General features: G+C 55.4%; 105 protein-coding genes, 2 pseudogenes and 1 riboswitch (2 of these 108 cut by a window edge). Of the genes and pseudogenes, 54 read left to right on the top strand and 53 right to left on the bottom strand.

The features are described 5' to 3' along the window. The 7 genes from N5J69_RS07515 to upp form a co-directional block, all read right to left on the bottom strand. Positions 1 to 897, bottom strand: partial view of an FAD-binding oxidoreductase gene (locus tag N5J69_RS07515; protein WP_279769242.1) — the 5' portion only. It extends 417 nt beyond the left edge of the window; 897 of the gene's 1314 nt are visible here — the first part of the coding sequence; it begins with the start codon at positions 895 to 897; its stop codon lies beyond the left edge, outside the window. 262 nt (positions 898 to 1159) lie between these two features. After that, a complete protein-coding gene (locus tag N5J69_RS07510) occupies positions 1160 to 1768 on the bottom strand; it encodes a dTMP kinase (protein WP_279769241.1) in 609 nt (202 codons plus the stop codon). Positions 1769 to 2033: 265 nt separating this feature from the next. Further along, positions 2034 to 2720: a hypothetical protein gene (locus N5J69_RS07505; protein WP_279769239.1), complete on the bottom strand. Its 687-nt coding sequence runs from the start codon at positions 2718 to 2720 to the stop codon at positions 2034 to 2036. Positions 2721 to 3136: 416 nt separating this feature from the next. Next, on the bottom strand, positions 3137 to 3397 hold the full coding sequence (locus N5J69_RS07500; RefSeq protein WP_279769237.1) for a hypothetical protein: 261 nt from the start codon (positions 3395 to 3397) through the stop codon (positions 3137 to 3139). Positions 3398 to 3422: 25 nt separating this feature from the next. After that, positions 3423 to 4124 (bottom strand): HAD family hydrolase, encoded by a 702-nt coding sequence (locus N5J69_RS07495; protein WP_279769235.1) that lies wholly within the window; start codon positions 4122 to 4124, stop codon positions 3423 to 3425. Between the two features lie 45 nt (positions 4125 to 4169). Continuing rightward, positions 4170 to 5075 carry an EamA family transporter gene (locus N5J69_RS07490; RefSeq protein ID WP_279769233.1) on the bottom strand — a complete coding sequence of 302 codons (906 nt, stop codon included), beginning with the start codon at positions 5073 to 5075 and terminating at the stop codon, positions 4170 to 4172. Beyond that, positions 5068 to 5733 (bottom strand): uracil phosphoribosyltransferase, encoded by a 666-nt coding sequence (gene upp / locus N5J69_RS07485; protein WP_279769232.1) that lies wholly within the window; start codon positions 5731 to 5733, stop codon positions 5068 to 5070. The genes N5J69_RS07490 and upp overlap by 8 nt, the downstream gene beginning before the upstream one ends. Positions 5734 to 5884: 151 nt before the next feature. Here upp and N5J69_RS07480 point away from each other — a divergent pair, with 151 nt between their 5' ends. Then, positions 5885 to 6370, top strand: coding sequence for a MarR family transcriptional regulator (locus tag N5J69_RS07480; RefSeq protein ID WP_279769231.1), 486 nt, complete (start codon positions 5885 to 5887; stop codon positions 6368 to 6370). 621 nt (positions 6371 to 6991) lie between these two features. Here N5J69_RS07480 and N5J69_RS07475 read toward each other — a convergent pair. Further along, on the bottom strand, positions 6992 to 7600 hold the full coding sequence (locus N5J69_RS07475) for a protein phosphatase CheZ (RefSeq protein WP_279769229.1): 609 nt from the start codon (positions 7598 to 7600) through the stop codon (positions 6992 to 6994). Positions 7601 to 8423: 823 nt separating this feature from the next. On the opposite strand from N5J69_RS07475, the gene iraP reads away from it, so the two are divergent. Then, entirely contained in the window at positions 8424 to 8771 is a 348-nt protein-coding gene (gene iraP / locus N5J69_RS07470; RefSeq protein ID WP_279769227.1) for an anti-adapter protein IraP, read from the top strand. Between the two features lie 294 nt (positions 8772 to 9065). Continuing rightward, a complete protein-coding gene (locus N5J69_RS07465; RefSeq protein ID WP_279769226.1) occupies positions 9066 to 9377 on the top strand; it encodes a cupin in 312 nt (103 codons plus the stop codon). A gap of 274 nt (positions 9378 to 9651) precedes the next feature. Here N5J69_RS07465 and N5J69_RS07460 read toward each other — a convergent pair whose 3' ends face one another. Continuing rightward, positions 9652 to 10770, bottom strand: a complete 1119-nt coding sequence (locus N5J69_RS07460; protein WP_279769224.1) for an ABC transporter ATP-binding protein — start codon at positions 10768 to 10770, stop codon at positions 9652 to 9654. A gap of 324 nt (positions 10771 to 11094) precedes the next feature. On the opposite strand from N5J69_RS07460, the gene N5J69_RS07455 reads away from it, so the two are divergent. From N5J69_RS07455 to N5J69_RS07430, 6 genes and pseudogenes are all read left to right on the top strand, one after another. Continuing rightward, entirely contained in the window at positions 11095 to 12315 is a 1221-nt protein-coding gene (locus N5J69_RS07455; protein ID WP_279769222.1) for an extracellular solute-binding protein, read from the top strand. A gap of 41 nt (positions 12316 to 12356) precedes the next feature. Continuing rightward, positions 12357 to 13664: a sugar ABC transporter permease gene (locus N5J69_RS07450; RefSeq protein WP_279769221.1), complete on the top strand. Its 1308-nt coding sequence runs from the start codon at positions 12357 to 12359 to the stop codon at positions 13662 to 13664. Between the two features lie 10 nt (positions 13665 to 13674). Next, on the top strand, positions 13675 to 14526 hold the full coding sequence (locus N5J69_RS07445; RefSeq protein ID WP_279769220.1) for a sugar ABC transporter permease: 852 nt from the start codon (positions 13675 to 13677) through the stop codon (positions 14524 to 14526). Positions 14527 to 14625: 99 nt separating this feature from the next. Then, positions 14626 to 15723: pseudogene (locus N5J69_RS07440) on the top strand (glycosyl hydrolase 53 family protein); the annotation flags it as partial. A gap of 41 nt (positions 15724 to 15764) precedes the next feature. Then, positions 15765 to 17825 (top strand): beta-galactosidase, encoded by a 2061-nt coding sequence (locus N5J69_RS07435; protein WP_279769217.1) that lies wholly within the window; start codon positions 15765 to 15767, stop codon positions 17823 to 17825. A gap of 1024 nt (positions 17826 to 18849) precedes the next feature. After that, on the top strand, positions 18850 to 19164 hold the full coding sequence (locus N5J69_RS07430) for a glucose PTS transporter subunit EIIB (RefSeq protein ID WP_279769215.1): 315 nt from the start codon (positions 18850 to 18852) through the stop codon (positions 19162 to 19164). A gap of 106 nt (positions 19165 to 19270) precedes the next feature. On the opposite strand, the gene N5J69_RS07425 is transcribed toward N5J69_RS07430, so the two are convergent. Then, positions 19271 to 20533, bottom strand: coding sequence for a maltoporin (locus N5J69_RS07425; RefSeq protein WP_279769213.1), 1263 nt, complete (start codon positions 20531 to 20533; stop codon positions 19271 to 19273). A gap of 265 nt (positions 20534 to 20798) precedes the next feature. Between N5J69_RS07425 and N5J69_RS07420 the strand changes: the two genes are divergently transcribed. Then, entirely contained in the window at positions 20799 to 21869 is a 1071-nt protein-coding gene (locus tag N5J69_RS07420; RefSeq protein ID WP_279769211.1) for a LacI family DNA-binding transcriptional regulator, read from the top strand. A 91-nt stretch (positions 21870 to 21960) separates the two neighbouring features. On the opposite strand, the gene N5J69_RS07415 is transcribed toward N5J69_RS07420, so the two are convergent. Then, the gene (locus N5J69_RS07415; RefSeq protein ID WP_279769210.1) at positions 21961 to 22734 is read right to left on the bottom strand and encodes a hypothetical protein; all 774 of its coding nucleotides are present in this window, start codon (positions 22732 to 22734) and stop codon (positions 21961 to 21963) included. Between the two features lie 492 nt (positions 22735 to 23226). On the opposite strand from N5J69_RS07415, the gene N5J69_RS07410 reads away from it, so the two are divergent. Beyond that, positions 23227 to 24474: a sensor domain-containing diguanylate cyclase gene (locus N5J69_RS07410; RefSeq protein WP_279769209.1), complete on the top strand. Its 1248-nt coding sequence runs from the start codon at positions 23227 to 23229 to the stop codon at positions 24472 to 24474. A gap of 293 nt (positions 24475 to 24767) precedes the next feature. Here the strand turns inward: N5J69_RS07410 and N5J69_RS07405 are convergent, their stop codons facing one another. Continuing rightward, on the bottom strand, positions 24768 to 25151 hold the full coding sequence (locus N5J69_RS07405; protein ID WP_279769206.1) for a helix-turn-helix domain-containing protein: 384 nt from the start codon (positions 25149 to 25151) through the stop codon (positions 24768 to 24770). Between the two features lie 98 nt (positions 25152 to 25249). Between N5J69_RS07405 and N5J69_RS07400 the strand changes: the two genes are divergently transcribed. Further along, positions 25250 to 25978: an SDR family oxidoreductase gene (locus tag N5J69_RS07400; protein WP_279769204.1), complete on the top strand. Its 729-nt coding sequence runs from the start codon at positions 25250 to 25252 to the stop codon at positions 25976 to 25978. 512 nt (positions 25979 to 26490) lie between these two features. Here the strand turns inward: N5J69_RS07400 and N5J69_RS07395 are convergent. Continuing rightward, entirely contained in the window at positions 26491 to 26967 is a 477-nt protein-coding gene (locus N5J69_RS07395; RefSeq protein ID WP_279769202.1) for a glutathione peroxidase, read from the bottom strand. Between the two features lie 180 nt (positions 26968 to 27147). Then, the gene (locus tag N5J69_RS07390) at positions 27148 to 27948 is read right to left on the bottom strand and encodes an SDR family oxidoreductase (RefSeq protein ID WP_279769200.1); all 801 of its coding nucleotides are present in this window, start codon (positions 27946 to 27948) and stop codon (positions 27148 to 27150) included. Positions 27949 to 28696: 748 nt separating this feature from the next. Between N5J69_RS07390 and N5J69_RS07385 the strand changes: the two genes are divergently transcribed. Beyond that, a complete protein-coding gene (locus N5J69_RS07385) occupies positions 28697 to 30280 on the top strand; it encodes a methyl-accepting chemotaxis protein (protein ID WP_279769198.1) in 1584 nt (527 codons plus the stop codon). Between the two features lie 652 nt (positions 30281 to 30932). Next, positions 30933 to 32273, top strand: a complete 1341-nt coding sequence (locus N5J69_RS07380) for an MFS transporter (protein WP_279769196.1) — start codon at positions 30933 to 30935, stop codon at positions 32271 to 32273. A gap of 101 nt (positions 32274 to 32374) precedes the next feature. Here the strand turns inward: N5J69_RS07380 and N5J69_RS07375 are convergent, their stop codons facing one another. The 3 genes from N5J69_RS07375 to N5J69_RS07365 all read right to left on the bottom strand — a co-directional run bounded on the left by N5J69_RS07375 (position 32375) and on the right by N5J69_RS07365 (position 34860). Next, positions 32375 to 32824 carry a GNAT family N-acetyltransferase gene (locus tag N5J69_RS07375; protein WP_279769194.1) on the bottom strand — a complete coding sequence of 150 codons (450 nt, stop codon included), beginning with the start codon at positions 32822 to 32824 and terminating at the stop codon, positions 32375 to 32377. A gap of 393 nt (positions 32825 to 33217) precedes the next feature. Beyond that, positions 33218 to 34168 (bottom strand): NAD(P)-dependent oxidoreductase, encoded by a 951-nt coding sequence (locus tag N5J69_RS07370; protein WP_279769192.1) that lies wholly within the window; start codon positions 34166 to 34168, stop codon positions 33218 to 33220. Then, positions 34168 to 34860: an RraA family protein gene (locus N5J69_RS07365; protein ID WP_279769190.1), complete on the bottom strand. Its 693-nt coding sequence runs from the start codon at positions 34858 to 34860 to the stop codon at positions 34168 to 34170. Before N5J69_RS07365 ends, N5J69_RS07370 begins: the two co-directional genes overlap by 1 nt. A gap of 173 nt (positions 34861 to 35033) precedes the next feature. Here N5J69_RS07365 and N5J69_RS07360 point away from each other — a divergent pair, with 173 nt between their 5' ends. From N5J69_RS07360 to N5J69_RS07350, 3 genes are all read left to right on the top strand, one after another. Further along, complete coding sequence (locus tag N5J69_RS07360) at positions 35034 to 35744, top strand: IclR family transcriptional regulator (RefSeq protein ID WP_279769188.1); 711 nt, start codon at positions 35034 to 35036, stop codon at positions 35742 to 35744. Between the two features lie 462 nt (positions 35745 to 36206). Beyond that, entirely contained in the window at positions 36207 to 37187 is a 981-nt protein-coding gene (locus N5J69_RS07355; protein ID WP_279769186.1) for a DUF1852 domain-containing protein, read from the top strand. 27 nt (positions 37188 to 37214) lie between these two features. Then, a complete protein-coding gene (locus N5J69_RS07350; protein WP_279769185.1) occupies positions 37215 to 38246 on the top strand; it encodes a methionine synthase in 1032 nt (343 codons plus the stop codon). Between the two features lie 99 nt (positions 38247 to 38345). Here N5J69_RS07350 and N5J69_RS07345 read toward each other — a convergent pair whose 3' ends face one another. Then, on the bottom strand, positions 38346 to 38924 hold the full coding sequence (locus N5J69_RS07345; protein WP_279769184.1) for an XRE family transcriptional regulator: 579 nt from the start codon (positions 38922 to 38924) through the stop codon (positions 38346 to 38348). A gap of 63 nt (positions 38925 to 38987) precedes the next feature. Between N5J69_RS07345 and N5J69_RS07340 the strand changes: the two genes are divergently transcribed. The 3 genes from N5J69_RS07340 (at position 38988) to N5J69_RS07330 (ending at position 40840) form a co-directional block, all read left to right on the top strand. Continuing rightward, complete coding sequence (locus N5J69_RS07340) at positions 38988 to 39497, top strand: GNAT family N-acetyltransferase (protein WP_279769183.1); 510 nt, start codon at positions 38988 to 38990, stop codon at positions 39495 to 39497. 184 nt (positions 39498 to 39681) lie between these two features. Further along, a complete protein-coding gene (locus N5J69_RS07335; protein WP_279769182.1) occupies positions 39682 to 40311 on the top strand; it encodes a LysE family translocator in 630 nt (209 codons plus the stop codon). Between the two features lie 91 nt (positions 40312 to 40402). Beyond that, positions 40403 to 40840: a GFA family protein gene (locus N5J69_RS07330; protein ID WP_279769181.1), complete on the top strand. Its 438-nt coding sequence runs from the start codon at positions 40403 to 40405 to the stop codon at positions 40838 to 40840. Between the two features lie 10 nt (positions 40841 to 40850). Here N5J69_RS07330 and N5J69_RS07325 read toward each other — a convergent pair whose 3' ends face one another. Further along, on the bottom strand, positions 40851 to 41564 hold the full coding sequence (locus N5J69_RS07325; protein WP_347882072.1) for an AAA family ATPase: 714 nt from the start codon (positions 41562 to 41564) through the stop codon (positions 40851 to 40853). Positions 41565 to 41795: 231 nt separating this feature from the next. Between N5J69_RS07325 and N5J69_RS07320 the strand changes: the two genes are divergently transcribed. Both N5J69_RS07320 and N5J69_RS07315 read left to right on the top strand, forming a co-directional pair. Next, a complete protein-coding gene (locus tag N5J69_RS07320) occupies positions 41796 to 42914 on the top strand; it encodes an alkene reductase (protein WP_279769179.1) in 1119 nt (372 codons plus the stop codon). Between the two features lie 16 nt (positions 42915 to 42930). Next, positions 42931 to 43245, top strand: coding sequence for a helix-turn-helix transcriptional regulator (locus N5J69_RS07315; RefSeq protein WP_279769177.1), 315 nt, complete (start codon positions 42931 to 42933; stop codon positions 43243 to 43245). 75 nt (positions 43246 to 43320) lie between these two features. Here the strand turns inward: N5J69_RS07315 and N5J69_RS07310 are convergent, their stop codons facing one another. Beyond that, complete coding sequence (locus tag N5J69_RS07310) at positions 43321 to 43470, bottom strand: hypothetical protein (RefSeq protein ID WP_279769176.1); 150 nt, start codon at positions 43468 to 43470, stop codon at positions 43321 to 43323. A 17-nt stretch (positions 43471 to 43487) separates the two neighbouring features. Between N5J69_RS07310 and N5J69_RS07305 the strand changes: the two genes are divergently transcribed. From N5J69_RS07305 to N5J69_RS07285, 5 genes are all read left to right on the top strand, one after another. After that, on the top strand, positions 43488 to 44033 hold the full coding sequence (locus N5J69_RS07305; RefSeq protein WP_279769175.1) for a cysteine hydrolase family protein: 546 nt from the start codon (positions 43488 to 43490) through the stop codon (positions 44031 to 44033). Positions 44034 to 44096: 63 nt separating this feature from the next. Continuing rightward, a riboswitch (TPP riboswitch) is annotated at positions 44097 to 44216 on the top strand. Between the two features lie 133 nt (positions 44217 to 44349). Then, positions 44350 to 45294: an FAD-dependent oxidoreductase gene (locus tag N5J69_RS07300; RefSeq protein ID WP_279769174.1), complete on the top strand. Its 945-nt coding sequence runs from the start codon at positions 44350 to 44352 to the stop codon at positions 45292 to 45294. Then, complete coding sequence (thiS, locus tag N5J69_RS07295; RefSeq protein WP_279769172.1) at positions 45278 to 45475, top strand: sulfur carrier protein ThiS; 198 nt, start codon at positions 45278 to 45280, stop codon at positions 45473 to 45475. The genes N5J69_RS07300 and thiS overlap by 17 nt, the downstream gene beginning before the upstream one ends. Before the next feature lie 2 nt (positions 45476 to 45477). Next, complete coding sequence (locus tag N5J69_RS07290) at positions 45478 to 46236, top strand: thiazole synthase (RefSeq protein ID WP_279769171.1); 759 nt, start codon at positions 45478 to 45480, stop codon at positions 46234 to 46236. A gap of 9 nt (positions 46237 to 46245) precedes the next feature. Then, on the top strand, positions 46246 to 47214 hold the full coding sequence (locus N5J69_RS07285; protein ID WP_279769170.1) for a HesA/MoeB/ThiF family protein: 969 nt from the start codon (positions 46246 to 46248) through the stop codon (positions 47212 to 47214). A gap of 9 nt (positions 47215 to 47223) precedes the next feature. Here N5J69_RS07285 and N5J69_RS07280 read toward each other — a convergent pair whose 3' ends face one another. Both N5J69_RS07280 and N5J69_RS07275 read right to left on the bottom strand, forming a co-directional pair. After that, positions 47224 to 47637, bottom strand: coding sequence for an ASCH domain-containing protein (locus N5J69_RS07280; RefSeq protein WP_279769439.1), 414 nt, complete (start codon positions 47635 to 47637; stop codon positions 47224 to 47226). 202 nt (positions 47638 to 47839) lie between these two features. Next, on the bottom strand, positions 47840 to 48382 hold the full coding sequence (locus N5J69_RS07275) for a thioredoxin domain-containing protein (RefSeq protein ID WP_279769169.1): 543 nt from the start codon (positions 48380 to 48382) through the stop codon (positions 47840 to 47842). A gap of 318 nt (positions 48383 to 48700) precedes the next feature. Between N5J69_RS07275 and N5J69_RS07270 the strand changes: the two genes are divergently transcribed. Together N5J69_RS07270 and N5J69_RS07265 are read left to right on the top strand one after the other, a co-directional pair. Then, on the top strand, positions 48701 to 48970 hold the full coding sequence (locus N5J69_RS07270; RefSeq protein ID WP_279769167.1) for a hypothetical protein: 270 nt from the start codon (positions 48701 to 48703) through the stop codon (positions 48968 to 48970). 136 nt (positions 48971 to 49106) lie between these two features. After that, on the top strand, positions 49107 to 49634 hold the full coding sequence (locus N5J69_RS07265) for a sterol desaturase family protein (protein WP_279769166.1): 528 nt from the start codon (positions 49107 to 49109) through the stop codon (positions 49632 to 49634). Here the strand turns inward: N5J69_RS07265 and crtB are convergent. From crtB to N5J69_RS07235, 6 genes are all read right to left on the bottom strand, one after another. After that, on the bottom strand, positions 49573 to 50502 hold the full coding sequence (crtB, locus tag N5J69_RS07260; RefSeq protein WP_279769165.1) for a 15-cis-phytoene synthase CrtB: 930 nt from the start codon (positions 50500 to 50502) through the stop codon (positions 49573 to 49575). The two genes, N5J69_RS07265 and crtB, sit on opposite strands and share 62 nt — an antisense overlap. Beyond that, positions 50499 to 51977, bottom strand: a complete 1479-nt coding sequence (locus tag N5J69_RS07255; protein ID WP_279769164.1) for a phytoene desaturase — start codon at positions 51975 to 51977, stop codon at positions 50499 to 50501. The genes crtB and N5J69_RS07255 overlap by 4 nt, the downstream gene beginning before the upstream one ends. Continuing rightward, the gene (gene crtY, locus N5J69_RS07250) at positions 51974 to 53134 is read right to left on the bottom strand and encodes a lycopene beta-cyclase CrtY (RefSeq protein WP_279769162.1); all 1161 of its coding nucleotides are present in this window, start codon (positions 53132 to 53134) and stop codon (positions 51974 to 51976) included. Before crtY ends, N5J69_RS07255 begins: the two co-directional genes overlap by 4 nt. Next, positions 53121 to 54416 carry a glycosyltransferase gene (locus N5J69_RS07245; RefSeq protein ID WP_279769160.1) on the bottom strand — a complete coding sequence of 432 codons (1296 nt, stop codon included), beginning with the start codon at positions 54414 to 54416 and terminating at the stop codon, positions 53121 to 53123. Before N5J69_RS07245 ends, crtY begins: the two co-directional genes overlap by 14 nt. Before the next feature lie 9 nt (positions 54417 to 54425). Then, positions 54426 to 55334 (bottom strand): polyprenyl synthetase family protein, encoded by a 909-nt coding sequence (locus N5J69_RS07240; RefSeq protein WP_279769438.1) that lies wholly within the window; start codon positions 55332 to 55334, stop codon positions 54426 to 54428. Between the two features lie 219 nt (positions 55335 to 55553). Beyond that, positions 55554 to 56084 (bottom strand): YtfJ family protein, encoded by a 531-nt coding sequence (locus N5J69_RS07235; RefSeq protein WP_279769158.1) that lies wholly within the window; start codon positions 56082 to 56084, stop codon positions 55554 to 55556. Positions 56085 to 56256: 172 nt separating this feature from the next. Between N5J69_RS07235 and N5J69_RS07230 the strand changes: the two genes are divergently transcribed. Beyond that, on the top strand, positions 56257 to 56484 hold the full coding sequence (locus N5J69_RS07230; RefSeq protein ID WP_279769157.1) for a hypothetical protein: 228 nt from the start codon (positions 56257 to 56259) through the stop codon (positions 56482 to 56484). Between the two features lie 42 nt (positions 56485 to 56526). On the opposite strand, the gene N5J69_RS07225 is transcribed toward N5J69_RS07230, so the two are convergent. From N5J69_RS07225 to N5J69_RS07215, 3 genes are all read right to left on the bottom strand, one after another. Beyond that, the gene (locus N5J69_RS07225) at positions 56527 to 57204 is read right to left on the bottom strand and encodes a pirin family protein (protein ID WP_279769156.1); all 678 of its coding nucleotides are present in this window, start codon (positions 57202 to 57204) and stop codon (positions 56527 to 56529) included. Between the two features lie 126 nt (positions 57205 to 57330). Then, positions 57331 to 59061 (bottom strand): DUF2534 family protein, encoded by a 1731-nt coding sequence (locus N5J69_RS07220; RefSeq protein ID WP_279769155.1) that lies wholly within the window; start codon positions 59059 to 59061, stop codon positions 57331 to 57333. A gap of 45 nt (positions 59062 to 59106) precedes the next feature. After that, positions 59107 to 59523, bottom strand: a complete 417-nt coding sequence (locus tag N5J69_RS07215) for a DUF2946 domain-containing protein (protein ID WP_279769154.1) — start codon at positions 59521 to 59523, stop codon at positions 59107 to 59109. Positions 59524 to 59736: 213 nt separating this feature from the next. Here N5J69_RS07215 and N5J69_RS07210 point away from each other — a divergent pair, with 213 nt between their 5' ends. Then, the gene (locus N5J69_RS07210; protein WP_279769153.1) at positions 59737 to 60675 is read left to right on the top strand and encodes a D-2-hydroxyacid dehydrogenase; all 939 of its coding nucleotides are present in this window, start codon (positions 59737 to 59739) and stop codon (positions 60673 to 60675) included. 423 nt (positions 60676 to 61098) lie between these two features. Continuing rightward, a complete protein-coding gene (locus N5J69_RS07205; RefSeq protein WP_279769152.1) occupies positions 61099 to 62028 on the top strand; it encodes an Rpn family recombination-promoting nuclease/putative transposase in 930 nt (309 codons plus the stop codon). A 122-nt stretch (positions 62029 to 62150) separates the two neighbouring features. Here N5J69_RS07205 and glsB read toward each other — a convergent pair whose 3' ends face one another. The 5 genes from glsB to fucO all read right to left on the bottom strand — a co-directional run bounded on the left by glsB (position 62151) and on the right by fucO (position 66453). Continuing rightward, a complete protein-coding gene (glsB, locus tag N5J69_RS07200) occupies positions 62151 to 63071 on the bottom strand; it encodes a glutaminase B (protein ID WP_279769151.1) in 921 nt (306 codons plus the stop codon). 91 nt (positions 63072 to 63162) lie between these two features. Then, complete coding sequence (locus N5J69_RS07195; RefSeq protein WP_279769149.1) at positions 63163 to 64362, bottom strand: MFS transporter; 1200 nt, start codon at positions 64360 to 64362, stop codon at positions 63163 to 63165. A 173-nt stretch (positions 64363 to 64535) separates the two neighbouring features. Then, entirely contained in the window at positions 64536 to 64706 is a 171-nt protein-coding gene (locus N5J69_RS07190; RefSeq protein ID WP_279769147.1) for a hypothetical protein, read from the bottom strand. Positions 64707 to 64810: 104 nt separating this feature from the next. Continuing rightward, positions 64811 to 64984 (bottom strand): GhoT/OrtT family toxin, encoded by a 174-nt coding sequence (locus N5J69_RS07185; RefSeq protein ID WP_279769145.1) that lies wholly within the window; start codon positions 64982 to 64984, stop codon positions 64811 to 64813. Positions 64985 to 65304: 320 nt separating this feature from the next. Next, entirely contained in the window at positions 65305 to 66453 is a 1149-nt protein-coding gene (gene fucO / locus N5J69_RS07180; RefSeq protein ID WP_279769142.1) for a lactaldehyde reductase, read from the bottom strand. 252 nt (positions 66454 to 66705) lie between these two features. Here fucO and N5J69_RS07175 point away from each other — a divergent pair, with 252 nt between their 5' ends. Further along, on the top strand, positions 66706 to 68343 hold the full coding sequence (locus N5J69_RS07175) for a dihydroxyacetone kinase subunit DhaK (protein WP_279769140.1): 1638 nt from the start codon (positions 66706 to 66708) through the stop codon (positions 68341 to 68343). A 14-nt stretch (positions 68344 to 68357) separates the two neighbouring features. Here N5J69_RS07175 and N5J69_RS07170 read toward each other — a convergent pair whose 3' ends face one another. Then, positions 68358 to 69236 (bottom strand): LysR family transcriptional regulator, encoded by an 879-nt coding sequence (locus N5J69_RS07170; RefSeq protein ID WP_279769138.1) that lies wholly within the window; start codon positions 69234 to 69236, stop codon positions 68358 to 68360. Between the two features lie 247 nt (positions 69237 to 69483). Between N5J69_RS07170 and N5J69_RS07165 the strand changes: the two genes are divergently transcribed. Beyond that, entirely contained in the window at positions 69484 to 70032 is a 549-nt protein-coding gene (locus N5J69_RS07165) for a YbhB/YbcL family Raf kinase inhibitor-like protein (RefSeq protein ID WP_279769137.1), read from the top strand. Positions 70033 to 70081: 49 nt separating this feature from the next. On the opposite strand, the gene N5J69_RS07160 is transcribed toward N5J69_RS07165, so the two are convergent. Continuing rightward, the gene (locus tag N5J69_RS07160; RefSeq protein WP_279769135.1) at positions 70082 to 70948 is read right to left on the bottom strand and encodes an alpha/beta hydrolase; all 867 of its coding nucleotides are present in this window, start codon (positions 70946 to 70948) and stop codon (positions 70082 to 70084) included. 176 nt (positions 70949 to 71124) lie between these two features. On the opposite strand from N5J69_RS07160, the gene N5J69_RS07155 reads away from it, so the two are divergent. Continuing rightward, positions 71125 to 71715: an ABATE domain-containing protein gene (locus N5J69_RS07155; RefSeq protein ID WP_279769134.1), complete on the top strand. Its 591-nt coding sequence runs from the start codon at positions 71125 to 71127 to the stop codon at positions 71713 to 71715. Between the two features lie 50 nt (positions 71716 to 71765). Here N5J69_RS07155 and proP read toward each other — a convergent pair whose 3' ends face one another. Beyond that, a complete protein-coding gene (gene proP, locus N5J69_RS07150) occupies positions 71766 to 73232 on the bottom strand; it encodes a glycine betaine/L-proline transporter ProP (protein ID WP_279769133.1) in 1467 nt (488 codons plus the stop codon). A 478-nt stretch (positions 73233 to 73710) separates the two neighbouring features. Here proP and N5J69_RS07145 point away from each other — a divergent pair, with 478 nt between their 5' ends. The 4 genes from N5J69_RS07145 to N5J69_RS07130 are packed head-to-tail and all read left to right on the top strand — an operon-like array spanning position 73711 to position 76993. Next, positions 73711 to 74730, top strand: coding sequence for an isopenicillin N synthase family oxygenase (locus tag N5J69_RS07145; RefSeq protein WP_279769132.1), 1020 nt, complete (start codon positions 73711 to 73713; stop codon positions 74728 to 74730). Positions 74731 to 74752: 22 nt separating this feature from the next. After that, positions 74753 to 75556 (top strand): MetQ/NlpA family ABC transporter substrate-binding protein, encoded by an 804-nt coding sequence (locus N5J69_RS07140; RefSeq protein WP_279769437.1) that lies wholly within the window; start codon positions 74753 to 74755, stop codon positions 75554 to 75556. Next, the gene (locus tag N5J69_RS07135) at positions 75549 to 76337 is read left to right on the top strand and encodes an ATP-binding cassette domain-containing protein (protein ID WP_279769131.1); all 789 of its coding nucleotides are present in this window, start codon (positions 75549 to 75551) and stop codon (positions 76335 to 76337) included. The genes N5J69_RS07140 and N5J69_RS07135 overlap by 8 nt, the downstream gene beginning before the upstream one ends. After that, positions 76325 to 76993 carry a methionine ABC transporter permease gene (locus tag N5J69_RS07130; RefSeq protein ID WP_279769130.1) on the top strand — a complete coding sequence of 223 codons (669 nt, stop codon included), beginning with the start codon at positions 76325 to 76327 and terminating at the stop codon, positions 76991 to 76993. Before N5J69_RS07135 ends, N5J69_RS07130 begins: the two co-directional genes overlap by 13 nt. 3 nt (positions 76994 to 76996) lie before the next feature. Here the strand turns inward: N5J69_RS07130 and N5J69_RS07125 are convergent, their stop codons facing one another. Continuing rightward, positions 76997 to 77254: a hypothetical protein gene (locus N5J69_RS07125; RefSeq protein WP_279769128.1), complete on the bottom strand. Its 258-nt coding sequence runs from the start codon at positions 77252 to 77254 to the stop codon at positions 76997 to 76999. A gap of 40 nt (positions 77255 to 77294) precedes the next feature. Between N5J69_RS07125 and N5J69_RS07120 the strand changes: the two genes are divergently transcribed. From N5J69_RS07120 to N5J69_RS07110, 3 genes and pseudogenes are all read left to right on the top strand, one after another. Continuing rightward, the gene (locus N5J69_RS07120) at positions 77295 to 77576 is read left to right on the top strand and encodes a type II toxin-antitoxin system RelE/ParE family toxin (protein WP_279769127.1); all 282 of its coding nucleotides are present in this window, start codon (positions 77295 to 77297) and stop codon (positions 77574 to 77576) included. Beyond that, a complete protein-coding gene (locus tag N5J69_RS07115; RefSeq protein WP_279769125.1) occupies positions 77576 to 77893 on the top strand; it encodes a HigA family addiction module antitoxin in 318 nt (105 codons plus the stop codon). Before N5J69_RS07120 ends, N5J69_RS07115 begins: the two co-directional genes overlap by 1 nt. 119 nt (positions 77894 to 78012) lie before the next feature. After that, positions 78013 to 78490, top strand: a pseudogene (locus N5J69_RS07110) (transposase domain-containing protein); the annotation flags it as partial. Between the two features lie 164 nt (positions 78491 to 78654). Here N5J69_RS07110 and malG read toward each other — a convergent pair. Genes malG through malE form a run of 3 tightly spaced genes read right to left on the bottom strand, consistent with a single transcriptional unit; the run spans position 78655 to position 82354 of the window. After that, positions 78655 to 79545 carry a maltose ABC transporter permease MalG gene (gene malG / locus N5J69_RS07105; RefSeq protein ID WP_013196178.1) on the bottom strand — a complete coding sequence of 297 codons (891 nt, stop codon included), beginning with the start codon at positions 79543 to 79545 and terminating at the stop codon, positions 78655 to 78657. A 32-nt stretch (positions 79546 to 79577) separates the two neighbouring features. Next, complete coding sequence (gene malF / locus N5J69_RS07100) at positions 79578 to 81104, bottom strand: maltose ABC transporter permease MalF (protein ID WP_279769123.1); 1527 nt, start codon at positions 81102 to 81104, stop codon at positions 79578 to 79580. A 59-nt stretch (positions 81105 to 81163) separates the two neighbouring features. Continuing rightward, positions 81164 to 82354 (bottom strand): maltose/maltodextrin ABC transporter substrate-binding protein MalE, encoded by a 1191-nt coding sequence (gene malE / locus N5J69_RS07095; RefSeq protein WP_279769122.1) that lies wholly within the window; start codon positions 82352 to 82354, stop codon positions 81164 to 81166. A gap of 362 nt (positions 82355 to 82716) precedes the next feature. Here malE and malK point away from each other — a divergent pair, with 362 nt between their 5' ends. From malK to malM, 3 genes are all read left to right on the top strand, one after another. Next, entirely contained in the window at positions 82717 to 83826 is a 1110-nt protein-coding gene (gene malK / locus N5J69_RS07090; RefSeq protein WP_279769121.1) for a maltose/maltodextrin ABC transporter ATP-binding protein MalK, read from the top strand. Between the two features lie 43 nt (positions 83827 to 83869). Further along, positions 83870 to 85171, top strand: a complete 1302-nt coding sequence (locus tag N5J69_RS07085; RefSeq protein WP_279769119.1) for a maltoporin — start codon at positions 83870 to 83872, stop codon at positions 85169 to 85171. Positions 85172 to 85269: 98 nt separating this feature from the next. After that, on the top strand, positions 85270 to 86208 hold the full coding sequence (malM, locus tag N5J69_RS07080) for a maltose operon protein MalM (RefSeq protein ID WP_279769118.1): 939 nt from the start codon (positions 85270 to 85272) through the stop codon (positions 86206 to 86208). A gap of 367 nt (positions 86209 to 86575) precedes the next feature. Here malM and malQ read toward each other — a convergent pair whose 3' ends face one another. Together malQ and malP are read right to left on the bottom strand one after the other, a co-directional pair. Then, entirely contained in the window at positions 86576 to 88651 is a 2076-nt protein-coding gene (gene malQ / locus N5J69_RS07075; protein ID WP_279769117.1) for a 4-alpha-glucanotransferase, read from the bottom strand. 8 nt (positions 88652 to 88659) lie between these two features. Then, the gene (gene malP, locus N5J69_RS07070) at positions 88660 to 91062 is read right to left on the bottom strand and encodes a maltodextrin phosphorylase (RefSeq protein ID WP_279769116.1); all 2403 of its coding nucleotides are present in this window, start codon (positions 91060 to 91062) and stop codon (positions 88660 to 88662) included. Between the two features lie 282 nt (positions 91063 to 91344). Here malP and malT point away from each other — a divergent pair, with 282 nt between their 5' ends. The 4 genes from malT (at position 91345) to N5J69_RS07050 (ending at position 96668) form a co-directional block, all read left to right on the top strand. Then, positions 91345 to 94047: an HTH-type transcriptional regulator MalT gene (gene malT / locus N5J69_RS07065; protein WP_279769114.1), complete on the top strand. Its 2703-nt coding sequence runs from the start codon at positions 91345 to 91347 to the stop codon at positions 94045 to 94047. A gap of 363 nt (positions 94048 to 94410) precedes the next feature. Next, on the top strand, positions 94411 to 94971 hold the full coding sequence (locus tag N5J69_RS07060; RefSeq protein ID WP_279769112.1) for a YfiR family protein: 561 nt from the start codon (positions 94411 to 94413) through the stop codon (positions 94969 to 94971). A 1-nt stretch (position 94972) separates the two neighbouring features. Then, a complete protein-coding gene (locus N5J69_RS07055; protein WP_279769109.1) occupies positions 94973 to 96181 on the top strand; it encodes a diguanylate cyclase in 1209 nt (402 codons plus the stop codon). Between the two features lie 13 nt (positions 96182 to 96194). Continuing rightward, entirely contained in the window at positions 96195 to 96668 is a 474-nt protein-coding gene (locus tag N5J69_RS07050; protein ID WP_279769108.1) for an OmpA family protein, read from the top strand. Positions 96669 to 96800: 132 nt separating this feature from the next. Here the strand turns inward: N5J69_RS07050 and N5J69_RS07045 are convergent, their stop codons facing one another. The 4 genes from N5J69_RS07045 to N5J69_RS07030 form a co-directional block, all read right to left on the bottom strand. Further along, entirely contained in the window at positions 96801 to 97811 is a 1011-nt protein-coding gene (locus tag N5J69_RS07045; RefSeq protein ID WP_279769106.1) for a Gfo/Idh/MocA family oxidoreductase, read from the bottom strand. A 10-nt stretch (positions 97812 to 97821) separates the two neighbouring features. Continuing rightward, positions 97822 to 98649: a TIM barrel protein gene (locus N5J69_RS07040; RefSeq protein WP_279769104.1), complete on the bottom strand. Its 828-nt coding sequence runs from the start codon at positions 98647 to 98649 to the stop codon at positions 97822 to 97824. A 95-nt stretch (positions 98650 to 98744) separates the two neighbouring features. Beyond that, positions 98745 to 100187, bottom strand: a complete 1443-nt coding sequence (locus N5J69_RS07035) for a sugar porter family MFS transporter (protein ID WP_279769103.1) — start codon at positions 100185 to 100187, stop codon at positions 98745 to 98747. A gap of 320 nt (positions 100188 to 100507) precedes the next feature. After that, complete coding sequence (locus N5J69_RS07030) at positions 100508 to 101410, bottom strand: LysR family transcriptional regulator (protein WP_279769101.1); 903 nt, start codon at positions 101408 to 101410, stop codon at positions 100508 to 100510. A gap of 100 nt (positions 101411 to 101510) precedes the next feature. Here N5J69_RS07030 and N5J69_RS07025 point away from each other — a divergent pair, with 100 nt between their 5' ends. Both N5J69_RS07025 and N5J69_RS07020 read left to right on the top strand, forming a co-directional pair. Beyond that, positions 101511 to 102578: an SDR family oxidoreductase gene (locus N5J69_RS07025; protein ID WP_279769099.1), complete on the top strand. Its 1068-nt coding sequence runs from the start codon at positions 101511 to 101513 to the stop codon at positions 102576 to 102578. An 86-nt stretch (positions 102579 to 102664) separates the two neighbouring features. Continuing rightward, positions 102665 to 103321, top strand: a complete 657-nt coding sequence (locus N5J69_RS07020) for an SDR family oxidoreductase (protein ID WP_279769098.1) — start codon at positions 102665 to 102667, stop codon at positions 103319 to 103321. Positions 103322 to 103427: 106 nt separating this feature from the next. Here N5J69_RS07020 and fumA read toward each other — a convergent pair whose 3' ends face one another. Both fumA and N5J69_RS07010 read right to left on the bottom strand, forming a co-directional pair. After that, positions 103428 to 105074 (bottom strand): class I fumarate hydratase FumA, encoded by a 1647-nt coding sequence (gene fumA, locus N5J69_RS07015; RefSeq protein WP_279769097.1) that lies wholly within the window; start codon positions 105072 to 105074, stop codon positions 103428 to 103430. Between the two features lie 156 nt (positions 105075 to 105230). Continuing rightward, on the bottom strand, positions 105231 to 106739 hold the full coding sequence (locus N5J69_RS07010) for an anion permease (protein ID WP_279769096.1): 1509 nt from the start codon (positions 106737 to 106739) through the stop codon (positions 105231 to 105233). Between the two features lie 589 nt (positions 106740 to 107328). Here N5J69_RS07010 and N5J69_RS07005 point away from each other — a divergent pair. Beyond that, complete coding sequence (locus N5J69_RS07005) at positions 107329 to 110109, top strand: flavocytochrome c (protein WP_279769095.1); 2781 nt, start codon at positions 107329 to 107331, stop codon at positions 110107 to 110109. 62 nt (positions 110110 to 110171) lie between these two features. Next, entirely contained in the window at positions 110172 to 111134 is a 963-nt protein-coding gene (locus N5J69_RS07000; RefSeq protein ID WP_279769093.1) for an FAD:protein FMN transferase, read from the top strand. On the opposite strand, the gene dcuR is transcribed toward N5J69_RS07000, so the two are convergent. Beyond that, positions 111128 to 111847, bottom strand: coding sequence for a two-component system response regulator DcuR (dcuR, locus tag N5J69_RS06995; protein WP_279769092.1), 720 nt, complete (start codon positions 111845 to 111847; stop codon positions 111128 to 111130). The two genes, N5J69_RS07000 and dcuR, sit on opposite strands and share 7 nt — an antisense overlap. After that, positions 111844 to 113433, bottom strand: a complete 1590-nt coding sequence (gene dcuS / locus N5J69_RS06990) for a DcuS/MalK family sensor histidine kinase (protein WP_279769091.1) — start codon at positions 113431 to 113433, stop codon at positions 111844 to 111846. Before dcuS ends, dcuR begins: the two co-directional genes overlap by 4 nt. A 351-nt stretch (positions 113434 to 113784) precedes the next feature. Between dcuS and mqo the strand changes: the two genes are divergently transcribed. Then, positions 113785 to 114893, top strand: the 5' portion of a protein-coding gene (gene mqo / locus N5J69_RS06985; protein ID WP_279769090.1) for a malate dehydrogenase (quinone). It continues 541 nt past the right edge of the window; 1109 of the gene's 1650 nt are visible here — the first part of the coding sequence; the start codon lies at positions 113785 to 113787; its stop codon lies beyond the right edge, outside the window.

The following is a 114893-nucleotide window of genomic DNA, read 5'->3' as shown; positions in this document are numbered from 1 at the left end:
ACGGCGATCTGAGGTAAAACGGAACGTTGCGCCGGCAATGGCGTTAACCGGCGTGAGTCCCCAGCTCTGCATCGGGGGCAGGGTAGCCAGTTGTTCGTCGGTCAGCGGATCGGTGATGCTGGCGAAGGTGGCCATGGCCGCCTGACGCGAAAGCCCCGGACGCAGCGCCGGTGATAGTGCGTTGGTGGCCAGCATCACTTTTGGCGTTTTAATCACCCCAAAAGGTGTCAGTACTTCCGCTATGCTGCCGTAACGGATCCCCAGCACCGGCGTGTTATCGAAGCGCTGAACATTTCCAGGTAAGCACGCGTTCAGCCCGGCAATCAGCTGCGCCGGATTAACCAACACGCAGCCCGGCGTATATATCCCTTTGCTGTAAAAGCGCGTACCGAGTTTCTGGTACAACGCCTCGCTGTCTGACATCTGCCACGGTTCATTCATCAAATCGAGATGGCGGGCATACTCCTTTAAAATAGCGTCGTTACCACGTTCTGCCTGACAGTGATATTTGCCAGCCTGTTCCCAGTCGCACTTGAGATGATGCTGTGAAATAACCCTCTCCAGCTGATGAATGCCTTCCTGAAGCAAATTCCGGTACGCGTTGGCCTTTTTTAATTCGGCGGTTGAACTGCCAATATTGTGCGGCAGGCCGATAACGAAGCCGGAATTACGTGCGGACGCGCTTTGCTGTGTGTTATGCGCCTCAACCATAATAATTTTCAGGTCAGGGTTAATTTCCGCCAGACGGCGCGCAAAGGCGACGCCTGCAAATCCTGCCCCGACGATGACCCAGTCGGCAGTGATAGTGCCCCGCAGCAATGGCTGAGGTGAAGAACAGTGCTCACCCGCAGGCCAGCCCAATTGGTTATGATTAAATGGTATCGATGCGTAGCGCAATTCCCTGTGCCTTATATGAAAAATAAAGCAATTTTATAGGGCAAAGCGGGATGTCTGTGCCAGCCGTAATCTGATTAATCTTGATTTCAGACAAGTAAAATGGCGTCTGATTTTTATCAGCCCTGTCAGCTAGCGCAGTGGTCGGAAGAAGAAGGTATAACGCGCCCGCTGAAGGCGCTGCTATTTAAGAGCGGAAAAAATTTTCCTGGTTTGCTGCCCGCCAGCAGAGACGCTCATCCTGCAAACCGGTGTCTGTGAGGTATCAACACAATCTGTAAATTTCATCTGCCACCTGCATGGTGGCCTCTTCCAGGCTCCCTTCATTACGACATATAAACCAGCCGTACCGGTCAGCTTCCTGCTCAAACGCACGGGTACAAGCGATATGCTCTTCCAGCCGGTGAATCACCGTACTCCCCAGTCCACGCGAACGTGCTGCTGCTCTCTCCCAGGAAACCTCAGGCGCAGTGACCACCCCGACATGCAGATCGGGCACCCGCACGTTGTGCTCAAGATTATGCTGCAAAATCTCATTAAAGGGCACCATGCGGCGAAACGCGGCGTCAGAAGGATACCAGCGGTCCATCAGGATAATGCTGTCTGGTACCTGTTTTGCCAGTACGTTCTGTGAAATCCAGGCGCGGCTGGCAGCAAAGCGCTGACAGATTTCCCGTTCCAGATCGACGGAGGGATGTCTGGCGAGACGGTTAACCCGCGCCATGGATTCTGCTCTGAAAGGATCGCTCTTTTTCTCGCTGAGTCGGATCACCTTTCTGTTGTCCGCCCTCAGCACGCGCGTAATCGCCTCCAGCAGGGTGGTCTTCCCGGCCCCCTTCGGCCCATCCAGAGTAACAAACAGTTGACGACTCATACCCCGGCGGCTTGAATCTGGATTTCAGTGAAACGTCTCTCTGCCCACAGCATGTTATTTCCTGATTTGAATTGCTGATGATTCTGGCGCAGGGTTTAAAACCCGCGCTGCGTAGTGTAAGGGACGGCCAGGAAAACGGGAAGATCCCGGAACCTGCTTTGAGCGGAAAGGATCTGACGGAGGCTAACAGCGCTTATCGCATCCGGCATCGACTGTATAAGTGACGTGCAGGCCGTAAACAGTTCTCACAGGGAATCGCATTGCTTCAGTTAATTTTTAACGGATAGCATGTCGTCCAGTTGTAGTTGATCCTGGCCAGTGTCAGTTCTCCGGTCACCTCTCCAAAATTGAGGGTCTGGCGATCTGAAAAAAAGTGACGTAAGGCTACGGGTAAAAAAGCCGCGTTGTAGCGCAGAAGAGTACTGTGCCAGAAGGGGGCCGGTAATGGGCTGCCGGTATGACGCATCAGCAACGCATGTTTCCAGTCCGAGTCGAGCACTTTTTCGCAGAAAGAGTTACGCATGGCGATTGCCGGGCTTTCAGGAATGCCTGCAAGCAACAACTGACCGGGCAACGCAACGAGCCGGAGATCCCTGATAACGATTTTTTTCGCATCATATCCTGTCCAGATAGCGGTGAGCTGGTTCACATTTTCCGGCAATGGCGCGTTTTCGTCATAGAGCGGCAGGGTCAGGGGCAGGAAGGTAAAATGAAAACCGTTCGCTGGCAGTGTATCAGCCAGCGGATCGTCCCGGGTGAGTTGCTGCAATTCAGACATCAGACGCAGGACATCCGAGGGGACAGATGGCTGTATGCCTGCTGCCAGCGCGAGTTTTACCGGATCGTAGTAGTTCTCCTGTCTGATTTCTCCGATGCCTGAATTTTCCTTCCAGATCGCAACGGTGTTCTCATTTACAGAGCGATACATATTTCGCAGATTTATCGACTTCATGAAAGACCTTTAGGCGTTTAAACCGGTTGATTGCTCAGGGTATTTCTGTCTGTCATTTCAGGCTAGTCAATTAATTTTTAAATGCTCACCCTGATTTAAAACGTGAGTTTTGTTCCCGCATGGATCGTATCAGGCGTATCCCTGTAGCCGATCGCAGCATGCAGCAACGCGCTTAGCAGGGCCCGGCACTGCGTAAACGATCCGGAAAAATCTTCGGCGGTTTCGTTTTCAGCGGCAAACCGGGCACTGGGAATCGCTATTTGCCTGCAGCCATCGGCAATCTGTGGCTGCTGAATGATATTCAGGACCGTCCTCCACTTACACGCATGGACAATGCATAATTTCAGCGTGCATGTGCGCTAAAAAACAGATGACTGATGAACATATAACACGTGCCTGCGCATGCAATACAATGACTACTTTCCTGCTCTCTGAGGATCATCCGGGTGCCACTTACGGTTTAACTCACCAATCTCCCGAAGGAAAAATATATAAAAGACGGGCATGATTATTAACATCGCCAGCACATATCCAATCTGATATCTTGTTGAAAGCCTGTTTTTTACACCATGAAAAATATGCTTTCCTGTGAAAATGAAAATAACAATTACACAGGCTGTGACCAGGTATCCCACCAGGAGATAGGCTGAGAGAAAATCTGACAGTAAAGTTTGCATGCTTACCTCATCTTTTCCGTGCCACTTAGCAGAGTAACACTGAAGGTGATTTGGATAGGTTATATTGCTGGCAGAATCGCACCACTTCATTAAATTCGTTGGCTATTAAGCCCGGTGAAGCGGAGCGGAGCGTGTTCTCGTCATGAATACCGTAAGTGACCGCAATTGACACACATCCCAGGGCATTAGCCATAAGGATGTCATGAGTGGTATCTCCTACCATCACTCCATGTGATGCCTTAGCCGCAAAATAATCGAGAATTTTTTGACCTGATTCGGGGTGTGGTTTTTTCTCCCTGACCTCGTCAGCGCAGACCACAATGTCAAAAAAATGCGCTATATCCGCTGCGGCGAGCAGTGTGTTTGCACTCCGTGCAAATTTATTTGTTGTCACAGATAACCGGAACCCGGACTGCTTCAACGTTTTAAGCCCGTTAACAACATCAGGGAATAATAATGATTTAGCTGCGGGCAGAATGATGCGTTTAAACTGCCGCTGATACTCATCAACGGCCTGACTGACCCGTGGGTCAGTTACCGGAACCTGTAATAAAAGAGAAAATGCCTTTTCTAATGGCAGGCCAATTGTCTCTTTAATGATCTGCGGCGGTAATTCTGACAATCCTGATTCGCGGAAAGCGGCATTGAATGCCAAAGGGATAGCCTGAGCAGTGTCGAAAAGTGTGCCGTCCAGGTCAAACATAACGATAGTCTGATTCACATTCATTTATTTTCTCTTCATGAAATTATGTGCTGACGAAAATGACGGTTTTCACTGACGCAACGTTTTTCGCTGTGACAGTAAGGTGGGTTTTGGTTCTGCACGTGGCGGACGGGCCAGGTAAATGGCTGTGACGATGGCCAGACACCCTACCAGCTGTAAATGTGTAAAAGTCTGACCGAGAATCAGATAGCCCAACACACAGGCCGATAATGAACTCATGAAACCCAGGAATGAGGTGGTCACCGGTGGCAATATTTCAATTCCCCGGAACCACACGAAATAGCCAAAAACACCGCCAGCAAGGCTCAGCCACCCATAGCCCAGGATATTGGTTAACGTCAGATGAGAAGGGAGTTGTTCCAGCAAAAGTGCTGCAGGCAATAACATGATGCCACCGAGCGTGAGTTGCCAGCCGGTAAAAGCAAGCAGTGACATGTTAGTTGGACGGCCCCAGTGCTTAGTAAGAAGAATACCTAACGCCATGCTGGTGGTGCCGATCAGTCCGACTGTAATCCCCTGAAAATTGAGCTGAACCGCGCTATTGAGCACCAGCAGGCTGATTCCCGTTACGCCAACGAATGCGGATACCAGGTGCATCATGCTCAGTTTTTGCTGGAACACCAGTGCCCCGATCACCATCACAATAATGGGCTGACACGACATCACCAGTGATGCCAGACCTCCCGGCAAAAAGTACGCCGCAGCAAACAGACAATAAAAAAAGAGGCCAATATTCAGAAAACCTAACACAGCCATTTTCAGCCACCAGATGCCATAAGGCCGAACCCGACATATCAGCAGTAAAATGATGCCCGCCAGTAACGCCCTGATTACCGAAGCCAGTAAAGGCATACCAGCAGGCAGTGTCTGCGTGGTGACGATATAAGTGCTACCCCAGATAACCGGGGCCAGTGCAGTGATAGCAATGTTTATTAACGTTCCAAATTTATTCATGAGATGCACCCGGATAAGTTCCAAAATAACGATCGCCAAAATCGCCTATTCCAGGTCGCATAAACGCTGATTCCGTCATCCCTTTCTCAACTGAAGACGTCACAATTTTCAGTTCGGGCCATGTTTCGGTCAGGCGCTGTAAACCGTATGGCGATGCCAGAACGTTAACGACAATGATATTTTCGACAGCAACACCGCTCTCTTTCAGAACATCGATGGCTTTCAGCAATGAGCCGCCAGTGGCCAGCATGGGTTCGAACAGCATGACACTCATGCCCGCAATACCCTGAGGAAGATGCGAATAGAAATAGTGAGGAAGCTTTGACTCTTTATCTCGCTGGATAAGGATTTTGCTGATGGGGTGATCCGGAAACATTGACCGGAATTCGGCTTCCATACTCTCGCCAGCGCTGATCACCGACACACCGCAGATTTTCCGGGTCAAAACGTTGCCTGAGAAGCGATCGCTAATCGGTGTGGTTACCGCATCATTCGTACAGGGTAATAATTGTGCCGCATTCTGGAGTAACAGCCGTATCACCTGGTTGGCATGATGTGTAAAGGTTGCAAGATCAGCTGAACGATCACGCATTTTCAGCTGAAGGTAAGACAGCCAGTGAGAATCAGGTAACACGTGAACATGGGTCAATGTTGGCATTGTTCATTCCTGTTGAGCCTTGAGAAACAGATACAGAGTGTTAAGATTAATATATCTCTTACTAAAGTATCTTTTGCAAAAGATACTTTAGTAAAAGGTAAACATAACAACAATTCATTTCAAGTCTCTTTTTATGTTGATGAGGAACACCATGCAGTATGACCATGTAGACAGATTACTCGTTCAGTGGCTTCAGCAGCGTCCGGATCTGGACTGTTCGCCAATGGGCGTGATAGGCCGCATTAGCCGCATGAGCAGAATCGTAGATAAAAAACTGGATAAAACTTTTAAGAACAATAATCTGAGTGCCATCGAGTTCGACATTCTCGCCGCGCTCCGGCGATTTAATTCGCTGACCACGCCCACTGAGCTGTACCAGACATTGATGCTGTCTTCAGGTGCAATGAGTACACGTGTTGAACAACTGGTTCAGCGCAATCTGGTTGAAAGAATTTACAGTGAAGAAGATCGTCGCAGCTGTAATCTCAGACTGACTAAAGAAGGCAGATCACTGATAGATAAGGTTATATCTGAGCACTTGGTTAACGAGGATGAGATTCTTAAGCCCCTTAATCAGGAGCAGAGAGAGCAACTGGCGTCTTTGCTACGTACCTGGTTACTCGCTAACGAAAAATAATCCCCATACCGGCCTCACTGAAGGCTGGTAGCCCCTGCCAATGAATAACCTTCTCAGTTTTTTCATAAAAAAGTAACTTTCAAAAAAGATACCTGTCTTTGTTTCCTGTGAAGGTATCTTTTTAGTGAGATATAACTTATGGAAGTATGGCTGTATCATGCTCTGAACCCTGAAGTTAAACCCAGTTTGCCCAGAAACCGGTGAGCTTCATTTTTCAGGTTTGCAGGTTGCCAGTGGAAACGCTAAACGGTCTGATCTGACCCAGGAAAAATTGATACCTGACCTCAGGAAAATGATTCCTGGCCATAAACGGCTTTGTTAGAACCGGCGATTTGGTGTGGCAGGATAAATCAGGAAATACTCATTTTGTTGCTCGCGCAGATAACCAGATTAAACTTCGTGGCAATCTGACAGTTGCATCTCTGCAGCCCACGACTGAGCCCGCTTTCCGGCTGCATTTTGTGGGTTTCCGGGAAGCGAGTGAACCGATCTACAAAAACACTCTCCGCGAAGTTCTGGAGATGGAGACCGGTCGTATTTCCGGCCTCTTTGATGTACTTCTGCCTCAGTCAGGGCTACATAGGGCTACATGTTGAAAAGCCAGCGCAATGGCGCGGTGTATTACATTCCCAGACTGGCCAGCAGGTCGTCCACATCATCCTGACTGGCAGGGGCTTCTGATGAGGAAGCGGGTTTTGACGGTGCAGTGCGTTCGCTGGTGCCTTGTGCGCCTGAGTTATCGCGGAGTACCTGGATCAACTGTTGCTCAGCCTGATTCAGAACCGCCATCATAGCCTGCACTATCTGCCCTGTGAGATCCTGGAACCCCTGCGCCATCATGATGGCGTGCAACTGCTGTTGTGTAAGACCTGTGATGCGCGGGACATCATCCAGCCAGGCACGAGTCTCTTCAGCCAATGCCTGCGAAGAGTCTTTCGCTGACGAACTGGCCTCCCAGCGTTGCGTTAACTGCTCTGCTTTTTCTGCCAGCTGGGTTTGCAGGGGCTGCGTGATTTCCACGCTGTTGATGACACCCTCCGCAGCTTCACGGGTCAGTGTGACTACATACCCCAGTCTTTCACGGGCATTGGGGATGCTTCCCGCAACTTCGGCAATGGTTTTATCAAGCCCCAGCTGTTGCAGACTGTCGCGAAGCGTCCGCAGGATAGAGCCAGCACGCGCTGTGATCTCGGTAATGTCCTGCTTGCTGTGGCTATCGGGTAATGGCATGTGTTGTCTCCTGCGTACGGAATGTCTCTACCTGGTGTTATCGGCAGAGGCGGGCGGGATTTTAAATTTCCTGCGATTTTTCTGCCTGTCAGACGATTCAGCCGGTGAAGTAGAGGCTCAGGCGTGAAAGTCATCAGCGGTATGACAGAGATAAATGTTGCAGAATGAACCGGCCTTCCACGCAAAGCGGAATGGCTGATGTGCGTGATTAACGCAGAGGCATTGTCAGAATGACAGGAACCAGGCCTGATTTTATGCAAAGCAAACAGGCACTCACCACGCTCGGGATTTATCTCAGACGCTTACTGTGTGAGGACCCCGCAAAAAACGTCCAGTGTGCCGAACCGCCGCAGATTCGGGCCATCACAATGGCACGGCTCTGTTATCTTTTACGGCAAACTTTGCGTATTCCGGTAAGCAGGAAGCAGCCTGTCCTGTAACGGTAAAAATAGACTGGTCGCTTTCGGATTTTTCACCATTCCTGTTCCTTAATCCGGCTTACGTATCTGAAGAAATTAAACAGCGTAACGTCCTGTGAATATTCATTAAGGCTGGCAGGGCTCTGACTGAAGGCGTGATTCTATTCACTCCAGAAACCACAGGGATTGCCGGAATATTAAAAGTGATATAATCACCAGAAAAGTAACCTCATGAAATACTTAAATAAAGCAGTATTCTCCAGTGTGCTGAAATGTAATCTGCACTGCGTTTTTTCGCCGTTTCGACTCATCGCCGTCAACATTGCGTTGATGAATTCAGACACCTGTCATTTTCATGACAAACCCAAAAAAGGTAATATCTGCTCTTTTACAGGGGATCTTTTATGAAAAACGTTGTACTGAGCATGCTCGCGAAAATTTCAAACATAGATGCCAACATGAAGCAACTAACTGCGCGTGTTGAGGCACAGTCTCTGCTGATCAGTGCTCTTGTTCTGGCCGTGAGTAAACAGGGAGGCGTTACCGAAATGATCGAGAGCGCGAATAAGGCGATAAATACGGTCATTGATTCTGCTGAATCAGATGAAATACTCAAGTCTGATGCAGCCATCCTGTTAAGTGAATTACAGAGCCTGCTAACGATTTCAACCGCTGTAGACAGCGCAGATGAAGAAATTAACTATCAGGGGCTGGATGAACTTAAAGGGGTAACGTCAGTGAATAACGGTTAGATCTCGCGGGTCACCTGTCCTTTCAACTGAGCCAATAGTGTCTTGTGGCGCTGCTGCATATTTTTCGAACTCTCAGAAGACCCGGCAGCGCCATGAAATCCTCACCTGCATACTCAAGCTATTTCACCCGGCACCGCTCATGCCGGGTGTCTGACGCGGAGGGGATGGAACCCGTTCTGACATTATCCGGACAACGACAGGACACATCAGGACGAAGTGAAGTCAGCGTGTAGAGCCCGTTCATTTTTCCTGATATTGATAATGTGAATGAATCAATCAGGTTGAGGGGAAAAGATGAATTTTTATTGCAGTAAGGCCTTTACCGGATCAAAGGCCTGGGATGCCCAACACATTGCCAGTTTCGATAACACCAGCGTGAAACTTCACTGGACCGATCAACCCTATAAATGGCACATCAATGACGGGCAGGAGGTATTTGCTGTCATGGATGGGTGTGTTGAAATGCAATACAAAGAAAACGGCGAAATAAAAAGCAGATTACTCAACGCAGGTGATATTTTCTATGCCCGCGAAGGGACAGAAAACATTGCACGTCCACAGGGTATTGCCCGCATTCTGGTCATTGAAAAAGAGGGCTCGGTTTAATTCAGCGCTGCTCCGTTATCCGGCAAAGTCCGGTGGCAGTGTCCGCTCTGGCCCTGACCCTCCCGGCAGGCAAGGCGTAAGCATCCGGGCATTATCCCGCAACAACGCAAACCTTTCCTGGCTGACTGCAACGCTGTTGAGTGGGGGATGCCAGCCAGCTGTCCGCAGGCTGGCACGAAGGGGATAGCGTTGCAGAAACGGGCAGACCAGACTTTTCGTGTAGCGATGGTCGGGGTGGAAATATCCTGCCCAGCCAGCCAGATTCATAAACGCCTCAGGCCGCACGAACCTGAGGCATTTCGACATCTGCGCTGATACGTGCGCCGTCGGCATCAAACACCATGCAGTGTTGCGGATGGAAGCTGGGGCGCAGCGTCTGATAAGGCCGGAAATGCACATCGCCCGGCAGCAGCATCTTAAAGCCATCGTGGCCGTGGCTCTGACCAAACAGATAAGTATTATTGCCGAGCCGCTCTACGACCTCGCAGTGAAAGTCGATATTCAGTGGTGCATCGCCGTTGATCTGCAACTGTTCCGGTCGGATACCCAGCGTGATCTCATCGCCTGGCTGCAGCGGGCGGGTGGGCGAGGGGAGGTGCAGCCGGTGTTCACCGTCATTAATTAGTGCGACCAGTCCCGCAGGACCACACTGCTCCACACGTGCGGGCAGGAAATTCATCTTCGGCGAGCCGATAAAGCCCGCAACAAAGCGGTTGATGGGGTTGTAGTAAAGCGACATCGGGGAACCGACCTGCTCGACCTTGCCGTAGTTCATCACCACAATCTTGTCGGCCAGCGTCATCGCTTCCGTCTGATCGTGCGTCACGTAAACCATGGTGGTTTTCAGCTCCTGATGAAGCTTAGCGATGTGCAGCCGCATATCAACGCGCAGCTCCGCATCCAGGTTCGATAAGGGCTCATCGAACATAAACACCCTGGGATTACGCACGATGGCGCGACCAATGGCGACACGCTGACGCTGACCGCCAGAGAGCTGCTTAGGTTTACGATCCAACAGGTGCGCCAGCTGCAGCGTTTTCGCCACCATCCCGACCTGGTGCTCAATCTCCGCTTTGGGTATCCCGTTCACTTTCAGGCCGTAGCCAATATTGTCCGCTACCGTCATATGGGGATAGAGCGCATAAGACTGGAACACCATTGCCACCCCGCGATGAGAGGGGGCGACATCATTCATCACCTCGTCGCCAATCATAATCTCACCGTCACTGATCTCTTCCAGCCCGGCTATCAGCCGCAGCAGCGTGGATTTCCCGCAGCCTGACGGGCCGACAAAGACCACAAACTCACCGGCCTCAATGTCGAGCGCAATATTTTTCAGCGTTTCTGTTTTCCCAAAGCGTTTGGTGACGTTTCTCAATCTGATGCTGGACATGCTGAACCTCATAGCAGGAAATCTGGCGGCTAAAATGTATGACGTATAACAGTTGCTGGGTTTTCACGTCAGCCCTGATGGTGCCTGCGTTGACTATAACGTTCTGCCAGGGCTACCCCTATCGCTGTTTTTGATTTCTGTAATACCGATCACACATTGATGCGAACGGGCTGGAGCGCCATCCGCATTCCGCGTAGCGTAGGGCTAAATGCGATACGTTACTCACCCTTCACACGTTGACTGAACTTACATTCAACATGTGTTTAGAAAAAGTACATCAGCAAATGACAGCTAAAAATGTCATACCTTCACACGAGGCCGGTAATGAAAATTAAAATCAGCGTTACGCTACTCCTGTCAGCATTGGTGCTTAATCAATCCGCCTGGGCCGCACAGCAACTCACCGTCTGGGAAGACATTAAGAAATCAGACGGCATCAAAATGGCAATCGATGATTTCCAGAAACAGTTCAACGTTGAAGTGAAAGTGCAGGAGATGCCCTTTGCACAGCAGATTGAGAAGCTGCGTCTGGATGGCCCGGCAGGAATTGGCCCGGATGTGCTGGTCATCCCCAACGACCAGCTTGGCAGCGCGGTGGTGCAGGGGTTACTGGCTCCGCTGAAAATCGATGCCGCAGAGCAGAGTGCGTATACCCCCTCGGCAATGGCAGCGTTCAGACAAAACGACGTGGTCTATGGCTTACCCAAGGCGGTGGAAACCCTGGTGCTGATCTACAACAAGGATCTGCTGCCTTCACCGCTGAAAACCCTGGAAGAGTATCGCGTCTTCTCACAGAAGCAGCGCGAGGCGAAACAGTATGGCCTGCTGGCGAAGTTCGACCAGATTTACTACAGCTGGGGGGTGATGGCACCGATGGGGTCATACATTTTTGGCAAAGACGCGAAAGGTAACATCAACACTCAGGATATCGGGCTGAACACCCCAGGCAGCGTGGACGCGGTGACCTATCTCAAACGCTTCTTCAGCGAAGGATTGCTGCCAGGCGGCATCATGGGCGACAACGGCCTCAATGCCATCGACTCGCTGTTTACCGAGAAGAAAGCGGCCGCCGTGATCAACGGGCCGTGGGCGTTCCAGCCTTATCAGGCGGCAGGAATTAACTATGGCGTGGCACCCCTGCCGCTGCTGCCAAACGGCAAGCCGATGAGTTCGTTCCTGGGCGTGAAAGGCTATGTGGTTTCTACCTGGAGCAAAGATCAGGCGCTGGCGCAGAAGTTCCTTACCTTTATTAACCAGCCGCAGTACGTGAAGGCACGCTATCAGAAAACCCAGGAGATCCCGCCGGTGACTGCTCTGATGAACGACCCGATTATCAAAGATGATGAGAAAGCCAATGCCGTGGCAGTGCAGGCGGCGCGGGCGTCAGCCATGCCGGGTGTACCAGAAATGCAGGAAGTGTGGGGACCGGCCAATGCGGCGCTGGAGCTGAGTGTTTCCGGCAAGCAGGCGCCAAAAGCCGCGCTGGATAACGCAGTGAAGCAGATCACGATGCAGATCGAAGCGATGCAGGCCAGCAACCAGTAATGCCGGTTCACGGGATCACCGTACAGGATAAGGATCAGAGTGTGGCTATATCTTCCGATGAACATCTGGTGACGGCTAAGCGTCTCCATCGTCATGCGACTGCCGGTGCGCTGCTGGCACTGCTGCCTGGCTTCGGCCAGTTTTACCACCGCCAGTGGGCGAAAGGCGTGTGCTTCCTGATTCTGCTGAGCAGCTTTATCGGTATCTTCCATGATTTTCTGCGTGAGGGATTCTGGGGGCTTTACACGCTGGGTGAATCGGTGCCGCGTGATAACTCCATTTTCCTGCTGGCGGAGGGGATTATCAGTGTGCTGATTGCCGCCTTCGGTGTCGCGGTCTGGGGGTTCTCAGTGCGCGACGCCTGGATGAATGGGGTGAAGCGCGACAGGGGCCAGCAGCTTAACAGCGTGCGCCAGCAGTATCAGTTACTGCTGCGCGACGGCTTCCCCTACCTGATGATTTCGCCGGGCTTTATTCTGCTGGTGTTCGTGGTGGTGTTTCCGATTCTGTTTGGTTTCGCCATCGCCTTCACCAACTACAACCTCTATCACACGCCTCCGGCGAAGCTGGTGGACTGGGTGGGGGTTAAAAACTTCATCAACATTTTCACCCTGTCGATCTGGCGCTCCACCTTCTTTGACGTGCTGCAATGGACGGTGGTGTGGACGCTGCTGGCGACGACGCTGCAGTGTACCGTTGGCGTGATGCTGGCGATTCTGGTCAATCAGAAAGACCTGCGCTTTAAGCCGCTGATCCGCACCCTTTTCATCCTGCCGTGGGCGGTACCGGGTTTTGTCACCATTCTGGTGTTTGCCGGGATGTTCAACGACAGCTTTGGGGTGATCAACAATTCTATTCTCGACGTCTTTGGTATTGCGCCAAAAGCCTGGATGACCGATCCGTTCTGGACCAAAACCGCGCTGATCATGATGCAGACCTGGCTGGGCTTCCCGTTTGTCTTCGCGATGACCACCGGCGTTCTGCAGGCCATCCCGGATGACCTTTATGAGGCGGCCATCATGGACGGTGCCAGCGCCTGGACGCGGCTGAAAACCATCACGCTACCACTGGTGCTGTACGCTATTGCACCGATCATCATCACGCAATACACCTTCAATTTTAATAATTTCAACATCATCTATCTGTTTAACAACGGTGGCCCGGCGGTGGCGGGATCGAATGCCGGTGGCACCGATATTCTGGTGTCCTGGATCTACAAGCTCACCATGTCGTCGTCGCAATACGCTATCGCCGCCACGATCACCATTTTGCTGTCGATTTTCGTGGTAGGTCTGGCGCTGTGGCAGTTCCGCGCGACGCGGTCGTTTAAACAAGATGAGATGGCGTAAGGGAACCGTTATGGCGAAGTCCGGCAGTATTAAACGCGAAAGGTGGATACGCCTGTCGCTGACCTGGCTGGTGGTGCTGGCCGTGTCGACCATCATTATCTATCCGCTGGTCTGGACGGCAGGCGCATCACTGAATGCAGGCAACAGTCTGCTCAGCAGTTCGATCATTCCTGAAAATGCGTCGCTGCAGCACTACCGCGACCTGTTCAACGGCACGGTTCCTTATCTGACCTGGTACTGGAACTCGATGAAAATCAGTTTCATGACTATGGTGCTGACGTTAATCAGCGTCAGCTGTACCGCCTACGCCTTTTCGCGCTTTCGTTTTAAAGGGCGACAGAACGGACTGATGCTGTTTCTGCTGCTGCAGATGATTCCGCAGTTTTCGGCACTGATCGCGATTTTCGTGCTGTCGCAGCTGCTGGGGCTGATCAACAGCCATCTGGCGCTGGTGCTGATCTACGTCGGCGGGATGATCCCGATGAACACCTGGCTGATGAAGGGCTATCTGGACTCCATTCCCAAAGATCTTGATGAGTCGGCGCGCATGGATGGCGCAGGCAATTTCCGCATCTTCGTTGAGATCATCATGCCGCTGTCGAAACCGATTCTGGCGGTGGTGGCGTTGTTCTCGTTCACCGGACCGCTGGGCGATTTCATTCTCTCCAGCACCATTCTGCGAACCCCGGAGCAGTTCACTCTGCCGATTGGCCTTTACAACCTGGTGTCGCAAAAAATGGGTGCCAGTTACACCACGTATGCGGCCGGTGCCGTACTGATCGCCGTGCCGGTGGCGGTGTTCTATCTGGCCCTGCAGAAATACTTCGTTTCTGGCCTGGCTTCAGGCAGTACTAAAGGATAAATCATGACGCCAAAAACATTGTTTCTCGCCCTGGCGCTGGCCTGGGCGACACCGCTGCTCGCCGCCGATCAGCCTGTTATCGCCTCTGCCGGACCCTGGCCCGCCGATTTTATCAAGGGCGCTGACATCTCTTCGCTGGCAGAACTGGAGAAGCAGGGCGCGAAATTTTATAACGCTGCGAATCAACAGCAGGATGCCCTCGCCATCCTGAAAGCCAGCGGTATCAACACTATCCGGCTGCGGCTGTGGGTCGATCCCACCGACGGCAGCGGTCGCACTTATGGCGGCGGCGGTAACGATCTGGCGACCACGCTGGCGCTGGCGAAGCGTGTCAAAGCGGCGGGCCTGAAGCTGCTGCTCGATATTCATTACAGCGATTTCTGGACCGATCCCGGCAAGCAGTTCAAGCCCAAAGCCTGGCAGTCGCTGACCTTTCCGCAGCTGGAAAAGCAGGTGCATGACTATACCCGTGACACCCTTGCCCGCTTCAAAGCCGAAGGCGTGATGCCGGATATCGTCCAGATTGGCAACGAGCTTAACGGGGGCATGCTCTGGCCGGAGGGCAAAAGCTGGGGCCAGAACGGCGGCGAGTTTGATCGGCTGGCGGGCCTGCTGAAAGCGGGCATCAGCGGGCTGCGCGAAAACCTCAGCGATCCGCACCAGGTGAAGATCATGCTGCATCTGGCTGAGGGCACGAAGAATGACACTTTCCGCTGGTGGTTCGATGAGATCGTGAAGCGCGATGTGCCGTTCGATGTGATTGGCCTGTCAATGTACACCTACTGGAACGGCCCCATCAGCGCGCTGAAAGCCAACATGGATGATATTTCACGGCGCTATGACAAAGACGTGATGGTGGTGGAAGCGGCTTACGGCTACACGCTGGAAAACTGCGATAGCGCCGAAAACAGTTTCCAGGCCAAAGAGGAGAAAGCGGGTGGCTATCCCGGCACGGTCGCGGGACAGGCCGCTTATCTGCATGATCTGATTAAAGCAGTGCTGGCGGTGCCAGACCATCGCGGCAAGGGCGTGGTTTACTGGGAACCGGCGTGGATCCCCGCGCCCGGCAATACGTGGGCCACGCCTGCAGGCATGAAATATATCCACGACGAATGGAAAGAGGGTAACGCCCGCGAGAACCAGGCGCTGTTTGACTGTCACGGCAAGGCGCTGCCTTCGCTACAGGTTTTTCATTAACTATTAGCGTTAACGCTGATGTCTTCCTCTGAGGATCAGGTATGAATAAATTTCCCCCGCTCAGCGCCCGGGTTAACCGGCTGCTGCATGGTGCTGACTACAATCCGGAACAGTGGGCGCACCAGCCGGGCATTATTGATGACGACGTAGCGATGATGAAGCAGGCGAACTGTAACGTTATGTCGGTGGGTATTTTCAGCTGGGCGAAACTGGAGCCGGAAGAGGGGCGCTATGAGTTCGGCTGGCTGGATGAGGTGATCGATACGCTGTGGCTGCAGGGAATTTCTGTGTTTCTTGCGACACCCAGCGGGGCACGTCCGGCCTGGATGTCGCAGGCGTATCCCGAGGTGCTGCGCGTGGGGCGCGATCGCGTTCCGGCGCTGCATGGCGGCCGTCATAACCACTGTATGACGTCGCCGGTCTATCGCCAGAAAGTGCAGGCGATGAACAGCAGGCTGGCGGCGCGGTATGCGCATCATCCGGCGGTGGTCGGCTGGCATATTTCTAATGAGTATGGCGGCGAGTGTCACTGCGATCGCTGTCAGCAGACCTTTCGCGGCTGGCTGCAGCGTCGCTATGAGACGCTGGAGACGCTGAACCTCGCCTGGTGGAGCGATTTCTGGAGCCATACCTACACGGACTGGTCACAGATTGTGTCGCCTGCGCCACAGGGGGAGATGTCGATTCACGGTCTGAATCTGGACTGGCGGCGGTTTATGACGGATCAGGTGACAGATTTTTGTCGTGAAGAGATTAAACCGCTGAAGCAGGCTAATCCCGATCTGCCCGCGACCACCAATTTTATGGAGTACTTCTACGATTACGATTACTGGAAGCTGTCATCGGTGCTCGACTTTATTTCCTGGGATAGCTACCCGATGTGGCATAACGAGAAGGATGAGACCACGCTCGCTTGTTATACCGCGATGTACCACGATTTGATGCGCACCCTGAAGCAGGGAAAGCCGTTTGTATTGATGGAGTCGACGCCTGGCGCAACGAACTGGCAGCCGACCAGTAAGCTGAAGAAGCCGGGTATGCATATTCTCTCTTCGCTGCAGGCGGTGGCGCATGGCGCGGATGCGGTGCAGTATTTTCAGTGGCGCAAGAGCCGGGGATCGGTTGAGAAGTTTCATGGCGCGGTGGTTGATCATGTCGGTCATATCGATACGCGAATCGGACGTGAGGTGAGTGAGCTGGGCCGGATGCTGGCCTCGATGACGCCGGTTATGGGCAGTCGGGTTGAGGCGCGCGTCGCGATTGTTTTTGACTGGGAGAGTCGCTGGGCGATGGATAACGCACAGGGGCCACGCAATCTTGGTCTGCATTATGAGCGCACGGTGAATGAGCACTATCGGGCTTTCTGGGAGCAGGGTGTTGCGGTAGATGTGATTAACGGTGACAGCGCGCTTAGCGGTTACGATCTGGTGATTGCGCCGATGCTTTATATGGTGCGGGAGGGTTTTGCCGCACGGGTAGAGCAGCATGTTGAGCGTGGCGGACATTTCGTGGCCAGTTACTGGAGCGGGATCGTGAATGAGAGCGATCTCTGTTATCCGGGAGGCTTTCCGGGTCCGCTGCGGCCGTTGCTCGGCATCTGGTCAGAAGAGATCGACAGTCTGACCGATGAGGAGTTTAACGGCGTGCGCGGGGTGCGCGGCAACGAGCTGGGTCTGAGCGGGCCGTATCAGGCGCGGGAGCTTTGCGAGCATATTCATCTGGAAGGGGCTACGGCGCTGGCCAGTTACGAGAGTGATTTTTATGCCGGAACACCGGCGGTGACGGTGAATCGGGTCGGTCAGGGTAAAGCCTGGTATATCGCGTCGCGTAATGATCTGTCATTCCATCGGGATTTTTATGGTGCGCTGATGAAGCAACTGGAATTGCCGCGTGCGCTGGCGATTGATCTGCCGCCTGGCGTGGTTGTTCAGCGCCGTACCGACGGTGAACGGGCGTTTCTGTTTGTGCAGAATTTTACGGGTCAGACGCAGCAGGTGACGTTGCCTGCGGGACTGAGTGATTTGATTGATGGCACGCCAATGGGGGGACCGCTGATGCTGGCAGCGTGGGGATGCCGGGTGCTGAGTGGGCCATTGGGGTAGGGCTGCTCACATACAGGCGTTAGCTCAGGGGACCCGTGCCTTTCGCAAAGACGCAAAAGACGGCATCCCTGCCCGCTCAGCACGGGCCATCCCTGGCCCGTGATGCTTTGCTACAGGCACAGGTCCCCATCGCTTCTGGCAGTCGGGCTGTCTGTGGGAAGGCCCTGCTGCGATGCCAGAGATGGAGCAGGTTTGGTGGTGTTTTATGGACGTGCGGGCATGAGCTCAGGTCCCCATCGCTTCTGGCACCGGGGCTGTCTGTGAGAAGGCCCTGCTGCGATGCGGGAGATGGAGCAGGTCTGGTGGCGTTTTGTGGCCGTGCGGGTGTTAGCTCAGGTCCCCATCGCTTCTGGCAGTGGGGCTGTCTGTGAGAAGGCCCTGCTGCGATGCCGGAGATGGAGCAGGTCTGGTGGTGTTTTGTGGTCGTCCAGGCGTTAGCTCAGGGGACCTGTGCCTTTCGCAAAGACGCAAAAGACGGCATCCCTGCCTGCTCAGCACGGGCCATCCCTGGCCCGTGATGCTTTGCTACAGGCACAGGCCCCCATCGCTTCTGGAAGTGGGGCTGTCTGTGAGAAGGCCCTGCTGCGACGCGGGAGATGGAGCGGGTCTGGTGGCATTTTCTGGTCGTGCGGGCGTTAGCTCAGGGGACCTGTGCCTTTCGCAAAGACGCAAAAGACGGCATCCCTGCCTGCTCAGCACGGGCCATCCCTGGCCCGTGATGCTTTGCTACAGGCACAGGTCCCCATCGCTTCTGGCACCGGGGCTGTCTGTGAGAAGACTTTGCTGCGATGTGGGAGATGGAGCGGTCTGGTGCCGTTTTATGGTCGTGCGGGCGTTAGCTCAGGCCCCCATCGCTTCTGGCAGTGATGCTGTCTGGGAAGGTCCGGCGCTGCCTGAATTGTGAATTTTGAGCAGGTTATGGCAGTTTCGGCGCAAATTCTGGGGCATTCTACCCCTCGTTTTCGTTTATCAGTCGTGAGTGGCGGGCAGCAGCCCGCCTTTTTATCATCTGAAGGAGAACAATATGGTGAGTCTGAAATCGTTTAAGCACTATTTCAGTCGGCAGCCGCTGACGGTGGAAGAGCTTGAGGTAGACAGTGCGCTACTGGAGCGTCTTGTCACGTGTTTTGGCGGGCGTGACAATATTCAGCAGGTGGATGCCTGTTTAACCCGGCTGCGGGTGAAGGTGACATCGCTGAAAGCGGTGGATACGGCGGGATTGCAGAAAGCGGGAGCGATTGGTGTGGTGATCCTGGGACATGAGGTGCATGCGATCTTTGGTAAACAGTCTGATCAGCTGCGTCAGCTGCTGGAAGAACGTTTCTTTAAACCGGAGTAACAACCGCAAGAGAAATACAAATAAAAAAATGGATAACCGTTGCCGGTTATCCAAATAAGCCCCTGCATAAGAGCTTAACAATGACCACAATGAGGAGATGGCGCAGTTACCACCAGGCTTCGACCTGAACGCCGAAGTTCCAGGTGTTATTACTGGTGTTATCTTTGAAGCTGTGACCGTCCTCGGAGTCATTCAGGTAAGAGGCAAACAGTCGCAGTTCAGGACGAGACATAAATTCGGGACCGGCTGCCAGACCCAGCGCCAGCGTATATTTCTGTCCCGCTGCTTTGTAGTCGCTGCCCACTTTGTTTTCATCTTTCTGCCAGAAGCTGCCCACTTCGCCAATACCGCGCACATACTGGGTAAACTGATACTGACCCCGACCCACCAGCGACAGCAGGGTGCTTTTGCTGGTCTGCGCGGTGATATCATCCGCTGAACCCCAGGTAAAGACCTGATTCAGAGAGAACTTGTCGGTGATCGGCAGCAGACCGGTATTAATGACGCGGTAGCCGGTGGCGTTTTGAGTATCGTTCCACATGTCATACCAGCCGCCACCCTGCGAAATCATATTCTGCGCAAGACCTTTATTGGCGTACTGGAACACCAGTTTCTGATAGCCGCCCCACATGTCCTGACTGATTTCACTGGTGAGCATGACGCCGTTATCTGCGTCATACAGGCCACCATATTCTTTCTGTTTGTTGGTGGTGTTTGGCATGGCGTAATCAATACCAAACTCAGTCCACGCGCCGGACCAGGGTTTCCAGCCTGCATAGCGAAGATCGAGGTAGTTGATATTGACGTCGTTGTCGCCATCGACGCGGTAATCCACATCGTTGGCATCGCCACGGATCCAGGCAAAGGAGATCGCGCCCGGCCCCAGCGTGTAGTTTTCAATCCCGGCACCCGAACCCGAGATGTTCCAGTACTTGGTATCAATGATGTGTAAATCGTGACGCTGGTAGTAGCGTTTACCGCCCCAGATCACGGCATCTTTGTCACCCGGCACCAGCCCTTTGATCTGCAGATTGAGCTGACGCAGGCCAAACTGTGCATCATCGCCGAAGGTGGTTTCGTTATCATTTGAGCCATCGGAGAACATACTGACCATGGTGTCGACGTAGAAACTGACGTCATCCTTTTTGTAAACCTCGCTGCCCAGCTCAACTTCGCCGTAGGTGTCAGCTTCGTTGCCAAGACGACCAACCTTGTTCTTTTGATACTCTTCAATACCGCCATCCTGCGATACGCCCACGCCACCGCGCAGATAGCCATGAAAATCGATATTGTCGATAGCGGCATAGAGCGTCGGGGAGGTCAGGGCCGCAGCAAGCGCCACAGCAGCAGTACGTAACCTTGTTTCCATGTTATCCTCAATTTTATTTGTAATACGTTCACATGACAGCGGCAGTAAACGCCTTTTGTCAGATGAGTGACAAATAAAATCGCGATGATGTGTGATGTACTGCAAATAAAGTGCCGCCATTTGTAACGATTAGTGAATCAGATCACCAAATTTCACGATGTGAAGGTATTACTTTTACTTTTTATTCGAGCAATGTGATTGCGGTAGCCTGGCTGACACCACGGCTGTGATACCATGCCGCCATCGGTAATCAGGGATGCGAATTATGAAATCTAAAAATGCCACCTTAGAGGATGTCGCCCGTCATGCTGGCGTGTCGTATCAGACGGTTTCGCGGGTTTTGAATAAGTCGGCAAACGTCTCGGAATCAACGCGGCGCAAGGTGGAGCACTCTATTGAGACCCTGCGCTACGTGCCCAACAGACTGGCGCAGCAGCTGGTGGGTAAGCAGAGCACAACGCTGGGTCTGGTGACCACATCGCTGGCGTTGCATGCCCCCTCTCAGGTGGCTGCTGCGGTTAAACGTTATGCGAATGTCGCCGACTACCAGGTGCTGATCGCCATGATTGATGAGAACGTCAATCAAAGCCTCCAGGATTGCATCAATGAGCTGAAGTCTCAGCGGGTGGATAAGGTGATCATCAACGTCCCGCTGGAGAGCAGTGATGCTGAGAAAATCGTGCAGGAGAACGACGATATTCTCTGTCTGTTCCTCGACGTTGATCCTTACAGCGCGGTGTTTAACGTTTCGTTTAACCCGGCTGACGGCACCCGTGCCAGCGTTAAATATCTGTATGAGCAGGGGCATCGCGAGTTTGCCCTGCTGGCCGGGCCTGAGCAGTCAGTTTCCGCCAACCTGCGGTTAAAGAGCTGGCTCGATACGCTGGAAAGCTACCGTCTGAAACCCGTCAGCATCAGCCACGGTAACTGGGATGCTCAGAGCGGTTACAACGGTGTGCTGCAATTGCTGCGTGAAGCACCGGAGTTCAGTGCGCTGCTGGTGGGTAACGATCAGATGGCGCTGGGTGTGCTGAGCGCGCTGCATCAGCGCGGCGTAGCGGTGCCAGGGCAAATTTCGGTGATTGGCTATGATGACACCTATGAAAGTGCCTTTTTTCATCCGGCGCTGACCACCGTGTCGCTGGATCTCGATTTGCAGGGCAAAGAGGCGGTTGCGCGCATTTTGCTGGCCAGTGAGCAGGATGAGCAGCGTTCTTCGTCAATTCTGCCTGCAAAACTGGTGGTGCGCAGTTCGACCGGTATTGCCGGACAGCAGCAGCGGGATTTAAAGCAGATAGCAGAGCAACTGCGGCTGATTGCCAGTCGTCTTGAGTAGCCTGTCGTCCGAAGGAACCCGGATGCTCTGAACATGAAAGCCGCCATTGCAGGCGGCTCCGATGATCGTTTACGCGTAAGCCGTAGATCGTTTACTGTGCGGCTGCCGTTCTCATGGCCGGACGCTGTGGCAGCACCACCAGAAAAACGATGATGAGCAGCGCCAGTGTTAGCGAAGCACCGTAGCGACTCAGCGCGAGCCCGCCTGAAGCCAGGGGCTTGTCCAGGAAGTCACCGACAACGGCACCCAGTGGTCGGGTCAGGATAAAGGCTGCCCAGAACAGCGCGGTGCGTGAAAGAGAGGTAAAGCGACTGATCGCCCAGATAACCGTCAGCGCGCCGACAAACAGCAGGATCCCGCCGTCGTACCCCAGCCCTTCGCTGTCGGCCGTCCAGTCACCCAATGCCGTGCCCAGTGTCTGTGAAAACATTATGGTGACCCAGTAAAAACACTCGGTAACGCCATTGTTGACCGAATTTACTGCGACCGTCCCGCAGCATATTTTCCAGAGAAAAAGCGAGAGGACCAGCAGTGTGCTCAGCAGCAGGGTGCCGCCTGTATAACCGATGTTGAGTGAGCGATCGGCAAAGTCCGCCAGGGTCGTGCCGACAGTGGTGGTCGCCACGACGGTGAACCAGTAGATCCATTTGTTAAAGCTGTTGCGATTGATCTGCACCACGACAGCAACCAGAAAGATGATGGCGAAAATCAGTGTGCCGGTCAGGTAACCCAGATTCATCGACATGGTCACCGCATCGCCGCCGGTCTCACCCAGGGTCGTGGCAGCGATTTTGGTCAACCAGAATGCCGCGGTAACGGCCGGAACTTTACTCAAAGCCTGCGAAGCTGTGTTGTTATTTTGCATAGGGTGATACTCCGGAAAAGCCCAACATGAGCTAATACAGCGGGGATGTTATAAGATTAATCTTAAGGCGAGATTAAGCCGCAGGCGTGACGGGATGCCTTTTTCACTGGCTCGCCATTCAGCCAGCCAGAGTGATGGCATAGCATGACGCGCCAAAACCTTCAGGGATTTCATGACGCGCAAGCTTCAGGTTTCATGGGCCTGTGAGACCCTGCCGTGATTAAAGATTATGCCCCGATGAGCCGATATACACAGGCTCTTGCTTCTGACACTGCAACCTGACAGCCTGGCATCATGCGAAAAGGGAACGGCATCGCGGACACTGCCGCCAGACTGGCTTCAGTCTTCGCCACCCTGTATAGCGGCCTGCCCGCCTGACCCCCTTACAGGCGTCGCCCTCAGCGACAGGCGGGCATTTACGGTTATAATCAGGTCTGTAGCGACGAGTATTGAGCTTATTTAGTATCGTCAGCAACATCGGAGTCGGCCGCCATGAACCCCATCATCAAACCCTCTTTTACCGCTCTCTGGTCTACAGACGCCCAGGGTATCTGCGTTGCCAGTCAGGAAAGCCCGGCGGGTCTGCTGCCCGAACTCAGGGGCGTGACGCTGAGCTCATGGCTAAGGCTGGCGCAGGCTGATGATGATGAGAAGATCGCGCTGAAACTGACTGCCGCGCTGGAACTGCTGACCCCTTTCCATATTGAAGTGCCGATCCATTGTCTGGACGGCCAGACCCGTCGGGTTGTTGTGTCTGGTCTGCCGGGTTGCCAGCCTGGCACGTCCCATCTGCAATATAACGGCTTCATTCTTGATGTGAGCGGACAGCGTAAAGCGCTGGAAGATGCGCTCCGCACTGCGGCGGAATACCGTCTGTTAATTGAGAACAGCACGGACCTGATTGCCCATTGCGATGCGGAGGGCCGGTACGTTTCAATCTCGCCTTCCTACAGCGAAATGATTGGCTGGACCGCAGAAGAAGTTGTCGGCCAGCTGGTGGTGGATTTTCTGCATCCCGACGATCGCGAATTAGCCACTGAAGCGCTGGCGTGCATCTTCAGCGGGGGCGTGCTGCCGGATGTTGTTGAGGTTCGCAAACGCCATCGCGACGGTCATTACCTCAATCTGGGCACCAAAGCCTGCGGCGTCATCAACCCCAACTCAGGAAAAAACATCGGTGCGGTCCTGGTGTCGCGCGACATTACGCGGGACAAAGAAAGGATGCGTAATCTTGAGAAGCTGGCTACCCTGGACACGCTCACCGGACTGCATAATCGCGCCTGGATTAACGAGAAGGTTGGCTTCATGCTGGCGCAGGCGGACGATCAGGCTTACACCACGGTGATGTTTATCGATTTGAATGGCTTCAAAGCGGTGAATGACCTGATGGGGCACGCAACAGGCGATGCCCTGCTGCAACAGGTCAGCAGACGGCTGCAACACTGTATGCGGCCGGGTGATTCGGTGGCGCGACTGGGTGGCGATGAGTTTGTTGTGGCAGCAAAGTGCGCTAATCGCGAAACAGCATCCGCTATTGCACTGCGGATTATCGACAGCCTGCAGGCACCTTTCGCCATCGAAAACAGGGATGTGCGTATTGGCGCGGCGATTGGTATCAGCCTTGCCCGCTTCGGGACGGCAACGGCCAAAATGCTATTCGAAAACGCGGATAAGGCGATGTACCAGTCCAAAGCCCGACGTGATGGCTCTTATCAGTTTTTTGAGCCAGCAGCGCCCTAATGGATGAGCAGGCGAGCCCGTTGTGAGTGCGTCGGTCATGTTAAAACCAACCTTTTTAGCCGATGTCACAGATCCCGCCGCCATGCATGTCACCTCCACCATGCCCCCTTGTGTGCGCCAGAAAGAGAGTCCGTTACGCCCGGCAGAAGGCTATGCATCACATCAGAAACTCACAGGTCAGATCAGGCAAGATGCGTGACCTCCCCGCACTTTACTTCGGCATAGAACGGGTCTTCGGGACAACGCTGGTTATCTGCTGCGTCCGGCATTCTGAACGTCGTCCGGTGCGATGTTTACAGGGGATCGCGGGTCTCACGCTCTTCATCATATCCCGCCTGCGCCTGTTCCAGGGCTTTCCCATGCTGCTTTGCCCAGTTTACCAGCGCGACAAAAGGATCCTGTAACGTCCGGCCCAGCGGCGTAATGGCATATTTAACCGCCACAGGCGATGAAGCAATCACACGGCGACTTATCAGTCCGTTGCGTTCCAGACGGCGTAATGCCTCCGTCAGCGATTTATGCGTGATGGGGTCGAGCCTGCGCTTGATGGTGTTAAAACGTGAGGGCTGAGAGCACAAGACGGTCAGGATCAGGACTGACCACTTATTCGCTACCTGCTCCAGGATTGGCCGCGTGCTGTTGATCTCGGCGAGTAGCTGGGTGATATCGGTGGTCATGCGGTTTCCTCGGGGATATCTGATGTACACCAGGTGCGTAATTGACACTAAATATACGAAATGTATCATCAAGCGTCCAGCCACTATTGGGAGTCGCAATGATGAAACTGAGTGGAAAAGTCGCCCTTGTCACCGGGGGTAATAGCGGTATCGGCCTTGCTGTCGCTCGCCGTTTTGCAGAGGAAGGCGCACGCGTTTTTATAACCGCCCGGCGGGAAGCGCAACTGGCTGAGGCGGTCGCCGCGATCGGCGGTCAGGTCGAAGCCATTCCTGCCGATATCACCCGCGAAAGCGATCTTGCGCGCCTGTTCGCAACCCTTGTCGCCCGCGCGGGTCGCCTCGATATTCTTGTTAACGCGTCAGGCGTGTCAGAACCTGCGAGCCTGGAAGAGACAACCGGGGAGCACATCGATCGCGCGTTTAATCTGAATGTGCGCGCGATGGTGCTGACGGTGCAGCACGCGGTGCAGCTGATGGGTGAGGGCGGCAGCATCGTGCTGGTGGGTTCGATTGCAGGCGAAATGGCCAATCCCGGCTACGGCAGCTATTCCGCCAGCAAAGCCGCCGTGCGTTCGTATGCCCGCACCTGGAACAGCGAGCTGGCACCGCGTGGCATCCGGGTGAACACGCTGAGTCCGGGCCCCACTGACACGCCGATGTTTGACCGTGCCAGCGATGAAGTGAGACAAACGCTGAGCGCCCGAATCCCGGCTAAGCGGCTGGGGAATCCGGATGAAGTGGCCGCCGCCGCCCTGTTTCTGGCGTCCGATGAAAGCCGTTATGTCGGCGGTACCGAGCTGGTAATTGATGGCGGCATGACCGCGTAGGGGATGCCGCAGGCGCGACCGGATGTAACGCATTCAGTCGCACGACAGAACCGCCTGACGGAAAAGAGCGGTGAACAGCGGACGTTACCCCAGTTAATCAGACGGTCATTGAAGGAGGATGTAAATCCACTCCGGTTCGCGGCGTCACAAAGCGCAAATCGGTTGATAATGTCGGATGGTTTTCCATTTTCAGGAACCTGCCAGCCCCACTGGCAGGCCGTTTCAGCGCCCGGAACACATGGGATACCGCAAAGATTTTCCGCAAAAGGATCATCCGCGATATCACCTCAGCACACCTTTTCAGCACACGCATGAAAGCAGAGCTGACGCCGGTTATTCCGGTTTTGATTTCGGTGAGCGTCCCTTCTTTAATCGCGTATAGCACGCGCAACGGCGGGGGGCCTGTACGACGGATTTAACGCAACTATTCACCCCTTACCCTGTAAACCTCCCAGGCTCCTCAACGTGATGAATTTCTTCGGTAAGGGGGGCGGTTACTTTAATTCATATCCTCAGAGGGCAGCTGCAATTGCGGCTTCCATTTTTGCCGGAGTCGTGGTCGGCGCAAATCGTCTGACAGGTCTGCCGTCGCGTCCTATCAGGAACTTAGTGAAGTTCCACTTGATACGACCACCCAGCACGCCGGGTAATGCTTCCTTGAGGTAACGAAACACCGCGTGTGCTGCGGCACCGTTGACGTCGACTTTCTCAAACATCGGAAAACTCACGCCGTAGTTGATGTGGCATGTCCGGGCGATATCGTCGGCCCCGCCGGGTTCCTGCTTACCGAACTGATTGCAGGGAAAACCGAGTATCACCAGCCCCTGAGCGGCATACTTTTTGTAAAGTGCTTCCAGCCCAGCATATTGTGGCGTGAAGCCACAATGGCTGGCGGTATTCACCACCAGAACCACTTTGCCAGCGAAGTCGGCCATCGGGACTGGCTGGCCAGTCAGGCTGACGGCCGAAAGTTGATAAAAGGGAGACATGGACAATCCTTAGCGCGGAACCTGTTTAATGACAACATTAGCATAGCGCGGCCCACGGCGGTTGCGGCGGGAAGTGGGTGTCTGGTTCGACATCGGCGGCGCGAGCTATCACAGTATGCACAGGGCGGGAAGAGGGGTGCTCTCTCCGCCAGGTCATTAACCGGTTACGTGACGCATAACTCAGCCGTTATCGCGAAAGCCGGGATACAGGCTCATTCCGCCATCGATAAACAGCGTGGTGCCATGAACGTAGTCGGAAAGGTCACTGGCAAGCCAGACCACCGCATTCGCCACATCTTCCGCAGCACCGATACGCCCGTAAGGGATGAGTTTTAACAGCGCCTTGCCCGCTTCGCCCTGGGTGGTCTCTTCATTTATGGCGGTAGCGATAGCGCCGGGTGCGACTGAATTAACGCGTATCCGATCCTCGCCCACTTCCTGTGCCAGGCTTTTCATCAGCAAATCAACCCCGCCTTTGGAGGCGGCGTAGTTAACGTGTCCGGCCCAGGGAATCAGCTGATGAACTGAACTCATATGAATGATTTTACCCACAGCCCGGCTGATCGCCGGGCGATGCTCCTGGTCACGAAACTGACGCAGCGCTGCACGCGCACAGAGAAACTGCCCGGTAAGATTCACGTCCAGAACGGTATTCCAGTCCTCAAGCGACATCTCAATGGATGGGGCATCTTTCTGTAGCCCTGAGTTCGCCACCAGAATATCCAGCCTGCCAAATTCAGCAATCGTCTGGTTAAAGAGATTTTCAACGTCAGCCTCTTTTGATACGTCCCCCTTTACCGCAATGGCGCGTCCACCGTCTGCACGGATTTTCTCAACCAGCTCTTCGGCGGGCTCTGCCTGGCTGTGGTAGTTAACCACCACACCGGCACCCGCTTTGGCAAGGGCTTCTGCACAGGCATAGCCGAGACCCGAGCTGGCACCGGTAACCAGCGCAACCTGATTTTCGAGTGATAAGATCATGAGGCTTCCTTATTTCTGTCAATGATGAGCCTGTTAACCCGGCGGGCATCATCAGGGGAATGAATAGCGATGTATCGCTGACACCACGATGTTCAGATACCCACGCTGTTTCTGAGCGGCTGACCGGCTCGCGCGCAGGGTCTGAGACACTGAATTATAGATGCGAAGTGCGGGGTTGGCTGTTGTCACGCTCTGCATGAGCAGACAGGAAGGGTGGATGCAGAAACCTGAGCGGCAAAAACAGGCGGAATCTGAGAGGCAAACAGGAGCCCGTCAGAAGAGAGGCTGCTTTGACATGCTGGTTTCTCTGACTGGATTGGCTTCTGGCATCCATTGCCGGATACCTGATCCAGGGAGATAACAAGAGGCAGTATCGCCAGGCAGATGTCAGTTCACGTTATGTCGGTCTCTGGTCAATATTTACTGCCTGCGGCGGTTGGTTCCGGAATTGCCATGCCAGCGTGCATAAAGAGAGTGAGGCCGCTACGTTAGTCAGCGTGAAAAGGGCGGCAGAGGTATGCGCAATCACCGCCAGCCCAACTACCGCAACAGAAATACATTGAATCCCTGAAAATAAGGCCAGCCAGCGGCTGCGTTTCTGTTAATCGCAACCCTGTACGTCCTGTCAGCCTTCATAAAAGCTTAACGCATGATCGGGACGCCCGACCATAAAGTCCGTGCTTCACCGTGACGATAACTGTTGTACCGGGATTGGCCGGTGCATTGTTGTTTTCACCACGGAAAAACTATGAAGCTTAATCATTTTACAATTGGACAAAGACTCAGCGTGATGGCCGCCATCCTTCTGCTCGCAACGCTGTTTGTCGGGTTAAGAGGCATCACCCTGAATGCTCAGGGTCTGCAAAAAAATACAGACATCATGGCAAGCGAAGCACGTGTTGCTGAGAGCATCGATACGGCCCGAAATGCCCAGGTTCAGTTTAAAATTCAGGTACAGGAGTGGAAGAACATTCTGTTGCGTGGCACGCAGAGCATGGGCGTTTTTGACAAATATAAAGCGGCCTTTCTGGCGCAAAGTAACAAAACACAGGGGCTCCTGCATCAGCTGCTGATACTGCAGCCTGAACTGGGTATGGATACAACCCATGTGAAACAAACGATTGCGCTACACCTTCAGCTCAGACAGAAATACCTCGCTGCGTTGCAAAGCTACGACATTCATAATCCGGCCAGTGCCCAACTGGTTGACAGCCAGGTCAATGGTATCGATCGCGAGCCGACCAAAATGATTGATGACGTGGTTCATCGTACGCTGGCGCACGCTCAGAAACTCAATCAGGCGCTGACGGCGCAAAACCTGGCTCAGTATCAGGAAACCCGCATGACCTTGTGGGTCGCCATGGCGGGTATTTTACTTTCCGGCGTATTAATAACCGTCTGGTTAATTCGCAGCATTACCCATCCACTGCGCGAAGCTGTCAACATTGCGCGCACCGTTGCTTCAGGCGATCTCCAGACGGTTATCCGTCCCAGTGGACGTGACGAAACCGCAGAGCTGATGACGGCGTTGCTTGAAATGAATAGCAGCCTGACGTCAATTGTCTCTGGCGTCCGCGTCGGCACGGAAAACATTGCCTCCGCTTCCGTTCAGATTGCACAGGGCAGCCAGGAACTCTCGTCACGTAACGAGGCGCAGGCTGGCGCACTTGAAGAAACGGCCGCCTCGATGGAGGAACTGACCTCGGTGGTGAAAAATAACGCTCAGAATGCCGTTCATGCCAGCAACATTGCACAGGATGCCCGCTCCATTGCAGGCCAGGGCGGCGAGGTGGTGGAAAAAGTGGTACACACCATGAGCGAAATCCAGCAGTTTTCCAATGAGATCAATCAGATCATTACGGTGATTGACGGTATCGCTTTCCAGACTAACATTCTGGCACTGAATGCGGCGGTCGAAGCGGCACGTGCGGGAACAGAGGGCCGTGGGTTTGCGGTGGTTGCAGCAGAAGTTCGTGCTCTGGCGCAGCGCTCTGCAAAAGCAGCGAAGGATGTGCGTATCCTGATTGAACGTTCTGTGAGTTCAATCGGCCAGGGCAATGAGCTGGTCAAACATGCCGGGATGACGATGGAGGAGATTATTTTACGCATTCATCAGGTCAGCGAGTTGATTGAAAACGTTTCGTCGGCCAGTAATGAGCAGAGTGTGGGTATCGATCAGGTTAATCTTGCGGTCACGCATATGGATGCGGCCACTCAGCAAAACGCTGCCCTTTCTCAGCAGTCTACTGCTGCGGCGCAGGCTTTACAGGCTCAGGCTGAAATGCTGCTTGCCAGTGTCAGCGTGTTTAAAATTAATCCAGCGCACGCTTAATCTAAGGTGTCAGGACTGGACTGCCTTACGGTGTCTTTTCCTGACACTTTTTCAGCGTGGGCTGCCGCCTGTCTCTCAGACAGGCGGTCAGCGGATTCATCAATCTGCCATTTTCACGGCCTTTCTGGTCGGGAGAAAAGCGCAGGCATAAGTGTGATGTATCGGCCCGCCAGATTTGGGGGGCTGTGTATCACCTGTTACCGGTGCTTTGCTTCTGATAACCGGTGGGTAAACATGGTCATGGTTACGCGTCAGGATGCCGCGCATGTTGTTGCCGGGGAACGTCAGATCTCTGTCCTGCCCCGGTCTTCACAGTGTCAGTTCCGGTGTCACCCTAACTGGCTTATTGCCAACAGGCGTGACTGATTCACCCCCTCCGCACAAACCCGTTTCAGACGGTTCCTTCCCGCCATGCTATCCCTACACCCAAAAAAAGAACGTTCAGCGAAATGCTCTGACGACACCCTCGTCACATAAACTAAATTCATTGAGCACTTTTTTGTGACAAATAACACAACCTGATTACATCTTCCGGCAGGCATGAGATTTTATCGTGATAATGGTTTTACTCAGTACATTACTGTTTTACAGAGTACAACGAAGGCGCTTTGCCAATGGCGCGTAAAGCGATGACAAAACTGTGAGGATCATCATGTCTGAAAAACAGCACATCACGACTTTCTCTGCCGATATTGAGCAGCAGACCGTTAAGAAGGTGGTCTGGCGCATTTTGCCCTTTCTGATCGTCTGTTATCTGATTGCCATTATCGATCGCGGCAACATTGGTATGGCTTCATTGCAGATGAACGAAGATTTGGGCCTGTCCAAAGCCGTATTTGGTTTTGCGAGCAGCCTGTTTTTCGTCGGCTACTTTCTGTTCGAAGTTCCCAGCAACCTTGCCATGCAGAAAATTGGCGCAAAGATCTGGATCTCTCGCATCATGGTGTCGTGGGGCATCATCTCGGTCTGCACCGCCTTTGTTGAGAGCGCCAATACGCTCTACATCCTGCGCTTTTTACTGGGTGCCGCAGAGGCAGGATTTTTCCCTGGTGTGATCCTTTATCTGACGTACTGGATCCCCGGTAAGTACCGTGCGCGTGTGATTGCGACCTTTATGGTGGCTATACCGGCGGCGAATTTTATTGGATCGCCTATCTCCGGTCTGATTTTGTCGCTCGACGGCTGGCTGGGCATGCGCGGCTGGCACTGGTTATTCATCCTGGAAGGCATTCCGGCGGTGATTCTGGGGATTGCGGCATTCTTTTTACTGAGCAACCGCCCCTCTAATGCCAGCTGGTTAAACCAGGAACAAAAAGCGTGGCTGAACAGCACACTTGAAGCTGAGAATGCGAAAAAGAAAGCCATTGGTCATATTTCCCTCTGGCAGTTGCTGCGTCATAAACATATCTGGGTGATGGCACTGATTTATGCAGGCGCGTCTGCGGCAGGATCAACGCTGAGCGTGTGGTCTCCGCAGCTGCTGAAATCATTCGGACTGGATAATTTCACCACCGGTTTAGTCAATGCGATTCCTTACGGCCTGGCATCCATTCTGATGATTGTCTGGGGCAGAAGTTCTGACAGAAGCGGCGAGCGTCGCTGGCACACCGCGTTAACGCTGTTCCTGATTGCGGGTGGTCTGCTTTCCGCCTTTATCACTAACACCCTGACCGGCAGCGTCGTCATCCTGTCACTGGTATTAGTCGGTGCCTACTCAATGAAAGGACCTTTCTGGGCACTGGCATCGGGATGGATGTCATCCACCACTGCCGCTGCGGGTCTGGCTGCTATCGGTGCGATGGCGAATCTGATTGGCGGAGGATTGATGGTCAACGTTTACGGCATCATCAACCAGGCCACCGGCAGCCATACACTGGCCATGATGCCACTGGCTGTCCTCTGTGGCATCGGCGGTATTGCGGTGCTGGTCATGGGTCGAAAAAAAGAGCTGAGCATTGAAGTGGAAAACAGCGCTTCACCGGTCAGTAAGTAAAATAACCGCATCTGCAGACGTGGATCACCGCGTCTGCAGATGCGCTTTTTCAGTTTTCCCTTCGACAGGGCAAGTCAATTCCGCGTAGCGCTGAGTCAGCTTCATAATGCTTTTGCGAAACAGACCGCCTCTTCCCGACCTGCATAGGGCCCGTAATTTTCAATTTGTAGGTATCCATTCTTCTCATAAAAATTCACAGCCCGATGGTTAACACGCCGGGTTTCAAGCCAGAGTTCGTTATACCCCATACGCTTCGCGGCTGTTTCAAGGAATGTGAGTAAAGCAGTACCGATACCGGGAGAACTTCGGTCTGAGAACATCCTTTTGAGTTCAGCCACATTTTCCGATAAAGGTCGAATGGCTCCGCAGCCTATCGCATTGCCACTGCTGTCCCTTGCCAGCGCCCACAGCGCTCTTTCCTGCTCCATTGACGCTAATGTGAAATGGCGTTTGCCACCATCACCCGTGATTGAGGCGAGTTCCGCTGACAGTTTTTCAACGATGTGTCGGGAGCAGGGAGAAAGGGGATCGGATTCCTCAACTTTTTTCATGCTAAAACCCTTTTTTAACTTTCTGATCAGGCCAGATTTAAATCAGAACTCAGTTCAGATAGGGATGCTCCAAAGTTGGTTTGCCGTAAGATTCAGGAGACAAACAGAGTTCTGCCACGACTATTCGTCTTTAGCAGGCAGACAGGCTTTAGCACGCATGCATGCGAGACAGGAAGGGTGTTGTTAACGGCACCTGACACGTGCGCACTGATCTGAGCATTTATCCGTTTATGGATGCCTGCCACAAGGGCAGCTTAGCAGTGGGTCAGCACAAACAAAACAAGCAGAGGATGAGAGCGACAGAGAGCGTTGTCAGCAATCGGTGTAAACGTAAACCCATAAAAAAGCCGACTAAACAGCGTGATAGTATGTTTAGTCGGCATGTTATCGGGCTCAGGCGACCGGCGTTTCTTTTTCCAGGGAGTCCGCCAGAACATTCAGAATGTTACTGGCCGCAACGGTGCCCATCCTGACATAGGCGTTATCACTGACGCCGCCAATGTGTGGCGACAGTATCACTCGCTCAACATTTTGCCAGATGTGCGGGGCGGTCAGCGGTTCTGTGGGGAAACTGTCCAGCGCGGCCCAGGCAACGGTGCCCTTGTTCAGCGCCGCTAACAACGCCTCCTCATCGATGAGACCTCCGCGTGCCGTGTTTACCAGAATGGCGCCTTTTTTAAACAATGCGAGTTTCTCAGCGTTAATCATCTGGCGCGTCTGTTCGGTCAACGGACAGTGCAGCGAAATGACATCTGACTGTTGCAGCAAATCGTCAAGTGATACGGGTTCACACTCATCAGGAAAAGTTTTAGCAAAGGGATCATAGGCGAGCACTTTCATGCCAAAAGCCCGGCCAATGCGGGCGACGCGACCGCCTATTGCCCCCAGTCCTGCCAGACCCAGCGTTCTGCCTTCCAGTTCAACGGACTTATGAGTGGATTTGTCCCAGTGCCCCTGACGCATGCGCTGATCAAGCGTAATGATCGATTTGGCGCAGGCCAGAATCAGCGCCCAGGTATGTTCAGCGACAGCTGCTGCGTTGGCACCCGGCGCGGATTGCACACTGATATGCCGCGCCGCCGCGGCCTGCTGATCGATAACGTCAATGCCGCTGCCGTGTTTGGAGATCACACGCAGGGCAGGCGCGGCGTCCATGATGCGGGCGTTGATTTTCCCGTAACGGACGATAATGCCCACCGGGTTATGCTGCTGGCAGAGCTGAACCAGTGTCTCTTCGTCCGGCTGTTTTCCAGCATAAACAACAGTGAACGCGTTGAGCAGGCTGACCGCCTGCGGTGCCAGATCGTTGGCGGTGACCAGAATGACGGGAGGTGTGGTTGTCATCAGAGCGCCTCCCCATCGGCCAGCATTCCAGCGGTATGCAGGGCTTTCTCTAACCACGGCGCGCGAAGGTCGCCATCACGAATGGCTGCAATACGGCCAATCTCGAAATCCAGTTTTTTCTGCGCCAGTTCGAGCAGTGCAGGCACCTCTTCACGCGGCAGAACCACCACGCCATCAATATCACCAATAACGAGATCGCCCGGCTGAATAGCAGCACCCGCGACAGAAACCGGGTAGTTAACGCGTCCCGCAACAGATTTGGTCGGGCCGCAGGGATTCAGGCCTGCGGAGAACACCGGGAAGCCGTTCACACTCAGTGCGTCGGCGTCACGCACCGCGCCATCAATAATAATGCCCGCGATGCCGGATGCTGCCGCCTGGGTGGCCATAATTTCCCCGATTAATGCACAGCTGATGTCGCCCTTGCCATCAACCACAATCACATCACCCGGTTTGGCAATTGCCAGCGCAACATGAATAGCCAGGTTGTCGCCCGGTCTGACTTCAACGGTGATAGCGGGACCCGCCACTTTCATCGAGGAGGCGACCGGTTTGACGCGACCATGCAGTGTCCCGCGACGTCCGGCGACGTCAGCGAGTATCGCTGCCTGAAACTGAGCCGCCTGTTTGACGAGCGCGGGCGCAATCCGGGTAATGTCGCGATTGATGAAGGTATTCTCTGCATTCGGCATAGATCATTCCTCTTTCGTTTTACCAGGTACAACTATGTTGTACAATATAAAACAACTATATCGGTGTTAATTGATTTCGCACCAGTGTTAAGCACGCATTTGTGATGTAAATACGATGTGAATCACAAATTGCACGGTAAACTGCCTGCCGTCGCACACAGGAGGATGTACTGATGGGAAATGAAGGCGTAATTGCCGTAGAAAAAGCGCTGGCGCTGCTGGATTGTTTCAAACCTGGTGAGGAGTCGCTGACGCTGACCGCGCTGGCGCAGCTTTCGGGTTACCATAAAACAACGGTTTATCGCCTGATGAACTCCCTTGAGCGCATGAATTATGTGATTCGCCGCGACAATGGCGTTTACACCCTGGGACCAAGACTTCTTTATCTGGGCAAGCTCTATGAACAATCTTTTCATCTGGCCAGTATTGTTCAGCCTGAACTTCACGCCCTGGCGACCGCGACGGGCGAAAGCGCCTCATGGTATGTGATTGAAAACGAGCAACGGCTCTGTCTTTTCAGGGCTGAGCCTTCTGAAGGACTGCGTGAAACACGGCTGCCCGGCACCTTTCTGCCCCTGGATAACTCTGCCATCGGACAGGTGCTTCGCTACTGGGGGCAGAATGAACCCCTGTTTGAAACTGAACCTGAACTTCCGCTGTACACGTCCGGTATGCGCGATCCGCATATTGCGGCGTTCTCTGTACCGGTGTTTGGGGAGAATGACAACCTTATCGCCGCACTGGCACTGACCGGGCCGTCGTCACGCCTGACGCAGTCGAAAGGTGAAAGCGGGTTGGGAAAACTCATGAAAGAAACGGCCAGCAGACTTTCTGTAAAATCCGGCGCGCATAAAGCGACCTGCGATAATTTTTATAAAATCTAGCAGACGTGCCCGGCACTGTTGAGCACGCGTCAGGTCGTGCTCGTGCAGAGCAGCAACATTCATCTGGCTGGAATTGGCTGATTTCAGCCAGATGAAGAAAATGATATCTGGCGGGCCTGAGTACGACGCCCTTTGTTGCCCCAGTGCCGGGGCAGGGTGGAAGTAAGCTAACTTATTGAAATGAATTATTATTCCCCAGTTTCATCGAGCTTTTTATCACGCTGATTTACTCTCACACGGTAAAAGGCGCGCTGGCCGCATGAAAAAATCCCCCGCTTCCCCGTCTCAACATGAATTTCCTTCATGTTCGTTGAAATTTAATCACTTTTTTTCAGGCAGAGGTTGAGGCATAAAGTAAGAATTGTTAATAACTTTGAGTCATATGAATACTTGTTAAGGGCTGGCAAAGCGGCATAACCCTGAAGCAACACATCATATCAGCGACCAGGATACCCGATAGCGATGAATAACGTAGCCTTTACCCTTAAGCGCATTCGTTTCGACGAAAACTATAACCCTTCGAAAAATACGCGGGCGACGACTAACTTCGCAAATTTAGCGCGCGGCGAAAAACGTCAGGAAAATCTGCATAACGCTCTGGCAATGATCGACAATCGGTTTAACGCGCTGGCGCACTGGGACAACCCAAAGGGCGACCGCTATTCTGTCGAGCTTGAGATTATTTCTGCTGAGCTGAACCTTCGTCCCGGCAGCAACGACGAACTTTTCCCGGCAATCGAAATTTTAAAAACGCAAATCGTGGATCACAAAACCGGCCAGCGCATTGACGGGATTGTGGGGAATAATTTCTCATCCTACGTGCGAGATTATGATTTCAGCGTTGTACTGGCAGATCACAATAAAGGCCAGACAGCATTCAGTCTGCCGGATGATTTTGGTCAGCTGCATGGCAACATATTCAAAAGCTTCGTGAACTCAGCAGCCTATAAAGAAAGCTTCAGTAAATCTCCGGTTATCTGCCTGAGTGTGTCGAGTAAAAATACTTACGTGCGCACCGGTAATCACCATCCGGTACTGGGCATTGAATATCAGCAGGATGAACCTTCGCTGACTGACGTTTATTTCGGAAAAATGGGCCTGAAAGTGCGTTTCTTTATGCCGCAGGGCAGCGTTGCGCCTCTGGCCTTTTATTTCCACGGTGACCTGCTCAGCGATTACACCAATCTTGAGCTGATCAGCACTATCAGCACGATGGAAACGTTCCAGAAAATCTATCGCCCGGAAATTTATAACGCGAATTCAGCAGCCGGACAGTGCTATCAGCCCACGCTGCAGCATCAGGATTATTCGTTAACCCGCATCGTTTACGATCGCGAAGAGCGCAGCCGTCTGGCCGTGGAGCAGGGTAAGTTCACTGAGGCCCATTTCATTAAGCCTAATCAGACACTTCTCGCGCAATGGTCTGCTGAATCCGTTCTTTGATTAATTAAATATAAAAGGTCACCTGCTATGAAAACTTTATTACCGACGTCCACTGCGGGCAGCCTGCCTAAACCCTCCTGGATTGCGCAGCCAGAGGTGCTCTGGTCACCCTGGAAACTGCAGGATGATGAGTTAGTTGACGGCAAAAGAGATGCACTGCGTCTCTGTCTGGATGACCAGGTTCGCGCCGGTATTGATATCGTCAGTGATGGCGAGCAGACGCGTCAGCACTTTGTGACGACGTTTATTGAACACTTAAGCGGCGTGGATTTTGAAAAGCGCGAAGTGGTGCGCATCCGCAATCGCTATGATGCAAGCGTTCCGACGGTGGTGGGGGAAGTCTCACGTCAGAAGCCTGTGTTTGTTGAGGATGCAAAAATCCTGCGTAAGCTGACAGATCGTCCTATTAAATGGGCGCTGCCGGGTCCGATGACGATGATCGATACCCTTTATGACAACCACTACAAAAGTCGTGAAAAACTGGCCTGGGAATTTGCAAAAATCCTGAATCAGGAAGCCAGAGAATTAGAAGCAGCTGGCGTTGATATTATTCAGTTTGACGAGCCTGCATTTAACGTCTTTTTCGATGAAGTGAATGACTGGGGTATCGCGGCGTTAGAGCGTGCCATTGAAGGCCTGAAGTGTGAAACTGCCGTTCACATCTGTTATGGCTACGGCATCAAAGCCAATACCGACTGGAAGAAGACGCTGGGGACAGAGTGGCGTCAGTACGAAGAGGTCTTCCCGAAACTGCAGCGTTCGGCGATCGATATCGTTTCTCTGGAGTGCCAGAACTCGCGCGTTCCGATGGATCTGATCGAACTGATTCGCGGTAAAAAAGTCATGGTCGGTGCCATCGACGTGGCAACCCATGAGATTGAGACACCTGAAGCAGTGGCCAGCACGCTGCGCAAGGCGCTGCAGTTTGTGGATGCTGAAAATCTCTATCCCTCTACCAACTGCGGCATGATCCCCCTGCCACGTCAGGTTGCGAATGGCAAACTTCACGCCTTAAGTGCTGGCGCAGAGATTGTCCGCAGAGAAATTCTGGGCAAATAAGCTTTTGCTGAACAGGCTCAGTCCGGCTGGCGATTTGATTGCTGACAATCAAAAGCCGGATTGAGAGTGTTATCACAAGGGGTTATGACACAACGCTGCTCAGGCAGGCCGGAGTACGATAACGGCGTAGCGACAGTCCGTGCTGGTGTTGTTTCTGAACACACAATCAGCCGGAACGCCCAGTTGAAGACAGTCGCCAGCGGCCATTTCATAGGTGCTGGCTCCCGCCTCAAACGTTAATGCCCCTTCCAGAACCCATATCAGCTGGCGTCTTGAAATATAAGAGATAGCGGGCATCGGCACGGCGGTATTGGCTGGCAGTTCGACACTGACCAGATCGACTGGCATCTCACCGGGTGAAACGTGACGACGCAGATAGCCGGTTTCAGGATCCTGCCACACCGGTTGATTTTCGTGCCTCACCAGCGTTCCGGTCTGCACTTCGGTCTGTGCCAGAAGCTGCGAGATACTCATGTCAAAAGAGCCCGACAGGCGCGCTAATAAAATAGCGGTCGGACTGCTCTCTCCACGTTCAATTTTGTGAATCATCGCGCGCGACACACCCGAGTGATCGGCCAGTTCAGTGAGTGACCAGCCGCGTTTTTCTCTTTCCTCTTTGACCTTCTGACCAATCCGGATATTCAGGTTGTCTTCTTTGCTGGACATTTCATCTAACATAATGGATAACTATTATAGTGAACAATTCATCTACTTTAGTGAATCAGCAAGGGGGTGTCTATCATGAAAATTCGTGCGGCAGGTGAAAGCGATGCAGATGTCATTGCTGACATTTATAATGATGCGGTGCTCAACACCACGGCTATCTGGAATGAAAGCCGTGTCGATGTGGCTAACCGGATTGCATGGATACACAGCCGTCAGCAGGCGGGTTTTCCTGTCATTGTGGCCGTGGACGCTGATGAAAGCGTGCTGGGATATGCGTCTTACGGTGACTGGCGACCCTGGGACGGATACCGTCATACCGTTGAGCATTCTGTCTACGTCAATAAAAACGCACGGGGACAGGGCATCGGTGATGCCCTGATGCGCACGTTAATCCAGCTTGCCTGTGAAGGCAAAAAGCACGTAATGGTGGCGGGCATCGAATCGGAAAACAGGGCATCAATCGCGCTGCATAAAAAGCTGGGTTTCACTGCAGCGGGCACAATGAAAGAAGTGGGCAATAAATTCGGGCGCTGGCTGGATCTGACATTTATGCAACTGCGTCTGGATGACCGCAAACATCCCTGATTAATAAAGCGTACCGTGTCAGACTGCATGTGGCGTAAATAAAATAAAACCTGAACAAAGGCTGCTTTAAATAGCAGCCTGCGAAGGCAATTTTAAGCGGGCGAGTGTCAGCGCACAAAGAATTAGCAAATTTCTGCGTCAGCCGATATAACAACATGATAACCCCCTCATTGCTGAGAAAATAATGGCACTTTCGCACGAATTAACGCTGATATTTACCACCTATTTTGTCGCTACGGCGAGTCCTGGACCGAGTAATATGGCGATTATGGGCACGGCAATGAAAAAGGGCAGAGGTGCCGCTCTGGCGCTGGCTGCCGGTGTCGTGAGCGGTTCGATGCTCTGGGCGCTGCTGGCGGCCTGCGGTGTACTGACCGTGCTGGCAACGTTCGCACAGCTGCTGATTGTGTTGAAAACGGGCGGCGGGATTTATCTGCTGTGGCTGGCGTTTAAAGCGGGTAAATCTGCATTACGCCGTACCGAAGCCGGTGAGTTTACTGCCAGTGATGAGCGGGTTGCCTATGGCAGACTGTATCGTCAGGGCATCCTGATGCATATCGGCAATCCTAAAGCGATTCTTACCTGGGTGGCGATGATGTCGTTTGCGCTGCAGCCGGATGCGGTTGCCTCAACGCTACCGATGATCCTCTGCGGCTGTGCGGCTATTTGTGTGTCTGTCTTCGGCGGTTATGCATTGCTGTTCTCAACGGCCGTGATGAGCGCCTTTTACCGTCGCATTCGTCGCGGGCTTGAGGCGCTGTTAGCCTGCTGCTTTGCGCTGGCGGGACTGAAACTGATCTTCAGCCGCAGTTAGTGCCAGTTCATGGTGAAAGAGGGATACCTGCCTCTGTCGCCGTACTGCAAGCGACCGAACCCTTGTGAACCCCCATCTTTAAGGCGTTGAAATGAAAGGTGCATGTCTGTGTGGAGCCGTGACGTTTGAAATCTCAGTCACCCCCGCGTTCTATTACCGCTGCCACTGCTCCCTGTGCAGAAAGCAGAGCGGAACGGGCTTCAACCTCGCGACGCTGACAGAAGAGGGGCACTTTAAGTGGACATCAGGCGAGAGCCAGATCGTTTCATGGTGTAAACCCTCAGGTTATCGCAACGATTTTTGCGCCAGCTGTGGTTCCACCGTGCCCAACCGGTTGCGTGACAAACCCTATATCTGGCTTCCGCTGGGATTACTGAATGATCCTGCCGAAATGCAGTGCATCGGGGATTACTGTATTGATGATGCTATGCCGTGGGACACCACCCGTTCAGCGACAAATCATGCCGGGCCAGTGGAGTCGTTAAATGCGCTTTTAGCGGGTTTAAAGCTCGTTGATAGATCGCTGTGATACAGGTGCTTCATTTTTCTGACTCTACGCCCCAGTATTCCAGACAGGCATGAATATCATGCGGAGAATGAAGCAGAAGTTTTGGCAGTCTGACCTCGTCGTAAAGCTTCTTATGGCGTTTCCGATTCTGCGGGGCAGTGCGGATAATATATTTAAGCATCTCCAGGGTTACAGGCTCTCTGCTCATACCGAGACCGCCAATTCGCGGTATGGATGAGTAACACCTGCGAATATAGCGTAGCAATGCCACTGGCATTTTTACATCGAGAAGAATGAATCCTGTGGCACGAGCGAGTCGCGCTTCAATGCATTTTGTGTAATTACCGTCCATCACCCACTTTTCCTGACTCACTGCATCGGCATGCAGAAGGCGAAACGCTGCCGGTTCTCTGGGGATCCAATGGCTTCCCGGAATATGATGAAGTTGATCCAGGTGAACTACAGGTAATGCTGTTTTGCGAGAAATAGCCTCAGCTAAGGTAGATTTCCCGCTGTTCGACGGACCCATAATACAAATGCGTGGCCCGAGTGCTTCTAAAGAAATGGGGTCGTTCACGCCCTTTCTCCTCAAATTAGCTTGTCTGAATGAATTATCGTGCCCTGCCAGAATGCTTTGTAATACATCCTGCAACGTTTGACTCTCTGATGGGCGGTGATGACCTGCCTGCTCCTCTGACTGAGGGATTCTGAACGCATAAAAAATCAACGTCATCTCTTGTGACACGGCGGCTCAAAAAAAACCTTATTCAGGGATCGACTCCGGCCCGCTTACGATGAGTGACATCATGGCATGAGGGGCAGTCAATCCACCCCAGAGAGCATCATGGGGTTAAGCAATAGCGTCGCTAACCCCGGATTTCACGTGGCGCATGACAAAAAAACAGCGATTACACATTTACAAATTTAAATGTGTAAATATAATGTCGCCTCTTCATACACCAGAGGATTTTTTGTTATGCCGTCTCTTTTTACCCCGCTGCAACTGGGCGATCTTACCCTTCGTAACCGTATTGTACTGCCGCCGCTGACGCGTTGCCGCAGTGAACAGCCGGGCAATATTCCCGGCGACATGATGGTGGAATACTATCGTCAGCGTGCCAGCGCGGGACTGATGATCACCGAAGGCACGCAGATTGAGCCACGCGGGCAGGGTTACGCATGGACACCGGGGATCCACAGCGAGGCCCAGATTGCTGGCTGGAAAAAGGTCACAGAGGCGGTACATCAGGAAGGTGCCACGATTTTCTGCCAGCTCTGGCATGTTGGCCGCGTGTCACACAATGAACTTCAGCCGGGTAAAGCGCCGCCGGTGGCTCCTTCCGCCATTGCCGCCGATAACGTCCGGGTGTTTATTGAAACCGGGCCGGGTACCGGGATGCTGACCGCACCCAGCGAACCGCGCGTGCTGACCCATGCCGAAGTCAAAGAGATCGTCGCGCTTTACCGACGCGCGGCTGAAAATGCCAGAGCCGCTGGTTTTGATGGCGTAGAGCTGCATTCCGCTAACGGTTATCTGATTAACCAGTTTATTTCTGAGCACACCAACTTCCGCACGGATGAATATGGCGGCTCAGCGGAGAATCGCCTGCGTTTTCTGCGCGAAGTGGTTGAGGCAGTCAGTTCGGTCTTTGGCAGCCACCGCGTCGGCGTCAGGTTTGCGCCGCTGTTTTCGAGTACCGACGAAGAACGCGTCTATCTTGGTCTGGTTGAACGTGATCCCCACGAAACCTACATTCGTGCTGCACAGCTGCTGAATGAACTCGACGTCGGCTATCTCTCTATTGCCGAAGCAGACTGGGATAACAGCCCGGACATGCCAGAAAGTTTCCGGGTTGCGCTGCGGGAAACATTCCGATCTCCGATCATCTATTCGGGGCGCTACACGGCTGAAAAAGCGCAGCATGTTCTGGAAAAAGGGTGGGGCGATCTGTTTGGTTTCGGGCGTTCATTCATCGCTAATCCCGATCTGCCTGCGCGAATTGAATCAGGCTATCCGCTGAATCCCGTCGATCACACCTCCCTGTATGGCGGCAGTGAGAAAGGCTATACTGACTATCCCTTTTACTCATCCTGATCTTTTGTGAGGCGGCATGTCCCCCGAAAATGCCCTGAAGTTACTGTCCAACCCCACGCGTGTGGCAGTGCTGAAGTGGCTCAAAAATCCTGACGAAGCGTTTGCGGGCTATTCGCAGCTCTATCCCTTCGAACAGTATGGCGTTTGTGCCAGCCTCATCCAGGACAAGGCGGGCTTATCGCAGCCCGCCACCTCGTTATGCCTCAAAGCACTGCATAATGCGGGACTGGTCGAAGCCAGCAAAGTCGGGAAATGGACTTATTATCGCCGCGCCGAACCGCGTATTCGTGAAATAACCGACGTGGTGACGCAATCACTGCAGACGCTTTAAAAGCGGCAGCATTCAGGGTAGTGTTGTCTGAGTTCCATCTCTTGATGGTGACTTTTCGCATTCATTCACTCAGGATCAGCCCATGTTTTTGTCAGTTTTGTCTTTCACAACCGTCACCACCACCGCGCTCAGCGGCGGCGTGAGCGACGTTGTGACAGGCACCTGACACAACAGATCCTTACTCCCCGCCAGACCGGACGGGGAGCTGCTCTCCGTTCTTAACATCTGAATGGAGCCAGTACATGTTCACATCTGAAAGTGCACTTTTGATCATCGACATGCAGCAGGGGCTTTTTCATGGCCCGGCGACGCCCTATGCCGCTGACCGGATTCTGTCGAATATTTTTCTGCTCATCACCAAAGCACGACTCGCTGATGTCCCGCTTTTTTTCGCACGCCATATCGGCCCCGATGGTTCTCCTTTTCACGCGCAAAGCCCGCTGACACATCTGATCCCCGAATTGCAGATTAACGCACAGTCAGACGTCGTCTTCACAAAAAGATACCCCAGCTGTTTCAGGGAAACCGGCCTGCAACGTGAGCTGAACCAGCGAGGCATCCGACAACTGGTGATTGCCGGGATGAAAACAGAGTTTTGTGTTGATACCACCTGTCGGGCAGCCCCGGAACAGGGTTTCAGCGTTGTGCTGATAGCCGATGCGCATACCACAGTCGATAACCCGCAACTCACTGCGGAGAGCATTATTGGGCATCACAACCAGACGCTGGCGGGACCTTTTGTGACGCTGGCAACCGCAGCTGACTGGCAGTTCGGTTCTGCCCGCTGAACCCGATATTCTGACCTGGCGTCGTGCGCGCGGCTTGACGAAGCTGCCCGCTTACCTTACAACTAAACCCGTCAGGGGAGTCTCGCCAGAGAGACTGAGAGGCTAATAGCGCACCGCGCGGCTTAGCGACCCTTAGAACCTGACCCAGTTGATACTGGCGTAGGAAGACGGGTATCGCATCAGATACTTGCCGCACGGGCGCGTTCGCGACGCCTTTGCTTATTCCCTTCTGGTATCACGGGTCTTCGTTAACGGAAAATGAGGCCAAAGTGAAACATCTCATTCTCAATTATGTGCTTTCTGTCCGGTGGACATTATGAGCCGCTGGTCTGTGCTCGGTAGCGGCGTGGCCGGGCTGTGCGTTGCCACGCTGCTTGCAGAGCGGGGAGAAACCGTCGACATCATTACGCAGCCTGACTGTCGTGCGGCTTCACACTGGGCGGGCGGCATGCTCGCGCCCTGGTGCGAAGCAGAAAGCGCGCCGCCACAGGTGATCGAATGGGGGCAGCACGCTGCTGGCTGGTGGGCAAAACGCGTTGATGGCGTAGCGCAGCAGGGCACGCTGGTGGTCGCGCCGCCGCGTGACAGCCGCGAACTGACACGCTTCGCCAGCATGACGCAGCAGCATCAGTGGGTCGCGCCAGGCGACATCGAACCAGCACTGGAAAACCGTTTTGCCCGTGGCCTGTTTTTCGCGGCGGAGGCGCATCTCGATCCCCGCCGCGCGTTGCAGCAACTGCGCACCACATTGCAGCAGGCTGGCGTAACCTTTCACAGCGGCAACCCCACCGGCAAAATCATCGACTGCCGTGGCATTCACGCCACCGATCAGCAGCCCGCTCTGCGCGCCGTGCGGGGTGAGATGCTGATCCTGCACTCGCCCGACGTTCAGCTCTCGCGTCCCGTCCGGCTGCTGCACCCACGCTTTCCCTGCTATCTGGTGCCGCGTGCCGGGGGCCATTTCATGCTGGGTGCCACGATGGTCGAAAGTCACGACAGCAGCCCGATCAGCGCCAGGGCGATGATGGAGCTGCTCAGCGCCGCTTACAGCCTGCATCCGGCGCTGGCCGAAGCGCGCATTCTGGAGAGCGGCACCGGCCTGCGTCCCGCCTACCGACAGAACCTGCCGGAAGTCCGCTATGAAAATGGCCGTTTCTCGCTCAACGGGCTTTACCGCCACGGCTTTTTACTGGCCCCGATCATGGCTGAAAAACTCATGCTGCAACTCACTCAGGAGATGACTCATGCGAGTTCAACTTAATGGACGCACGATTGAAACCCGCGCAATCACGCTGGCGGAACTGATGACGGAGCAGCAGATTGACCCGCGCACCGTAGCCACCGCGCTGAACGGCGAATTTGTCCCGCGCAGCCGCTATGCCAGTCAGCAACTTGAGGCGGGCAGTCAGCTGGAAATTCTGTCACCGATGCAGGGAGGCTAACCATGTTCTATCAATTTGCCCCGCAATCCCGCTTTCTGCTTGGCACCGCCGGTTATCCGTCACCGGACATTCTGCATCAGGCCATCAATGCATCAGGCGCGGAGATTATTACCGTCAGCCTGCGTCGGGAAGGCAGTGACGGCGGTGCGTTTCGCTCGCTGTTGCAGCAGCTCAACAAACGTATTCTGCCCAATACCGCAGGCTGCCACACCGTGAAAGAGGCGGTGACGACGGCGCAGATGGCGCGTGAACTGTTCGACACGTCGTGGATTAAGCTGGAAGTGATTGGCCATGCCGACACGCTGCAGCCTGATCCCTTTGCGCTGGTGGAAGCCGCGAGGATCCTCTGTGCTGATGGCTTTCAGGTATTCCCTTACACCACGGAAGACCTGATTGTGGGGGAAAAACTGCTGGAGGCGGGCTGTGAAGTGCTGATGCCCTGGGGCGCGCCAATTGGCTCCGGTCAGGGGCTGCGTAATATCGAAGGACTGCGCGCCATGCGTGCATGGTTTAAAGATGTACCGCTGATCATTGATGCGGGCATTGGTGCGCCGGGCCAGGCGGCGCAGGCGATGGAGATGGGGTTTGACGGGGTACTCCTTAACACGGCAGTGGCTAAAGCGCGTGATCCGGTGCGCATGGCGGGTGCCTTTGCTGCCGCGATCCACGGCGGGCATGAGGCGTTTCACTCGGGATTAATGGAGCAGCGCGATATGGCGTCTGCCTCTACGCCCATTTTCGGGCTGGCACAATTCAGTTAAGGAGCGGCGATGACGCGTTATCAGCGGCAGACCATGCTGCCGGAAATTGGTGAAGCGGGGCAGCATCGCCTGAGGGGTGCAAAGGTGCTGGTGGTGGGGGCGGGCGGGCTGAGTGCGACGCTGCTGCCGTTACTGGCAGGCGCGGGCGTGGGGTTGATTCGCCTTTATGATGGCGACCGGGTTGAGCTGCACAACCTCCACCGGCAGACGCTGTTCGGCGTTGATGATGTCGGCCATCCGAAAGCCATCTGTGCGCAGCACGCGCTTGCGCAGCGAAACCCTGACTGTCAGGTGGAGGCGCATCCGCACTCGCTCAGCGCCAGCCAGCTGCCGCAGGCGCTGGCGGGGATTGATCTGGTGGTGGATGCAGCGGATAACTTCGCCATCACCTATCAGCTCTCCGACGCCTGCTATCCACGCGGTCTGCCGCTGATCTGCGCCTCGGTGCTGGGCCGCAAAGGCTATGTCGGTGGATTCTGCGGCGGCGCACCCGGCTATCGTGCGCTCTTTCCTCAGTTACCCGTGGCCTCGGGCAACTGCAACACGGCGGGGGTAATGGGGCCTGCGGTTGCCACACTGGGGGCGATGCAGGCGCAGATGGCGCTGAGTGTGTTGCTGAAACTGACGCCGTCGCCGCTCGGCTGCATGATCCACTGCGACTTTGTGGACTGGCACATCAGGCAATTCCGCTTTGATGACGCGCCTGAACCCGACGCGCCCGGCATCCCGTTTGTCGATAAACTGATGCTTAAGGAGGACGATTGCATTGTGGAATTGCGCAGTCCCGACGAAGCGCCGATCAGCGTGGCCGAACGGGTAGAGCGGATTCTGCCGCAGCAGATAGCGGCCTGGCAGCCGCCGTCTGATCGGCGTGTGGTACTGGTCTGTGCCAGCGGAATGCGCGCTGCTCAGGCGGCAGAGAATCTCGCCGCACGGGGAATCACGCGGCTGGCACTGATGGCGGCAAACACGCTGTAGCCTGTCGCCTTACACTACCTCGACCAGCTGGAACGTCTCGAAAATCAGCTCCATTTCAGTGTGGAAATAGCCTGTACGTTCAAAGTAGCGCTGATGTTCCTGACGCCAGTAGTCGAGGCTGAGATCGCCTTCGCCCTCCAGCATCGCCATCTCGGGCGTGACGCGATCAAAGCGCGTCAGGAACAGTCCGGTGGTGCGGATCACGCAGACGGGCTGCTGTTCACCGTTCAGGACAATGCTGTAACCGCCCGGCTGAGGCAGGATGTCCTGATCCTGCCAGCTTTGCAACGAACCGCAGGTCGCTACCTTCTTTCCGGCAATAATCAGCGTGGCGAGCTCGCTGGCTAAAGCCGGGGAGTCACCAAATGCATCGGCGAAGGCACCCGGATATTTATCCTGCAGTTGTTCCAGCGTCATGGTCATCCGTAAATCCTCAATAAAATCGGCATAAATGCAGGTCAGCGGCGTCGTGAGCATGATGAAGCAGCGGCTTAAACGCGGCTGATAGCGTTACAGCTTAACCGGCCTCTGCACAGGAAAACAGGCTTTATTATCAGGACATTGGATTTGCTGTGGGGGCGGCGAAGGAAGAGCCGGGCGCGGCCAGCTTAGCCGCGCACAAAAACTAACGAATCAGAAAGCTCGCCCAGTGCTCAATATCGTCACCGCTGCTGATATCGGGTTGCACCAGACCGTTAACCATAAAGGTGGGGGAAACGTGGATACCATTCTGGCGGGCATACCGGCAGTGCCATTTAATCGCATTCTGCAGTTCGGGCTGATCAAAGGCGGCGCTGGCATCCACGCTGCTGTACGCCTTCAGGCGGGCCAGAATCTGGTCAGGTGTCGCTTCACGGTTCGGGCCGGTGCAGTGGTCGGTGAACTCAAACTCGTCGCGATGATCGGCCACCGCCTGCATCACCTTCTTTGCCGCCTCTTTGCTTTCACAGGCGGCGGCAAGAATATAACGCACAATCAGCCCGGAAAAGAGGTGCCACGGCTGGGATTGCAGGCGAATTTTCAGCGTCATCTTCTCTTCACCCACGTGCGCCAGTAACGCGTCGAATTTATTAAACGCGCGTACCGAAAAAGGGCAGGTCGGTTCCAGAAAGACTTCAAAAATGGCAGGGCCGTGGCCCCAGACCAGGACATCAGCATGCTGATTCATCGGCAACTCCTTAAAAAATAAACGGGACGGGAAGAGTCATTACCCTGGCAAATCCTCTGCACATCAGCCAGTTAAGAATCGGCCGTAATTGTTACAAAAAACAGCAGTCAGCGGCTGACGTGCGTGTAACAGGCGACAGGCAGGGCCATTAATCGTTAAGATTATCAGCTTTGGCATTCTCAACCGCTGGCCCTGCATCGTCGCTGACGAGCAGCTATAGTTATCTGCAGAATTTGCTCTCCCAAATGACGAAGCCATTTCTGCTTTCTGCCTGCTGATCGTCTGCCTGGGGCCGATAAGCGTTAGAAGAGGTTAATTTTGCATACCGATCTCACCTGGAAAATTCTTCATCGCGTCATTAATAAGACGATCTCAGACATGCTGGATGAGCAGCAGAGTATTGACGTGTTATCACTGCGCGCCCGGCTGCACGAACTGGCTGAAAAAGAGGAGGATGAGGTCATGGTGCTCTGTTACTGGCAGGCGAGTAAAATCCTGATGCGACTGCCTGCCACGGTAACGGCCAGTCAGTTGATGATTGCTGCACGTCACGCTTTTCGCACCCCGATGGATCACGATCTGATCTAAAAGGGCTTCGTACGATGACGCTGACTCACCCCCTGCACGCTTTTTCCCTTATTTTTCTCCTGAACGCGATTTTCCTCAATCTCTGTTAAAATTGAACCTCTGCGCCACTTTGCAGGATGCATATTCGGGAGAAACTATGCTGTGGATTTGGAATGCCCTGATTGTTCTGGTCACCGTTATCGGCATGGAGATTACGGCTGCGCTGGCGCATAAATATATTATGCATGGCTGGGGGTGGGGCTGGCATCTGTCACACCATGAGCCGCATAAGGGCTGGTTTGAGGTTAACGATCTCTACGCTGTCGTCTTCGCCTGCCTGTCGATTTTGCTCATCTATCTGGGCAGCACGGGCGTCTGGCCGTTGCAGTGGATCGGGGCCGGGATGACGCTCTACGGTCTGCTCTATTTTATTGTGCATGATGGTCTGGTCCACCAGCGCTGGCCATTCCGCTATGTTCCGCGCCGGGGCTATCTGCGCCGGCTTTATATGGCGCACCGTCTTCATCATGCGGTACGCGGTAAAGAAGATTGTGTCTCGTTTGGTTTTCTCTATGCGCCGCCGCTGTCAAAACTGCAGGCGACGCTGCGGGAGCGTCACGGCGCTAAACGGGGCGCTGCCAGAGGTAAGCAGGGCGCGGAGCAGGACGTGCCATCCGGGAAGTAACCGCCTGACCTGATGCCATCACCAGCAGTGCCAGTTTTTCTGGCGTGCTGGTGGACTGACGTTGATCCCACGCCTGTGAGCCCGCCTCAACCACTTTCACGCCAATCTTACGGTAGACCTGTTTTGCAGTGGCAATTGCCCAGGCTGAACGCAGCGGTAACCCGGGCAGGCCCGCTGATGCCGATCGATAATAGGGCTCTGCCGTCTCTACCAGCCGACGGGCAACGCGGCTGAGTGCCTGGCGATTATGCGGGTCCGCCAGCGTCTCTCGCGTCAGCCCCTCTTCAGCCAGCCACTCTGCAGGCAGGTAGCAGCGTCCCGTTTCCGCATCCTCAACGATATCGCGGGCAATGTTCGTCAGCTGAAACGCCAGGCCAAGATCGCAGGCTCGGTCGAGCGTCGCGTTGTCGCGCACGCCCATAATCTGCGCCATCATCAGGCCAACCACGCCCGCAACGTGATAGCAGTAGCGCAGCGTGTCATCCAGCGTCTGATAGCGGGTCTCGCGGACATCCATCGCAAAGCCCGCAAGGTGATCGAACGCGTAGGAAGGCAGAATATCGTGCGCCATCGCCACCTCCTGAAAGGCGGCAAAGGCGGGCTCATGCATCTGCGATCCGGCATAGGCCTGACGCGTTTTCATCTCCAGTTGCGCCAGCCGCTGTTCGGCGGATTGCAGTGAAGGCGTATCATTGCTGAAGCCCAGCACCTGATCGTCAATCACATCATCACAGTGACGGCACCACGAGTAGAGCATCAGCACACTGCGTCGGGTTTTGGCATCAAACAGCTTCGAGGCCGTGGCAAAGCTTTTCGACCCCACTTCCATGGTTTCTACGGCATGATCGAGCAGTGACGGACTATTCAAGCCAGATCCTCCAGCATCAATCCTGCGGTGGCCTTGGCCGAGCCTATCACCCCAGGAATGCCCGCGCCGGGATGGGTGCCCGCGCCGACCAGGTAGAGATTATTGATGTTCTTATCGCGGTTGTGAGGCCGGAACCAGGCGCTTTGCGTCAGAATCGGCTCGACCGAAAATGCCGAACCCTGATACGCATTCAGCTCATCGCGGAAATCAAACGGCGTGAACATGCGGTGCGTGACCAGCTGGCTACGCAGGCCCGGCATGTAGTGCTGTTCAAGATAGTCGAAAATGCGGTCGCGCAGGCGCGGCCCTTCCACGGACCAGTCGATATCCGCGGTGCCGAGGTGAGGCACCGGTGCCAGCACGTAATAACTGCCGCAGCCGGTCGGGGCCAGTGACGGATCGGTAACGCAGGGCGCGTGAAGGTAAAGTGAGAAGTCTTCTGCCAGGCCATCTTTATTGAAAATCTCATCAATCAGTTCGCGATAGCGCGGACCAAAGCAGACCGTGTGGTGCGCGAGCTGATCGTGATGATGATTCAGACCAAAATAGAGGACAAACAGGGAGTTGCTCATGCGTTTGTTCTGCAACGACCGCCCCTGCGCCACCGACGCCGGGTGCTGGCTTAGCAGGTCGCGGTAGGTATGCACCACGTCAGCGTTGGAGGCGACCGCGCGGGTCGGGAAAACCCGGCCATCTTCCAGGTGTACGGCAGTAATGGTATTTTCCTGCGTCTCCAGTCGGGCCACGCTGGCATTCAGCACCACTTCGCCGCCCAGATCTTCAAACAGTTTTACCATGCCCTGCACCAGTGCGCCGGTGCCGCCACGCGGAAACCAGACGCCCCATTCCCGTTCCAGCGCATGAATCAGGGTATAAATTGACGAGGTGGCAAACGGATTTCCGCCTACCAGCAGCGAGTGGAAAGAGAACGCCTGACGCAGATGCTCATCTTCAATGTAGCTCGCCACTTTGCTGTAGACACTCCGCCACGCCTGCAGTTTGGCCAGCTGAGGCGCGGCACGCAGCATGTCGCGGAAGGACAGAAACGGCACGGTGCCGAGCTTCAGATAGCCCTCTGCAAACACCGCACGGGAATAGGCGAGAAAGCGACGATAGCCTTCAACGTCACGCGGATTAAACGCACTGATTTGCGCTTCCAGCGCGGGCTGATCGTTGTCATAACTGAACACCTTGCCGGACTCCCAGCAGAGGCGATAAAACGGCTTCACCGGCAGCAGTTCGACATAATCAGAGAGTTTTTTGCCCGCCAGCGTGAACAGCTCTTCAATGGCGCTGGGATCGGTAATGACCGTGGGACCGGCATCAAACGTAAACCCCTGATCCTCGTAAACATAAGCGCGGCCGCCAGGCTTGTCGCGCTGCTCCAGCAGTCGCGTGGGAATCCCTGACGCCTGAAGGCGAATCGCCAGCGCCAGACCACCAAAGCCTGCACCAATTACCGTAGTTCTATTCATTGCATCGCCTGTTGACGGTGAGGAGTCATAATAGCCTGTAGCGCCGCCAGTACGGGAACCGGCGGCTTGCCGCTTAAGATGCGCAGCCGATCAGACACAGTGAGATTACCCGCATAAAAACGGGCAATCAGGCCTTCGGAGAGGCCGTAAAAACGTTGCATAACCTGCCAGCGCTGTTCAGCCGGACCCGCCAGAAACAGCATACGGTTTAGCATGCGAAAGAAGCGCTGCTGCTGCCAGGTCTGGCGGGCAAACTGCTGAAGGGTGGCGTGCAGGGTCGCTGCAGTGAAGGTGTGCATCTGCGCCAGGCGGTCAGCCAGCGCGACCGACAGCGGCAGAGAATAGCCGGTCGTGGGATGGAACAACCCGGCACGCAGACCGCTGCAGGGCACGTCGCGGTTCAGCCAGAACGCATCAACGTCGCCGGTCAGCGTAATGGGTAAGGCGCCTTGCTCTTCGCGAAGTAGCTGGTTTAGCTGCCAGCCCTGCTGCGCGGCATAATCACGGATGTTCTGACGGGCGCGATCGCCCTCCAGCGTGGCGTGATCAATGTAGTGGGTATCTTCAATCAGCAGGGTATCAGCCGAAAAGGGCAGGCTGTAAACAAAGCGATACCCTGACTGCTGATCTACCGTGGCGTCCATGATGATCGGCGCGGTCAGGCCGTGAGGCTTACTGAGCTGCCACTCCTGGCCCACAAACGCCTGGAAGCCCATGCGCAACGCAGCATCGGGCTGGTAGCCACGACCATCTATCACTGCATCCGCTTCCAGCACGCGACCCTCCTCCAGCGTAACCGAGTGTGAAGTTATGCCCGCCACGCGCGTGTTCAGCAGAAGATCCGGCGCAAACCGGTCGCGCATGACCTGCGCAAACCGTTCCGAAGTCACACAAAAATAGCCGCTGTTAAGGCTGCGCCTGCGCTGCGGAAAGCGCACCTCATAACCGGGCCAGTGATGAACCACCAGCGGGGCAATCCAGCGATGCTGTGTTTCAGTGAGATCCTCGGCATGGAATGACCAGGTATGATGCGCGCCCGGCTCACTGTCGGCATCAATCAGCAGTATGCGCAGTGACGGCCGCTGCTGGCGCAAACGCAGGGCAATCAGCCCGTTAGCCAGCCCCGCGCCTGCCAGAATCAGATCATACCGCGGCATAGTCTCTCCTGGTGAGTACCGGCTTGCGGGTCAGCATCGCCTGTTCGACGATATCCGCCGCCAGGGGTGTGCCGCCCGCCTGCCGAAGCGCAGTGCGCAGCGTTTTCATCTGCTCGCCGTAACGCGCATCAGCCAGCAAGGTCTGAAGCTGACGAGCCAGCGCGTGACTGGTGGTGAAGCGGGAAGCGCGACGTCCGATACCGTGCCAGACCACTCGGGCCGCGACGCCCGGCTGATCAAAGGCCAGCGGAATCGTCAGCAGGGGTGTCAGTGCGTTAACAGCATCCAGCACCGTGTTCATGCCGCCGTGGGTAATCGCCAGATCGGCCTGCGCCAGTGCAGCAGCCTGACTGGCAAAGTCGACCACCTGAACATGGCTGGACTGCGCCAGTTTCTCTGCCTGAAACGGTGACAGGCGACCGCAGTGCGCGAGCAGCAACTGAGCGTCAATCTCCTGGCAGGCGCGAACAATGGTTTTAAACAGACCATAACGATGCCCCTGCAGCGTGCCGAGCGAAGCAAAAATGCGCGGTCTGTCGCCGTGCGGGAAGTAGCGGGGCTGAGATGCGGCAGGGGCTGCGACCGCTGCACGCAGCGGGCCAACGGAATGGAAATGATCGGGCAGCGTCTGGCGGGGAAAATCCAGTTCCGGCATCAGCTGGCTGATCTGCGCCAGCGGTGAAAAACAGTGATGCAGCTTTTCCCGTGGCGATAAACCCATCGCATGAGCATGGCGGGCGATGACACGATCGTGCCGTCGCATCAGCCAGTCATAGATTTTTTCACTGGCACGATAGCGTTCGCGTGCCTGATCGGTGCTGGCATAGTCAAACGGCATGACCGCCAGCGGAAAATCCGGTTCACGGTTAAGCGGCAGCGCGCAGGCCACTGAGACATAAGGCAGATTCAGAGACTCTGCCGCCAGCGCACCGGCAGGTTCCATTTGATCGACGATCACGCCATCTATCGCCAGCGTGTTCAGCACCACCGGCAGTTCACGACAGAGCATATCGGTGCTGCGGGCCATCTCATTGATTAACTTAAGCATGGACGGGCCAAGCGGATGCGCCGCCAGCTGCAGCGTGTGCGCCAGACTGCCCGCCGGATGCGAGGCTAAACCCAGCGGAAAGAAGCCGATCCGGCTGTCGGTAAGGAGTGCGCTGACGTCCGTCTGCTGGATAAAGGTAATCTGGTGCCCGCGTGCGATTAATGCCTGGCTAAGATGCGTAAGCGCCTGCACATGGCTGTAGAAGGGCGGTGCAATCACCGCGAAGTGGCTCATGCAGCATCCTTAACTGACGGCAGCGAGTTTTTTCTCAAACCAGGCCTGAACAAAATGATGCGTGGCATAACCGTCCTGGCAGGCAGAAAGCAGATGTTCGCTGGCGCAGCGCAGATGGTCGCGCAGTTGTGCTTCAACCGCCTGAGGGCCAAGCAGGTTCACCAGCGTCGATTTCCCGTCATCCTGATGGGCATCTTTACCGGTGTCGGCCATGCCGTCGGTGAGATCATCCAGCAGCTGAAAAGCCTGGCCAAGATTAAGCGAGAAACGGTGCAACTGTTCACGTGTTTCCCCTGGCGCTTCAGCCACGATAGAGGCCATCTGCAGGGAGGCGCAGAACAGGGTGCTGGTCTTGTAATGATTGGTCATCAGAATGGCGTCGGCGCTGCGTGGCTTGTCACCCTCTGAAAGATCTTTGAACTGGCCCTGAACCAGACCCTGCATGCCAACGGCGTGAGAAAGCTCCGCGACGGCATCGGCCCGGGCGGTTGCCGTTAAGCCTTCTGCCAGTGCAACCAGGCCAAACGCTTTGCTCAGCAGCGCCACCGCAGCCAGAATCGCAACATGTTCACCATACTGGCAGTGAATGGTGGGACGCCCGCGCCGAAGCTGTGCATCATCCATGCAGGGCATGTCATCCAGAATCAGTGATGCCGCATGCACCATCTCCACGGCGCAGGCGAGATCAAGCAGGCCGGCAGACGTGGCGGTACAGCCGAGATCGCGCGCAGCCAGCAGCAGCAGCAGCGGACGAATACGTTTTCCCGGTGCCAGCGCACCCTCGCGCATGGCCGCGCCCACTAAATCACGTTCACTTACCACCGGTAAAAGCTGATCAAGCCGTTGCTCAATATCATTCAACAGGCTGGCTGCATCACTGTGTATGAAATTGACGTGTTGTTCTGCACAGACCGTCATCATGGCTGTCCTTATCTACAGAGGAAGTCACAGCAGGTCGAAATGATTCGATGCCATCTTCAATAATCGTCCCCGGCTGCCCTGGCATAGTTGGCAGGTTTTCAAAGAACGGCGGGTAAATCCATTACATCTAAGCGTAGCTCACAATGATAAAAATGTCGGAGAATTCAGCAGCATTCCGCGTTTCACCGCAAAAGTAAGACGGGCATTTTGCCTGAATTAATTCAGCAATGCGCGCAGCTGTTTCATCACGCTGGCGACATCCTCATCTGATAATGCGCCATCTTTAGCGAAGCGCACAATCCCTTTTGGATCAATCACCACCACCGACGCGCTTTCCGGCAGAAGACGCCAGCTATGCGCGGTGACGCCACTGCTGTCGATGATGAATTGCTGCCAGGGTGCCGCTTTCTTACTGGAGGCAATGCTGCGTACAACAAAAATGGCACTGCCGGGCAGCGCATCGTCAGTATTGACAATGGTGGTGGTCTGAAAGCGGTCACGCGGCAGCCTGGCCTGCTGGATGGCTTCAATTAAGGGGGCGCTCTGATCCTTCGCGGAAAGACGGCCTGCCACATGAATGACCAGACGCACTTTTCCGGTCAGTGTCTGACTGTTCCAGCGCTGATAATTTATGTCGCCATCAGTCAGCAGCATTTCGCCTTTGTCGGCAACGTAAACCGGTGGAACAGGCTGACCGGGTGTCAGGGTGTGGGCAGTGGCAACGCCAGAAAACAGCAGGGCAATCATCAATCCATAATGGCACACGGGTTCCTCACTTCTTTTTCGTTTTAGGGCAGGCGAGGCGAGCTATTTCATCAGCAGGCAGAAGATTAGTATCACATCTCTGTTTCAGATCAATAAAGCCCTTAAAGATTTGGGCTGAAAATGCAGGGCGTGTTTTATTAACAGGAGGTGGAAAATGAGTGCAACACTGATGACCTTACCTGAATTTGCCCGTTACATCGGTATCGCTACGCCGACACTGGCACGCGCCTTTTGCTGCCGGGGATCGCTGGCGGGGGTGCCGCTGCCGCAGGCGCTGGATGATGCTCCCCTGACACAACGGCACTGGCTGCGTGACGATGTACGCCAGTTCGATCATGCCTATAAACGGGTTCAGGCGATGCAGCAACGGCCTGCGCCTTAATCTGTGTGGTAAAAAAAAGCGCGGGAACTATCCCGCGCTGTGTTATGCAAACGTATCAGGTTTAATCAGGAAGCAAACCAGATTGGCATCCCGATCGCCCCTGATTTCACTGCTGCTATCCAGCCCGCTGACGGCGTCACCACGACCCAGTCGCTGATCGCCGATGAAAATAATCCCTTCCAGCACGACAAGATAAGCAACAAATCCCGGCATCGACGGTACGTCAAGCGTCTGATTACGCTCCAGCAGCGTGTCGTAAATATAGGCGTCCTGGCGCAGTTCCAGCGGGGCGTCAGACGCTTCCGGCCCGGCCAGTTCGGTCCAGCCGTTGGTCATGATGCCCTGATCGCGCTCCAGCACCTGCGTCATCGCTTCACCGCCCGGCTGCGATGGCCGGATAACAGCCTGTAACAGCTCCGCTTCATACAGCGGCACTGACTCTTCGTACTGAACGCCCTCACCGGCATTCACCACCATCACTTTCTTTGCAGAGAGCTGGGTCCGTTCGCCATTGCTGTCCTGATGCTGCATCGAACCGCGCCACAGGTAAGTAAAAACCTCTTCATCCTGATGCTGCTGCATCGGGATCCGGGCATCCAGTTTCAGCGACATCAGGTCAACAGTGAGCAGCGGGCTGAGCGCCTCGCCAGGTCGCTGACGGCGAACGGTAAACGGACCGTACTCAAAGAGTTGTTCAGGATTAGCTCGCACAATGTTCATGATTTATTCTCAGATAAAGGAATGCATAACAACGATCATAGACCTCAGGCGCAGAATGAGAAGCCGGATGATTTGCCCGGCTTCGTCAGTTATTTTGAAGATAAGATTGCGCGGTGAATAATCAGATTATTTACCCTGTTCGTCACTCTCACCCAGGAAGAAATACCAGAGTGGGATCGACAGCAGCCCGGTAAAGACCGTCGAATACAACAGGATCATCATTGCCTGAGTGATATACATGGTCAGTGACCAGTGACTGAAGGGGATCTGATACTGGTCAATCACCCCGCCAATCATCGCATTGGCCATCACTGAAATAACAATCAGCGCCAGCACCGTGACGCTGCGGAGAAAATAACGCATCTCTTTGCGCTTACCGGCAAAACGTGACTGGACAATAGCCAGTGGCGACTGCTTATCCGGCGCGATGTCCACCCGAACGACCGAGGCGCGCTGGGCGCTACGCCAGCGCTGTATATCCAGCAGTAGCAACACCACCAGGCTGATGCCCATAACGGGCAGCGCATAACCCAGCGCCAGCATCACGATCAGGCTGGTGCCCTGCGCATAACGCGGCAGGGCAAGCCAGGCAGACAACAGCGTCTGCGATGGGCTGAGCTGAGGAACCGCCGGACGGCGAATCCACCACATGCGGTAGCCCAGCACAATCATCGCACAGAGTCCAAAGCCGAACAGGGCCAGAATCAGCTGATTAGGCAGACCAAACAGCACACCCATATGCGCATCCACGCCCCAGCGGGTCAGTTTTGCCACCAGCGGGAAGCGGGCAAACTCAACCCGATCAACCACACTGAAATCAGCCGGATTTATTGACACCGCATCGACCTGGCTTGGCCAGCTTCGATCAATTTCTGAAACCGTCCACGCCTGACCGGCGCTCTTAGGCTGGCGCAGTTCCAGTTTCGCGGCGTGCAGGCCGGCCTGACGTGCTGCTGCCAGTGCCCGATCCCAGCTGGCATCCGGTTGATTAGTGAACACCGGCGCGGCAGTGCTGGCCGGTCTGGTCATTCCTGACATGGTCATCCCTTCCATCGCACCGCGATGGTCAGCATGAGGATCGGCAGCTTCGGCGGGCGCATCACCGTTCAGTGCGGTATTGACCTGCGGCGTTTTCCAGCCGAAGTCGCTGCGCATCTTTTCAATATTATTGCCCGCCCACTGTGACCAGGTCAGTCCGGTCACCGAAAAGAACACCAGCCCGATTGCCAGCAGCAGACCCAGCGTAACGTGCCAGTGACGCGTTGCTGCAAAGCCGCTGCGTACTTTTTTGCGGGTGCGGGGTGGCCGCGTGCCAAACCATAAAATAATCCCACCCAGTGCGGCGACCCACAGCCAGGAGGCGGCCAGTTCGCTGTAGTTACGGCCAAAATCGCCCAGTAACAGGCCGCGATGCAGCTGATCCAGCCACATGCGCAGCGGCAAGACACCGCTGGTGCCATATACCGTCATATCGCCTTTTACCTGCAAAGTGTAGGGATCGATAAACAGCGATCGCGATTCCGATGGGCCAAGCTGAGGCTCAGCAAACTGCACGCGGGTGGTATCCTGCCGACCCGGTGCGGGCCGCACGGCATACAGCCGTGCTGATTCACCGGCCTGGGCACGAGCGGCAGCAATCTGGGCTGACAGCGGGTGTGCCTGACCCTGTGCAGTGGTGGTCAGGGCATCATGGTAAATCGCCTGTTCCAGTTGTGGCGTCAGAACGTAGAGCGTGCCCGTCAGGGCAGCAACAAAAATAAACGGCGCAATAAACAGGCCAATATAAAAATGCAGGCGGCGAAACAGATTAAACACCGTGCCGCGCGGTGCAGGGATAATTTCCTGAGAAGAGGACATAGCATTCCACACTTTTCAAAAGACAAAGGCGACTGGGTGACGTTGTCACGCAATCGAATCAGTAAGCAGTGAGTGTGACGCAAAACAGGGTGGCGCACGTGGCTGAGGGAGACGTAGCATCCATCGCCGTTGGGGCGGATTAATTGCAGAGGGCGGCGGAGCGCGGCTGAGCAGGCACATCCACCAGATGAACGGGACAAACACCCACAGCACCAGCGGCACATGCACCAGTAAATCGCAGTAACCACAGGCAAACCCCGGACCCATCATCTCATGGTCCGTCATCGACATGTCGCTGTGATGATGCATCATCGGCATCCCGGCATGCAGGGCAGATGCGCGCTGCATCGTCGCATGATGCTCAGCCAGATTCTTTGAAATCATCGGGGCAACAAACAACAGCAACACGGCCAGTATCGCAATACCGGCAGTGAGTCGATGTCTGAGGGAAGATCTCTGCATAATTCGGGCTAAGGGGTCAGAATGTCGGGCGGCAGTGTAACGCGAAGGGGAGAAAAGGGTTAAATAAAGTGGCATCTGTTCCGAAAAAATTCGCACTCTTTGAACATATTCACTTTAATTTCAGCATCATTTAACTTAGATGTTACCCACTAAACACATATAAATAACATCGATGATTCGGCTGCAATAAACCGAACCCATAAAGGACTGAAAATGAAAATTGTAATGCTGGATGGTGACACGCTGCCTGTCTCTCTGCCGACCGGGCAACAACACGCTGACTGGGAGATTCGTGCACAGACATCGACCAGTGACATTGTCTCTGCACTTAAGGGTGCGACGGTTGCCATCACCAATAAGGTGCCGTTGCGGGCCGACACCCTGGCGCACCTGCCCGAACTGCGCTTTATCTGTGTAGCGGCGACGGGCTATGACTGTATTGACCTTGACGCCTGTTCCGCTCGCGGCATCGTGGTCAGTAATGTGCCCGGCTACTCTACACAGAGTGTGTCGGAGGCTGTTATCGCCGCCATTTTTGCCCTGCGTCGTCACACACTGTCTTATACCAGTCATACCCGTACCGACTGGCCGCAGGCAGAGCACTTCTGTCTGCATCGCCAGCCAATAGGCGATATTGGCGGCACCACGCTGGGTATCGCGGGCAAAGGTGATATCGGCCAGGCGGTCGGCAGGCTGGCTCAGGCGCTGGGGATGCAGGTGCAGTACGCCGAACGTAAAGGCAGTGAACGGGTGCGTGAGGGTTATGTCAGCTTTGAGCAGATGCTCGCCACCAGCGATATGATTTCGCTGCACTGCCCGTTGAGTGACAGCACCCGTGAGATGATTGATCGTGAAGCGCTGGAGAAAATGAAACCGCATGCGCTGCTGATTAACACCGCACGCGGTGGGCTGATCAACGAGGCCGATCTCGCTGCCGCTTTAGCGCAGGGAACAATCGGGGGAGCGGCGCTGGATGTTCTGAGCAGCGAACCGCCATCTGCCGATAACCCGCTACTGGCGGAGTTGCCAAATCTGCTGCTGACGCCGCACATTGCCTGGGCGAGTCACAGCGGCGTGGATAATCTGGTGACGGGCGTCATGGCCAATATCGCGGCCTTTATTCAGGGTGAGCCGGTTAATGTGGTGAATTGATTAAGGCGTTCCGGCTTTTCGACAGCGTGCTGGTTCTGGCCGGGCACGCGCGCCCGGCCGGGCAGTTGCTGTTATTCAGAGCGCTCTCGTAAAATCCGCACAAAGCGTTTTGCATGCTAAATGAATCAGGGTATTAAGATCGTGATATCGGCCGTTAAAAACGCAATTTCATTCAGGCCAGGACGCTGTTTTAACCGATGTTTTCCAGACATCAATGCGTATTTGTTTTGCGTGACTATGTGAAGTTATGGGTTTCGGGAACATGGAGTGGGTCCGTTAACTGTCCGGGTAGTGTTATCTGGCAGCAGAAGGTGAATAGCGTTTTCAGGCATTCTCACCAGGTTCGTGCGCGACAGGGATGAGCGCCTGTCGCGCATGAATAAGCCACAGTAAGCGCAACAGGAACAGAAAGGATTCTGGTCAATGAAAAAGAAAAACAGCACACCCACGCCACATGATGCAGCATTTCGGCAATTTCTGACTCAACCGGATATCGCCCGGGATTTTATGGAACTGCATTTGCCGCCAGAACTGCGTGAATGCTGTGATCTCAGCACACTGAAGCTGGAGTCAGGTTCCTTTGTCGAGGCGGACCTTCGGCAGTATTTCAGCGACGTGCTTTACAGTCTGAAAACGACCGCTGGCGATGGATACATCCATGTTCTCATAGAGCATCAGTCAGCACCCGACAAACACATGGCATTCAGGCTCATGCGCTATGCCGTGGCTGCCATGCAGCGTCATCTTGAACGGGGGCATAAGCGATTGCCGCTGGTCATACCCGTCCTGTTCTACACCGGTCGACGCGCTCCCTATCCTTACTCCACCCGGTGGCTGGATGAATTTGACGATGCGGAGCTGGCAGACCGGCTCTACAGCCACAGTTTTCCGCTGGTTGATGTCACAGTGATACCTGACGATGAAATCATGCAACACCGCAGCATGGCGGCGCTGACCTTGTTGCAAAAGCATATCCGTCAGCGGGATCTGGCAGAACTGATGGACAGGCTGGTCACCATTTTGCTGGCAGGCTACCTCTCTTCATCGCAGGTGGTATCACTGGTACACTACATGGCACAGGTGGGGGAAATATCAGATGCCGAAGCCTTTGTACGCGAACTGGCACTGCGTGTGCCGCAACACGGGGATGCACTTATGACTATTGCACAACAGCTTGAGCAGAAAGGCATTGAGAAAGGACGTACGGAAGGCATAGAGATTGGTTATGAACAGGGCGGGCATGAAATGCAACGCAGAATTGCGCTTACCATGCTCAGAAACGGCATGGATCGCAAGACTGTTATGGAGATGACCGGTCTGAATGAAGATGACCTGGCGCAGATGTGTCACTAATCTCAGGCTCAGATTATCGCTGACGCCTTGTCGCCAGCGCGATGCACGCGGTAAATCATCCCGAAATCGGGAAAACCCGCCGTCTTTCACAACGGCGAGCTGATTAACCGGCACGTTCAGACTCAGAATATCGAACGCCCCAGCTTTTCGGTCAGCAGCTCCAGCACAGCGGTGCCCGCCAGAGAATTACCCGCGCTGTCCAGGCCAGGTGACCAGACGGCAATGCTCATCTCGCCAGGGATAACGGCAATAATCCCGCCTCCCACGCCTGACTTAGCCGGCATCCCAACCCGCCATGCGAATTCGCCTGCACCGTCATACATCCCGCTGGTGATCATCAGCGCGTTAATCTGTCGCGCCTGTCGCGGGGTAATCATCTGACTGCCCTCCAGCGTTTTGCCCTGATTAGCCAGATAGACGAAAGTGCGCGCCAGTTCAACGCAGTTCATCGACAGCGAGCAATAGTGGAAGTAGGTTTGCATGACGCTGGTAACATCATTATCGAAATTCCCGAATGACTTCATCAGCCACGCGATCGCTGCATTGCGGGCAGAATGTTCAAACTCCGATCGGGCAACATAACGATCATAATTGATATCGGGCTGCTGACTGAGCTGACGCACAATCTCCAGCATTCGCTGGCGCGGTGCGGTGAGGCGGGTTTCCAGCAGATCGCAGATCACCAGCGCGCCTGCATTGATAAACGGATTACGCGGCTTGCCCTGTTCCAGCTCCAGTTGCACCAGTGAATTAAAGGGCTGACCCGAGGGCTCTTTACCCACCCGCTGCCAGATTTCGCTGTCGTCATAGCGGGTCAGCGCTACGGTCAGCGATAGCGCTTTGGAGATCGACTGAATCGAAAAGCGCGTCTCCGCATCGCCCGCCTGAAAGAGGGTGCCGTCACGCAGGCAAACGGCAATGGCCAGATTGTCGGCCGACACATCGGCCAGCGCGGGGATGTAGTCAGCAACCTTTCCCCGATGAACCAGCGGACGCACCTGCTCCAGTATCGCCTGCAGCAGCGCATTATTCAGTTCAGACACGCACGTTTCTCCCGTCTGTTGTCGTTAACCGGCAATGCGTCTTGCATCTGCAACCGGCCAGTCAGTGGTTATGAGTCGTTGAGCCATATTTTCAGCTGATGGGTTTTGACTGGGCAGCCAGGGGTGCCAGCAGCATCTGCAACAGGCTCAGCAGCACCAGCACGCTAAAGGGCAGCGTCCAGTTACCGCTCTGCTCATGGAGTACACCAAAGAACAGTGGGCCGAGCGCTGCCAGTGCATAGCCCACACACTGCGCCATCCCTGAAAGTTGCGAGGCCTGACGGTGATGGGTGGCCCGCAGATTAAACAGCGAGAGGCAGAGCACCAGTGATGCCCCTGCGCCCAGTCCGGCCAGTGTCAGCCAGACCACCGCCCATTGCGGATGAAGCAGCAGACCTGACATACCGAGGAAAATACCCGATGAAGCAATAAACGCGGTCAGCCGGGCATCTTTCACCCGCTTCAGCGCAACCATACAGCCCAGGTTCGCGATGATAGCAATCGCCTGATACCAGAACAGCAGCCAGCCTGCATGCGTCTGAGTGAAGCCATTGTCCTGCGCAAATACGGCAAACCAGTCGATCAGGGTATAAAAGGCCAGCGATTGCAGTGCCATAAACAGGGCGATTTGCCAGCCACCGGCCGATCGCCACGCATGACGTTGTGCCACAGGCGCTTCAGCCGCCGCTGAGGGTGATGGCCGCTGACGTAAAAGCGGCAGCCAGGCGAGCAGCGCGACCACTCCCGGCAGCGCCCAGACGACCAGCGAGAGTCGCCATCCTGCTGATGAGATCTGGCCCAGCGGCACGGCAATACCCGATGCCAGGCTGGCGGTAATCGACATGGTAGCGGCATAAAGTCCGATGTATCTGGCGGTATGGGCAGTGAAGTCGCGCTTAATCAGCGGCGGCAGCAGGACGTTCGCGGCGGCAATGCCTGCGCTCAGTAACAGCGTTCCGATCCATAACGCCGCTTCAGCGGGCAGCCAGCGCAACAGGGATCCGGCTGTGATCAGACAGAGCGCACCCCATAAACTGCGTTCCAGCCCGATGCGATTGCCCAGCCAGGCGGCGGGTGGAGCAAGCAGGGCGAACAGCATCAGCGGGATAAAGTTAAACAGGCCTGCTTCACCGGCACTGAGGCCAAAAGTCTGGCGGATATCCTGCAGAACCGGGCCAACGGCGGTAATGGGTGCGCGAAGATTAGCCGCGGTGAGCAGCAGGACGAACAGAAAAAAGGGGGCGCTGGAGAACGCAGCGAGAGGTTTAGCTTGCTGTTGTACAGGCATCATGGCAGGGATCATCACATGCAGCAGTGCTGCGGGGGCGTTGGTTGACGTTAACGCTTACGCATCAGAATTGATGTCTGCGCGCTACTTTACTGACCGGTTAGCAGCCTGTAAAGCCTTGTTATGCGATGAAATAGCGCAATTGCGATCCCGCAGCACCGATTACCGTATTCAGGCTAGTGGAACTCAGGTTCCGGGAAGTGACCGCAGTCGTTCTGGCTGGGATTGGAACCGGGCTGGCAGGTCTGCTGCCGGGTTTCGGCCGCAGGAACCGGTTTTTCAGCGTGCCACGGGGCACCGCAGGCACTGAGAAGAGAACTGAGAATGATCACACAGACTGTGCGCATAGCCGCTCCTTATTAACCGTCATGAGTAGGGTCACGTCGGTGATCGGCGGTTGGCAGGTCAGGGACGTCTTACCTGAGTGTGGTCGCTAAGGGGATAATGTCAATTAAAACAGGGCAAACATCAGCGCAACGGGAAAACTCATCGGCCAGGTCGCACCCACCAGAAAGGCACTCAGCAATTTGATGCTCAGCTTATCTTTCGCGATGAAGAAAGTGATCAGTGTAGCGACCAGTGCAACAACGGCATAGAAAACGAGCATACCCTGGTACAGTGTCATTAATATCTCCGCAGCGTCATAGGGGTTTTCGCTGCGCATGATGCGGATTTTTGTGATCCAGATCAAGTACATCAGGGTTTAGCATCTAAAGAAATTATCGGTCAGTGCGGCTGATTTGCCCTCTGGCATCCAGGAGGATAACCGGCGATTTCAGGCTGAAAATGTGCCGGAAAAAGGGGGGCGAAGCTGTGCGGATGCGGCGATCGTGACTCTGTCACCCCTGGCGAAAGAATTCAGACACACCGTTGCCAGAACGTAAAAAAGCCCGCCAGAACGGGCGGGCCAGACATCTGCTGTGCATCACTTCACAGCATGTTCGTTTAACTCTGACGGTAGAGCGCCATCACGTCGTCCAGATCAGGCGTGCGGGTATTACCGCCGGTACAGACATCATCCAGAGCCGCCTGTGCCAGTGCAGGAATGTCTGCTTCCTGCAAACCGACCTCGCGCAGCGAACGGGGAATGCCCACATCGCGACAGAGCTGACGAACCGCGGCCACAGCCGCTTCCCGCGCCTGATCAAGGGACAGCGTATCGACCTGTTTCACACCCATTGCCCGGGCGATATCGCGATATTTCTCGCCTGTGGAGGCGGCATTCCACGCCATCACCTGTGGCAGCAGTATGGCGTTCGCCACGCCGTGCGGGACGTTATAAAAGGCACCCAGCGGATGAGCCATACCGTGCACCAGACCCAGCCCGACATTTGAGAAGCCCATACCGGCCACATACTGCCCTAACGCCATCTGCTCAACCGCCTCAATACTTCCCGCCACGGATTCACGCAGCGACTGGCTGATAATTTCAATGGCTTTGAGGTGCAGCATGTCAGTCAGGGTCCAGGCCCCCCGCGTGATATATCCTTCAATCGCGTGCGTTAAGGCATCAATACCGGTGGCCGCTTTCAGTGAGGCGGGCATACTCGCCATCATCTCCGCATCAATAATGGCGACTTTGGGAATATCGTGCGGATCGACGCAGACAAACTTGCGACGATTCTCTTCGTCGGTGATCACATAGTTAATGGTGACTTCTGCGGCGGTGCCCGCCGTGGTCGGGATAGCAATGATTGGCACGCACGGATGGCGCGTTGGACTGACGCCTTCCAGACTGCGAACATCTTCAAATTCAGGATTGTTAATAATGATACCAATCGCTTTGCTGGTGTCCTGCGGTGAGCCGCCGCCGATGGCGATCAGGTAGTCAGCCCCTGATTCTCTGAACACGGCAACGCCCTGCTGCACCACCCGGATGGTCGGGTTCGGCACGACCTCATCATAGACTGACCAGGCAAGCTGATGCTGTTCCAGCAGGTCAGTGACCCGCTTTAGCGCACCAGCCGCAACCAGCGCTTTGTCGGTGACAATAAGCGCTTTACGCATCCCGCGACGCTGTACCTCTTCCGGCAAATGACGCAATGCGCCAGCACCAAACCAGGCGGTTTCATTCAGAATCATACGTTGGGTCATTAAAACATCCTCTGTTAACAAATGTCTCTCTACCATCCGTGATCTGCTGTTCAGGTTCTGCGCATGACCTCTCAGTTTCAGGTAAAGACATTTGATAAAAATCAATCAATTAGCAAATAATATGGCGCACATTTCATTCAGGCTCTGCGTTCGTTTGACGGGACTGCGGTGAGCGGCGCTGAATTATGCTCATCGCCCGTTGTGTGCAACACTTCTTCATCACCAACCCATCTGCCCATGAGGAATGAAGACATGACCCGATTCGTAATGAATAAAAAGGATGATCTCGTCGACAGCGCGTTAGATGGCATGATTTACGCCAGCCCGTGGCGCAATCTGGTGCGTCTACAGGTCGATCCACACATCCGCATCGTGATGCGCAAAGACTGGCAAAAACAGCAGGTCGCGCTGATTTCCGGTGGCGGCTCCGGTCATGAACCTGCCCATGTTGGTTTTATTGGCAAGGGAATGCTGACGGCGGCCGTGTGTGGTGATGTGTTTGCCTCTCCCAGCGTGGATGCGGTTTATAACGCCATCATCAACATGACCGGTGAAGCGGGCTGTCTGCTGATTGTGAAAAATTACACCGGCGATCGGCTTAATTTTGGCCTGGCGGCCGAAAAGGCGCGTAATGCAGGGTACAGCGTCAACATGGTGGTGGTCGGCGATGATGTCGCCTTACCGGATAATCCTCAGCCACGCGGCGTAGCGGGGACGCTGCTGGTGCATAAAGTGGCAGGGTTTGTCGCGGAACGTGGTGAGGATCTGGCGGCGGTAACGGAAGCCGCAGAGGCCGCCAGTCGTGCTATCGCCACCATGGGTGTGGCGCTCTCAAGCTGTCATCTGCCGGATGAACAGACCGGCCAGCGGGTGCCCGACGGCAGCGTCGAAATGGGATTAGGTATTCACGGTGAGCCGGGTGTTGACGTCATGCAGACGCAAAACAGCCAGCAGATTGTGCAACATCTGCTGGAGAAGGTGATGCCGGACAACGATCAGCCCTGCGCGCTGTTGGTGAACAACCTTGGCGGAATGTCAGCGCTGGAGATGAGCCTGGTCACACGTGACCTGATTGAGTCGCCGCTCAGCCGGGGAAGTAAGTATCTGATTGGCCCGGCACCGCTGATGACCGCGCTGGACATGAAGGGTTTTTCAGTCACCTGTATGACGCTGACCCCGCTGTTCGAAGAGGCGATTTGCGCCCCGGTTGAGGTGTCCGGCTGGGTTCAGGCGGTTAAGATCACCTCGCTGGAGCCGGTGAAGGCAACCAGGGAGGCAACAGCCCATCCGGTACAGCCCTCCAATAACCCCGTGGTGGCTGCGTTTGTTAACCGCATTTGTGAAACCCTGATCGCCAGCGAAAGCGAGCTGAACAAACTTGATGCCAGGGTGGGTGACGGTGATACCGGTTCGACCTTTGCCGCTGGCGCGCGTCAGATTCAGCGTGAATGCGCAGATAACCAGCTGCCGCTGGATAATTTGCCCGATCTGCTCGCGGTAACCGGGGAGCGACTGGCAACGGTAATGGGCGGTTCCAGTGGCGTGCTGATGGCTATTTTCTTTACTGCCGCCGCGCAGCAGCTGTCGGCAGGGGATGCGTTGCCCGTCGCTTTACAGCAGGGTCTTGAAAAGATGATGCAGTATGGCGGAGCAAAACCCGGCGATCGCACATTGATTGATGCACTGCAGCCAGCCATAGAGGCTCTGGTGGCGGGCAACACGCTGGCCGCAGCGGCCGATGCGGCACAACAGGGCAGCGATGCTACCGCCAGTATGGGGAAAGCAAAGGCAGGGCGATCGTCTTATCTTAACAGCGCGAATCTGAATGGCGTGCCCGATCCGGGTGCGGTCGCGGTCGCCCGGGTCTTTGCGGCGTTAAAACAGCGTTAAGCCAGCTGGCGCAATCACGGCGCTAAACGCGTCTGTAAAAAAGCCAGCAACTGGCGGTTTACTTCGCTGCGCTGACGATGCTGCGGGTAGACCGCATTCAGGGAGAGCGGCGGGGGCTGGAAGCCATCCAGTACCCTCACCAGTTCCCCGCGTTGCAGAGCTGTCTCAACGATAAAGGCGGGTAACAGCACCAGCCCCAGACCCGCCAGCGCGGCATCACGCAGCACTTCGCCATTGTTACTTACCATCGGCCCCTGAACCGCCAGCCATTTCGGCTTGCCATTAACCTGCAGTTCCCAGCCATTCTGACCTTCCCGCCCGTAGCGCAGACAGGCGTGTTGCAGCAGCTCCTCGGGCTGCTGCGGCGTTCCGGCCCGCTTCAGGTAGCGGGGACTGCAACAGATTACCCGCTTCAGCTCACCCAGCGGGCGGGCAATCAGCGTGGAATCTGCCAGAGTGCCAATGCGGATCGCCATATCCACCCCTTCGCCAATCACATCGACATAGCGGTCAGCCAGCTCAATCTGAAACTGCAGGGAGGGATGGTGGCTCAGAAACTCAGCAATCAGGGGTGACAGGTGACTCATGCCAAACGACATCGGCAGATTGATGCGGAAGGTGCCGCGCAGCGCCTGCTGCTGCTCTGACACCGCCAGTTCCGCTTCCTGAATCTCATCCAGAATACGCTGAGCATGCTGCGCAAACAGCAGACCCGCATCCGTCACTGACAGCTTACGGGTATTGCGTATCAGCAGCCGTGCGCCTAATGACGCTTCCAGCGCAGCCATGCGACGGCTGACATACTGTTTCGATAACATCAGTTGCTCAGCGGCTGCGGTAAAGTTGCCAGCATGCATTACCGCGACGTAAATCCGAAGATCTTCAATCTGCATAGTGTCCCCTTATCGGTGACAGTGACGGGAATTCAGGCGAATAGTCAGCCGCAGGGGTTAACTTATATCGGGTAATGCGTCACAGGGCAACGCGTCAGCTCTCTCAGCCAGGATCAGAGATTTACCGTTTTGCGAGGTTTAACGGGCGGTCAGCCGGGTTAATCGCGTTAAAGCCGTTATAGTAAACAGGCAGCGATGCAATCCATCCGTAACTGATTAAACGGGTTAACCTGATAAGGAGTAGCTGGTGAAAAAATTACTCTGTGCAGCGGCGCTGGCCGTTTTGCCACTGTCCACGCTGGCGGCGTCGGTTTTTACGCTGCAATCTCAGGATTTCAGCGATAACGCGCTACTGGATAAAAAATTTGCCGGGGCCAATAAAAGTAATCCTTCCTGTGTCGGTGAGAATATCTCTCCCGAGCTCAACTGGTCTGCCACGCCTGCGGGCACCCGCAGCCTGGCCCTGCTGATGACCGATCCGGTTGGGGCCAAAGGGCTGGGCGTAACACATATGGTGGCCTACAACATTCCCGCCAGCCGCACGTCGTTTGCGCAGGGTGCTCTGACACAGGGCAGGGATTACACCGGAGGAAAAAATACGCCGGGGACACGCCACTATTACGGGCCTTGCCCGCCCGCAGGCAGCGGGCTGCATCACTACAACTTTGTGCTGATCGCCACCGATTTGCCGGTGGGCCAGCTGAAACCGGGGCTAACCCAGGCAGAACTGGTAGCGCAGCTGAAAGGTCATGCGCTGGGCGCGGCCAGCACGGTCGGCCGCTTCAGCAACGAATAAGCATTAAGTGTGCAGAGTCAGCCTGCAGACTGACTCTGCACCCGGCAAATCAGTCGCTACTGAACATCTCACGGATGCGCATCGCGATGTGATCGGTATGGGTCTCCAGCGCAAAGTGGCCGCTATCCAGCATCTCGACGACCGCCTGCGGGTTATCACGCTGCCAGGCCATTGCGCCCGGTGGAATAAAGAAAGGATCGTGTTTGCCCCAGATGACCAGCGTCGGGACCTGCTGCTGGCGAAAGAACGCCTGAAATTCCGGGTAGCGCGTCAGATTGCTGGCGTAATCAAGAAACAGCGCCTGCTGAATGGCTTTGTTTCCGGGGCGCTCCATCAGCAGCGTGTCCAGCGTATAGCTTTCCGGGGCGATCTGCTGCGGATCGCTGACCCCATGCAGATACTGCCACTTTACCCCGTCGGCCGTCAGGATAGTGTCGCGTATCACCTTACCGTTTGCCTCGCTAGGATCTGCCCAGTAAGCGCGAACCGGGGCCCAGGCTTCTCCTAATCCCTCCAGATAGGCATTACCGTTTTGCGATATCAGCCCGCTGACGCGTTCCGGGTAGGCCAGTGCCAGGCGCAGACCTGCCGGTGCGCCATAGTCGAAAACGTACATTGCATAACGTTTTAGCCCCAGTGCATCGACAAAGGCGGTCAGCGTCTGTCCCAGCGCGTCGAAGGTCCAGGCGTAGTTACGCTCAGCGGGGACGTCAGTAAAACCAAAGCCGGGCATGTCGGGCGCAATGACATGGAATTTATCGGACAGCAGCGGGATGAGATGACGGAACTGATGAGAAGAGGTGGGGAAGCCGTGCAGCAGCAGCAAGATCGGCAGCGAGGGATCGCCCGCTTCGCGGTAAAAGATAGTGATGCCGTCGGCCTGCTGATAACGGTATGAAACAGATTGTGCGCGCATAACATGCTCCTGTAACTGTTAAAGTGGTGTTTATGGGGTTACATGAACTGATTATGTCGCGTTTATGTAACCTGTCAAACTAATTTTTAGCGGTTACAAAAGGCGTGTGTAACTACTAAATCGCTTTTTTATCAGTTACAGTAGCGTCAGACGCTTTGAATGAGGGAGGCGATATCATGGCGGAAACGCACGTTCAGACCGGCCAGGGGCCGTGGTTTCTGGCTGACCATCCGGCGCTGGATTTCATCAATACCGACGCTATCACGGAAGGCCAGCCGCACGATTTCTGGCAAACCGATCAGGATGTTGACGCGTGGCTGCAGCAGGCCGGACTGCGCGCCGACGGGCCTGAACCGGAGCATGAGCCGGGCGCGCTGGTGCAGGCCGCACGGCAGCTTAGACAGCTTATTCGCGAGGCTGTGCAGCAGCACAAAGCGGGTGAGGGTGTTGATCTTCAGGCGCTGAATGACTGGCTGGGCCAGACGGCGAGCTATCTGCAACTGAGCGGGGAGCCGGGAGCGCTGACCTTCAGGCGGATCTATCCAGGCCAGAGCGTGAAGCAGCAGCTGGGAAAAGTTGCGGAACAGGCTGCGATGCTGCTAACGCAGGAAGACTTCAGCAGAGTCCGCGCCTGTGAACATCCCGCCTGCGCCCTGTGGTTTTACGATCGCACTAAAGCACATCGCCGCCGCTGGTGCAGCATGGCGCTGTGTGGCAATCGTGCGAAAGTCGCACGCTTCAGGGCTGTGAAATCAAAGGGGGAGTGAGTCCCGGCGGCAGATAAAAAAACACCCTGCAGAGCAGGGTGTCAGAGGGGTTATTTCGCCGCTGTCGCTGAAGGCTTGTGCCGGTTACGCAGCTTGTCGATAAGCCGATGCGCTTCCGCTTTTGTCGCCACCGCCGGTGATGAACCGGTCAGTGGCTGACGCGCCGTTTCCCGCACGGTCAGGATGGTCAGCAGGCCAATCACGCCTGCGCCCATCATGTAGTAAGCCGGCATCATGTTGTTTTTGGTGGTATCTACCAGCCACGCAGTAATCAGCGGTGTCGTCCCGCCGAACAGCGACACCGACAGGTTAAAGCCGATAGCCAGTGCGCTGTAACGAATATCAGTCGTAAACAGGGCTGGCAACGTCGAAGGCATGGTGCCGCTGAAGCAGGTGTGCAGCACGCCCAGAATCAGCAGGCCGCCAAAGACTGCCCACATGTTACCGGAGCCAATCAGCATAAAGCTCGGGATGGCGAGCAGGATCAGACCCACAGCACCAAAGCCAATGACCGGACGACGACCAATACGGTCAGTCCAGCGACCCCACAGCAGCGTCAGCGGCATCATCACGAACATCGCCACCATCACCAGCAGCAGGCCACTTAACTCGGGCAGACCCAGCACGCCAGTCAGGTAACTTGGCATGTACGAGGTCAGCATGTAGTTCGAGACGTTGAACAGCAGAACCAGACCGATACATTTCAGCATGGGCGCACGATACTTGCTCAGCATCTGCATCAGCGTCAGACGCGGCTTACTCTGTTCCAGCGCTTCCTGCTTCTCCATGTGCTGCTGGAATGCCGGGGTCTCTTCCAGCTTAAGACGGACATACAGACCGAACAGACCCAGCGGCGCAGCGATAAAGAACGGCACGCGCCAGCCCCAGGACATCATCGCCTCATTCGACATCACGGTGGTCATCACGGTAACCAGGCTGGCACCCAGCAGGTAACCGCCAATCGTGCCGAACTCCAGGAAGCTGCCCATAAAGCCACGGCGTTTATCGGTGGAGTACTCCGCAATAAAGGTTGCGGCACCGCCATATTCCCCGCCGGTTGAGAAGCCCTGAATCAGACGTGCCACCAGCAGCAGAATCGGGGCCATGATCCCTATCGAGGAATAGGCCGGGATCAGCCCGATGCAGAATGTCCCGATGGACATCATGATCATCGTCATCGCCAGCACTTTCTGTCGGCCGATGCGATCACCCAGGGGACCAAACACCAGACCGCCAATTGGCCGCACGAGGAAGGCCGCCGCAAACGTACCAAAGGTAGCGATCAACTGCACCGCGTTATTGGCATCCGGGAAAAAGACTTTGCCGATAATCACGGCAAGATAGCTGTATACGCCAAAGTCGAACCATTCCATCGCATTACCCAGCGCCGCTGCGCCAACGGCACGCTTCAGCATGTCGTTATCAATAACGGTAATGTCGTCAACAGTCAGCTCTTTAGACTTCCTGTTCCAGAAATGTTTCTTTGGGTGGTCAGACGATGAGTTTCTGGTGTCCATATTCTCCTCAGGTACATCAATGAAGGAGTCTTATAGCTTTCGCAGCCGCAAATCAATGTTCAGAAGAAACCGTGGAAATGAAAGCTATAAGAAGCCGAAAAATTTTTTAAGTGAAGCGGCAGAAACCGCAGCCGGTAAACCTTAGACTACGATTGTAAGGTTTTGCAAGTTTTCAGCCGAAATAACTGCCTTTACTGACAAATCCAGCACGCTGCACTTATTCATGCCTGCTTACGCTGATAAACATTTTGTCATATCGCCCCATCATGGCGCTTTTATAGCCGGAGCAGTTTCAGGCGAATAACGATGAAATGACTCCCGAATAAAGAGGTCAGAGGTACAGAGTAATCGGTGGCGCTCTGCCAGAATCCTGGTGGGATATTTCCATCCAATGCATATCCATAGCAGGATTAGTTGGTAGTTAAGGCATAACTGAAATGGCAATGTAAAACGATTCTATGCCACCCGAGTGTCAGACATGAGCGCGTTAACCCCATCAGCATTGCCGGTCATTGATTTCGCATTATTGTCAGGTCATCAACAGCAGCAGCGACAGGTTCTGGAAAAATTAAGCCAGGCTGCGCGTGATGTCGGTTTCTTCTATTTAATTAATCACGGTATCGAGCGTGAACTACTGGATGAGGTTCAGCGGGTCGCACGGAAATTTTTTGCCCTGCCGCAGGCGGACAAAACCGCAGTCGCAATGGCCAATTCACCGCATTTTCGTGGCTATAACCTGCCCGGTGTGGAAATCACCCGCCGCCAGCCCGACTATCGTGAGCAGTTCGATATTGGTGCGGAACGTGAGGCACTTCCTGTTACCGCTGACTCCCCGACATGGCAACGGATGCAGGGGCCGAACCAGTGGCCTGACGCCTTACCTGAACTGCAAACCGTGGTGACCCACTGGCAGCAGCAGATGACCGCAGTCGCGCTGGAGCTGCTGCGCGCCTTTGCCGAAGCGCTGAATCTGCCACGCAACGCCTTCGATAACCTCTACGGCGACTATCCCAATGAACATATCAAGCTGATTCGCTATCCGGGCCGCACCGGCGGTGAGTCACGTCAGGGCGTAGGCGCACACAAAGATTCGGGCTTTCTGACCCTGTTATTACAGGATGACCAGCCGGGCTTGCAGGTTGAAGTGACGCCGGACAACTGGATCGATGCCTCCCCTTTGCCGGGCGCGTTTGTGGTCAATATTGGCGAACTGCTGGAGCTGGCGACCAACGGTTATCTGCGCGCAACGGTGCATCGCGTGGTGTCGCCGCAGCAGAACAATGAGCGCTTATCCATCGCTTTCTTTCTTGGCGCACAGCTCGACGCCGTCGTGCCAGTTTACGCGCTTCCCCCGCAGCTGGCTGAGCTGGCCCAGGGACCCAGCAGCGATCCGCATAACCCGCTGCTGCGTGAAGTGGGCTGGAACTACCTCAAGGGCCGGCTGCGATCGCACCCGGAAGTCGCCCAGCGTTTCTATCCTGAACACAATACCCACTGATAACGATAAGAGATAAATGATGATGATTAAAAAGCGCTTTCTGGTTCTTGCCGGTCTTTCTCTGCTGATTGCTCAAGGTTTACAGGCGGCACCGCTGCGCGTGGCGGCCGATCCGCTGCCGCACGCGGAAATCCTGGAATACGTTAAAACGCTGGACCCGAAACTGGATATTAAAATTGTTGAGCTGAGCGGAGGCGTGAATGCCAACGAACTGCTGGCATCCGGGGATGTCGATGCCAACTACTTCCAGCATCTGCCCTATTTAAAAGATCAGGAGAAAGCGCTGGGTAAAACCTTTGCCGTCGTCGCCAGCGTGCACATTGAACCGCTGGGAATTTATTCACGCAAAGTGAAATCGCTCGCGGCGCTGCCAGAGGGTGCCCGCATTGCCGTGCCGAACAACACCACCAACCTGAGCCGTGCGCTCTGGCTGTTGCAGGATAAAGGCGTGATTAAACTCAAAGCGCAGGGCGAGGCGGGTTCCACGCGGGTGACGCCTGAAGACATCAGTGAAAACCCGAAGAAAATCAGGATCGTTGAAATTGAATCGCCGCAGCTGCCACGTTCGCTGGATGACGTTGATGCCGCCGTTATCAACGGCAACTACGCGCTGGAAGCAGGTCTGAACCCGGCAAAAGATGCGCTGGGACTGGAGTCCGCAGCGCATAATCCTTACGCCAACCTGCTGGTGACCACGCCTGAACTGGAAAAAGATCCGCGTGTGGTTCAGCTTGCAAAAGATCTGCGCTCGCCGCAGGTGGCGGCCTTTATCCGCAAGACGTATCAGGGCTCTGTGATTCCCGTTGCGGACCCGCAGCATGATTAAACTCAGCCATCTCAGTAAACACTACGCTGGCGCATCTTCGCCAGCGCTGGACGCTATCTCTCTGACCATCGAAGAGGGCACCATTTTTGGCATCCTGGGCCGGAGCGGGGCGGGCAAAAGTACCTTACTGCGCTGCCTGAACCGGCTGGAGCAACCGTCCAGCGGGCGGGTTGAGATTGACGGACAGGATCTCGCCGCGATGAACCTGACACAGTTGCGTCAGCAGCGGCAGCAGATGGGAATGATCTTTCAGCACTTCAATCTGCTGCATTCCCGTAACGTGCAGGACAACGTCGATCTGGCGCTGGAGATTGCGGGCGTGCATAAAACGGAACGCCGCCAGCGGGTCGCTTCGCTGCTGAAACTGGTTGGGCTGGCGTCCTTTGCGACAGCCTGGCCGTCGCAGCTTTCCGGTGGACAGAAACAGCGCGTCGGCATCGCCCGTGCGCTGGCGGCGCGACCCCGCTATCTGCTGTGCGATGAGGCCACCAGTGCGCTGGATCCCGAAACCACGACCTCGATTCTCGACCTGCTGGCCGATATTCAGCAGCAGCTCTCTATCACCATTGTGTTGATTACCCACGAAATGGCGGTGGTCAAGCGCATCTGTCACGGCGCGGCGCTGCTGGAGAATGGCCAGCTGGTTGAGAGCGGCACCCTGAGCCAGATTATGGGACGCGAAGAGGGACGCCTGCGCAAAATGTTGCTGAAAGATGGCGAAGCAGACCGGGTGTTTATGGAAAAATATCAGCGTGAGGCATTAACCCGATGCGTAGCATGAGTCACGAACGCTTTCAGGCACTGCTGCTGAACGCCACAGGCGAGACGGTATATATGGTGCTGCTGGCAGCACTTTTCACGGTGGCGATAGGGCTGCCGGTGGGCGTGCTGCTGTTTCTGACCCGTTCCCAGGGCATTCTGCCCAATCGCGCCATTTCACTGCTGCTCAATGCGCTGGTCAATACCGGCCGCGCCCTGCCGTTTGTGGTGCTGCTGATTGCGCTGATCCCCTTTACCCGCCTGCTGGTCGGCACCACGCTCGGCAGCACCGCTGCGATTGTGCCGATTACGCTGGGCGCATTTCCCTTCTTTGCCCGCATCGTGGAAAACGCGCTGGATGAGGTCGATCGCGGCCGCATTGAAGCGGTGGTCTCAATGGGCGGAACCCTGTGGCATATCATCAGCCGTGTATTGCTACCGGAAGCGCTGCCCGCGCTGGTGGCGGGGATTACGCTGACGATTGTGATGCTGATTGGCTTCTCGGCGATGGCAGGGGTGGTCGGCGGCGGCGGCTTGGGCGATCTGGCGATTCGCTACGGCTATCAGCGCTTCGATAATCAGATTATGGCTGCCACAATTGTGGTGCTGCTGGCACTGGTCATGCTGATTCAGAAGCTCGGTGACCGCCTGGTGCGTTCGCTGGCTTATCGTCGTTGAGGATCAATTCGTGGGAGGATAAAAAACGTGCCGCGTTAAGTCGAACTCTATACGGCCCGCTTTCATCAACGGCAGTTTTGTCGAAATCGCCCGGATGCGGCATGCGACGTGGCCGGAGAAATTAACCGACGCGCGCAGCATATGAACCCCGATCAGCGTGTGATGAATTGCTGGGTGGTGCCAGATAAACTGGCGGCCCGGAATATCCTTTCTGCGGACACTGAAAAATGATAATAATGACTGTTTCGCGATAGGAAACATGTGATATCCTGTTTCTCAACGGGAAACACGGAGCCGAAAAGTGATTAAAAGCTGGAAGCATAAGGGATTACAGAAGCTGTTTGAAAAAGGCGATATCAGCGGCGTGCAGGTTAAGGACGTTGAACGCATCCGGCTTCGCCTGCTGGTCATTGATGAGGCGATTTCCACCGATGAATTCAAAAACTACCCGGGCTTTCGTTTTCATCCCCTGAAAGGCGACAGGAAAAACCTTTTTTCCATCACGGTCAGGGCTGACTGGCGCATCACTTTCGAATTCACGGACGGTGATGCTTATATTCTCAACCTGGAGGATTACCACTGATGAGCATGTTCAATCCCCCGCATCCGGGCGGCCTGATCACCGAGTACATTGAAGACAATAATATTGGCCTGCGCGTGCTGGCGAAAGAGCTGGGCGTGTCCGCTTCGGCGCTGAGCAAGGTCGCCAGCGGTAAGGCTTCTGTCAGTCCGGAAATGGCGGTGCGGCTGGAGGCGGGGCTGGGTATTGCGGCGCGTCTCTGGTTATCCATGCAGGCCGCCTGCGATCTGCACAAGGCGCGTGCCACTACCGACGTTTCAGGCGTACATCTGCACCCGGGGGTGCTGGGTACTCCTGCAGAGGAACGGCAGGGCAAATAATCCCCGCAGACCGCGCCATCTGGCGTCATGCCGATCAGTTAAGACAAAAATGATCGGTTGAACGATCTGGTGGCTGCGTGAAGATCCGTAATCTCTCATGGATGATTACGGATTTTTTTATGCTGCTCCGCAAAGCCCTTGATGCTGTGATTACATTCTCACTGAAAGGGTTTTCTGCTCTTTCCGACCTGCTTTCACCTGAACGCATTGAGGAATGCCTTGCCGATACCGGGGGTGTCACGGTGAGAAAGCGCCGCCTGCCCATGCAAATGATGGTGTGGGCCGTGACCGGCATGGCGTTCTTCCGCTCGGTTTCTATGGATCAGCTTGTTTCACACTTTGATATCGCTCTGCCCGGCAAACGTCCCTTTGTCGCACTGGAATGGCCTTACGCTGATGGCGGTGGACGGAAGGCTGTAGAGAACGCCGGACACGCCGGAAAATGTCGCCGCAGTCGGTCCCACGGCTAATGAACACGGCTGTTCTGACTGGCCATAGCTGCGGAGGGTTTGCCAGATGAAGATCACCAGCCACCTGCTGTCAGGCGTGGCCTTTGGCAGCGTCGCTAAAACCAGCGAAGTCGATCCTGCCGCCCGGCCAACGGCAGAGACACTGTCCGCAGGCGGTAAAAAAGAAGCCACAGCGTTATCCGCTGCGGCCTTCAAAAAAGCTTAACTGATAAGCTTCAGGCCCGAAGGCCGCCAAATCATTCAACCACAACAGGCGTTGTGTAAGCAGTGGCAACGTACAATGATGATCGTTTAGCCTTTTACCCCGCCCGCGGTTAAGCCGCTGACCAGCCAGCGCTGAGCCAGCAGGAACACCAGGGTAATCGGAATAGCGGAGAGCACCGCCGCAGCGGCAAAATCGCCCCACAGGTAGTTCTGCGGATTGAGATACTGCTGCATCCCTACCGCCAGGGTATAGCTGTTGACGTCGCGCAGCAGCAGTGAAGCGACCGGCACTTCAGTCACCGCAGCGATAAACGCCAGAATAAACACCACCGCCAGAATCGGCACCGACAGCGGCAACAGCACCAGCCGGAAGGCCTGCCACGGCGTTGCGCCATCCAGCGCAGCGGCCTCTTCCAGTGACCCGTCAATGGTTTCGAAATAGCCTTTAATGGTCCAGACATGCAGCGCAATGCCACCCAGATAGGCGAAGATCACCCCACCGTGGGTGTTGAGCCCGATAAAAGGCAAATACTGGCCAAGACGGTCAAACAGGGCATAGAGCGCCACCAGCGACAGCACTGCCGGGAACATCTGAAATATCAGCATGCCTTTCAGCAGGCTGGCACGACCGGTAAAACGCATACGGGCAAACGCATAGGCACAGGTGGTAGAAAGCGCCACAATGCCCAGTGCGCTGATGGCCGCAATCTTGATCGAGTTCCATAACCACAGCAGCACCGGGAAGGGCGGTGGTGTGACGCGGCCATCCGCGTGTTCCACGCTGAAACCCAGCGCCAGCCGCCAGTGCTCCCAGGAAATCTGCTCCGGAATCAGGCTGCCGGTGGCAAAGTTACCGGCACGCAGTGAAATCGCGATCACCATCAGCAGGGGAAACAGAATCGCGGCGATAAACAGCAGCAGCAGCAGATGCGTGGTCAGCAGACGCAGCCGTTGCGATTTGGGTTGTACCATAGCCATAACACCTCCTTAGTGCCTGATCCATCAGGCTATTAATCGAATTTCATCCGCGAGGCTTTCAGGTTAATCACTGCCAGCGCACCCACCAGCAGGAAAATCAGCGTGGCAATAGCAGCAGCCAGACCAAAGTCCTGCCCGCCGCCGCCTTCAAAGGCGATACGCCAGGTGTAGTTCACCAGCAGATCGGTATAACCGGCTGGCGTGGTGGTGCCGAGGCGATCCGGCCCGCCGTTGGTCAGTAACTGAACCAGCACAAAGTTATTAAAGTTGAAAGCAAAGCTGGCAATCATCAGCGGCATCAGCGGCTTAAGCAGCAGCGGCAGGGTAATCAAAAAGAAATTCTGCAGCGGGCCAGCGCCGTCCATCGCCGAGGCTTCATAAAGGTCGTCCGGTATCGCTTTCAGCAGCCCCATGCAGAGGATCATCATGTAGGGGTAGCCAAGCCAGGTGTTGACGATAATCAGCATGGTACGCGCCAGTGTCGGATCGCTGAACCAGGCGGGCTTCACGCCAAATAGCGCGCTGAGCATTACGTTAATCTCACCAAAGCTCTGGTTAAACAGCCCTTTGAAAATCAGAATTGAGATAAACGCCGGTACGGCATACGGCAGAATCAGCATCACCCGATAGACGGCTTTGCCGCGCAGCGCTTCCCACTGCACCAGACATGCCAGCACCATGCCCACCGCCACGGTCAGCACTACCGTGATCAGGGAGAAGAGCAGCGTCCAGCCAAATATCGCGAGGAAAGGCTTCTGAATCCCTTCGTCAGTAAAGACGCGGACGAAGTTTTTCCAGCCGGTATTCACGGTAAAGCCGGGACTCAAGGTCTCATTGCCCCAGGTATTGTCTGCGTTAATGGCCTGATAGAAGCCGGTCTGCGGATTGGCGCGGTAATGCGTGCCGCTCTGCTGATTAATCAGTTCATCGTGCGCGCCAACCCGATAGAGCGGCTGGGTGCCGGAGAACTGACGCAGCGAACTCATCCGCAGCTGACGGCCATCCGGCAGCTCAGCACGAATCTGGCCCAGCGCCTGACGATGGGTGGTGATGACCCTGAAAGTTGCACGCTCACCTGCAGGGCGTGTTTCAGGAACCATTTTCAGCGTCTGCTCTGCGCCAAATGCAAACGGCGCAGAGACAAAATCGGCGCGGCCATCATTCAGCACCAGCTGCCAGCGATCGCCCGCGGGATAGAGCGAAAAACTCACCGCGTCACCCGACTGAAAGGTGCGGCCCAGCAGCACCTGCTGCGCCCGCTCAAAGGTAAGCTGGTTCGTGCTGCTGTAGTTGGTAAAGGCGATGGCGATAGTGCAGGCGAGCGGGAACAGCACAAACAGCGCCATGCCTGCCACGCCAGGATAGACATAGCGCCACGCATAGGCGCGACGGTTCGCAAAAATCCACAGTCCTGTGGCACCGAGGATCAGCGTCAGCAGCGCAAACAGATATTCACCCTGCACGTACATCAGCACCAGCAGATAGCCGACCAGCAGACAGCAGATCCCGATCAAAACGCTTTTCAGCAGCAGACCGGGCGTTTTCGGTTTTCCTGACATGATGCGGTTTTCCTTTAACGGTCACTCAAGCCGGGTTGCCCCGGCTGCAAAAGGGAGAATTACTTCTTCAGACGGGCCTGGGCATCTTTCAGTGCAGCGTCAACGCTCTGACGACCGCCCAGCGCGTTCAGGGTGGCGGTGCGCATCGCGTACCAGAATGCCGCCATCTGCGGGATGTTTGGCATGATGTCACCCTGACGGGCGTTGTTCATGGTGGCGGCGATGCGCGGATCTTTCTCCAGCGTCTGCTGGTAAGATTTCAGCGCCACGGCACCCAGCGGCTTATCTTTGTTGACCATTTCCAGCCCGGAATCGGTCAGCAGGTAGTTCTCCAGAAACTCTTTCGCCAGCTCTTTGTTAGGGCTGGCGGCGTTAATCCCGGCACTCAGCACACCAACAAAAGCTTTCGATGGCTTTCCTTTCAGGGTAGGCAGTTCGGTCACGCCATAGTCGATACCGCTCTTATCGAGGTTGCCCCAAGCCCACGGGCCATTGAGGGTCATGGCGGTTTCACCCTTGTTAAAGGCCGCTTCAGCAATGGAATAATCGGTGTCCGCATTCAGGGTTTTCGCTTTAACCTGATCGACCAGGAACTGCATGCCCGCTTTAGCCCCGGCGTTATCGACGCCGACATCTTTCACGTCATAGTGGCCGTCGGTCAGCTTAAAGGCGTAGGCACCGCCAGCGGCCAGCAGCGGCCAGGTGAAGTAGGGTTCCTGCAGGTTAAACATGATGGCGCTTTTGCCTTTGGCGCGCAGTTGCTTGTCGAGAGCAGCCATCTCCTCCCAGGTTTTCGGCGGGTCTGGCAGCAGCTTTTTGTTGTAAATCAGCGACAGCGACTCTACCGAAATCGGATAGCCAATCAGCTTGCCGTCAAAGCGCACCGCGTCCCAGGTGAACGGGAAAATCTTCTCGCGGAAGCTGGCATCCGGCGTCACCTCAGCCAGCAAACCCGATTGCGCGTAGCCGCCAAACCGGTCGTGCGCCCAGAAGATAATGTCGGGACCATCGCCGGTTGCCGCGACCTGCGGATATTTCTCTTCCATTTTGTCAGGATGCTCGACCGTGACTTTGATGCCGGTCTCCTGCTCAAATTTCTTACCCACTTCGGCAAGGCCGTTATACCCCTTGTCACCGTTGATCCAGATGACCAGTTTACCTTCCTCGATTTTTGCCATCGCGCTGGCCGAAAAGAGCACGGCAGAGAGGGCAGAAAGGGCCAGAATTCTTGCTCCGGGTTTCATCGTCATAAATCCATCCTGTTAGCGGAAGTGGTGAATGCTCTGTCGGCATCATTCTGCGTATCCGCCAGCGCTTCTCATCCTCCTTTGCTCTACGCCCCAGACGTCATCGCTGTGATCGCACTGGCAAAAAGCGCCTGAAGCGCGTGCTGAAGCGGTAAAAAATCCTGCAGGTCTGCGTGAGCGATCACAAAAAAGTGCGGCAGCGCACGCTTCGCCGCATCAGCCGGGGTTTCTCCTCCTCCCGCCTCCTCCCCCAGCGGAATGCAGGGCGGTGGAGGATGTTAGCCCTTGTTTCCTCTCGCATAGTGAACCCCGGAACCCGTCTGCCGCTGAGCAGACACGAATATGCAGCTAAGAGGAAAGGGATCATGGCGAGCGTTGTGCTACGCAATGTCACAAAAGCCTGGGGCGATACGGTGGTGTCGAAAGATATCGATCTCACTATTCGTGAAGGGGAATTTGTTGTTTTCGTCGGCCCGTCAGGCTGTGGTAAATCGACGCTGCTGCGCATGATTGCCGGGCTGGAAACCATCACCAGCGGCGAGCTGTTAATCGGCGATCGTCGCATGAATGAGGTGCCGCCCGCCGAACGTGGCATCGGTATGGTGTTTCAGTCTTATGCGCTCTATCCCCATCTGTCGGTGGCGGAAAACATGTCTTTCGGGCTCAGGCTGGCTGGCGTGAAAAAAGCGGAGATCCATCAGCGCGTCAATCAGGTGGCAGAGATTCTGCAACTGGCGCACCTGCTCGATCGCCGTCCGAAAGCGCTCTCTGGCGGTCAGCGTCAGCGCGTGGCGATTGGCCGCACGCTGGTGGCGGAGCCGCGCGTCTTCCTGCTGGATGAACCGCTGTCAAACCTCGACGCAGCGCTGCGTGTCCAGATGCGGATCGAAATCTCCCGTCTGCACAAGCGCCTTAAGCGCACCATGATTTACGTCACCCACGATCAGATCGAAGCGATGACGCTGGCTGACAAGATCGTGGTGCTGGACGCCGGGCGTATTGCGCAGGTCGGCAGGCCGCTTGAGCTGTACCACTATCCCGCTAACCGCTTTGTCGCCGGGTTTATCGGTTCACCCAAAATGAATTTCCTGCCGGTCAAAGTGACGGCGACCGCCATCGACCAGGTGCAGGTGCGGCTGCCTAATCAGCAGCTGGTCTGGCTGCCGGTGGACAGCGCCGGGGTGCAGGTTGGCAGCAATATGTCTCTGGGTATTCGCCCGGAACATCTGCTCTCCAGTGATATCGCCGACGTTACCCTGGAAGGGGAAGTGCAGGTGGTGGAACAGCTGGGGCATGAAACACAGATCCACATCGAGATTCCCGCTATCCGTCAAAACCTGGTCTACCGCCAGGAGGACGTCGTGCTGGTAAAAGAGGGCGCCATCCTCGGTATTGGCCTGCCGCCCGAGCGTTGCCACCTGTTCCGCGAGGACGGGAGCGCGTGCCGCAGGCTGTATCAGGAGCCGGGTGTTTAGCCCTGCCTAAAACAATAAAAGCAATGACCTCAGGAGATAGAAAATGTTAACTCTGCGCAAACTCCCCATCGCCGTTGCCGTTGCGGTGGGAACCCTCTCCGCCCCGACAATGGCGGTTGATTTTACCGGTTACGCCCGTTCCGGCATTGGCTGGACCGGCAGCGGTGGTGAACAGCAATGTTTCCAGGCCACCGGCGCTCAAAGTAAGTACCGTCTGGGCAACGAATGTGAAACCTACGCCGAACTGAAATTAGGCCAGGAAGTGTGGAAAGAGGGCGACAAAAGCTTCTATTTCGACACCAACGTGGCTTACTCCGTGGCGCAGCAGAATGACTGGGAAGCAACCTCACCCGCTTTCCGCGAAGCGAACGTCAAAGGCAAAAACCTGATTGACGCGCTGCCAGGTTCCACCATCTGGGCCGGTAAGCGTTTTTATCAGCGTCATGACGTTCATATGATCGACTTCTACTACTGGGATATCTCCGGTCCGGGTGCGGGTCTGGAAGATGTGGATCTCGGCTTTGGTAAGCTCTCTTTCGCCGCAACCCGTTCGTCTGAAGCGGGCGGCTCTTACACCTTCTCCAGCGACCGTATCCGTGACTTCGCCACCAGCACCGCCAACGACGTGTTTGATGTGCGTCTGGCCGGTCTGGAAACCAACCCGGATGGCGTACTGGAACTGGGTGTGGATTACGGCCGTGCGAATGCGCGTGATGATTACCGTCTGGATGAGGGGGCCTCGAAGGATGGCTGGATGTTCACGGCGGAACATACCCAGAGCATGCTGAAAGGCTACAACAAGTTTGTGCTGCAGTACGCAACCGATGCGATGACTTCACAGGGCAAAGGCATGCCGCAGGGCACCAGTCTGAATAACAACGGTGACATGTACCGCGTGCTCGATCACGGCGCGATCTCCCTTGCGGAGCGCTGGGACCTGATGTACGTCGCCATGTATCAGAACATCGATCTGGACAACAATCGCGGCACCGAGTGGTACACCGTGGGTGTGCGCCCGATGTACAAATGGACGCCAATCATGAGTACGTTGCTGGAGCTGGGCTACGACAATGTGAAGTCGCAGCAGGTCAGCGATCGCAACGGCCAGTATAAAGTGACGCTGGCGCAGCAGTGGCAGGCAGGTGACAGCATCTGGTCCCGTCCGGCACTGCGTCTGTTTGCCACCTACGCCAAATGGGATGAGAAGTGGGGCTACAGCAAAGACACCTCCGGCGATCTCACTACCTTCGCCTCTGCTGATTCCACCGGTAACGGCATCCTGACTAACAGCCGTGGCAACAACGACGAAGTGACCTTCGGCGCGCAGATGGAAATCTGGTGGTAAACCTTTTCTGACAGACGCGGTTTCGCGCCTGATGGATCTTCCTGGTCGCGGTGTGCCATTGCCTGGTTCACACCGCGACCCGCAATAAGGTACGCATAATGAAAATGAAAAAACTGGCTGCACTCTGCCTGAGTGCGGCACTGTTGACAGGGCACGCCCTGCCTGCCCTGGCCGATGTGAATCTGGTGCCGCAGGATCTCTCCTCCGCACCGGTCGTCGCACCTGAATCACTGCAACGCCTGAACTGGCAGCCACTGGCGGCCTCACAGACCCAGACCACGACACTGGCAAACAGCGGCCAGACCCTCAACGCGCCGCATATCGCCGGGCCGGTCGCGGCTTACAGTCTGCCCGCGAATATTGGCGAACTCACGCTGACGTTAAGCAGCGAAGTGGCAAAGGGTCAGGTTTTTGCGCCTAACGTGCTGGTACTGGATGAAAATCTGCGTCCGGCGGCCTGGTTCCCCAGCCGCTACTTTACTTATCAGAAGCCCGGTGTGATGACGGCGGATCGCCTTGAAGGAGTGATGAAACTCACCCCGGCGCTGGGTCAGCAAAAAATTTACCTGCTGGTGTTCACTACCGACAGCGACCTGACTAAGACCACCACCCTGCTTGATCCGGCTAAAGCCTACGCGCAGGGCACCGGTCATGCCGTACCGGACATTCCCGATCCCATTGCCAGCCACAGTCGTGACGGCACGATTAAGCTGAAAATGCAGACCAGTTCCGGTTCATCAATTCTGGTCGGGCCGCTGTTTGGCTCATCCGGCCCAGGCGCGGTCACCGTGGGTAATGGCGCGCCGACATCAGCGTACAGCGCCGCGCCGTCACCCACGCCGGCATCCGCGCCCGCGCCAAAAGCGCGTGCGGAACCGATCATGCGCGACACCGAGAGTTACTTTAACCAGAAGATCACACAGGCGGTGAACAGCGGCAATATCGACAAGGCGCTGAAACTGCTGGATGAAGCCGAGCGGCTGGGTTCTACCACTGCGCGGCAAACGTTTATCAGTAGCGTTAAAGGCAAGGGGTGAAGCGGCCCCGACGCTACTGATGTTGTCCCATCTGGTGCGCTCAGGCGCACCTTTTTTTCGTCACGACAGGTAGTTTGAATCGTAACGGTACTGTTGCACGAGATGAAGACAAAGAGCCCGAAGAAATAACGGTATCTCCCACCACTGGTGCTGTGACGCGCGAGGGAATGACGGCTGTATTACGGCGATTATCGGTTTTGTCTCAGCAGGTAGAAGTTTGTGATATGAGACCGGTTTGTCTGATTAACGGACTAAACGTAACAATCCGGGAGCGGGTTGCCCGCAAATTACCCTGACAGGATTGACATTCAACTTAAAAAACCCCGGATACTTTCGGGGTGTGTTCTTTTTAACTTAAATGCCAGTCTTAACCACGCATCAGCCTTTTACGGCGTGCCGTCAGATCCCGTAACAACACGTCGGTTCCCGCATCGCTGAACAGTGTTTCGATATCAACGCTCAGCTTGCGTCGCCAGTTGGGATATTCGTCACTGGTGCCGGGGATATTGACCGGCGTGGCCATATCCAGCCAGTCCTCCGGTTGCAGACCCAGCAGGGCGCTGTGGCTGTCAGCCAGATAACGCTGCATCGCCCGGTTCAGGGCCTTACTCATTCCGGTGCGGCGTGCGTCGCGTCCGGCTCGTTTCGGCAGAGCACCCACCCGATGCAGACTGTTCAGCAGCGCCTGCTTCGCCCTGATTCGATCCTGATACAGCCCGGCCAGCACTACTTTGTCGGGATAGAGACCAAGTTGCGCGCCTGTGGTCAGGTCATCACTTTGCCACCAGCCGCGCAGCGTCGGGAGATCGTGAGTGGTGGCGACGGCCATCGCCTGGCGTGGCCAGCTGGCGGGCAGGCGAAAACCCGCGTCAGAGACCTGTTCGAACCAGAGCACTTTGTAGGAGTAAACCCCGCCATCCCGCAGCTTATCGACAATCGCCTCCGGTACGGTGCCCAGGTCTTCGCCAATCACCATACAGCGATGGCGCTGACTTTCCAGCGCCAGAATCGCCAGCAGATCGTCGATGGGGTAATGAACATAGGCACCGTGCATTGCACTTTCTCCGGCCGGGATCCACCACAGCCGCATCAGCGCCATCACATGATCAATCCGCAGCGCGCCACAGTGGCGCATATTGGCGCGCAGCAGGGCAATCCAGGGGTCCCAGGCGCGCTGCCGCATCACCTGTGGATCCATCGGCGGTAATCCCCAGTCCTGACCGCGGGGTCCGAGAATATCGGGCGGTGCTCCGATGCTGGCCTCCTTGCAGTAGAGATCGCGCTCGCTCCAGGTCTCTGCGCCACCCTGTGCGACGCCGACCGCCAGATCGCGATAAAGGCCAACGGGCATCTGCTGCTGCTGGCAATGGTTCCAGCAGCGTTCAAACTGCTGCGCCGCCAGCCACTGCAGCCAGAGCCAGAAGCGCACCTGATCCGGATGCTGCGCCAGGAAGGTCTGCACCGCCGGGCTGTCGGGATGCTGCAACGCCTCCGGCCAGACCGGCCAGCCCCAGCGCCCGCTATCCTGCGCTATCTGGTCGGCGTGCAGTGCATCAAACAACGCCTGATGCAGCAGGCTTTCACCCCCCTCACGGATAAAGGCATGGAAGGCCAGCACCTCAGGATCGGCGGTGTCACGCTGCGTAAACTGCGGCCACGCCAGGCGCAGCGCCTGAATTTTCAGCCGGGTCACCGCCGTATAATCGACCTCTTTTGCTGCACGAGCCTGCTCAAGCGTCTGCTGCGTCTCCGGCTGCTGCCACCAGGCCTGCGCGGCGGCACTCTGCCGGAAGTCAGAGACGGCGCTGACATCGATGTAGACGACATTGAGCCAGCGCCGGGACGACGGGCTGTAAGGGCTGGCGCTCTCCGGGCTGGAAGGAAACAGCGCATGCACCGGATTAAGCCCAATAAACGCGCCGCCGCGTGCGGCGACCTCCGGCAGCATCCGCTGCAGATCGCCAAAGTCACCCACCCCCCAGTTCGTTGCCGAGCGCAGGGTATAGAGCTGCACGCAGGCTCCCCACAAGGACTCACCGGCCTGCAGTGCCGGGGGTTCATAACAGCGGGCGGGTGCAATAATGACCCGGCACGACCACAGCTCTGCACCCTGTTGCAGCGTCAGCTGATGATAGCCTTCGGGCAGCGGCGGCAGATGCAGCGGCTGGGCGGGCTGGCAGCGACCAGAGCTGATGTCACCCGCCTCGCTGGTAAGATGCCAGTGGGCATCGTCATTCAGCTGTGGCGACAGGCTCAGCAGATCGCCGCTGCGAAAAATCACCACCGGTGGCAGCGGGGTACTCTGCTGGCGCGGTGTCTGCATTACCGCCAGCAAACGCTGGCGGGTCAGGGTCGGGATTGCCTGTGGCTTGCCGTGCGCATTGATGTACTCAGCGGCGATGCCTGCCAGGGAAAAATCATCCATAACCGGATCTGTTTTCATGGCGTTCCTTAGCGTTTGGCTTGCCAGATGCGCTGCTGGTAATCGCGAATGGCGCGATCGGAGCTGAACATGCCGCAGCGTGCGGTATTGAGGATGGTGGCACGTGTCCAGGCCTCCTGATCGCTCCACAGCGCTTCCACCTGAGCCTGTGCGTCAAGGTAGGGCTGGAAGTCTGCCAGCACCAGATACGGGTCGCCGCCTTCCGGGCCGAGACTCTGCAGCATTGCGTCAAAAGCGTGGCGGTCGCCCTGACTGAAGGTGCCATCTTCCAGCGCCTTCAGGACCTGATTGAGCTGCGGATCTTTTTTACGCCATTGCGCCGGGGCATAACCATCGGCTTTTAACGCCACCACCTGTTCCACGGTATGCCCGAAGATAAAGATGTTTTCGCTACCGACCTGCTCCGCGATCTCAACGTTTGCACCATCGAGTGTGCCGATGGTCAGCGCACCGTTAAGCGCCAGCTTCATGTTACCGGTGCCGGAGGCTTCTTTACCCGCAGTAGAAATCTGCTCGGAGAGGTCGGCAGCGGGGATCAGCCGCTCGGCAACGGAAACGTTATAGTCAGGAATAAACACCACTTTCAGGCGGTCGCCGATGCGCGGATCCTGATTGATCACCTCAGCCACTTTGTTGATGGCATAGATAATATTTTTTGCCAGCGCATAGCCCGGCGCGGCTTTGGCACCAAACAGCACCACACGCGGCGCACGGTTCGCCTGGGGATCGGTGACCAGCGTCTGCCACAGCGCAATAATGTGCAGCAGGCTCAGATGCTGACGTTTGTATTCATGCAGGCGCTTAATCTGCACATCAAACAGCGCGGTGGGATCGATCTCAATGCCGGTCCGGTTTTTGATCCACCCGACCAGCGCCTGTTTATTCTGCTGCTTGATGGCGCGATATTCCGCACGGAAAGCGGCGTCATCCGCACAGGCTTCCAGTCCCTGCAGGGCATCAAGATTGTTCAGCCACGGTGTGTTCAGCGTGCGGGTAATCAGCGCACTCAGCGCCGGGTTGCACTGATTGATCCAGCGGCGCGGCGTAATGCCGTTGGTCACGTTGTGGAATTTCTCCGGCCACAGCTGGTGATACTCCGGGAAGAGATCCTGCACCACCAGTTTTGAATGCAGCGCCGCCACACCGTTGACCGCAAAGCCGCTGGTGACGCAGAGGTTCGCCATCCGCAGCTGGTTATTGTGTACCAGCGCCAGTTTCGCCCATTTCGCCTCATCATCCGGCCAGCGGGCTGTGACTGCGGTCTTCAGCTGCGCGTTCAGCATGTTGATGATCATCATATGGCGCGGCAGCAGGCTGCGCACCAGTCGTACATCCCAGCACTCCAGCGCTTCCGGCATCAGGGTGTGGTTGGTGTAAGCAAAGGTGTGCTGCGTGATCTGCCACGCACGATCCCAGCTCAGCTGATGCTCATCCAGCAGCAGGCGCATCAGTTCCGGGATCGCCAGGGTCGGATGGGTATCATTCAGCTGGATCACTTCATGGTCAGCCAGCGTTTCAATGCTGCGTCCGGCCAGATGGTGGCGACGCAGAATGTCAGCCAGCGCACAGGCGCACTGGAAATATTGCTGCATCAGACGCAGTTTCTTACCGTTCTGGTGGTTGTCGTTGGGGTAGAGCACTTTGGTCAGTTTTTCTGCATCAATGCCCTGTTGCTCTGCGCGCAAAAAGTCACCGTCGTTAAAACGACCCAGGTTAAACGGCTGTGCATGTTTCGCCTGCCACAAACGCAGTGGCTGACTGATGCCGTTCTCAAAGCCCACCACCGGCAAATCCCAGGCTTCACCCACCAGTTCAAACGCCGGTTGCCACTGCGGCTGCCCCTCAACCGTCACCACTTTACCGCCCAGTCCCACGGTAACGTTGAGCGCAGCGTTGTGGTTAAACCACGGATAGCGATCGCGCTGCCAGTCATCCGGGCCTTCAATCTGCGCGCCCTGTTCAAAGCGCTGGCGGAACAGGCCGTACTGATAGTTCAGACCGTAGCCAATGGCAGGCTGACCCACATTCGCCATGGAATCCAGGAAACAGGCCGCCAGACGACCCAGGCCGCCGTTACCCAGCGCCGGATCGGTTTCATTTTCCAGCACGTCAGTGAGGGAAACGTTCCAGGCAGAGAGCACGTCGTTCACCGCGTCATACCAGCCCAGGTTCAGCAGGTTGTTGCCGGTGAGGCGACCGATCAGAAACTCCATCGACAGGTAGTTAACATGGCGCAGTTCTGTCGGGGCCGGGGGCGCCGGGTGTGCGGCCAGCATGTCGGCCAGTGCACCGCTGAGTGCCTGCCACCACTGTGCCGGGGTCATCTCCTGCGCGTCGTGCAGGCCAAAACGCTGCCACTGACGGGTCAGGGCCGCGTTGAACGTTATCGGATTAAAATCGGGCTGTGTCATGGTTGATGTCCTGTAAAAACAGAAAGTGAGTCAATGTCGCGACAGTGTGCCCGGCAGAAAACTAAGGTTCCTCCTCCTGACAGGAATTAGGACAGGAGGATGGGGAGGGTGGAGAGGGTGAGGGTAATCCGAAATCGTGTCAGGAGTGTGATTGCGCCCGCTTTTGTAAAGCTTAATTAATGGGTTTACTTGCATTCATCTGACGAAATGCTGAACCTGTGTAAGGAATAATTACGAAGCGTAAAATAATGATGCGCTCGACAAATGGAGAAACGCGCGCCCATGTTAATACCCGCCAAACTCAGTCGCCCGGTGCGTCTTGAAGGCACCGTGATCCGTGAGAGATTGCTGCAAAAGCTCACCTCTGCTGGCAACTATCGGCTGGTGCTGGTCACCAGTCCGGCGGGCTACGGCAAAACCACGCTGGTGTCACAGTGGGCGGCGGGGAAAAACGATCTGGGCTGGGTTTCTCTGGATGAAGGCGATAATCAGCCAGAACGCTTCGCCGACTACCTGATTGCAGCCCTGCAACAGGCCACACACGGCGGCTGTCCCCGCAGTGAACTGCTGGCGCAGAAGCGGCAATATGTGAATCTCAATGCGCTGTTTTCGCAGCTCTTTATCGAGCTGGTGGAGTGGCAGCAGCCACTGTGGCTCATCGTTGATGATTACCATCTGATCACCAATCCCCTGATTCATGACGCGATGCGCTTTTTCCTGCGCCATCAGCCTGAAAATCTGACCCTGATTCTGTTGTCACGCAACCTGCCGCAGCTCGGTATTGCTAACCTGCGGGTGCGGGAACAGCTGATTGAGCTGGGGAGTCAGCAACTGGCCTTTACCCATCAGGAGGCGCGACAGTTCTTTGACTGCCGTCTGGCGGCCCCGCTGGAAAGTGAAGAGAGCAGCCGCCTCTGTGATGATGTTGCAGGCTGGGCCACGGCGCTGCAGCTGATCGTGCTGTCAGCGCGCCAGGGTGCCAGTTCAGCTCAGCACTCAGCCCGCCGTCTCTCCGGCATTAATGCCAGCCATCTCGCTGACTATCTGGTGGAGGAGGTGCTGGATAATGTTGATCTGCCCACCCGCCATTTCCTGCTGAAAACCGCGCTGCTGCGCTCAATGAATGATGAACTGATCGCCTGCGTGACCCGTGAAGAGAACGGCCAGATGCGGCTGGAAGAGATTGAGCGTCAGGGGCTGTTTCTGCAGCGTATGGACGACTCCGGCTGCTGGTTCAGCTACCATCCGCTGTTTGGCAACTTCCTGCGTCAGCGCTGTCAGTGGGAGCTGGCGGCAGAGCTGCCTGCGCTGCATCGGGCCGCTGCCGAAAGCTGGATGGCGCAGGGCTTTCCGGGTGAGGCGATTCACCACGCGCTCGCTTCCGGCGACGCCACCATGCTGCGGGACGTGCTGCTGAAGCACGCCTGGACGCTGTTTAATCAGAGTGAACTGCCGCTGCTGGAAAACTCCCTGAAAGCCCTGCCGTGGGAGATGATGCTCGAAAACCCGATGCTGGTGCTGCTGCAGGCGTGGCTGATGCAGAGTCAGCATCGCTTCTCTGAAGTTGATAGCCTGCTGGCGCGTTTTGAGCAGGCCAGCCGCTGTGAAATTGATGCAGCGCTGCGTGGTGAGTTTAATGCGTTGCGTGCTCAGGTGGCGATCAACGATGGCAATACCGATGAAGCGGAGCGGCTGGCAAAAGTGGCGCTCGACACCCTTCCGGCCAGCCGTCATTACAGCCGCATTGTGGCAACCTCGGTACATGGCGAAGTCATGCACTGCAAAGGCGAACTGGACGATTCACTCAAGCTGATGCGGCAGACTGAACAGATGGCGCGTCGCGATGAAGTGTGGCACTACGCGCTCTGGAGCCTGATTCAGCAGAGTGAAATTCTGTTTGCACAGGGATTTTTGCAGGCCGCTTATGAGATTCAGAGTCGCGCCTTTGTGCTGGTGGAAGAGCAGCATCTGGCGCAGTTCCCGCTGCATGAGTTTCTGCTGCGCATTCGTGCTCAGCTGTTATGGGCCTGGGGCCGGCTTGACGAGGCCGAGCAGGCGGCGCGGGAAGGCATCAAAGTGCTGAACGGTTTCCAGCCGCAGCAGCAGATTCAGTGTCTGGGGCTGCTGGTGCAGTGCTCACTGGTTCGCGGTAATCTGGATAACGCCCGCAGCTATCTGAACCGGCTGGAAAACCTGCTGAACAACGGCAACTGGCACAGCGACTGGATCGCCAATGCCGACAAAGTCCGGGTTATCTACTGGCAGATGACGGGCGAAAGCCAGAACGCCCGCGACTGGATGCGGCTGACCCCGAAACCCGCCTTCGCTAATAACCATTTTCTGCAGGGACAGTGGCGTAATATCGCCCGTGCCCAAATCCTGCTGGGTGATGTCAGTCAGGCGGAAGTGGTGCTGGAGGAGCTGAATGAGAACGCCCGTGCCCTGCGCCTGATGACCGATTTAAACCGTAATCTGCTGCTGCTGAATCAGATCTACTGGCAGACCGGTCGCAAAGCCGAGGCGCAGCACGCCCTGATCGACGCGCTGAAACTCGCCCGCAGCACCGGCTTTATCAGCCATTTTGTCATTGAAGGCGAAATGATGGCGCAGCAGCTGCGGCAGTTGATACAGCTCAACACCCTGAATGAGCTGGACAGCCACCGCGCCCGCCGCATCCTGCTGGAGATCAACAAATATCACCGTCACAAGTTCGCCCATTTCGATGAAGGTTTTGTCAGCCGGTTACTCAACCACCCAGACGTGCCAGAGCTGATCCGCACCAGCCCGCTGACGCAGCGTGAATGGCAGGTGCTGGGGTTGATCTATTCAGGTTACAGCAACGATCAGATTGCCGGTGAGCTGGCGGTGGCGTCTACCACCATCAAAACGCATATCCGCAATCTTTATCAGAAGCTGGGCGTCTCTCATCGCAGCGAAGCGATGACGCAGGTGCAGTCGCTGCTGAAAATGATGGGCTACGTCTGAGGGCGTTGCGGGGGGCCTCGTGATGTGCCGGATATCGCTGGCGCGGTGAATGATCGGCATCGCCGCTTTTCTGCAGCTTTATCCGGCGCTGGCCATAATGTCCGGGCTTTAAAACAGAACGCTGTTGAAAGACGGATGTTATTCCGTCCCGGAAAATGTCATTAAATAAGGTGATGTTTCACGGCCCCCTCTCTTTTATATCCCGTTGCGGCCAACGATTATTCCGGGAATAAGCCGGTCTGGAAGTATAAACAGAAGTATCTATAGCTAAGAAAATTCTGTGTGCAAGGGCAGTCCTGGCTATGTTAATCTTTCCGCGATTATTCAGTTCTCCCGCCGTGCGTAGTATTACTGGAACGCAGTATGACCGATAAATATCACATTCATCATGACGTCGATGTGCTGCTTCTGCTGCGCCGCCTCTGCCAGATCGTCTCTGCGCTACTTATTTTTTTCCTGCTGAATGCGCATATTGCCTGGGCCGGGATAAAGGATGACAAAGCGAATCGTATTGTCAGCGGCATCATCAGTTTCACCCACTGGAAAGCGTTAAAAAAACCGCCTGAATTATGTGTTTTTTCTTCAGCACAACATCTCTCTTTACCCGTAAACAGCGCCTCTCCGGCAGCGACGTTCACCGTTGTTTATCTTGCGGATGCAGGCGATCTTGCAAGGCATGAATGTGACGCCCTTTATTTCGGCGATCTGACGCCGCAGCAGCAGGTAAAGCTTATTGAGCAGCTTAAGGGAAGAGCAGTTCTTACGCTTGCTGAGAAAAATGCGGAATGCACCCTGGGTGCCGCTTTTTGCCTGATTTTTCAACCGGACCATACGCACTTTTCCGTGAACCTCGATTCACTGGCCCGAAGCGGTGTCAGGGTGAGCCCGGACGTGCTTTTGCTCTCCCGAGAGGGAAGCGAATAAGATGAAATTCGACGAATTAAGGCACGATAAATCCTCAATCCGCAATAAACTGCGGAAAATTAGCACCATTAACTCTGCGGTGATATTACTGCTGTGCTGGCTGTTACTCTCATCGACGTCGCTCATTTTTATTAAAAATTATGAGAAATGTAATCTTGATTTGATTGGCTCGACGTTAAGCAGCACGCTCACTGCATCAACTGTTTTTGCCGACAGCTACGATGCGCGTAATAAAATTGAGCGATTTGGCAATGAGGGTATGTATGCTTCAGCGAAACTGGTTACCCGGGATCATATTGTTCTGGCTCAGTGGACTGCGCAGCAGGAACAGACGGGCTGGTTTTCACGGTTGCTGCGTGAGTGGATTTATCTCAAACCGCTTAACGTCGATATTATTCATGCCGACGCGGTTGTCGGCACCCTGACGCTGGAAGGCACCGTAACCGGTGCAGTGAGTTTCATTCAGTACTCCTTCATGATTCTCTCGATCGGGATGCTCTGCGTGCTGATTATCTCGCTGATGCTGAGTGAATTCCTGCATCGCGGAATCATTGCGACGCTTCGCACCATTACCAGTTCGATTCACTATGTGATTCACTCCGGTGATTTCTCCCTGCGTATTCCGGGTGGGCCAATCCGGGAATTTCAGCTGTTTTCGGATGACCTCAACTCCCTGCTGATGGAAATGCAATCCCTGAAGGCTTCGCTGATTCGCGATAATCGTTCGCTGGCAGCACAGGCGCTGACAGACCCGCTGACCGGCCTTGCCAACCGCAGTGCCTTTTCCGCGCGCCTGACACAACTCCTCGATCAGCCCCACGATCACGAACGTTTTGCGCTGCTGTTTCTGGATGGCGATAGCTTTAAGCGCATCAATGATAACTGGGGTCATGCCGCCGGGGATGAGGTACTCAAAGCGATAGGATCACGTCTTTTATCCCTGACGTCTGAACAGGATTTAGTGGCGCGATTAGGTGGGGATGAGTTTGCCATGCTGGTCAGCAGCCGCACGAGTGAGGCGGCATTACAGCAGTTCATGCAGCGCATTCATGACGCCATCAGGGAACAGATTCTTATTACAGAAGGCCTGCCGATTACGACCTCAGTGACTATCGGCTACGCCTGGTCACAACAGGGTGATACGGCTGAGGCGATTCTCGAACGTGCCGATAAGAATATGTACAGGAATAAGCGAACAATCAGGGCGTAAATAAGGCGTAAATATGAAGAAAAACATTTTCCTGCTGCTGCTCTCTCTGACGCTGGTCGGTTGTCAGTCGAAAGGGCGATTCAGCGAGGCGCAAATTGCCGCAATGAAGAATGCCGGCTTCACGCAGAACATGGAAGGCTGGGGATTAGGCCTGTCCGATAAGATCCTGTTTGGTGTCAATGAATCAGAACTGACGGCCGCCAGTAAACATAACATTCAGGGGATGGCGAAAAATCTGGCGGCGACCGGTATCCGGCATGTCCGCATCGACGGGCACACCGATAATTACGGCAAACCCGATTATAACCAGCAGCTGTCGTTAAAAAGGGCCAATGCGGTCGCGGCACAGTGGGCAGAAGGGGCGATGATACCGCGTGAAAATATTGTCACGCGTGGACTGGGCATGAGCGCACCGGTTACCAGCAATAACAGTGCGCAGGGACGGGCGCAGAACCGGCGCGTGGCGATTGTTATCACCGCGCCGTAATCCTGCCGCGCATACCCCTCTGGCCGTGCTTTATCATTGCGGGCTGGCGGATTATTCAGAGCAGGAAGCGAGGCTGAAAAAGGACTCCAGGACACGCCCCTGCACGGTGGCATCCACCGTGCAGGGCTGGGTTCAGCGGTAAAACGCGGGTCGGGCTGGCAGGGTCACCGGCACGATTTCACCGGTCGTTTGCGCCGTGACGCACGCATCGGCGGCGACCGCAGCAGCGTAACCATCCCAGGCCGAAGGACCGGTCATTTCACCGCTGATGACATTATTGATAAAGGCCTGCAACTCCACGTCATAAGCATCAATAAAGCGTTTTTTCCAGTCAGTCAGAATCGTTGTCGAGAGCTTTGCTGCACTGCGCAGTTGAACAGAAACCGGCTCCGGCAGGCGGGCAATGCCGCTTTCACCCACCACTTCACACTGAATGTCGTACCCATATTCACAGTTCACGAAAATTTCGACATCAATGCGTGCGCCTTTGGTGGTCTCCAGCAGGACGATTTGCGGATCGCGCAGGTGGGACGACGCCTTGCGGGTTTTACGCGGGAAGATCACCTGAACGCTGGCATAGTCGTCATTCAGCAGCCAGCGCAGCACATCCAGTTCGTGGATCAGCGTATCGGTAATCGCCATATCAGTGGTGTAGCTGTCGCCCACTTCCGGGTTGCGGTGCGCACAGTGCAGCATCAGCGGCTCACCAATCTCGCCGCTGTCGATCACCGCTTTAAGGGCACGATAGCCACTGTCATAGGGGCGCATAAAGCCCACCTGCACCCGCTGACGTCCCGCTTTAATCTCCGCTTCCACAATATTCAGACAGCCCTGTGCGGTTACTGCCAGCGGTTTTTCGCAGAACACCGCTTTGCCCGCCTCAATGCAGGCCAGCACAAAGGCTTCATGGGTCGGACCCCAGGAGGTGACCAGCACCGCGTTGACCTGCGGATCGTTAATCAGATCCAGCGCGTTGTCATAAATGCGCGCTTCCGGTGTCAGTTCATTAACAATCTGCTGGCAGTTGTCGCGATTGATGTCGTTCAGCGCCACGACGCGGGCATTCTGTAACACCGTACTGCACCGGCGGATATGTTCGCGGCCAATTGCGCCAGTGCCGATAACACCAATATTAATCGTCATGATGCTCTCCTTACGCTGAGTGGTTCAACAGCAGAATGCTGTTACGAATTTCGCGGAGGATGTCCGCTTCCTGCCAGCTGTTCATCACAGATGAGAACGGCTCAAAGGCGTACAGGCCGGTATAGCCCATCTTCTCCAGTCGCAGGACCTGCTGCCTGCTGCCCAGCCTGTCGTCTGTGCTGAGCATGATGCGCTCTTCATCGGTCAGCGCACTCACCGGGCGCGGGTCGGTGACGCCGGAGAGGTGAACCAGACCGATTTGCCGGATGTCAATTGCCTGTTCAAACGTCTGCTCCGCCTCCCCGAACAGATGATGGTGGAAGGTATCAATCAGCAATCGGAACGGCACGCCTGCTTCATGGATCAGCGCCTGCGCCTGGGTCGCTGAGCGCAGGGAGCTTTGCGGAAAGCCCAGCGGCTCAACCAGCCCCTGAATACCGGCTTCGGCAAACAGCGGGGCCAGGGTTTGCAGCGCCTGGACGGTCCCGGCGGCGCTGACAGGCGTGCCGTCATTGAGCGGACAGAGCACCAGCGATTCGGCACCGATTGCCTGCGCATCGCTTAGCAGCTGGCGGGCGCGTTGCAGCACCTCTTCATTCAGCTGGTTAAACGGGTAGAGTGCATTGATGGTGACAATCCGGATGCCTGACTCACGCGCCAGCGCTTTCACCTCGTCGCCTGAGAGATCGTCGGTGACGCGTCCGCTGGGCATGTCATTGCGTAATTCAACATTGTGAATACCAAGCTGACTGACCAGTTTAAAAAACTGCGGGATGCTCAGGCCGGGCGCTATTTTACGATTCACGCAAAAGCGTGCGTTGGGAATATTCAGGCTCATAACAGTTTCCTTGAATTAAGGGTGCGGTGTTAAGCAATCGGGTCGTCTGGATCATGACGCGGGCCGTTACGGATTAAATACACAGAGAACAGGGACTATTTATTGCCGTTATAGAGCGCATAGAAATAGTGCTCGACCTGCTCAAGACTTCTTCCCCGGGTCTCGGGAATAAACTTCACAACAAACAGAGAGCCGCCGATACCAATCAGGGCAAATATAAAAAAGGCGCCGGCCAGACCAAAGGCGGCTAATAACAGCGGGAAGGCCATGGAGATGGCAAAATTAGCGATCCACAGCGAAAACACCGCGCCGCCCATACAGATGCCGCGCATGCGGGCAGGAAAGATTTCCGACAGCAGCAGCCAGGTGACCGGTGACAGCGCGCCCTGCTGGAAGCAGAGAAACAGCAGCATCCCCGTCAGCACCAGATACGCCCGGACCAGGTTGACCGTGCCGTCAAGGTATTCCGGCATCAGCCAGCAGATCAGCCCGATAAAGAAGAGACAGCAGGTGCAGCCGATCTGCCCGATTAAAACCAGCGGGCGACGGCCTGTTTTGCCAATCAGCCAGATGCCCGCCAGCGTCATCACCACCGAAATCACTCCGTTGGCGATAGTGGCAAACAGCGCGGCGTCGTTACTTAGCCCGGCGGCGGTGAGCATGGTGGGCGCGTAATACATGATGGTATTGACGCCGGTCAGCTGCTGAATGGCGGCGATACCCACGCCCAGCAGGAAAATCTTCATCAGCCAGGGGGTAGCGAGATCGCGCAGACGGCCTTTACCGCGCTGGCGGTTCTCTTCGATGGTCTCTTCAATCTCTGCCAGTTCCCACTCAACATCTTCAGCGGCACGGGTTTTTTCCAGCACTTCACGGGCAGCCTGACTGCGGCCTTTCATCACATGCCAGCGCGGCGTTTCAGGCATAAATATCATGCCGACCCAGAGCATCACGGCGGGAACAATGGACAGCGCCAGCATCCAGCGCCAGGTGTTTTCGCCGCCCCAGATATCGTTGAAGGTTGCGTTTGAGATGTACGCCAGCAGCTGACCACTGACGATCATCAGCTCCTGCAGGGTAACCAGCTGCCCGCGTTTATTGGCAGGCGCAATCTCGGCAATGTAGACCGGCACGGTAGCGGCAGCCCCGCCCACGGCAAAGCCTAAAAACAGGCGTGAGACGATCATCCAGGTCACGTCAGGCGCTAAAGCTGAGCCGACAGCCCCCAGGGCGAAAATCAGTGCCAGGGCAATGATAATGCGGCGTCTGCCCAGGCTATCTGCCAGATGACCGGCGGCCAGTGCGCCGAAAGCGGCACCAAACAGTAAAGAGCTGGTGACCAGTCCGGTGGTAAACGGGGTGAGATGCAAATCGCCGCGCATAAACAGCAATGCCCCTGAGACCACACCGGTGTCATAACCAAACAGCAATCCCCCCAGGGTGGCAACCAGCGCAATAATCTTCACAAAAGGCTCGGTGCGGGTGGCGCTATTTGGACCGGATGCCGGGTTCGACGAGATATAGAGTTCTTTTTCCATGAATACTCCTGGTAATAACGGCAAAGACAAAACGTCAGAACATGAAGAAGCCATCACCCTACTGATATTTTTATTTCGGGTTAAATTATATTTGAAACTTAGTTTTCATTATGTGAGCTCAAGCCTTCCGGCCTTTTTATTTTGATGGGATTCCATCAATGCTGAAATAAAGCCTTAAGATGTAAGCGGGTAAGGGGTGTGAATATAAAATGGCGGGCCTTTCAGGCTGGGCATAACAGGCAGGAATGAGCAGCATCAAACAATAAAGCAACGGGTCAGGATGAAATATCCCAACCGTCGTATTAAGAAATAAGCAGAGGTCAGCGAATGGCGAGGGCGTTCAGCGCCGATAACAGCGCGTCCACTTTTGGCAGAAACTGTTTGCGGCGAGGCCAGACCACGCTCAGCGTCAGTCCGTCCGGCTGCAACTGCGGCATAATAATGTCCAGCTCACCGGCTGCTACGGCACGCTGAATCAGCCACGACGGCATCTGCGCCACCCCCAGCCCGGCAATCACCGCCTGAAGTTGTGCATCAACGTCCCCCAGCGCCAGCCGGTGTGGCACTTCCCGCCAGTGGGGCTGACCATCTTCGGTGGTAAACAGCCAGGGTTTGGTTGTGCCATCCACGCGCTCATAAAGAATGGCAGGGTGGTCAAGCAGCGCTGACTCACTGTCAGGACGTCCCTCACGCGCCAGATAAGCGGGAGAGGCACAGAACTGCATCTTCTCGCGGCCCATGTTACGCCAGCCCAGCGAAGCGGGCAGATCGGGCGCACCGCCGATCCGCACCGCCACATCGACGCCCTCCTCAAACAGGTCAACAAAGCGATCGGACAGGCTCAGGCTCAGTGCCAGCTCCGGGTGCTGCTGGCAAAAGGGCATCAGCAGCGGCATGACATTGAGGCGGCCATAGGTGGTGGGCACCGCCAGCCGCAGCCGACCCGAGGGAATGGTGCGCTGGGCTGCCAGCACCGCTTCAGCTTCGGCCAGATCCTCCAGCACGCGCAGACAGGTCTGATAATAAGCGCTGCCCGCATCGGTCAGACTCAGGCTCCGGGTGGTGCGTTCCAGCAGTCGCGAGCCCAGTCGCGTCTCCAGGCGGCTGACGCTCTTACTGACCGCCGAGCCGGTCACGTGCAGACGTTCAGCCGCGGCGGTAAAACTGCCACACTCCACGCTGGCGACAAACGGCAGGATATCTTTGAGGCGATGATCGTGCATTGATTAGTGAACTCAGGTTGAGAATGCTGTGAATAAATGCCAGAGATAAGAACTGAATTCTCTATTAGGCTTAGCATTACGCAAAACGAGGAGAAATCAAATGAAAAAGCACGCTTTGATTGTGGGTATCAGCGGGGTGATTGGCCGCGCACTGGCAGATAAATTACAGCAGGAAGGCTGGCAGGTCAGCGGCCTGTCACGCGGACGCGGTGCCGTCCCTGCAGGGGCTACCAGCCTGACCGCCGACCTGACCGATGCCGATGCTGTCCGTGACGCACTGAAAGAGGTAAAACCGGATGCGCTGTTTTTCAGTGTCTGGGCGCGTCAGGAAAATGAAAAAGAGAACATCCGCGTTAACGGCGGCATGGTTCGCAATGTGATTGAAGCACTGGGCGATCGTCTGCAGGGCGCGCACGTTGCGCTGGTCACCGGCCTGAAGCACTACCTGGGTCCGTTTGAAGCCTACGGCAAAGGCGCGGTGCCTGTTACGCCGTTCCGTGAAGAGCAGGGCCGTCAGCCGGTCGATAACTTCTACTATGCGCAGGAAGATGAAATTTTTGCTGGCGCTGAAAAGTACGACTACCGCTGGAGCGTTCACCGTCCGCATACCATCATCGGCTACGCCGTGGGCAATGCGATGAACATGGGGCAGACGCTGGCCGTCTACGCGACGCTGTGCAAAGAAAAGGGCTGGCCATTTATCTTCCCCGGTTCGCCGGAGCAGTGGAATGGTGTGGCTGACATGACCGATGCGGGGCTGCTGGCTGAGCAGCTGCACTGGGCCGCTACCTCACCGAACGCCGCTAATCAGGATTTCAATGCGGTAAACGGTGATGTGTTCCGCTGGAACTGGATGTGGCCAAAACTGGCTGACTATTTCGGCATTGAAGCCGCAGATTACCCGGCCCGGATGATGCCGCTTGAAGATCGTATGCAGGAGGCTGCAAGCGCGTGGCGGGAAATTGCAGAGCAGCATCAGCTGCGTGAGGCTGATGTGTCGAAGCTGGCCTCCTGGTGGCACACCGATGCCGACCTGGGTCGCCCGATGGAAGCCTTTACCGACATGAGTAAGAGCCGCAAAGCGGGCTTCACCGGCTACCGCAGCACGCTGGACGCCTTCACCCAGCTGTTTGATAAGCTGAAAGCGGAAAAGGTTATCCCGGAATAACCCCAGCAGGCGCCGCATCCGGCGCCTCTTTTGTTTCTGACAGCTGGCTATACTCTGGCACTCAATCAGTGAAGGGAGGATATCCTATGGCGACATGTTTCATTATCGGTGCAGCGGGCAAAGTTGGCCGACAGCTGACGCGTCAGCTGAGCAGCAAAGGTCACAGTGTGACGGCATTGCATCGCAAACCGGAACAGGCTGACACCCTGAAGGACGCAGGCGCGAAGCCGGTGGCAGGCGACATTCAGCAGCTGAGTGTGGCGGCACTGGCAGAATTGATGACGGGTCACGACGTGGCGGTTTTCACGGCGGGTGCGGGCGGTGCCGGTATTGAGCTGACCAATGCCATTGACGGTGAAGGGCTGAAGCTGGCAGTCGCCGCCGCAGAGCAGGCGGGCGTCTCCCGCTTTATGCTGGTTTCCGCTTTCCCGGATGCGGGCCGCGGTAAAACGCCTTCCGAGGGGTTTGAGAACTACATGCGGGTGAAGCGACTGGCCGATGTAGCGCTGGTGGCGAGCACGCTGGAATGGGTGATCCTGCGGCCGGGTACGCTGACCGATGACGCCGGTACAGGCCGGGTGCATGCCGATCTGGCAATTCCGTATGGTGAGATCCCCCGTGAAGATGTGGCGGCGACGCTGGTCGGCCTGATTGAGAATCCGGCCATAAAGTATCAGATCATCGAACTCACCCAGGGCGATGTCCAGATTGAAACGGCGTTGCAGCGCCTGCAGCGGGGATAGCCCGGTCCGGGTCGTTGCGGGATCGAGCCTGTTCAGGCAACAGAACCAGACTGGCAACACGAAAAAAAGCCCCGATTCCGGGGCTTTTTTGATTTTGACGCGGTGATTACTTCACGCATTTCGCGCAGTGTGCGCGCTCAATATGCTGGAAGAAATCGTTCCCTTTGTCATCGACCAGGATAAAGGCAGGGAAGTTCTCCACCTCGATTTTCCAGATCGCTTCCATGCCCAGTTCAGGATACTCCACGCATTCCAGACTTTTAATGCTCTGCTGCGCCAGTACCGCGGCCGGGCCACCGATGCTGCCCAGATAGAAACCGCCATGCTTATGACAGGCATCGGTGACCTGCTGGCTGCGGTTGCCTTTCGCCAGCATGATCTTGCTGCCGCCGTGGGCCTGGAGCAGATCCACGTAGGAGTCCATGCGTCCGGCCGTCGTCGGGCCAAGTGAACCGGAAGCATAACCTTCTGGCGTTTTGGCCGGACCGGCGTAATAGACCGGGTGATCTTTGATGTACTGCGGTAATCCTTCGCCGTTATCAATGCGCTCTTTAAGTTTGGCATGGGCAATATCGCGTGCCACGATAATGGTGCCGGTCAGTGACAGGCGGGTCGAGACCGGATAAGCAGAGAGCTGCGCCAGAATCTGTTCCATCGGACGGTTGAGGTCAACCTGCAGGACTTCACCTTCACCCTGCTGACGCAGTGCTGCCGGGATCAGGCGGCCTGGGTTGGACTCCAGTTTCTCAATCCAGATACCTTCGCGGTTGATCTTCGCTTTGATATTACGGTCAGCCGAGCAGGAGACGCCCATGCCGATCGGGCAGGACGCACCGTGACGCGGCAGACGAACGACGCGGATGTCGTGGGCGAAATATTTACCGCCAAACTGTGCGCCAAGGCCAAGCTGCTGCGCGGCTTCCAGCAATTCCTGCTCCAGCTGCACGTCGCGGAACGCCTGACCGTGCTCGTTGCCTTCAGTCGGTAAGCCGTCGTAATAGTGCGTCGAGGCGAGCTTAACGGTTTTCAGAGTGCTTTCAGCGGATGTGCCGCCGATAACAAAGGCAATATGGTAGGGCGGACAGGCGGCGGTGCCGAGGGTGCGCATTTTATCCACCAGGTAATTTTTCAGCTTGCCGGGGCTCAGCAGCGCTTTGGTTTCCTGATAGAGGTAGGTCTTGTTGGCGGAGCCGCCACCCTTGGCGATACAGAGGAACTTGTACTCATCGCCATCGACGCTGTAGAGGTCGATTTGCGCGGGCAGGTTGGTCCCGGTGTTCACCTCTTTGTACATATCCAGCGCGGCATTCTGGGAGTAGCGCAGGTTATCTTCGATGTAAGTGTTGTAGATACCCTGTGACAGCGCGGCCTCATCGCCACCGCCGGTCCAGACGCGCTGGCCCTTTTTGCCCATGATGATCGCGGTGCCGGTGTCCTGACAGGTTGGCAGGACGCCTTTAGCGGCAATTTCAGAGTTTCTTAAAAACTGCAGGGCGACATATTTGTCATTGTCGCTGGCTTCCGGGTCATCAAGGATTGAGGCAACCTGCTGCTGATGAGCCGGACGCAGCATAAAAGAGGCGTCGTGAAACGCCTGCTGGCTCAGCAACGTGAGCGCCTGCGGGTCGACTTTGAGAATCTCCTGACCCTCAAATTCAGCGACCGAGACATGCTCGCGACTCAGCAGATAATATTCGGTATCGTCGTGGGACAGTGGAAAAGGGTTCTGATAGACAAAAGGTTTGTTCGACATTTTTTCTCACTTAATGACCGGCTGAACCTCCGCGAGCAGGCTGCGGGGCGCAACATCATAGGCGAATTAATCGTTTATTATGCTTTCCCGCCGCAGAGGCGGCGGGGAAGTGCGGGAATGGTATCTTATAACGCGTTGATCTGCATGTTGTATCCGTCAGAACATCCACACCATCCACGGATAGGCAATCAGCATCATGGAGCCTAAGAAGATGGCACCGAAGATTGTGCCCAGACGCCAGTAATCTTTGGTAGGCAGATAACCACTGCCGTAGTAAATCGGGCTTGGACCCGTACCGTATGGGGTAATGATGCCCATCACACCCAGAGAGGTACACAGCATCAGGCAGAAGACCGGCATGTTGATGCCCGGGATTGACGCTGCGATGGTCAGCATGGCCGGTAACAGCGCGGTGGTGTGCGCCGTGGTACTGGCAAACAGGTAGTGCAGCAGGAAGAAGGCGATCAAGAGCACGACGGCTGAAATCTGCGGGTCATAACCCTGCAGCAGCAGGCCACCCTCTTTACCTAACCAGGCGATAAAGCCGACACGGGCCAGGCCATCAGCCAGCGCCACCAGCGTAGCGAACCAGGCAAAGGTGTTCCAGGCCGGTTTATTGCTGGTAATGTCGTTCCAGTTCAGCACGCCGGTCCACAACATCAGCACGACGACCAGCAGTGCAGCCATTGCGGGCTCAATCCACGACGTTGCGAAGATCCACATCAGCAGGGCACAGACCACGAACACCAGCAGCAGGATTTCATTGCGGGTCAGCCGGCCCAGTTTTTCCAGTTCAGCGATAGCCCATTTTGGCACTTCATCGTTGATTTTGACTTCAGGCGGATAGAACCAGTAAGCCAGCAGCGGCATGGTCAGAATCAGCAGCACGCCCAGCGGCAGGAAGGCCAGGAACCACATCCCCCATGAGATATCAAAACCGATGATGCTTTTCACCAGCGCCAGGGCCAGCAGGTTTGGTGCCAGTGCAGAGAGGAACATTGAGCTGGTAATACAGGCTGCGGTGATGGCGACCCACATCAGATAAGAACCGATTTTACGGGCGCTCGGGTCGTTGGGTTTAGAGCCATACAGCGGAGGCAGGTTGGCGATAATCGGGTAGATGGTGCCGCCACTGCGTGCGGTATTAGACGGGGTAAAGGGTGCCAGTAACAGGTCAGCAAAGGTAATCGCATAGCCCAGTGTCAGACTGCGGCGACCCAGATATTTCACCAGAATCAGGGCCAGGCGACGGCCAAACTGCGTTTTGTCATAACCGGCGGCGAACATAAAGGCACCGAAGATGAGCCAGACCGTGGAGTTGCCGAAACCGCTGACCGCCCACTTAAAGGATTCACTGGCGACTTTGAATTTCGGGTTAGCCAGTTCGGCTGGGCTGAAAAGCACAAACTGACTGAACAGCGCGATGACCACGACGCCGGTCAGGCCGATAACAGCACCAGGCAGTGGTTCAAAGATTAAGCCGACAATCACCCCAACAAAAATGGCGAAGAAGTGCCAGGCGTAGGGTTCGAGACCCGCCGGTGTCGGCACCAGCAACAGCAACACAGCAACGATGACCGGCAGCGCCAGCATGATAGCTTTCTTTTTACCCGCCCCCGCAGGTGCGGCTTTAGGGGGTTCAGTTACAGCTGAGAGTGTTTTCATAGTGTTTTATCTGCAAGTTAAGAAGAATGCGATTTGCGCCCCGGACACTCACTGATGACTTTCTTTTTTATTCTAAATAGTGTGAATAAACCGCGATGCACTGATTTTTTTAATCTGCTGCCTGACTATTGAGCAGCATTTTTAAATCCATGTAAATATGATGCGATTTTTGCAAATATAGATTTTGATCCAGATCAAAGAAATTTATTCATTATTCCCTGTTTTTAACATTTATTTTTTATTTATATTCCTGGCATCGACATTCTTACAGTTTTGTGAAGCTGATCGCCAAATCTCTGAAGGGGTTAAACCAAGTGACTTATCATAACATCATGATCAAAAAGGGTAAATTATTTATGTAAATGAATGGTTGATTTTTAGTTACCCTTGGTCAACAATTAATATAACGTCACCTGCTCAATTCGGCAAATAAAAACTCTGAATCGTTTAAAAGTTAAAAAAGTAAATTTATCGCTTATGAAAGCAAAGAAAAGGGTATATTAGAGTCATGACATCGGACCACTTAATTAAGCGATAATTTGCGTCCGCTAAAAAATTTCCAGACTTTTAAATCTTGGAGTTTATCGCAATGAAATCTCTCACCCCCATCCTTAATCCTCTTACCCTGCCTGGCGGCGCTGTTTTAAAAAACCGACTGGTGATGGCACCGATGACCACCTGTACCGGTTTTTATGACGGAACGGTCACCAGCGAGCTGGTCGAATATTACCGCGCACGTGCTGGCAGTATCGGCACCGTGATTGTTGAGTGCTGCTTTATTGATAACCGTGGCCCGGCCTTTCCGGGTGCCATTGCTATCGACAGCGACAATAAAATCCCCGGTCTGAAACGTATTGCGGACGCGATCAAATCTGAAGGCTCAACCGCCATTCTGCAGATCTATCACGGTGGCCGCATGGTCGAGCCGGAGCTGATCGGCGGCAAAACACCGGTTGCACCGAGTGCCATTGCGGCACCACGCGAAGGGGCCACCCAGCCGCTGGCGCTGAGCGCCGATGAAGTCGACACCATGATCACCAAATTTGGTGATGCGGTGAACCGCGCCATCAAGGCGGGTTTCGACGGTGTTGAAATTCATGGTGCCAACACCTATCTGATTCAGCAGTTTTACTCACCGAATTCTAACCAGCGCGATGACAAGTGGGGCGGCAGCCGCGATAACCGTGCACGCTTCCCGCTGGAAGTGCTGGAAATCACCCACAAGATGGCTGAGCGCTTCGCCCACAACTCGTTCATCATCGGCTATCGCTTCTCGCCGGAAGAGATTGAAGTGCCCGGCATCCGTTTCGATGACACCCTCTATTTGCTGGAAAAACTGGCCGCACGCGGACTCGACTATGTTCACTTCTCCGTCGGCCAGCTGCTGCGTCCTTCCATTGTGGATACCCAGGACCCGACGCCGCTGATTGAGAAATTCGTAGCAATGCGTTCGCCTGTGCTGGCAAAAGTGCCGGTGATTGGGGTTGGCGGCGTAGTGAATAAAGCTGACGCTGAACTGGCGCTGGAGAAAGGCTACGACCTGGTGGCGATTGGTAAAGCCTGTATCGCCTATCCGAACTGGGCTGACCGCATCATCAATAACGAACATCTCGAACTCTACATCGACAGCAACAAACGTGAAGAATTGCAGATTCCCGAACCGCTGTGGCGCTTCTCGCTGGTCGACGCGATGATCCGCGACATGAGCGAGTCAGGTCGTAAATACAAAGCGGGCGTTTACCAGGAAAAAGTGGAAGCCGAAGCGCTGAAGCTGAAAATCAACGTTACGCTGGATACCGACCGTATCACCGACATCACGCTGGTGCCGGATGACACGCTGGATGTTGATTTCACAACCACCTTTGAAAGTCTGCGTAGTCGTATTCTTGTGGCGAACAGCCCGCACGTCGATGCCATTACCGGCGCGACCACCCAGAGTGAGGCGCTGAAAAAAGCGGTCTCCCGTGCCATGACCACCTCCAGTAAAGCGCATGTAATTGATGAAGGGGGCAACCCGAATGCACCGCAGAACTATGATGTGGTGATTGTGGGCAGCGGGGGTGCCGGTCTGGCGGCGGCAATTCAGGCGCATGATGAAGGCGCGCGCGTGGTTATCATCGAGAAGATGCCGACGATTGGCGGCAACACCATTAAAGCGTCTGTGGGTATGAACGCGGCTGAAACCCGTTTCCAGAAACTTAAAGGCATCGAAGACAGCAAAGAGCTGTTCTACGAAGAAACACTGAAAGGCGGTCAGTTCAAAAACAACCCGGTACTGCTGCGTGAGTTTGTGGACCTGGCTCCTGAGGCGATTGAGTGGCTGGCGAATCACGGCATTGAGTTGAACGACATCACCATTACCGGCGGGATGAGCATTGATCGTACACACCGCCCGGCAGACCGTTCAGCGGTGGGTGGCTTCCTGATTAGCGGCCTGGTGAAAAATATCAACAGCCGCAATATTGAAGTCCTGCTGGAAACCTCAGTGGCGGAAATTCTCTATGAGAACGGCGCAGTAACCGGGGTGAAAGTGGTCGATGAATACAACGACAGCCGTATCCTGAACGCTAAAAGCGTGATTGTGGCCACCGGCGGATTCAGTGCGAACCGGGAGCTGGTGGTGAAATACCGCCCGGAACTTGATGGCTTTGTTACCACCAACCACAAAGGTGCTACCGGTAGCGGTATTGCGATGCTGGAGAAAATTGGTGCCGGTACGGTGGACATGGGTGAGATTCAGATTCACCCAACGGTGGAGCAGACCACTTCTTATCTGGTCTCTGAATCCATTCGCGGCGGCGGCGCTATCCTGGTCAGTCAGGCGGGCAAGCGTTTCTACAACGAAATGGAGACCCGCGACAAAGTCTCGGCGCAGATTATCGCCCTGCCAGAGAAGAGTGCCTGGATTGTGTTTGACGAGCAGGTGCGCATGAATAACAAAGCGGCTGACGAATATATCGCCAAAGGCTTTGTGGTCAGCGCGCCAACCGTCGCGGAACTGGCGGTGAAACTCAACATGAGCGAGCATCACACCCTGGAAGCGACGCTGGCACGTTACAATAACTTTGTGATTATGCAGAAAGACGAAGATTTTGGTCGTCAGACCGCGCTGCGTCATCCGCTGAGTGAAGCCCCGTTCTACGCGATTCGCGTCGCACCGGGCGTACACCACACGATGGGCGGGGTCACCATCGACACCACCACCGCAGTGCTGGACAGCCAGAAACAGGTGATTAACGGTGCCTGGGCGTGTGGCGAGGTGGTTGGCGGCATTCACGGCGCAAACCGTATCGGGGGGAATGCCGTGGCAGATATCATCATCTTCGGTATCCTGGCCGGGGGTAACGCCGCCGCTTACGCCCGACGTTAACGGTCGTCTCCGGCATCCGCATAGGCGGGTGCCGGTTTTTCCTCATCAAAGCAGAGTCGCCTATGTTAACTGATGCGCGTGTCTATGCTTACTCCGCTGTCTTAATGGGTTCGCCCATCCTGCTAAAACTCTTCGACGACAATCAAACGCTGGCCGGACAGGTTTTCCGCCTGATCAAACAGCAGGAGAACCTTTTCACCGTGAACCGTGCGGCGTCGGAAGTCATGGCGATTAACCACGCGGCGGGAGTGCATCCGGTGGTTGTCAGTGCGCCCGTGTTTGATTTGATCGCCTGTGCGCATGCGGTGAGCCTGTTGCCCGACAGCCTGTTTAATCTGGCGATTGGTCCGCTGGTCAAGTGCTGGAAAATCGGTTTTCAGGGCCATAGCGTGCCGTCAGCACCCGATCTTCAGGCGCGCATGGCACTGATTAATCCGCATGACGTTATTCTTGATGCCGCTGCCCGTAGCGTTATGCTGGCCCGGCCGGGCATGGAGATTGACCTGGGGGCTATTGCCAAAGGGTACATTGCCGACGTAGTACAGGCGTTTTTACGTCAGCAGCAGGTCAGCAGTGCGCTGATCAATCTGGGTGGAAACGTTCAGACGGTGGGTGCGCCGCCAGAAGCAGCGGGCTGGGCAATCGGTCTGAAAAAGCCGTTTGGTCAGGCCGATGAGCTGATAGGCGTCATCGGCGTCAATAACCGCTCGGTGGTGACATCCGGTATCTATGAGCGCTATTTCGAGGTGGATGACGTCTGTTATCACCACATCCTTGACCCACACACCGGCTATCCGCTGGATAATGAACTCCTGAGCGTCACCGTGATTTCCGATCGCTCGCTGGATGGCGACATCTATACCACGCTGCTGTATGGGCTGGGTGTTGAAAAGGGCATCGCCTGCCTGGCAGATAAACCGGGCATTGAAGCCATTTTCGTGACCCGTGACAGGCAGATCATCTGCTCGTCACAACGTCACTTTTCTTTTCAGTTACTGAACGCGGACTACTGGTTGTCTCACTGACAGTATTGTTTGAGCAGGGTGTGATACTCCGGCTGCAGCCGATAGCGGTAAACCGGACGGCCCGTAACACCATAGTGAATGCTGGTGAACAGGATATTAATCTGGGCCAGCCAGATCAGATATTTGCGACAGGAGACGCGCGAGATATTCACTTCCGTTGCCAGTTCGTCGGTTGAGAACTCGGTGCCGGGATGGGCGTCGATCCACAGGCACAGGGTGCGCAGCGTCTGGGGCGTTAATCCTTTCGGCAGGCGTTTCTGTTCGCTGGCCCCTGGCGGGTTTCCGTGCAGCAGCTGATCCACGTCCGACTGCTGATAGAACTGATGATTGTCCATCAGCGATTTCTTCTGACGCCAGCCGGTCAGCGCCTCTTCAAAGCGGGCAAACTGGAAAGGCTTGATCAGGTAATCCACCACGCCATAGTTGAGCGAAGTCTTGATCGTGGCGGCATCGGCCGCTGACGAGATAATAATGACATCCACCGGGCGTCCTGCACTGCGCAGCTCCGGCAGCAGGTCGAGACCGTTCTCCTGCTGCATATAAATATCCAGCAGGATCAGATCAACCGGTGGCTCAGCCTGAGCCAGCCGCTCTTTGGCCTGCTGTAAGGTTGACGCCGTGCCGCAGCAGGTAAAACCTGGGATCTGCCCGATATAACAGCGATTCAGCTCGGCTACCATGGCGTCATCATCGACAACTAACACATTGATCATTGGGTAATCATTCCTCTCTCCCACGGAAGTTGCACTAAGAATTGGGTAAACACGCCCGGTTCCGACTCAACACTGACGTTGCCGCCCAGGCTTTCGGTCTGCTGTTTAACCAGAAATAACCCGACACCGCGATCTTCACCTTTTGACGAGACGCCGCGCTCAAAAATGGTGCTGAGCTGCGCGCTGTCGATACCCGGCCCGTCATCACTCACTTCACAGGCTAACCAGCCATTCTGATAGTGCAGCATGAGGTGAATTTCGCCTTCGGTTTCCGGGTCCAGCGCCTCAAGGGCATTTTCAATCAGATTGCCCAGCACGGTAATCAGGACTGCGCCTTGCTCCTCGCTGCCGCAGTCCGGCAGAAAACTGGCTTCATCAATAATCAGCTGGTGGCCTTCGTCGGTCACCCGGTTGATTTTGCTGAGCAGGAAACCGGCGATGATCGGCGATTTGATCTTTTGCAGCAGCGACCCGATTTCCGTCTGATAGGCGTTAGCGGTTTTCAGGATGTACTCTTCCATCTGGGCATAATTTTTCATATGCAGCAGGCCCAGAATCACATGCAGCTTGTTCATGAACTCATGGGACCGCTCACGTAACGCGTCTACATAGTTTACCATGCCGTCCAGACGCTGCATCAGCTGGCTGATCTCGGTCTTGTCCCTGAAGGTGGTCACCGCGCCGATAATGCGGTCACGACTGCGCACCGGCACGGTGTTACTGATCAGGATACGGTTGCCCAGCGTCAGTTCCTGATCGTGCCAGGCTTTGCCCGCATGCAGCGCATCCTGCTGATGGCGGTGCATTACGCTCTCTTCGGCAATCAGGTCGCCACTTAACGGCATTTTGCGGGTGGTTTCATGCAACAGTTGCTGAGCCGCGTGGTTGATCAGACTGACGCGCGACTGATCGTCCACCGCAATAACGCCTTCTTTGATGGAGTTCAGAATCGCCTGACGCTGTTCAAACAGGCTGGAGATTTCATGCGGCTCCAGCCCCAGCAGTATGTTCTTGAGCCGCCTGACCAGAATAAGAATACCCAGCAGCCCGACCAGGCCGCCAAACAGCACGGTCCAGACGATATTCCAGCGGCTCTTGGCAATCTGTGCCGCCACATCGTTCAGCGCAATGCCGATGGCCACCACGCCAATCTGCTGATGCTGTGCGTTAAAGACCGGCGTAAACACCCGCAGTGCTTCAACCAGCACCCCATGATTCACCGCCACATTCTCTCGCCCGGCCAGGGTGGGATAGATGTCATTGCCGACAAAATGTTTGCCGATCACCGCAGCATTCGGGTGTGAAAAGCGGATGCCGCGCATATCCGTCACCACCACAAACAGCAGGCCGTTACGTTTACGGGCGGCTTCCGCCAGCGGCTGAATCTGGCTGCTGCCGTCCGGTAACAGCAATCCGCGCTGCACTTCAGGGCTGTCTGCCAGCGTTCGCGCCACCGCCATCGCTTTGTCCTTAAGATGCGACTGCGCGAAGTTATCAATCTGAACGAAATAGAGCAGATGGACAGCGAGCAGCACGGTAACGATAACAGCCGTCATCATCAGGGTGGTCAGGGTACTGAGTTTCATGGGTCGTTTAGTCACGGCAAATCGGTTCTGTGGTTGGCTTGTCATTGATGTTCAGCACGGGTAGGGGATCGGCTGGAAACATACGCTAACTCACCGCATCAGTACAGTTTTAGCGGTCTGCGCACCGGCGACAGACCCGTAACAATATTTGGGTTAGGGGATTGTATAATTCAAAGGACACCCTTAATGTGTGGTTAAAATATGTGAGTAGTTCGGTAAGCCTTTTGTAATTAAAATAAGGCTAAATTGCTATTTTTAATTTTATAACTATTTTCACGTTAACTCATAAATAACATTATTTTAAACTTTGAGGACTTTTTTTAACCAGTACCGTCTGAGCTGTAGATTAAAATGATGAATTCAAAGAAAGTTATTCCCACCCTTTCCCTCGCGGCCTTGTTAGTTTCTTCAGCCCTCCATGCTGAAACGTCACCAGAAAAAACGGATGTCCTGTTAATCGGCGGCGGCATCATGAGCGCCTCAATGGGCACCATGCTGGAAGAGCTGCAGCCTGGCTGGAAGCAGATCATGGTCGAGAAGCTGGATGGCGTGGCGCTGGAATCCTCTAACGGCTGGAATAACGCCGGTACTGGTCACTCTGCCAACATGGAGCTGAACTATACGCCTGAGCGTAAAGACGGCTCGATCGACGTCACCAAAGCGCTGGAAATCAATGAAGCCTTTATGGTTTCCCGCCAGTTCTGGACCGCACAGATTAAAGAGGGCGTGATGCACGATCCGCGCTCTTTCATCAACTCAACGCCACACATGAGCTTTGTCTGGGGCGACAACGTTGACTTCCTGACCAAACGCTATGCTGCGCTGCAGAAAACCGCGCTGTTCCAGGGGATGAAGTTCTCTACCGATCACAAGCAGATCGCGCAGTGGGCACCGCTGGTGATGGAAGGTCGTGATCCTCAGCAGAAAGTGGCCGCAACCTGGACCCCTGTTGGCACCGACGTGAACTACGGTGAAATTACCCGTCAGTTGATCGGCAGCCTGAAGAAGAATGAAAACTTCCGTCTGGAAACCTCGTCTGAAGTCACCGATTTCAAACGTAACGGCGACAACTCCTGGCACGTCACCATTAAAGATGCCAAAAACGGTAACGAACGTGCCGTTGATGCGAAATATGTCTTTATCGGTGCGGGCGGCGGCGCGCTGAAATTACTGCAGAAGACCGGCATCCCGGAAGCAGAAAACTATGCTGGCTTCCCGGTCGGCGGTTCATTCCTGGTTAGCGAGAACAGCGCGATTGCCGAGCGTCATCTGGCTAAAGTCTACGGCCAGGCATCAACCGGCGCACCGCCGATGTCCGTTCCGCACCTGGATACCCGTTATCTGGATGGCAAACGCGTCGTGCTGTTTGGACCGTTTGCGACCTTCTCAACCAAGTTCCTGAAAAACGGTTCGCTGTTTGATCTGCTGAGCACCACCACCACCCATAACATCGGGCCTAT

The organism is Pantoea sp. GD03673, from assembly GCF_029844725.1.
Classification (GTDB): Bacteria; Pseudomonadota; Gammaproteobacteria; order Enterobacterales; family Enterobacteriaceae; genus Pantoea.
Note: the sequence above shows the minus strand (reverse complement) of the source record. Positions and strands in the feature narration are given on the sequence as shown.

Bases quoted from the DNA above. Each gene is read 5' to 3' on its own strand.
- N5J69_RS07510 (WP_279769241.1), bottom strand. From the start codon at position 1,768: ATGAGTCGTCAACTGTTTGTTACTCTGGATGGGCCGAAGGGGGCCGGG.
- N5J69_RS07505 (WP_279769239.1), bottom strand. From the start codon at position 2,720: ATGAAGTCGATAAATCTGCGAAATATGTATCGCTCTGTAAATGAGAAC.
- N5J69_RS07500 (WP_279769237.1), bottom strand. From the start codon at position 3,397: ATGCAAACTTTACTGTCAGATTTTCTCTCAGCCTATCTCCTGGTGGGA.
- N5J69_RS07495 (WP_279769235.1), bottom strand. From the start codon at position 4,124: ATGAATGTGAATCAGACTATCGTTATGTTTGACCTGGACGGCACACTT.
- N5J69_RS07490 (WP_279769233.1), bottom strand. From the start codon at position 5,075: ATGAATAAATTTGGAACGTTAATAAACATTGCTATCACTGCACTGGCC.
- upp (WP_279769232.1), bottom strand. From the start codon at position 5,733: ATGCCAACATTGACCCATGTTCACGTGTTACCTGATTCTCACTGGCTG.
- N5J69_RS07480 (WP_279769231.1), top strand. From the start codon at position 5,885: ATGCAGTATGACCATGTAGACAGATTACTCGTTCAGTGGCTTCAGCAG.
- N5J69_RS07475 (WP_279769229.1), bottom strand. From the start codon at position 7,600: ATGCCATTACCCGATAGCCACAGCAAGCAGGACATTACCGAGATCACA.
- iraP (WP_279769227.1), top strand. From the start codon at position 8,424: ATGAAAAACGTTGTACTGAGCATGCTCGCGAAAATTTCAAACATAGAT.
- N5J69_RS07465 (WP_279769226.1), top strand. From the start codon at position 9,066: ATGAATTTTTATTGCAGTAAGGCCTTTACCGGATCAAAGGCCTGGGAT.
- N5J69_RS07460 (WP_279769224.1), bottom strand. From the start codon at position 10,770: ATGTCCAGCATCAGATTGAGAAACGTCACCAAACGCTTTGGGAAAACA.
- N5J69_RS07455 (WP_279769222.1), top strand. From the start codon at position 11,095: ATGAAAATTAAAATCAGCGTTACGCTACTCCTGTCAGCATTGGTGCTT.
- N5J69_RS07445 (WP_279769220.1), top strand. From the start codon at position 13,675: ATGGCGAAGTCCGGCAGTATTAAACGCGAAAGGTGGATACGCCTGTCG.
- N5J69_RS07435 (WP_279769217.1), top strand. From the start codon at position 15,765: ATGAATAAATTTCCCCCGCTCAGCGCCCGGGTTAACCGGCTGCTGCAT.
- N5J69_RS07430 (WP_279769215.1), top strand. From the start codon at position 18,850: ATGGTGAGTCTGAAATCGTTTAAGCACTATTTCAGTCGGCAGCCGCTG.
- N5J69_RS07425 (WP_279769213.1), bottom strand. From the start codon at position 20,533: ATGGAAACAAGGTTACGTACTGCTGCTGTGGCGCTTGCTGCGGCCCTG.
- N5J69_RS07420 (WP_279769211.1), top strand. From the start codon at position 20,799: ATGAAATCTAAAAATGCCACCTTAGAGGATGTCGCCCGTCATGCTGGC.
- N5J69_RS07415 (WP_279769210.1), bottom strand. From the start codon at position 22,734: ATGCAAAATAACAACACAGCTTCGCAGGCTTTGAGTAAAGTTCCGGCC.
- N5J69_RS07410 (WP_279769209.1), top strand. From the start codon at position 23,227: ATGAACCCCATCATCAAACCCTCTTTTACCGCTCTCTGGTCTACAGAC.
- N5J69_RS07405 (WP_279769206.1), bottom strand. From the start codon at position 25,151: ATGACCACCGATATCACCCAGCTACTCGCCGAGATCAACAGCACGCGG.
- N5J69_RS07400 (WP_279769204.1), top strand. From the start codon at position 25,250: ATGATGAAACTGAGTGGAAAAGTCGCCCTTGTCACCGGGGGTAATAGC.
- N5J69_RS07395 (WP_279769202.1), bottom strand. From the start codon at position 26,967: ATGTCTCCCTTTTATCAACTTTCGGCCGTCAGCCTGACTGGCCAGCCA.
- N5J69_RS07390 (WP_279769200.1), bottom strand. From the start codon at position 27,948: ATGATCTTATCACTCGAAAATCAGGTTGCGCTGGTTACCGGTGCCAGC.
- N5J69_RS07385 (WP_279769198.1), top strand. From the start codon at position 28,697: ATGAAGCTTAATCATTTTACAATTGGACAAAGACTCAGCGTGATGGCC.
- N5J69_RS07380 (WP_279769196.1), top strand. From the start codon at position 30,933: ATGTCTGAAAAACAGCACATCACGACTTTCTCTGCCGATATTGAGCAG.
- N5J69_RS07375 (WP_279769194.1), bottom strand. From the start codon at position 32,824: ATGAAAAAAGTTGAGGAATCCGATCCCCTTTCTCCCTGCTCCCGACAC.
- N5J69_RS07370 (WP_279769192.1), bottom strand. From the start codon at position 34,168: ATGACAACCACACCTCCCGTCATTCTGGTCACCGCCAACGATCTGGCA.
- N5J69_RS07365 (WP_279769190.1), bottom strand. From the start codon at position 34,860: ATGCCGAATGCAGAGAATACCTTCATCAATCGCGACATTACCCGGATT.
- N5J69_RS07360 (WP_279769188.1), top strand. From the start codon at position 35,034: ATGGGAAATGAAGGCGTAATTGCCGTAGAAAAAGCGCTGGCGCTGCTG.
- N5J69_RS07355 (WP_279769186.1), top strand. From the start codon at position 36,207: ATGAATAACGTAGCCTTTACCCTTAAGCGCATTCGTTTCGACGAAAAC.
- N5J69_RS07350 (WP_279769185.1), top strand. From the start codon at position 37,215: ATGAAAACTTTATTACCGACGTCCACTGCGGGCAGCCTGCCTAAACCC.
- N5J69_RS07345 (WP_279769184.1), bottom strand. From the start codon at position 38,924: ATGTTAGATGAAATGTCCAGCAAAGAAGACAACCTGAATATCCGGATT.
- N5J69_RS07340 (WP_279769183.1), top strand. From the start codon at position 38,988: ATGAAAATTCGTGCGGCAGGTGAAAGCGATGCAGATGTCATTGCTGAC.
- N5J69_RS07335 (WP_279769182.1), top strand. From the start codon at position 39,682: ATGGCACTTTCGCACGAATTAACGCTGATATTTACCACCTATTTTGTC.
- N5J69_RS07330 (WP_279769181.1), top strand. From the start codon at position 40,403: ATGAAAGGTGCATGTCTGTGTGGAGCCGTGACGTTTGAAATCTCAGTC.
- N5J69_RS07320 (WP_279769179.1), top strand. From the start codon at position 41,796: ATGCCGTCTCTTTTTACCCCGCTGCAACTGGGCGATCTTACCCTTCGT.
- N5J69_RS07315 (WP_279769177.1), top strand. From the start codon at position 42,931: ATGTCCCCCGAAAATGCCCTGAAGTTACTGTCCAACCCCACGCGTGTG.
- N5J69_RS07310 (WP_279769176.1), bottom strand. From the start codon at position 43,470: ATGTTAAGAACGGAGAGCAGCTCCCCGTCCGGTCTGGCGGGGAGTAAG.
- N5J69_RS07305 (WP_279769175.1), top strand. From the start codon at position 43,488: ATGTTCACATCTGAAAGTGCACTTTTGATCATCGACATGCAGCAGGGG.
- N5J69_RS07300 (WP_279769174.1), top strand. From the start codon at position 44,350: ATGAGCCGCTGGTCTGTGCTCGGTAGCGGCGTGGCCGGGCTGTGCGTT.
- thiS (WP_279769172.1), top strand. From the start codon at position 45,278: ATGCGAGTTCAACTTAATGGACGCACGATTGAAACCCGCGCAATCACG.
- N5J69_RS07290 (WP_279769171.1), top strand. From the start codon at position 45,478: ATGTTCTATCAATTTGCCCCGCAATCCCGCTTTCTGCTTGGCACCGCC.
- N5J69_RS07285 (WP_279769170.1), top strand. From the start codon at position 46,246: ATGACGCGTTATCAGCGGCAGACCATGCTGCCGGAAATTGGTGAAGCG.
- N5J69_RS07280 (WP_279769439.1), bottom strand. From the start codon at position 47,637: ATGACCATGACGCTGGAACAACTGCAGGATAAATATCCGGGTGCCTTC.
- N5J69_RS07275 (WP_279769169.1), bottom strand. From the start codon at position 48,382: ATGAATCAGCATGCTGATGTCCTGGTCTGGGGCCACGGCCCTGCCATT.
- N5J69_RS07265 (WP_279769166.1), top strand. From the start codon at position 49,107: ATGCTGTGGATTTGGAATGCCCTGATTGTTCTGGTCACCGTTATCGGC.
- N5J69_RS07255 (WP_279769164.1), bottom strand. From the start codon at position 51,977: ATGAATAGAACTACGGTAATTGGTGCAGGCTTTGGTGGTCTGGCGCTG.
- crtY (WP_279769162.1), bottom strand. From the start codon at position 53,134: ATGCCGCGGTATGATCTGATTCTGGCAGGCGCGGGGCTGGCTAACGGG.
- N5J69_RS07245 (WP_279769160.1), bottom strand. From the start codon at position 54,416: ATGAGCCACTTCGCGGTGATTGCACCGCCCTTCTACAGCCATGTGCAG.
- N5J69_RS07240 (WP_279769438.1), bottom strand. From the start codon at position 55,334: ATGACGGTCTGTGCAGAACAACACGTCAATTTCATACACAGTGATGCA.
- N5J69_RS07235 (WP_279769158.1), bottom strand. From the start codon at position 56,084: ATGATTGCCCTGCTGTTTTCTGGCGTTGCCACTGCCCACACCCTGACA.
- N5J69_RS07230 (WP_279769157.1), top strand. From the start codon at position 56,257: ATGAGTGCAACACTGATGACCTTACCTGAATTTGCCCGTTACATCGGT.
- N5J69_RS07225 (WP_279769156.1), bottom strand. From the start codon at position 57,204: ATGAACATTGTGCGAGCTAATCCTGAACAACTCTTTGAGTACGGTCCG.
- N5J69_RS07220 (WP_279769155.1), bottom strand. From the start codon at position 59,061: ATGTCCTCTTCTCAGGAAATTATCCCTGCACCGCGCGGCACGGTGTTT.
- N5J69_RS07215 (WP_279769154.1), bottom strand. From the start codon at position 59,523: ATGCAGAGATCTTCCCTCAGACATCGACTCACTGCCGGTATTGCGATA.
- N5J69_RS07210 (WP_279769153.1), top strand. From the start codon at position 59,737: ATGAAAATTGTAATGCTGGATGGTGACACGCTGCCTGTCTCTCTGCCG.
- N5J69_RS07205 (WP_279769152.1), top strand. From the start codon at position 61,099: ATGAAAAAGAAAAACAGCACACCCACGCCACATGATGCAGCATTTCGG.
- N5J69_RS07195 (WP_279769149.1), bottom strand. From the start codon at position 64,362: ATGATGCCTGTACAACAGCAAGCTAAACCTCTCGCTGCGTTCTCCAGC.
- N5J69_RS07190 (WP_279769147.1), bottom strand. From the start codon at position 64,706: ATGCGCACAGTCTGTGTGATCATTCTCAGTTCTCTTCTCAGTGCCTGC.
- N5J69_RS07185 (WP_279769145.1), bottom strand. From the start codon at position 64,984: ATGACACTGTACCAGGGTATGCTCGTTTTCTATGCCGTTGTTGCACTG.
- fucO (WP_279769142.1), bottom strand. From the start codon at position 66,453: ATGACCCAACGTATGATTCTGAATGAAACCGCCTGGTTTGGTGCTGGC.
- N5J69_RS07175 (WP_279769140.1), top strand. From the start codon at position 66,706: ATGACCCGATTCGTAATGAATAAAAAGGATGATCTCGTCGACAGCGCG.
- N5J69_RS07170 (WP_279769138.1), bottom strand. From the start codon at position 69,236: ATGCAGATTGAAGATCTTCGGATTTACGTCGCGGTAATGCATGCTGGC.
- N5J69_RS07160 (WP_279769135.1), bottom strand. From the start codon at position 70,948: ATGCGCGCACAATCTGTTTCATACCGTTATCAGCAGGCCGACGGCATC.
- N5J69_RS07155 (WP_279769134.1), top strand. From the start codon at position 71,125: ATGGCGGAAACGCACGTTCAGACCGGCCAGGGGCCGTGGTTTCTGGCT.
- proP (WP_279769133.1), bottom strand. From the start codon at position 73,232: ATGGACACCAGAAACTCATCGTCTGACCACCCAAAGAAACATTTCTGG.
- N5J69_RS07145 (WP_279769132.1), top strand. From the start codon at position 73,711: ATGAGCGCGTTAACCCCATCAGCATTGCCGGTCATTGATTTCGCATTA.
- N5J69_RS07140 (WP_279769437.1), top strand. From the start codon at position 74,753: ATGATTAAAAAGCGCTTTCTGGTTCTTGCCGGTCTTTCTCTGCTGATT.
- N5J69_RS07135 (WP_279769131.1), top strand. From the start codon at position 75,549: ATGATTAAACTCAGCCATCTCAGTAAACACTACGCTGGCGCATCTTCG.
- N5J69_RS07130 (WP_279769130.1), top strand. From the start codon at position 76,325: ATGCGTAGCATGAGTCACGAACGCTTTCAGGCACTGCTGCTGAACGCC.
- N5J69_RS07125 (WP_279769128.1), bottom strand. From the start codon at position 77,254: ATGTTTCCTATCGCGAAACAGTCATTATTATCATTTTTCAGTGTCCGC.
- N5J69_RS07115 (WP_279769125.1), top strand. From the start codon at position 77,576: ATGAGCATGTTCAATCCCCCGCATCCGGGCGGCCTGATCACCGAGTAC.
- malG (WP_013196178.1), bottom strand. From the start codon at position 79,545: ATGGCTATGGTACAACCCAAATCGCAACGGCTGCGTCTGCTGACCACG.
- malF (WP_279769123.1), bottom strand. From the start codon at position 81,104: ATGTCAGGAAAACCGAAAACGCCCGGTCTGCTGCTGAAAAGCGTTTTG.
- malE (WP_279769122.1), bottom strand. From the start codon at position 82,354: ATGACGATGAAACCCGGAGCAAGAATTCTGGCCCTTTCTGCCCTCTCT.
- malK (WP_279769121.1), top strand. From the start codon at position 82,717: ATGGCGAGCGTTGTGCTACGCAATGTCACAAAAGCCTGGGGCGATACG.
- N5J69_RS07085 (WP_279769119.1), top strand. From the start codon at position 83,870: ATGTTAACTCTGCGCAAACTCCCCATCGCCGTTGCCGTTGCGGTGGGA.
- malM (WP_279769118.1), top strand. From the start codon at position 85,270: ATGAAAATGAAAAAACTGGCTGCACTCTGCCTGAGTGCGGCACTGTTG.
- malQ (WP_279769117.1), bottom strand. From the start codon at position 88,651: ATGAAAACAGATCCGGTTATGGATGATTTTTCCCTGGCAGGCATCGCC.
- malP (WP_279769116.1), bottom strand. From the start codon at position 91,062: ATGACACAGCCCGATTTTAATCCGATAACGTTCAACGCGGCCCTGACC.
- malT (WP_279769114.1), top strand. From the start codon at position 91,345: ATGTTAATACCCGCCAAACTCAGTCGCCCGGTGCGTCTTGAAGGCACC.
- N5J69_RS07060 (WP_279769112.1), top strand. From the start codon at position 94,411: ATGACCGATAAATATCACATTCATCATGACGTCGATGTGCTGCTTCTG.
- N5J69_RS07055 (WP_279769109.1), top strand. From the start codon at position 94,973: ATGAAATTCGACGAATTAAGGCACGATAAATCCTCAATCCGCAATAAA.
- N5J69_RS07050 (WP_279769108.1), top strand. From the start codon at position 96,195: ATGAAGAAAAACATTTTCCTGCTGCTGCTCTCTCTGACGCTGGTCGGT.
- N5J69_RS07045 (WP_279769106.1), bottom strand. From the start codon at position 97,811: ATGACGATTAATATTGGTGTTATCGGCACTGGCGCAATTGGCCGCGAA.
- N5J69_RS07040 (WP_279769104.1), bottom strand. From the start codon at position 98,649: ATGAGCCTGAATATTCCCAACGCACGCTTTTGCGTGAATCGTAAAATA.
- N5J69_RS07035 (WP_279769103.1), bottom strand. From the start codon at position 100,187: ATGGAAAAAGAACTCTATATCTCGTCGAACCCGGCATCCGGTCCAAAT.
- N5J69_RS07030 (WP_279769101.1), bottom strand. From the start codon at position 101,410: ATGCACGATCATCGCCTCAAAGATATCCTGCCGTTTGTCGCCAGCGTG.
- N5J69_RS07025 (WP_279769099.1), top strand. From the start codon at position 101,511: ATGAAAAAGCACGCTTTGATTGTGGGTATCAGCGGGGTGATTGGCCGC.
- N5J69_RS07020 (WP_279769098.1), top strand. From the start codon at position 102,665: ATGGCGACATGTTTCATTATCGGTGCAGCGGGCAAAGTTGGCCGACAG.
- fumA (WP_279769097.1), bottom strand. From the start codon at position 105,074: ATGTCGAACAAACCTTTTGTCTATCAGAACCCTTTTCCACTGTCCCAC.
- N5J69_RS07010 (WP_279769096.1), bottom strand. From the start codon at position 106,739: ATGAAAACACTCTCAGCTGTAACTGAACCCCCTAAAGCCGCACCTGCG.
- N5J69_RS07005 (WP_279769095.1), top strand. From the start codon at position 107,329: ATGAAATCTCTCACCCCCATCCTTAATCCTCTTACCCTGCCTGGCGGC.
- N5J69_RS07000 (WP_279769093.1), top strand. From the start codon at position 110,172: ATGTTAACTGATGCGCGTGTCTATGCTTACTCCGCTGTCTTAATGGGT.
- dcuR (WP_279769092.1), bottom strand. From the start codon at position 111,847: ATGATCAATGTGTTAGTTGTCGATGATGACGCCATGGTAGCCGAGCTG.
- dcuS (WP_279769091.1), bottom strand. From the start codon at position 113,433: ATGAAACTCAGTACCCTGACCACCCTGATGATGACGGCTGTTATCGTT.